The following is a 113,804-nucleotide window of genomic DNA, read 5'->3' as shown; positions in this document are numbered from 1 at the left end:
GTCCATGTCGATGAGCGGCGCGTCCGCCAGCTGGACGATGAAGATCTTGTCCTTTGGAATGGAGCGGATCGAATTGATGTCGATCTTGCGCGACAGCGTGTGAAAGCTGTCGAGGATCAGGCCGATATTGGGATGGTCGGCCCGACGCACAATTTCCCACGCGTCACGATGGTCGTTGATGTGCCGGCCCCAGGCCAGCGCCTCGTAGCCGACCTTCAAGCCGCGCTTCGCGGCGCGCTCGCCGAGTTCATGGAAATCGGCCGCCGCCCGGTCGATGCCGCCGAGCGAAGCCGGCGAGACATTGGAGCAGACCAGCACGAGATCGGTGCCGAGTTCCTGCATGACATCGAACTTGCGCTCCGCCCGGTCGAAGGTCCGAGACCGAAGCGGCTCCTGCATGCCCTCGAAATCACGGAAGGGCTGGAAGAGCGTGATCTCCAGCCCGTGGTCGCGCACCATCCGCCCGACATCGGCCGGACTGCCGTCGAAAGCCAGGAAATCATTCTCGAAGATTTCCACCCCGTCGAAGCCAGCCCGCGCAATCGCCTCAAGCTTTTCCGGCAATTCCCCACTGATCGATACAGTCGCAATCGACGTCTTCATTGTGGTCAAACCTCCTTGTCGGGGTTAAGTCCCCAGAATGATATCTGTGCTTCGAGCTGCGCGAGCGTCATTTGCGCGCCGGGCTGTATGCGGATGCCGCGCGCCTCGGCCGCTCGCAGCCAATCGGTCACCTCAGGCTTGGTCACCGCTTCCGCGACCATCTGCAAATCGGGAAGGGAATCGAGTGGGAACGGATGAAGATCGGTCGCCGACATGCCGGTCGGCGACGCATTGATGGCGACATCCACCTTGAGGCCTTCCGGAAGATGATCGAACACGGCAATCGCCGGATGATCTGCCCGTATCCGGTTGACGACACTTAGGCTCTTGGCCGGATCCCTCTCGATAATGACGATGGCGGCCGCGCCGGCTTCCGCCAGTGCATGGATGATCGCCGAGCCCGCGCCACCGGCACCGACGACCAGAACGGCCTTGCCACCGAGAGCCATGCCGTTCTGCTCCAGAGCGCGTACCATGGCCACCCCATCGAGCATATCCCCGCTTAAGCTCCCATCGCCATTGCGCCGGATGGTATTGACCGCCCCGGCCTTTCGGGCACGCGGGGTCAACTCGTCCACTGCGGAAAACGCGACCAGCTTATGCGGCATGGTCACGGACAGCCCAGCGCAATTGCCGGTGCCGCGCAGGCTCTCGATAAAGGCTCGCACGCGCTCCGGCTCGATATCGACCGGCACCATGACCGCATCGACATGATGCGCGGCAAACCATTCGTTCATCGGAACCGGCGACTTTACCTGCCGCACCGGATGTCCGATCAGAGGAACGAAGCAGGTGTTGCCGGTTATCGAGGGGAGCGCGGACATTCAGGCCTCCTCTAGATGGGCGCCAAGGAAAAGCTGTCCCACGCGTGGGTCGGAAAGCAGCTTGTCGGCCTTGTCATGCATTCTCGTTCGACCCTGCTCCAGCACGAGACCATAATCCGACATGGCAAGTGCGGCCTTCGCATTCTGCTCGACCATCAGGATGGTGACGCCCTCGTCGCGCAGCCTGATCAGCGTCCTGAAGGTCTCGCTCACCATCTGCGGCGACAGCCCGATCGACGGCTCGTCGATGAGGATGAGCTTCGGATCGAGCAACAGGGCGCGGGCGATCTCCAGCTGCTTCTGCTGGCCGCCCGACAGGGTGATGGCCTGATCCTTCTGCTTTTCCTTCAGGATCGGGAATTGTTCCATCACCTCTTCGATGCGGCGGTTGATCTTCGCCTGGTCGGACGATGAGATCCCTCCGATTTCGAGATTGTGGCGCACCGACAGCATCGGAAACAGGTTACGCCCCTGGGGGACATAGGTCACGCCCCTTTGCAACATCGTGGCCGGCAGACTGCCGGTGACATCGCCGCCATCCAGTATCACCTTGCCGGAGCGGATCTTCAGCAGGCCGAAGATCGCCTTGAACACCGTCGATTTGCCGGCCCCGTTCGGGCCGATCACCGTCGTGATGGTCCCCTTCTCGATCTTGAACGACGTGCCGTTCAGGATCGTCATTTTGCCGTAACCGCCGTAGACATCCTTCAGTTCCAGCATGGTTCAACCTCCGAGATACGCTTCGATGACCGCTGGGTCATTGCGGACGGTTTCGGGATCGCCCTCGGCAATGATCTTGCCGTTGGCCAGAACGATGATACGGGTGCAGAGCGACATGACGAATTCCATGTTGTGCTCGATCACCACGAAGGTGGCGCCCCGCTCCCGGTTGAAGGCCTTGAGGCGCTCCTTGAGATCGGCCAGCATGGTGAGGTTCACGCCGCCGGCTGGCTCATCGAGCATGACGAGTTTCGGTCCGGCCATGAAGGCCATCGCGGCATCGAGCAGCTTCTGTTGCCCATAGGAGAGCGAACCCGCCTTTTCGTGGGTCTGATGTCCGAGCCGGAAGAACTCGATCATCTTCTTCGCCTCCTCGGTGAGGCCGGCATCCGGCTTGCCGATGAGGCGCGAGAGCATGGTTCCGTGATGCTCCTGTCCCGCCAGGATGATGTTGTCGAGCACCGTCATGTCGGGAAAGACCTGCAGCATCTGGAAGGTGCGCCCTACACCGAGCTTGTTGAGATCGCACGGGCGTTTGCCCGCAACGTTCTTGCCGTCGACCAGCACCTCACCCTTCGTGGCCAGCAACTGACCGAGGATGCAGTTGAAGAGGGTCGACTTGCCGCTGCCGTTGGGACCGATAAGACCGAGGATTTCGCCTGGGTGAACGTCGAAGGAGACGTCTTCAACCGCTTTGACACCGCCGAAATGTTTGCTGACGCCCCGGACCGAGAGAACAGGGTTCATCGCGCGGCCTCCCAGGTGGTCTTGTTGGGCTGCTGGCGGAGCGTCCACCGGGTCTTTAGCCGCTCGACGAGACCGAACAGGCCGGATGGGCAGAAGATCATCAGCGCGATCACCAGGGTCGCGTAGAGCATGAGATAATAGCCTTCGGTGAAGCGGAAGAACTCCGGCGCCAGGATGATCAGCAAGGCACCGAGGATAGGCCCGAAGAAAAAGCCGGCCCCGCCGACGATGACCATCAGAAGCACGCGCAGCGAAATGGCCAGGCCGAAGGATTGCGGATCGATGTACTGCGTCAGCTGGGCCAGCAGCGCGCCGGCAAGACCGCCGAACGCGGAGCCGATGGCAAAGGCCAGAAGCGTGATACGGCGGATGTCCACGCCAAGACTGTTGGCGCGCACCGGATTTTCGCGCAATGCCTTGAAGGCCCTGCCCCAGGGCGAGCGGATGATCCCGTAAAGGGCGAATGCGGTCAAAACAAACAGCGCAAGTACGAAGAAGTAGAACGGGATCGGACGCTGTGTCGCAAACCCGAAAATGACAGGCCGGGCAATGCCGGCAATGCCGTAGGTCCCGTTGGTCAGCCACTCCTCATTGCGCAGCACCAACACGACCAGAGCATTGAACGCCAGGGTGATGAATGCCAGGAAATGGTGCTGAACGCGAAGGGCGGGATAGCCGAGCAGGAGGCCGATCGCGAAGCAGGCCAGCATCGAGGCGAGCATGGCGAGAGGCCAGGGGACGCCGGCCATTGTGGTTAGCGCGGTGATATAGGCGCCGATCGCCATGAAGCCGGCTTGAGCCAGCGAGACCTGCCCCGCATAGCCGAGCGTCAGGTTGAGCCCCATGGCGGCGATGGAAAATACCAGCCACGAGCAAAGCACGAGGATGCCATAGTTGCTTTGCGTAAAGGGCAAGGCAATGAGGATCAGAATGCCAATGGCGATCAATATGAGCTTACGAGCAGCGGTCATATCGTACGTCCCTCCGCCTTGCCGAGCAGGCCCTGCGGCCGCACGAGGATGATGACGATGAGAAGGATCAGCGGGATGGCCGAGCGATAGGATGCCGAGACATAGGCCGCCGACAGATTATCGACCACGCCGATCAGCAGCCCACCGACAATCGCACCCTTGATCTGATTGAAGCCACCGACAATCGCAGCGATGAAGGCGATCAGGCCGAGGGTCTCGCCGTTTGAAAACTTCGCGAGATAGATCGGCGAGATCAAGATCGATGCCAGAAGGGCCAGCGCCGCGTTGATAAGGAAAGTGTAGAGGATCATGCGCTTGATCGGCACGCCAAGGATCTCGGCCACCTGCGGGTTCTGCGCCGTCGCCTGCATCGCCCGACCGGTCTTGGTGCCGTTCATGAAGAACTGCAGGAGCAATACGGCGCCCAGAGCAATGACGAGGACCGCAATATCCTGGACCGAGACCGCCGCGCCGAAGACATTCAGCGTCGTGTCGGGGAACAGCGCCGGAAATGGCTGGGCTTCCGCGGAATAGAACTGCTTGACGCCCTCCTTCATCAAGATCCCGAGCGCGATCGTCGCGATGACGATGGGCAGGACACCGTGCGAAAGGAGAGGATCAACGATGATCCGCTTGAAGCCGAACCCGAGCAACAGCAGCGTCAAGGCGAGCGCCACGACGATGGCAACGGGAAAGCTCAACCCGAAGACGTGCGTGGCCGCCAGAACGAAGAATGCGGGCAGCATGATGAATTCGCCCTGGGCAAAATTAATGGTCTGGGAGGCCTGCCACAGAAGCGTGAAGCCGATGGCCGCGAGCGCATAGATCGAGCCCGTCGCCAGCCCAGACACCAACAACTGAAAAAAAGTGGTCATGTGCGGAGTTCCGGATTAGGCGGCATCCGACATTCAGCGTCGGATGCCGGAAACAACGGGTTCAGAGCTTGGGGATGGTCGCGACGACAACCTGCTTGCCGCCCTCGACTTCGACGAGGAAGCTGTCGCGGTTGACTTCACCCTTGTCGTCCCAGGAGGTCTCGATCAGGATGCCGGGCTCGTCCTTCGGCGTGATCGTCAGGCCGTGCAGCGTATCGGCAAGCGCTTGACGGTCGACCTTGCCGTTCTTTGTCGTGACATATTTGACCGCATAGGCGCCGAGATAGGCCTTGATGGCATTATGATCAGGCTTGTAATTATATTTGGCTTGGAATTTCTTGGCGAACTCCTGAATTCCAGGCACCGGCGCATCAGCCATCAGGCCGACGTGACCGCGAACGCCATTGACGGCATCGCCGGCAAGATCGACGACCTTCTGGTTCATCAGCGTCGTTTCGCCGAAGATCGGCAATTTGACGCCCTGCTTTTGCAGCTCCTTGAGCAGCCTGGCGCTTTCTTCCTCGTGCAGATAGGCAAAGATCGTATCAGCGCCACTCGACTTCAGCTTGACTACATCGGCGGCGAAATCCGCCTGCCCCACTTCGCTGGAAACGTCCGCCGCGACATTGATGCCGCGGCTCTTCAGTTCCTTGACGAAGGAATCGCGACCGCCCTTGCCGAAATCGTCATTGACCCAGGCAACCGCAACCGACTTTGCCTTGACCTCCTCGGCGAGATATTTGACGAGCTTCGGCATCGATTGCTGCGCGCCGAACGAGGTCCGGAAGATATAGGGGTTGTTCATGCGAGTAATGTCGGGCGCTTCCGCCCCGGACAGTTGCGGGACGCCATTCTGCATCGCGACCATCATGTTGACCTTGACGGATCCGGAATAGATCGGCCCCATGATGACATAGGCGCCGTCATCGATGGCCTTCTGCACCATCGCGCGCGACGTGGTCGGGTCGGTCTGGGTATCGTAATCCGTGACTTCGACCTTCTGGCCGAGAATGCCGCCAGCGGCATTGATCTCCTCGACGGCAAGCTTCAAGCCATCACGCCAATTGGTGCCGACAGCGGCACCGGCGCCTGAGAGTTCGATGACGTCGGCAAACTTGATCACATCCTGCGCCATCGAGGCTTGCGGCACCGCAACCCACATGGCCGCGGCCGTCGCCAGCCACAACATACTTCTCCGGTTCATTCTCGATCTCCTCCTCATATTGTCGTGTCGATCCCGGCAGAAACATCTCCCCTTGCCGGATTCGTTCAGCGATTTTGGCCGATGCCAATGATAACTGCAAATACCAAAGCATATGACATGCATAACATGATGTTAATTTCGTGCGGCCGCTTCCATCTCGATGCGCAGCAGTTCGATGAACTCTTCGGCGAAGACCGAAAGCACCACATCGTTGCGATATGCGGCATAGGTGTGAAAGGTGGTATCGGCCTCGATTTCAAGACATTTGACACCGCGTATACCGCCGCCGGCAACTGTGAACTGATCGATAATGGCGATGCCCAGCTCCGCCGCCACGAGCGCGCAGACGGTCGTGCCGAACCTGGCCCTGATCTTCATCCTGTAGTTCAGGTCGTGGCGTCGGAAGATTTCGGTCATCACACGCCCGTACGGATCGTTCGGATCGATGCCGATCAGCGTGTGCTTGACGATCTCCTCGGGAGAAATGCTCTTCTTTTCGGCCAGCTCGCTGTGCTCCGGTACGATACAAAGCAGTCGCCCGGTCGCCAGCGGCGCAAAATGAACAATCGCATGTTCGAGAAACGAGCTGATCGCCACCACCTCGCCGCGCCCGACAAGGAGGTAGTCGATGGCTTCCTCAATCTTCAGGATGTTGATGTCGACATCGAGCTCCGGGTAGCGATCCCTGATCCCGGCGATCGATTTCGGCACCATGACATTAGCGATGCTCGGAACCGAGCCAACGCTCAAAAGCCGGCTGTCTCCCTTGCCAAGCCGGTCGACCGCGAACTGGAGATCCTCGACCTGGCGGTAGACGGTGTCGAGAAGGCCGAAAACATGCCGCGCCTCGGGCGTCGGCACATAGCGCCCATGGCTGCGGTTGAAGAGACGCACATTCAGCGAATCCTCGGTGTATTTCATCAACCGGCTGATACCGGGAGCCGAGACGCCAAGCAGGTTGGCCGCGCCGGCAATGGTGCCGGTAATCATGATCGCGCGGATCACTTCGATCTGGCGGAGCGTCAACATCGTCGCGGCCCTCTCCCGAGTCAGACACTGAGAATTCCGGCACGATCCTATGGGCATTCCGTTAAATCAATGGGTTCGCGAGGCTCAAACAGCCTCGCCCGCCAGATTGCTCACCTTGCCTATCCGAAACGGACGGCGCCGAGGGCGCCGGGCGAAAGGAGGATTTTCAGGCCGCCAGCCAGATCCCGCAATTTCTCGGCCGTATAGAGATCATAATAGGGCTGGTTCTTGCGGCCGATCGCGTGTTCGGCACTGAAGCTGCCGCCAAAATCCTCGACGGCGACCTTGAAGACGAAATCGCGCAAACGACGCTCGAAATCCGGATCACTCGCGATTTCGCTGTCCTTTGGCACCACGAGATTGAAGTGAACACCGCCATCGCCGATATGGCCGAAATCGCAGATCCTGATCTCGGGGAAGAGCGCCGGCATCTCGGCCCGCATATGAGCGCAGAAGGTCATGATGTCGCCGCGGCGGAAGGAAAGGTCGAAGGCGATCAGCTTGCCGGAATGCTTGACACCTTCCGAAAGCGCGTGCCGAAGCGCCCACATCTCGTGGGCCGGACCGACGAAGGCGTCGGCAAGCGGTGCCGCCTCACTCTCCCATATTTCGGCAAGCACTGTCTCCAGCACCTCGTCGAGCGACTGCTCGCCCTCGCGTGGCGCCCAGCTGCGGCTCACTTCCGCCAGGATGACATAGGATGGCACCTCGCCGCGCTCGAACGGATTGCGCAGTGACGGAACATGATCGAGAGCAGCGGATACCGCATTGGCCGACATGCCCTCGAAGGCGGAGAGATAGCTACCGAGCCGCTCTTCCATAGCGCGCAGGAGCGGCATGACATCGGCATCGCTCTTCGGCACCAGATAGGCAGTCGCCATCTGGCGCGGCAGCGGTTCCAGATTGAGCACGCATTCGGTGATGATGCCGAAGGCGCCCGATGTGCCGATGAAGATCTGCTTCCAGTCGACGCCGGTATTGTTCTTGCGCAGATCGCTCGCCAGATCGAGCACCGTACCATTCTCATCGGCCAGCACGACCGTCAGACCAAGCGTGTTGCGGCGCACGTCCCCGTATTTCAGAAAACGGGATCCGCCGGTATTGGTCGCGAGCATCCCGCCGAGCCGAGGATCGGCGCCGAGATCAATCGGGAAGAACAGGCCATGCTCCTCCAGCTTGCGGTTGACATCGGAGAGCCGCCAGCCGGCACCTGCGCGCAACGAGCGGTTGTCGATATCGATCGCGAAAGCCCCCGTCATGCGATCGAGGCTCAATACGATCTCACGGCCCGAGCTGTCCGGCGTGGAGCCGGAAACAAGACCGGTATTCCCGGATTGCGGGATGATAGGAATACCGTGCCGGACGCAGTAGGCGACAGCGGCGGAGACCTCTTGCGTCGAGCATGGGCGCAGAACCGCCGCCGCTCGGCCCTTGTCGTAGCGCGCACCGGTCTCGTAGGCTGCGATATCCCCGGCCTCGGTCAGAATGCCCTTGTCGCCAAGAAGCTGTCTCAGCTCATCGACGTGCCTGTTCTCGAGCATCCGCTTTCCCCTATTCCGCGGCCTCCGTCCAATTCAGCGCCCGGCGGCACGCTTCGATAGAGGCCTGTTCGATGCCGGCATAATGATCGAATTCGTTGAGCACGCTTGCCCCAAGATCCGCCTCGAAATGCAGCTGATTGGGGCTGGCAGCAAATTCATGCTGCGCGTCGTCGCCGAGATTCGACTGGAAGATACCCGCTGCGCTCACCGGCAGGAAGTCCTCGTAGACGATAGGATCGAACTGCACCAGACCGCCGGCAATCCATTGTTCAAGACCGCCGCCCGTACGCTTGCCTGCCTCACGGCCCTTTTCCGTCAGCGAATAGCTGAAATAGCCAAGCTCTTCGGTACGGATCGCCTCCCAATTGTCCGGGAAGGTTTCGAAGGCTTTGGCGAGTGCCGCCTCATATTCCCTGGCATTCGAACCGTCGGCAGCCGGCCGAACGATCCCACGGGAATCGGTGAGGAGCGCGTCATAGAGCGCGCGGCCCTTGGGAGTCAGCGCGATGCCGCGCTGCTCGATCTCGCCGAAGCGGGCGGTGTGCGAACCGGCTTGCCAGGAACCATCCTCCGCACGAAAGGACACTGGCTCTTCGAGCGCCTTGAACGAGGTCTGGCGCAACAGGATCGGGCATTGGCGGGTCGGCGGCCCCTCGACCACGGCTTTCGGCACGATACCGTGCGCCGGCATGCGGGCCTGGACGAGATCGATGTCGAGCGTGCGCGGCGTCAGGTGATTGATATGCGGCCCCTTGAAGGAGACGACGTCGGCGATCAGACGGTGAGCATCATGCAGGCGATGATAGAGTTCGGGGCTGACGTTGGCGCGGTCATGCCAACGGAAAGTTTCGAGGACTTCGGAAACGAACCGGTCGGCATCGTTCGCGACGAGGCCCCCATCTTTCTCAGCTTTTTCGGCAAGCGCGATCGCGCCTTCCGTGAAGATCCGCCGGCGGGCAAGGATGGCCTCGGCCTCGGCACGCAGCGTCTCGTCCGCGATCAGATCGAGCCGGAGAAGCGAGGTGAAGACGCGGAAGGGATTGCGCTTGAGGGCGGCATCGCCGACGGGGCGAAAGGCGGTCGAATGCACCGGCACGCCTGCCGTCGAAAGATCGTAGTAGCCGACCGGATACATGCCCATCACCGCAAAGATCCGCCGCATCATGGCAAGCTCGGCGGCGGTGCCGAGGCGGATTGCGCCATGCCGCTCCTCGGAGATCCGCGCAAGCGAGTCCGTCTCGTCAAGGCGCTCCTGAAACTCGGGGTTCGCGGCCAGCGTTTCCGCATTGACCTCCGACACCAGCTCCATCAGCGAGCCATAGGCAGGGACTTCCTTGCGATACATGTCCGACATGGCGGCGGAGAATGCGTGGCGAATTTCATCGGGGGAAACATGCAACGTGGTCACGGGCATTCTTTCTTGCGAGCGAGTTCATTCCTTTTCCGCACAATATTGCTTGTTGGAATGGTTGTCTCATGACATTCTTGGCTAAGTTGATGCATTTTGAGAATGAATATGCGCCGCAGCCTGGTTCCTGACATCGCCAATCTTCAGGCTTTCGAATGTGCCGCTAGGCATGGCAATTTCACCCGAGCGGCCGAAGAGCTGAACCTGACGCAGAGCGCCGTGAGCCGGCAGATCCATGCGTTGGAGGAACAAACCGGGCTGCTGCTCTTCGAGCGCGTGCGCCGGCGCGTCATCCTTTCGGAGCCTGGAAAACGCCTGCTGTCCGAGGTGCAGCGCCTGCTTGCCCAGTCCGAACAGCTGATGATGCGGGCAGTCGCTTCGGCCGACAAGGACGAGTCGCTCACCATCGCAACGCTTCCGACCTTCGGCGCACGCTGGCTGATGCCGCGCCTGCCCGATTTTCTGGCCAGCCATGCCTCGCTGGCGCTGACCGTGGGCTCACGCTCAGAGCCCTTCGATTTCGACCTGGAAGATTTCGACCTCGCAATTCACTATGGCCAGCCGAGCTGGGCGAAGGCGACATCGACCTTCCTCTACAGCGAACTTGTGCTGCCGGTCGCAAGCCGGAAAGTCGTCGAGAAATTGCGGGCGCAAGCCCCAGCTGATCTTGCCGCCGCGCCGCTGCTCCATCTCACCACCCGCCCGCGCCTCTGGTCGCAATGGTTCGAAACCAATGGGGTGACGACGGACAACGGCTTTCGCGGCAATCGCTTCGACCAGTTTTCGATGATTATCGGCGCCGCCCTCGCCGACATGGGGGTCGCACTCCTCCCCTCCCACCTGATCGAAGAGGAGGTTCGCGCAGACGCGCTCGTGCCGGTCTTCGATCTGCCGATGGCCACCGAATTCAGCTACTATGTCGTGCTGCCCGAAGGCCGCCAGAGCAATGAAGTGGCGAACGCCTTCAAGGACTGGTTGATCGGCCAGGCCAGCATGGATTAGGTGCCTGCGCTGCCAAGGGAAAGCTAGTATCAGATCAAACAGCCTTGCGGCGCGGCGAACGCGCCATTAGCCGGGCATAGGCGATCGCCGAAAGCATGTTCACATGATTGGCCTTGCCGGTTCCGGCAATGTCGAAAGCGGTGCCATGATCGACGGATACACGATCGATCGGCAGTCCCAATGACACGTTGACGGCGGTCTCGAAGGCGACGAGCTTGATCGGGATGTGACCCTGATCGTGATACTGCGCGATGACGAGGTCGAAAGCGCCATTATAGGCGCGCGCAAACACGGTATCGGCCGAAATCGGACCGACGACGTCGATCCCCTTCGCCTGTGCCTGCTCGACGGCCGGTGCCAAGAACTCCATATCCTCAGTGCCGAACAGGCCGTTTTCGCCGCAATGCGGATTGAGGCCGGCAACGGCGATGCGCGCCGTCCTGCCAAGCCGCAGGAAGTGATTGTGTCCAGCCTCGATGGTCGCCAGCACGCGCTCCGTCCTGGCGCGCTCGATCGCGCCTCTGAGAGAGACATGCGTCGAGACGTGAATGGTGTTCAGCCGCTCCGAGGCCAGCAGCATGAATGAGCTCTTCGAACCCGTCAGATGCGCCAACAAGCCGGTATGACCGTCGAAATGATGACCGGCGAGGTTCATCGCCTCCTTGTTGATCGGGGCCGTGACGATCACGTCGGCAACGCCCGACATGGCCAGATCGACGGCGCGGCTGATGTAGCGCACCGACGCGTCGCCGGCGATCGGGCTGACCTTGCCGATCTCGGGCAAAGGCGCACCGAGCGCAACTTCGTCGACCGCAATCCGGCCTGGGCCAGCGATATCGGCGGGCGCAAACACCAGCCCGGTCGCGGCGGCGCGATCGGCGCGCTCAAGCGCTTCAATATTGCCGACGATCACGAAATCGCGGCGCTCTGCCTCCGGCATCGCCGCCAGCGCCTTGACGATCACCTCCGGGCCGACGCCGGCGGGATCGCCCAGGGTCACCGCGACTTTCGCATTCCTGTCCATCAGTCCCATTCCCTTTCGGCGGCGCGCTCAGAAGGCGGCTTCGTAGATCGAGCGAATATCGGCGCGCGACAGATCGCGCGGATTATTATCGAGCAGCCGGCGGATGGCAAAGGCATCGTCCGCCATGGCATCGAGATCATCTTTCGGGACGCCGAGGCCGGAGAGTGTCATTTCGATGCCAAGCCCAGCGCAGAAGCTGTAGGCGGTATCGAAGACCGACTGAATGCTCTCCGATGCCCCACGTCCGAGCGCATCCATAACGAGCTTCGTCTTTTCGGGAACGGATGGCGTGTTGAAGGCGAGTACATGTGGAAAGATCAACGCATTCGCCGCCCCATGGGCGACATGCCAGCGTGTGCCGAGCGGATAGGCAAGCGCATGGCCGCCCGCGGTATTGACCGGGCCAAGACAGAAGCCGCCATAGAGAGACGCGAGCGACAGGCCGGCGCGCGCCTCGGCATCGGAACCATCCCTGACCGCCCGCGCCAGATATTTGCCGACGAGCCGGGTTCCCTCGATCGCATAGAGATCGACCATCGGATGCGCCTTGCGATTGGTGAAAGCCTCGACGCAATGAGCCATGGCGTCGACACCGGTTGCCGCCGTTATACGCGCCGGAACCGTAAAGGTCAGCGCCGGATCGATGACGGCGATATCAGCCAGCATATGCAGGCTCTCGACGGCAAGCTTTGCCTTCGTCTTGGGATCAGTGACTAGCGCACGAATACCGGCCTCGCTGCCGGTGCCGGACGTTGTCGGCACCTGCGCCAGCGCGACACGTCGCGGGCCTTTGACCTTATTCGGACCGACAACCTCATGCAGGCTCTGCGACGAGCCGGCGAGAACCGCGGCGAGCTTGGCGAGATCCATGGCGCTGCCGCCGCCGAAACCCACGACGAGATCAGCATTGGCTGCGTTCGCCGCGGCAAGAACCTTGTCGAGATTGGCGGTATCCGGCTCAGGCGTCACATCAGCGAAGATCGTGATATCGCCTTTCAGGGCGAGAGCATCGACGCGCTTCGCGTTGAACGCATCGGAGATAACGAGAATCCGGCCATAGCCCTTTTCGCTCGCCCATTTGCCGAGGCGCTCCGCCGTCCCCACACCGAACTCGATCAGATGCGGCCGGACGATTGTAATAGGCGAATCCAAGCTGACCACCGGACTGCTCCTCCCTGTGGATGCCGCGGCATCCAGCTGTCACGCAGATGTAAATTTGTTATACAACGCAGCTCTACTTTGCAAGCACCGGCTCCTGGCAAGTCGATTGGCATTCATCCGATCGCCTCCGGCGACAGCCGCACATATTTGATAGCCCGGCGATAATAGGTGTAGGCGACGTGCACCACGCCATCCGCCCCCTGCACGATCGACGGATAGGAAAATTCGCGGTTGAGCGAATCCTTCGAATTGTTGCTGAGGCAATAGCCGTCGCCGGCATCGAGATCGATCCGGCGCCGAAAGCTTGCGCCGCCATCGCTGGAGAAGGCAAGGCTGAGCGGTGCGCGTGGCACGCCCCAGACCGCCTTTCGTCGCTCAAGCGTCTGCGATGGTGCCGCGCCGATCGTCTCCCCGCCCTCGATTTCATCGTAGAGCGACTGCCGCCGGGCATCTGACATCGATGCATTCGAATGGTTATAAACCATTGCGATAACGCTATTTTTCAGCTTCACGGCCTGAATGGAAGAATTGTTGTTCGGCAGGTCTATCGGCTGCGGCGTGCTCCAACTCTCACCGCCATCAGCGGAGCGGCTGGCAAGCACGGACTGGGCAAAACGGTTGCGATAGAAGGCGACGAGATTGTTGCCCTCGAGCGGAACGATGTTCATGTGAACCGCGCCAAGACTGTCCGGCACCGCCGTCATCACCCAGCTCTTGCCCTGGTCATGCGAGATCAACACGCCGGCCGTATCGGCATCGCCCGTCCAGCGCTCGCCGGGCAATCCGATACAGCGAAAGACCGGGAGCAGCCACGCGCCGCGGCCGTTCACGATAATCGGCTGGCGGACAAACGTGCCCGGGAGATCGCAGAGCACGCGGACCTCGCCGAACGTCTTGCCGTTATCGACCGAGACCCGGCATTTGACAACCGACCCATCCTGATTTCCGGAGGTCTGCGAGGTATAGAGAAGCCAGGCATGTCCGTCAGGAGCGTTGAAAATCAAGGGATTCTGCTCTGATTTTGCCGGATCTTCGGACATTTTCTCCGCCGCCGACCAGCGCGTTGCTCCGGGGGGAAGGCGCGACATGTAAATAGAAATGTCGCCCATGCCTTCCATAGTGCCGCCGAACCAAACACATGTAAGCGTCCCATCGGGAAGAAAGGCGAGATTGGCGGCGTGATTTTGAATGCAGGGAGAGGACAGATAGGCATCCGCGCGCGCCTTCTCCGTGGGGTTGGCAAGGATCTCGCCCGTCATCAGTGCCGGCACGGCGTCCGGCTGCAAGCCCGAGAAGGTCATGATCGCTCTCCTATGACAGCTTGGCGTAGGCGTCGGAAAGGGATGCATGATCCGCATCGCTGAGCGGCATCAGCGGCGCGCGCGTTCGCCTCCAGGCCGCATTGCCGGTCTTCAACCCGATCATCGCCTTGATCGTGGGGATCTGCACATAGGCGTTGGACAGCGTGCGATAGGCGTTGATGCGCGCCTGGGCCGCATCGACATCGGCGGCACGCATCTCGTCATGGACATGGTCATAAACAGTGCGCAGCGAATCCGCGACCAGATTGGACGTGGCGGTGATGCAGCCGGCACCACCGGCCTTTAGCAGCGGCAGCAGCAACGGGTCGGCGCCGGCGAGAACGGAGAAGCCGGGATGGGCGGCGATAATCGCCTGCATATTATTGAAATCGCCCGCAGATTCCTTGATGCCGACGATGGTATCGCGAAACGCTTCGATCAACCGGCCGATCAGTGGCACGGAGAGCGGTACGCCGGAGACCTGGGGAATATGATAGAGGATAACCTGCAACCGAGGATCCGCGACCGCCTCAAGCATCTGCGCGTAGGCGGCAAAGAGCCCGTCATCGGAAACGCCCTTGTAATAGAATGGTGGCAGCATCACCACCTTGGTGACGCCGAGTGAAAGCGCATGCCTGGTGAGTTCCACCGTCTCAGGGATGGCTGTCACGCCGGTGCCCGGAAGCAGCCGATCGGCCGGAATTCCCGCCTTCAGCGCCGCCTCCAGGATTGCGCGGCGCTCGCTTGAAGAGAAGGAATTCGCCTCGCCGGTTGTGCCGAGAAGCGCCACGCCATGACAGCCCTCACCGAGGAGGCGCTGGCAATGTTCGGTGAACAACCCCAGATCCGGACTGCCGTCGGCATTCAGCGGCGTTGCGGCCGCGCTGAATACGCCTGTAATCTTGTGATTGCTCATATCGTCCTCCTCGGATGAGCATAGCAGGCGGCAAAGCGGCCCGCAGAATGATGTTTTCATCAACCCAGCCTAGAGTGTTGTCAATATAACAATACCCGCAAGATCCGCCTTCGTTTTTCAACCAGCTGAAAATAAAACATAAATTATTTTCATAGGCCGATATCGCTTATTTAAAATTATTTTTTATTGACATATTTACATTGTCGGTTGAGTGTTCACGCCTACCATGACGCCCTTCGGGAGAGAGAAGTTGGAGGCGTCTCGGATTCTGTTTTTGGGAGGAACGGATGACTGAGCGGAATACTGCGCCAAAGACGCAGGTGTCGCGCCGCGACGCCTTGAAGCTGGGCCTTGCAGCCGGCGTCGGGTTCACGGTTTTCGGGATGAATGCGCGCATTGTGCTTGCCGATGAGGGCCAGGTGCTGAAGGTCGCCAATCCCGCTTTCGATCAGGATTGGTCGCCATTGCGCGGCGGCGGCAGAACCTTCCGCTGGAACTCGATCTGGTGGGCCTCGCCGATGTATTTCGACAGCAACGGCAAGATCCAGCCATACGTCTTCACCAGTTGGGAGACCTCCGACAACAAGGTCTGGACCTTCAAGATCGATCCCAAGGCGGTCTTTTCCGATGGCAGCAAGATCACCTCGGCCGATATCAAGGGTTCGTGGGAAGTGGCCTCCATGCCGAACACCAAGAGCCAACGCGCCGACCAAGTGTTAGGCAAGGTTCAGGGCTACAAGGACATCAGCAATGGCGCGGGCACGGAACTGACGGGCGTCTCGACACCCGACGAGAGCACCGTCGTCGTTACGCTCACCGAGGTCGACCCGATCTTCTTCATGCGCCTTGCCAACCATATCGCGCCAATCACCAAGGCGGCGCAGTCGCGCGGCAACGACGGTGAAGAGATCATCGATTGGTACAAGCCGGAAAACAAGCCCGTCTTCTCCGGCCCGTTCAAGCTCACCAGCATCGACATCGACGCCGGCAAGCTCGCCTTCGAACCGAACGAGAATTTCTTCGGGCCGAAGCCGAAACTGGCGCGCATCGAAATCACCTCGATCGAGGATAACGTCACCGCGACCTCGCTGATCAAATCGGGCGAATTCAATGCTCATACCGAGCTGATCACCTCGACGATCATACAGGATCTCGGCCCCGAATTCTCCGCCGGCCCGCTCATCCCGACCAGCCAGCACTTCTGGTTCAATACGTCCCGCGCGCCGATGGACGATCCGAAGGTTCGCCAGGCACTGATCATGGCGGTCGACCGCGATGGGCTGTTCAAGGCCTCCTATCCGGATGGCCCGCACAAAAAGACCGATCAGATCCTCAACGCCGTGCCCGGCGCGGAAAATTCCGGCTTCGAACCCTACCCCTATGATCCCTCGGTGGCCAAGAAGCTGCTCGCCGAATCGAGCTATGGCGGCCCGGAACGCCTGCCGAAGATCCTGTTCGTCGGCATTTCCGCGCCGGCCATTCAGGCGGCCGCGCAGTTCATCGCCGAACAGTGGCGCCAGAACCTCGGCATCACCGCAGTCGACATGAAGCCGCAGCAGGACTCCTATGCCGGCCCGGACCAGAATTCGGTTCAGGTCTTCCGCGACGATGTCGGCACCCGCGTTCCGGACGCCGTCTCCTATCTCGCCGGCTGCATCGCCTCGACCTCGTCGAATGCGCAGAACAAGCTTGGCGGATACAAGAACGACAAGGTCGACGCGGCCCTTGCCGAAGCGGCGACAAAGGCCGTCGACGATCCGCAACGCGTCAAGCTTGCGCAGGATGCCCAGAAGGCATTCCGCGACGATTGGGCCTTCATTCCATGGTATTCTCAGGCGATGTCACGCTGGGCCACCAAGGAGGTCAAGGGCATGAACAAGAACCTCGACTGGCAGGTCGTGGCGCCCTGGGACATTTCGATCGGCTAGTCCGCGCTGATCGCGGACCACTTCGACCAACAACTGGGAGGTGACCTTGCTACGCTACGTGCTGACCCGGTTTGCCATCTGGATTCCGTCGGTGCTGATCGTGATGCTGGCCGTCTATGCACTGGCATTCTACGGCGCTGGCGATCCGATCAAGCTCATCTTTCTGCGCGCGCCCGGCGATGTCGCCTACAATCCGCAGCGCATCGAGGCTATCCGCGAAAGCGCTGGCCTCAACAAGCCGTTCATCGTCCAGTTCGGGCTTTACATCTGGAACCTGCTGCACGGCCAGTTCGGCAATTCGCTAAGCTCTGGTCGGTCCGTCTGGGCGATGGTCTCGGCGGCGGCACCGGTATCCTTCCAGCTGGCGCTCTGTTCCATCATCCTGACGACGATCGTGGCCATCCCGCTCGGCATGATCGCCGCGCTGAACCAGAACACGCGTATTGACTATGCCATCCTCGGCTCCGCCCTCTTCCTCTGGGCGATCCCGGCCTATGTTGCCGGCCCGCTCCTGATGGTCGGGCTGATCGTCCTTCTGCCGGGCGTGAAGGTGCCCTATGGCTGGGGCGGCGTACTCGACCTACGCATTCTGTTGCCGCTCATCGTGCTCTCCTTTCAGCCGATTGCCCTGATCGTGCGCCAGACGCGCGCCGCCGTCATCGAGGTCCTGTCGGAGGATTTCGTCCGCACCGCTCGCGCCAAGGGCGTGCCGGAGATCATCGTTGCGCTTCGCCATATCCTGCGACCGGTGCTGACGCCCGTGGTTACCCAACTCGGGCTGATCATGATCACCATCGTCAACGGCGCGATCTTCGTCGAACTGGTTTTCGGCCTGCCCGGCCTCGGCCGGCTGACGGTGCAGGCGCTGATCAATTCGGATTATCCCGTCATCCTGGCGATCACGCTCATCGGTTCCTTCCTGGTGATGCTCTCGAACCTTCTGGTCGATGTGCTCTATCCGCTGCTTGATCCGCGCGCCAACGATGCAAGAAGGAGCCGCTGACCATGTCCGCCGTCCCTCTCTCCCCGATCGCCAGCGAAGAAGAGCCGCCAGTCAGCCTGTGGCGCGACGCATGGCATCGTCTGAAGCGCAACAAGCTCGCCATCTTCGGCCTGATCGCTGTCACCATCCTCGCCTTTGCGGCGATCTTCGGGCCTTATCTCACGCCCTATGACTATCTGAGCCAGGATCTCCAGGCGCGAAACGCAGCCCCCTCGTTGCATCATCTCTTCGGCACGGACGATCTCGGCCGCGACGTCTTCAGCCGCGTTGTCTTCGGCACGCGCACGGCCTTTCTGGTTGCGATCGTCGTCACCTTTATCGCCGTGTTGATCGGCCTCACGCTCGGCGCCATCGCCGGCTTCTTCGGCAATCCATTCGACCGCGCCATCATGTGGCTGACGGACATGACCATGTCGGTTCCGAACCTCCTGCTGGTCGTCGTCATCAACGCATCGTTGAAATCGCCGATTTCGAAATGGATGGAGGCGCGTTACATGGCGACGCTCAATCCCTTCTATCGGGAGACCATATGGGTCGACTTCATGCTGGTCTTCGGCTCGATGGCGCTGATCTCCTGGCCGCCCTATGCGCGCCTCGTTCGCGCGCAGGTGCTGTCGATCCGCAGCCGGCCCTATATCACCGCGGCGCAGGCGCTCGGTCTTTCCAACTGGATCATCATGAAGCGCTATGTCGTTCCGAACGCACTCGGGCCGCTGATCGTCTCCGTCAGCGCCGGGCTCGGAACCGCCATGGTACTGGAAAGCGCCTTCAGTTTCCTCGGCATCGGCGTCAATCCGCCGACGCCAAGCTGGGGCAATATGATCTCGGATGGCCTGCGCGTCTGGCAACACTATCCCCATCTCCTCGCCGCTCCAGCGGCCGTCCTCGGCCTTGCCTCGGTCGCCTTCAGCTTCCTCGGCGACGGCCTCAACGACGCGCTCAATCCGCGAGGCAGCAAATGATCGATACGAGCACATCCAACGAACGCCTGCTCGATGTCCGCGGCCTGACCGTCGAAATCGCCGGCCGCAACGGCCCGGCCGTCGTGGTCGACGGCATCGATCTTCACGTCAACAGGGGTGAAACGCTCGGCGTCGTCGGAGAGTCCGGCTGCGGCAAGAGCCTGACGATGCTAAGCCTGATGCGGCTCTTGCCCAACAAGATCAGGGTGACGAAGGGGTCCGCCCACTTCGATGGCCGCGACCTGCAGACCATGTCGAACCGCGAGTTGCGCAAGGTGCGCGGTGGCGATATCGGCTTCGTCTTCCAGGATCCCATGACCTCGCTGAACCCGGTGATGCGTGTCGGTGACCAGATCTGCGAGCCGTTGATCTATCATCGCGGACTGCGCAAGGGCGAGGCTCGCGAGCGTGCCGTCGAACTGCTGCGCCTCGTCGGCATCCCCGGCCCGGAGGAGCGGCTGCAGGCCTATCCACACGAGCTCTCCGGCGGCATGCGCCAGCGCGTGATGATCGCGATCGGCCTCGCCTGCAATCCGAAACTGCTGATCGCCGACGAGCCGACCACGGCGCTCGACGTGACGATCCAGGCCCAGATCGTCGACCTCGTGAAGGAGCTGCGCCGCAAGCTCGGCATGTCCGTCGTCTGGATTACCCATGATCTGGCGTTGATCGCCGGCCTCGTCGACCGCGTCGCCGTGCTCTATGCCGGCACCGTCGTCGAAGATGCGCCGGTCGATGAACTTTACGCCCGTCCGAGCCACCCCTACACGCGCGGTCTACTGGCCTCGATCCCAAAGCTTTCGGATGCGCCGTCGAGCCGGCTGAGTTCAATCGGCGGGACACCGCCGGAACCAGGCCGCCGACCCAATGGGTGCCCGTTTGCGCCGCGCTGTCCGCTGGCGGAGGCCACCTGTCACGAGCGCGTGCCAAAGCTCGAGCCATTGAACGGCGCCGGAAACCATCGTACCGCCTGTTTTGTCGTCCAGAAAATGCGGGAAGCTGCATGATGAGCGTCCAACCGCTGCTTAAGATCGAAAACCTAGTGAAGCATTTCCATGTCCGGCTCGGCGCCTTCGGCGAACGCGCGGCAACCGTCCATGCGCTCGACAATGTCGACCTTGAGATTATGGAGGGCGAGACGCTGAGCCTCGTCGGTGAATCCGGTTGCGGCAAGTCGACGACAGGCTTCACCATCCTCAACCTCTACAAGGCAACCAGTGGCCGGATCATCTACAAGGGGCAGGATCTCGCGGCCTTGAGCGAGAAGGAGATGCGGCCCTTCCGCCGCGATCTACAGATCGTCTTCCAGGACCCCTATTCGACGCTCAACCCACGCATGACAGTTGGCGAAGCGATCGGTGAGCCGATGCTCTTTCACAAGCTCTGCACCAAGGCCGAGCTGAAGGACAAGATTGCAACGCTTCTGACCGATGTCGGCCTGCCGACGCGCTTTGCACAGCGTTATCCCCATGAGCTTTCCGGCGGCCAGCGCCAGCGCGTGGTCATCGCCCGCGCACTTGCCTGTCAGCCGAAATTCATCGTCTGCGACGAGGCGATCTCCGCGCTTGACGTCTCGATCCAGGCGCAGATCATCAATCTCCTGCTCGACCTGCAAGAAAAATACGGCCTGACCTATCTTTTCATCGCGCACGATCTGGCCGTCGTTCGCCACATCAGCACCCGCGTCGGCGTCATGTATCTGGGTCGTCTGGCGGAACTTGCGAGCCGCGAGGAGCTCTTCGGCAACCCGCTCCATCCCTACACCAAGGCGCTCCTCTCTGCGGTTCCGGAAACCGATCCGGCGCTGGAGCGCAGTCGCACCCGCCAGATCCTGCAGGGCGACGTGCCGAGCCCGCTCAACCCGCCGAGCGGCTGTCGCTTCCATACCCGCTGCCCGATTGCGATGGATGTCTGCGGCAAGGCCGTCCCCGACTGGAAGGAAGCCAAGCCCGGTCACTTCGTCGCCTGTCATGCGGTCTACACGGGAGTGGATGCATGACGCTGAAGGTTGCGATCATAGCCGACGACCTGACCGGCGCGCTCGACACGGGCACGCCCTTTGTCGAGGCCGGTCTCTCCGTGACCGTCGCGATCGATATAGACGCGATACCGGAAGCGCTCGCAAGCCGCTCCGAAGTCGTCGTGATCAATACGGATTCGAGGGCATTGTCGGCGGAGGACGCCGTGGAGAGGGTCCGCCTTGCAGCCAACGCTCTTCTTGCGGCCGCGCCGGACATCATCCTGAAAAAGATCGACTCGCGCTTGAAGGGCCATGTGGCGGCGGAAAGTGCGACTCTTGCGGCCGTCTTCGGTCACCGCGACATCGTGATTGCGCCGGCCATTCCGGATCAGGAACGCTTTACCCGAGACGGCAAGGTCGTCGGCCGGGGCGTGGATTATCCGCTGCCGATCGCCGAACTCTTCGAGGCACACCCGGAGACGGTCCTCATCATCGATGCCGAGAGCGACGACGATCTCGACCGGCTTATGGCGAGACATGACTGGAAGACGGCGCTTGCCGTTGGCGCGCGCGGCATCGGTAGCGCGCTTGCCCGCCATATCGGCCGAGGAGGCACGGCCGGTCAGGCTTTCGTGCCAACCGGCAGGACGCTTTTTGCCTTCGGCTCCCGCGATCCGATCACGGCAACCCAAATGGACACGCTCGAGGCTTCGGGCAGCTTACGCACGACAGTCGACGCACCGATGGGCCTGGTGGAGTGCGACAAGGGGCAGATGCTTCCGCTTCTGCTCCGCTGCACCGGCGACCTCACCGAGGAGGCGACGGCTGTGGCCGACCGTTTTGCGAAAGGCGTAACATCGGTGATGGAGGATACCCATCCGGATATGCTGATGATGGGCGGCGGCGATACGGCCGTCGCTGTTTTTCGCGCACTCGGAATTCGCCTTCTGACGCCGAAGGGCGAAATCGAGGCGGGTATTCCATGGTTCGACGTGACGATGGCTAACGGCGCCCGGCTCGGCTGCGCGGTGAAATCCGGAGGCTTCGGGAATTCTGATAGTTTGCTAAGACTGATTCCGCAGAATCAGGCGGCCTGAGACAATGCCGGCAGGAGAATGAACGTGGACGAAGCAAATGGTGCATCGGCAAATGCGCAGGCGGCTCCGGCAGCCAAGCCCGAGCGCGGCAAGGCCGTGAAGCTTGTTGATCGCGTTTTCGACCAGTTATTGGAACGCATCCGCTCCGGAAACTACCCGCCGGATTCGCGCCTGCCGGGCGAGCACGAGCTTGCCGCGATGCTGGGTGTTTCCCGTCCCGTCATCCGCGATGCTTTGGCGCGATTGCGCGACCAGGGCATGGTCTATGCACGCCAGGGCGCCGGCACCTTTGTCAGCGCTCATGGCTCGCCGATCGCCCAGCTCGCCTATGCGCCGGTCAAGACGATCGCCGATATCCAGCGCTGCTACGAATTCCGTCTGACGATCGAGCCGGCCGCCACCTATTTCGCGGCGAAGAGACGCGATGATGCCGCCATCCAGAAAATCGCCGCAGCACTGGCGGATCTTCGCGAGGCCACCAGCCATCAGCTTCATCGCACGGATGCCGATTTCAATTTCCACCGCTCGGTGACGGAAGCCGCCAACAACCATTACTACACCGCGTCCATGGACGCGCTGAAAGCCCATATCGCCGTCGGCATGCATCTGCACGGATTGTCGCTGCTTGGCCCGAGACAGGGACTTGAGCAGGTATTCCAGGAGCATAATGCGATCTACAAGGCGATTGCCGAGGGTCGTGCAGAAGATGCCCGAAACCTGATGCAGGCCCACCTTGAAGGCTCAAGGGACCGCCTCTTTGAAGGACGGGCGCTCGACCTGTCGTTTTAGCGACCCCAAGAATCCCCTCAACCGTCCGCTTGCCTGCCAAGCCTTGTGGATATAAGAGCGATACGTAATAACGTATCCTCTTGAGTTCGAGGCCCGATGTTCCAAACATCGCTATCGAAGCTTCTTATCGGGATCGGTCATCTAACCTCATCGCGGCGCAAACGAGGAGGGCACGAAGCCTCCTTCAACCGGGCGCGAAAGAGCGCAATCGAATACGACAATGCAGGATACGATTTCCAAGCATACGCAGCAGCCCCTCGATATCAAAGACCGAGCAAATTTCCAGCTTGCGGCGGTTCAAGCCCATGACCTTGCAAGCCAGGGCTTTAGTGTGGCGATTGTCGCGGCCCTGCTTTTGGTCTGTGCTCTGATTGCAAACACGTTCAGCCTCAACGCGATCTGGATTGCTTTCTTCTGCAACAATGCGGCCGCACTTATCCTGTTCGGGACGGGGCTTCGATCTGCCCATGACGTCGCGCGGTGGCGTCGGGAGCAGGCCGGCCTTGCCAGTATCCCGCTGGGAAGGTCCACGCAATGGCTCATTGCGGTCGTCACCTCGCCATGGTCGTCGCAGGGCATGGAAGGGTCGGAGCCGGTTGGGCGCGGAACCGGGAGTGCATTCTTCGCGGGGCAGTCGCTGCTGTCGCGCATCGGCGCCCGTCCGCTCTTGGTCTTTGGCCTTTCCCTTTTCGCATGCTTGATCGTCTATGCCGGATGGAGCCTGAAGGCAGACGATGTAACGATCGGGACGATGACCTTTCTCATCATCGCGGTCTGTCTGGCTTTCGCCTTTCTTCTGCTGGTGGCGGAAAGGCGGCTTGCCGCAATCGATGTGGTGGAATGGCCTGAGGCGAAAGCGATTGCCCAATTGGCGCGCTTGCCGATTTTCGTGCTCGCCCTGTCTTGCTTCTGTCTGTTCCTGAGCGCGCGCGGATCCGGGCTCTCCATCATACTCCTGGCAGCGTTGGGGGGCTTTGTCGCGCTTGTCGGGCTTGAGTTCCTGTTGCGTGCGGTCGCCTCCATGTTCCGCCCGCAAAACGACAGCGGCGAGCCGGCATTGATCGCCACAAGCCTTGTCGCGGGCACTCTTCAGTGGCCACCCCAACCATTGGTCAGCATTCAATCGGAGTTGCGGACCAAGCACGGCATCGACCTTCGGCAGATCTGGGCCTTTTCGTTCATTCGAAAGGCCGCTCCAGCCATCATACTCGGAACGCTCCTTCTGGGCTGGCTGCTGAGCGGCGTGCGCGAAATTCCGATGACCGGCCGGGGCGTGTATGAGCGGTTCGGCAAGGCCGAGGGCATCCTGCATTCCGGTCTGCATATCGGTCTTCCTTGGCCGTTTGGCCGTGTCATTCCCATCGAGAACGGCAGCGTGCACGAGCTGGCAACCGCCGTCAGCACAAGCGCCGATGGCGAAGCGCTGGCCGATGCCGAAGGGCCTGCGCCGGAAAGTGCGAACCGGCTGTGGGATGCTTCGCATATCAGCGAGAAATCGCAAATCATCGCCAGTGGCACTGGCGGCGAGCAAAGCTTTCAGATCGTCAACATGGACGTGCGCTTTGTCTATCGCATCGGGCTTTCGGATGAGGCGGCGATGAAGGCGGCCTATCGGGTCGCCGACCTGCCAGCCTTGATCGAAAGCACCGCGAACCGCGTATTGGTGCATGATTTCGCCAGAAGAACGCTCAACGATGTCCTGAGCGAAGGCCGGTTATCGCTGGCAAACGATATCGCCTCGGCAGTCCAGAAGAACATGGATGAGCTGAACAGCGGCGTCGAAATCCTGGCGGTGGTCGTCGAGGCCATCCATCCACCCGCCGGCGCGGCCAATGCCTTTCACGGGGTCCAGGCAGCGCAGATCAGCGCCGAAGCGCTGGTTGCGCGCGAGCGGGGAACAGCAGCCGAACAGACGAACGAGGCGCAATTGAATGCCAGCCTCGCGCAGGACAATGCGACGGCGACGGCAAGGGAAGGCATAGCGGCTTCTGAGGTCGCAAAGCTACGCTTCCAGGCAGAGAAATCGGCCTTCCACGAGGCGGGACAGGCGTTTCTGACAGAGGAATACTTCAATCAACTGACGATGGGATTATCCCATTCAAAGGCTCTCGTCCTCGATCACCGTATCGGCGGAAGCATCGCTCCGACCCTCGATCTCCGGGGCATGATGCTGCCGGTCGATCCCGACACAAGTGCCGAGCCTGGCACTCCATACCAAAGCGAAGAAACCGGCCCATGACTGACGCGCACGCCCATTCGGGCTCGGACCATCACGAGCACGATCATCATTCTCACGGCGATGATCACAAGGAAACAATGCCCTTTCGGTGGTCTCGCCTGGTTGTTGCGATGATCGTCGTCGCCATCATTCTGGTCGCCGCCTGCCTCGTTCAGGTGAGATCGGGAGCCGCGACAATCATCACCAGATTTGGCAATCCGGCTCGGGTTCTGATCGATCCCGGTCTCACCTTCCGGCTTCCCATTCCCCTGGAAAAGACCATCGACGTCGATCTGCGCGCCAAATCGACGTCCAGCGGCCTGCAGGATGTCGGCACCAAGGATGGGTTGCGGATCATCGCGCAAGCCTACGCGATCTGGCAGGTCCCGCCCGATCCGGATGCCATCAAGCGCTTCGTGCGGTCGGTTCAGAACCAACCGGATCAGGCAGCAGCGCAAATCCGCACGTTCCTCGGATCGTCGCTGGAAACCACGGCCAGCAATTTCGACCTGTCGTCGCTGATCAATCCCGATCCGAACAAGCTGCGGATCGATGCGCTGGAGGCACAGCTCAAGGCCCAGATCGCACAGCAATTGTTCGATACCTATGGCTTGCAGGTTGTCGATGTCGGTATCGAACGCCTGACCCTGCCGTCGGTGACGTTGAGCGCCACCGTCGACCGCATGCGGGCCGAGCGTGAGACGATCGCCACCGAACGGGCGGCTGTCGGCAAACGCCAGGCCGCGGAAATCCGTTCCGCAGCCGAACGTGACGCCAGAGTGTTGCAGGCGGACGCAACCGTGAAGGCTGCCGATATAGAGGCGAAATCCCGCGTCGAAGCGGCGCAGATCTATGGAACGGCCTATAAGAGCGCGCCGGAACTTTACGAACTGCTCCGCTCCCTCGACACACTAGGCACCATCGTCAATTCCAACACGCGCCTTGTCCTGCGCACCGATGCCGCACCTTTCCGGGCCTTGGTCGATGGGCCACCCAGCGCCGCATCGGCCGGCGGAGCACGTTAGAGATGAATGCGGTCGGGGATAGGAATTCGACAGCGCAGCATCAGGCTGTTCGTCTGGTGTCCATGCTGCTGTCCGCGATCATGGTGCTTGCGGCCGTTGGCTGGGCGACCTCCAATATCAGGGAAATCGCACCGCAAAATCGGGCCGTCGTCTTTCGCCTGGGCGCCTTGAACCGGGTGCAGGAATCCGGCCTGTTATGGGCTTTGCCCGCGCCTTTCGAAAAGGTCTTGCTGCTGCCCGACGCCGCAACGGTTCTGGAACGCCGGATCGATGGATTGCTTCGTTCGCCAACCGCACAGGCCGGTGAGGCCGACGCGGCAACGGAGAGCGACACGCTGGCGGGATCGGGATATCTGCTGACCGCCGACGCCAGTGTCGTTCAACTCGACATCCGCGTCTTTTATCGGGTGACCGATCCCTCCGCCTATGCCCTGCAGCAGGATCATGTCCTGCCGGCGCTCGACCGCCTCGTGACCCGCAGCGCCGTTGTGATCTGCGCTTCACGCGATCTGGACAGCATTCTAGTCGCCCGCCCGGAGCTGGTTTCCGCCGACAGCGATGTCGCCGAGCGCCGCGAACGCTTGCGCGCCGACCTGGTGAACAGCATCAACGCCAGCCTCAGCTCCTTGAAATCGAAGGGCATGGGTCTCGGGATCGAGATCGACCGCACCGACGTTCAATCCGCGCTTCCGGCGACGGCCGTGAGCGCATTCGACGGGGTACTGACCGCAAGCCAGCAGGCAGAGCAGGCGATAGCGTCGGCACAGAACGATGCGGAGAAGGACAGGCAGGCCGCCGATCAGGAAGCCGACCGAATCGTGCAGGTGGCAGAAGCCCAATCCAGCGAACGTCTGGCAAAGGCGCGCGCCGATACGGCCACCGTCACCGGCTTTGCAAGCGCGCAAGGCTCCGATAGCGACCCCGGCCTCCTCTGGCGCCTCTATCGCGATCGCGTTGCCAAAATCCTGTCGCAGGCAGGCTCGGTGGTCACGGTCGACCCCAGGGACGATGCACGCCTCATCCTGCAGGGAGCCGAGAAATGAGTGTCGCGACCGATCATTCCCACGGCTCCCATGGCCACGCGCATCATCACGGCCATGTGCTCAGCGCCGGCCTGCTGACGGCCAACGAAAAGCAGGCGGCGGCCGTTCAGCTCACGCTTGCCATGATCGCCCTGAGCCTGCTCGCGCTCGGCATCGCATGGCGCTGGCTTGCGCCGGACGAAGAGGGCGTCAGCCAGCTTCTGCTAGCGGCGGCCTCGTTGATCGTTGCCGTTCCGGTCATACGGTCCGGTTGGCATAGCCTGCGTCATCCAAGTCTGCATGGCATCACCGATCAATTGATCGCTCTTGCCATGCTGGCCGCCTGGGCGACGGGCGATCTGCTGACCGCGGCCCTCCTCCCGATCATCATGATATTCGGCCATGTGCTGGAGGAGCGCAGCGTCATCGGATCGAAAGAAGCGATGGAGGCACTGGCGCGTCTGACCCACAGCCACGCACGGCTGATCACCGCGGACGGCTCGACGCGTGACGTCGACAATGCCACGCTGAAGGCAGGCGATCTGGTGGAGGTGAGAGCGGGAGACCGCATTCCCGCCGATGGTCGCGTCAGAGAGGGACAGGCAAGCCTCGACACTGCGCCGATCACCGGCGAATCCGTACCGCTTGAAGTCTCTGCGGGCATGGAGGTCTTCGGCGGCGCGATCAATCTGGACGGCCGTCTCGAGATCGAGGTGACCCGAACCGGCGAGGATTCGACGCTCGGAAAAGTCATCGCGCTGATGCAGCGCGCGGAAAATTCAAAGCCGCCGATCACCCGGCTGCTAGAGCGCTACGCCCAGCAATATCTGGGCTTTGTGCTGACAATAGCGGCCATTGCCTGGTTCCTTACCTATAATGACCAGATCATGCTGGCGATCCTGGTCGCGGCCTGCCCTTGCGCCCTCGTCCTGTCAGCGCCGGCAACGGCGATTGCCGGCATCGCGGTCGCCGCACGCCACGGCATCCTCATCCGTAGCTCGGCATTTCTCGAAGAATTGGCAGACCTGACCTCCCTGGTCATCGACAAGACCGGCACCCTCACCTTCGGCCGGCTTCGTCTGCAGGAGATCAGGCTGACGGGCAATACGGACCGGGAAACCATTCTGGCCCTGGCCGCCTCCCTGGGCGCCGCCAGCAGCCACCCGGTCAGCCGGGCGCTGGCCTCGCTCGTCGCCCATGACGCTTACCATTCGCTTGCGAACGTCAGGGAACTGCAAGGACTGGGTGTCGTTGCAGGTACGGCAAAGGGCGAAGTCGCCCTCGGGCGTCCCGAATTGTTCGAACGCCTGTCGGTCGTCGTTCCCCCGGTCCCTCCGCATGACGGTCCGCTCGCGGGCCTTTCCATCGGCGGGGAGTTCGTCGCCTGGCTTCTCCTGTCGGACACGATCAAGCCGGAGGCAGCGGTCGCGATGACGGAGCTGCGGGCGCTCGGGCTCAACCGGCAGCTTCTGCTCACCGGCGACCGTCAATCGGTCGCACATGCCCTGGCACGCGAGATCGGTATAACCGACGTCGCGGCCGAGGCCCTGCCTGCGGACAAGCTGAAACGCGTGCTGAGCGAGACGAAAAGCGGCTTCAAGCCTCTGGTCGTCGGCGACGGGATCAACGACTCGCTCGCCCTCAAGGCCGGGGCCGTCGGGATTGCCATGGGCGCGGGCGGCGCCGATATTGCGCTTGCCTCCTCGGACATCATCCTGATCGGCAGCGATCTGCGACGGCTCGGTACATGCATCCGTCTCAGCAGGCTATGCCGCCGGACATTGAGGGCTAACGTCATCATCGGCCTCGGCTGGACCGTGGCGATCGTCGCTTTGGCGGGTTTCGGTTTTCTGGGAGCGGCGGGAGCCGTCGTCGCCGCCCTCCTCCACAATTTCAGTACCCTACTGGTGCTGGCGAATGCCGGGCGGCTGATGCGATATGACGAGCCGCTGGCTGCGCAATTATGAGCTCGCTATTCCGAGCCGTCATCCGCTTCAGGCGAATCTTCCTCTAGGCTCTCCAGGACACATTCCGTGCGCCGCACGATACGAATAGAGCGCGCAAGCCTTATCTCGTATTGGTCGGCGGACTCCCTCACGTTGAGGCGCTCCTCCTCCAGGGAACGTTGACGCCGGTGAAGCTGCTCGAGCTCCGCCTTCACCATAGCCGCTTGCCGTAGTGATGTGTGCAGCTCCTGCCCGTTGACCTGCCGGCCTGGCTGCATCAACCGCGTCGGCGACGCAGCATCCGCTCGCTCGGCTGTGGAGCGAAGATCCAACGCAAGGGCCTCTGTCTCGGCTTCCATGTCAGCCAATCGATGACGCAGCGCCGCGAGTTGTCTGGCAAGACCGTCGGCGCGGATATTTCTGATCAGCAAGAGTTCCGCAAATATGTTCGCATCGTCCATCTGAGGTACCAGTTGCCAAGATGATCAGTTCGCCGCGGCGGGAGGCGTGATCATTTCTACATGGCCGCTCTTGATCACCTGCACCGTTTCCACGGTTGATCGGTTCAACACCATCTCGACCGCGGAGACGAAAGCCGTGGGGCCTCGCACGATAACAAGGTCGCTGGCCGGATCATATCGGATGGCGTCTTCGGGGTAGAGCGGAAAGAGTGCGTCGATGGCGCTCCGCGTCACGCGCCAGCCTCGTCTCTTCTGCTCCAGGACCACGGTCGTGACTTCATTCTTGGGCGCAATGATGACCCGGCTTCCGTCAAAGGCGACGAACAGATTGCTGACACGGCCGAGCGCCTCGAATGCGGCGACGCCCTCTTCCTTCACCGACCAGTTCTCCACCTGACCGGTTAACTTTCCGGTGGTCGTGACCGGTATTCCGGACATGAAGGACAAGGTATCCACCACGTCGGCCACCGGCTGGGACACGACATTGAGGCGTACGTCCTGCCCACTGGCCGCCGCCTGTACCGTCAACGGCGCCAGCACGATGAGAAGGGCAATCGATGATACGTGCAACTTCATCACGATGATCTCCAATCTTTTTCGGCTTACCTCTAGCATCCCGTCTATAAATATCACAGATCGCCATTGTCATTTTTTAATATAAAGTTAACATCATTTTGTGATTTAATCGATTAACTCAAATAATATTTCGGATATTCAACAATATCTAAATATCCGTATTGCGATAACCCTATCCAAAATACGAATTAACCGAAATTTAACAACGATATCTTGATTATTACTATCGTTTAAGCAATGTTGTGCCTGCTTAACCGCAAAGGAGACAAGCAATGGCTACAACCCCTACCAGCAGCACCTCCACTCTGGATGCTGGCATCAACTCCGCTATCGGGAGCTTCAAGGCCGCTCAGAACGAAGCAACGGCTCAGAGCTTGCAGGTCGCAACCGAGATCACCAAGATCAACGGCGTTGCCAACGCCATCAAGAAAATCGGCCCGGGCTGATGCTTTCAGCGGAGCCGACCATCGTCGGCTCCGCTCCCTTTTTCGTTACCAAGCCCGTTCATGGCACCGCGCCTTTCCCTCATCATAGTGATTGTCTGACGGCTCGGATTGGCCGGAAAGGCGTCCGAAACAGAAGCCGCCGTTGAAGATCATGCCTACGGTCCCATCTCCATCATCGGTCATTTCCAGCAAGACAACGGACGGCAATAACGCGCCGATCTTGCGCATCGCGCGTGCCGGGCGAGCATCCGTCCATGACCTTGGTCCAGGGACATACACCGTCGGCGGCGGGCCGACCTGTGACTTCGTCATTCTGGGCTGCGATCCGGAACCCGCATTTCGCCTGCATGTTTCCGATGTGACGAAGCGAATGACTGCCACCATCGAAGCACTGCGCGACGACGTGGCCATCAACGAATCTGTCCTGGATCACGGCGAGCGCGTTTCCATCGGCTCCAGCGAAACCATCCGCTTCGCGGACGTCGAGTGCCGTATCGAGAACCTCTCGTCGTATCCGCCTGCCCGACAGCCCCTGACCTTCCGCAGAATGGTGGCCGCCTGCCTTCTGATGCTCGCAGCTCCCCTCCTGTACATCGGCTTCGGTTCGGACCGGGAGCCGGCGCCGCCCGTCCAAACGGCACAAATCAAAACCGTTGCCCCGCAGCCGACCGCCGGTTCGATCACCGAAGAGCTGGGCGAAGCGATGCGACTGGCCGGCCTGCAGCTCGGTGCGAAACTCGCGGACAATGGAGCCGCGATCCGGATTGGTGAGGGCTCCAAGCCGCTCGATATTGCCAGCAAGACACGATTGGACGGCATTCTAGCCGCCATTTCGCGCCGCAGCCCCGTTCCTGTCGTCGACATGACGACGCTCTCGTCGGGCCTGGCCGGCTTCGTCGCCGCCGCCGGCTATGCACCTGTCAAATTCATCATCGGCAATGACGGCCGGCGCTACCGCGAGGGGGAAACGGTTTCCGGCGACTGGCGCATCAAGGAGATACGCCCGGGGGAAATGGTGGTCGCCCGCGGCAAGGAAACCGACACGATCAGCTTCGATCCCGCGCCGGACAGGAAATTGCGGCTGGCGCGCACCGCGGGCGACGGAGGAGCGTAATCCATGATCCGCATCCTGCCGCCATTCGCAGCCATCGCCAAACGAACCGATATCCTGTTTGCGGGATTTTTCGCCGTTATCGTCGCCATGATGGTGCTGCCGATGCCGACGGTGCTGATCGATGCGATGATTGCCTTCAATCTCGCCTTTGCCTTCGTAGTCCTGGTGACGACGATCTACCTGCGCAACGTGCTCGACATTTCCACCTTTCCCGCCGTCATCCTGATCGGAACCCTGTTTCGTCTCGCCTTGACGATTTCCACGACGCGGCTTGTGCTCGCCGAGGGCGATGCCGGCGAGATCATTTCCGCGTTCGGTTCCTTCGTCGTTGCCGGCAATGTGGTCGTCGGCCTCATCATGTTCCTGATCGTGGCCCTGGTTCAGTTCATCGTCGTGACCAAGGGGGCTGAAAGAATTGCCGAAGTCGGCGCCCGCTTCACGCTTGACGCTATGCCCGGCAAACAGCTTGCCATCGACAGCGATCTACGCAGCGGCCATATCACCGGCGAAGCCGCGCAGAAGCGACGCTCGCAGCTGGAGCGGGAAAGCCAGTTCTTCGGCGCCATGGACGGCGCCATGCGTTTCGTCAAGGGCGACGCTATCGCCGGACTGGTGATCGTCGCGGTCAATCTTCTCGGCGGTCTGGCGATCGGTATCTTCCAGCGTGGATTGAGTTTCTCCGAGGCCGCCCACCTCTATTCGCTGCTGTCCATCGGCGACGGTCTCGTCTCGCAGATCCCGTCGATGCTGATGGCCGTTGCCGCCGGCACGGTCGTCACCCGCGTCAGCGCCGACGAAAGCAGCAATCTCGGCAATGAAATAGGCCGTCAGTTGGTGAAGGAGCCCCGCGCCCTTGGCATCGCCGCCGCGATCACGCTGGGAGCCGGCCTCATTCCCGGCTTTCCAACCAGCGTCCTCTGGCCGATCGGCATCGGCCTTGCCACGCTGGCGCTTGTCCTGGTCCGCAAGCGCAGATCCCTATCACCGGCGCTCGACGCCGCAAAGGGAGTGGCTCATCAGCAGAACGGCACAGCCACCGCCGTCCTCGATCGCGCCAAATATGGCGACCCCATCGTCGCGACGCTCTCGGCTGCCACCATGTCCCGGCTCGAGGCCGACAATCTTGGCGGCCATCTCGATGCGCGCATTCGCGTTGCGGCCCGCGCTGTGGGCGTCGCCATCACCGTGCCGACATTCAACGCCGATCCCCGCATGGGGGAGGATATGATCCATATCCAGGTCGAGAACGTGCCGGCCGGGCTTATCTCCTGCAAGGCCGATCGCCCGGCGGAGCTGATCGCCCAGGATATCGTTCGCATTGTCCGGCGTCATACCGGCTCGATTTTCAGCGTCGATGACGCAACGCAGTGGCTTGCGAGTCTTGAGCCTCGGCTGGGCAAACTCGCCATCGACGTTCGCACCCAGGTTTCACCGATGCTGCTGGTCGCCGTCATTCGACGCCTGCTCGATTCCGGCGTCACGCTGTCGCAGCCGCGCGGCCTTCTGGAGACAATGCTCAAGATCGAGCCACACGAGCAGGATCCGGACAAATTGGCCGAGAAGGCGCGGTGGGCTCTGTCGCGGCAGATTGCCTTCGGTCTTCTCGATCAGCGGGGACTGCTCCCCGTGCTGTCGCTTTCGCCGGAATGGGAACGTTTCGTCCGATCTTACGGCGACGCTTCAGACAAGACGGAGAAGGAAGAGATCAGCGAAAAGCTGCGCCGACTGGCGAACGAAACCAAGGATGCCCTGGCGGATGCCAACGAACGCGGCTTCGATCCGGTCGTCGTCATGCCGGGCGAACTGCGCTTCCTGACGCAAGCATTGATGATCCGGCACAATTGCCGCGTGCCGGTCGTCGCAATCGAAGAAATAGACCACGACATTACCTCCGATGTCGTGGGCATGGTCGGAGTGCAGCAAGAAAACGCTGCGTAACAACAAGCCCGATCAGGCGTGAAACTGAACACAGTCGCGACACCTATCCAAGGGAAACAGACATATGGTGGATTCCGTCAATAACTCGACCTATCCGGACTTCCTGCAACAGGACATGTCGAAAACCGGCGATCTTCAGAACGAGGCGACGAAGCGCCTTGTCGAGGAATACAAGAACGCGGACCGCAGCTTCGAAAGCGTCGACGTCGCGAAGAACCCATCGAAATATACGGCCGAGCAGAAGTTGATCATGTTCCTTGATCTCCTGCAGTCGAAGGCCAACTACAACGGTTACACGGATGCCGTCGGGCAACATTATTCCTGGTATGGAGCCGATGCCAACACGACGGCCGGCGTCGTCTTGCGCACGCACAAGGAAATCAAAGCCGATTACGACCGGGCAATTTCCTCGCTGGAAGCCGATACCGATGTTCAGACGCTTCTCAACAAGCGCTTGTTCCAGGAAATCAGGGAGATGTTCGCGGAAGGCAAGAATCCCGAGGCCTATGCCGCCTTCAAGGATCATTTCGCGGCGAATGTCGTCAGCGGTAAAATGCTGACGGACGGGCTGGCAGCTGGCGAACCGCTGCAGGAGGTTCTCAACAATTACTCGTCGGCCCTTTATTTCTATTCCCAGGTTCTGTCCGATGCGGACTTCAAGAGCATGGCTCCGGAAGCGGACAAGAACTACTCGGACTTCCTCCAAACAAACCTTCTGGACGGTTCCGCACCTACGGACGCGCTCGACGGCCTGGCGGGGAGCACAAATGGCGATAGCAGCGCACTCGACAAGCTCCCCGGCTTCGGCAGCGTGCTGCCGGTGGTTCCCGATAGCGAGCTGGCAACCACGGTCTTCGGCGACGGCCTCTACGACAAGAACCTGATGCAGGCGCTGTCGGGCCAGACCGAGCTGTTCCGACCGACGGTAGAACTGCTTGCCAAGCAGATGTATGGCGACAACAAGGTGGCAGCGGACGCCTTCACCGCGAAGGTCATGGAGCTTCTCCCCACAGCTTGGAACCAGATGGCCAACGGCGGTTCGGCACTCGATTTCTACGGGCTTTTTGACCGACTTTTCCAGAAAATCGAGGTCCCCGCCGGCGTCAATGCCACGGACTACAAGACCAGCATCCGGGAAGCGGTCGGCGCCCTTGTTCAAGGCGGCGCGCTCGTCTCCCAGGCGCAGCCGACAGACATCGCACAGCCACTCGTGGTTCGGGACGCCGATGGCAATTTCGTTCGCCAGTCCGGTCTCAACACCTATAGCAAGGACGAGATTTCCGCGATGATCGCGGCTGCCACCGGCCTTGCCGGCCGATCGCGCGCCGACAGCAGCTCGCGCAGTAGCGAGAGCCGATATGATTCCGATCCGGCCAACACCGCCACGATCGAGCGGAAGATGTTCGGGACGGAAAACCACGCCTGGGATAGCGCAGTGAGCGGTGCGTTTGCCTTCAAGGACGTGGAAACCGCCGCCTCCAAGCTGACGGATCTGGTCGGCGACCGTGCCCCGGACTTGACGATCACAGCGCCGACACCGGTCAGAAACGGCTACGGTTTCGACAGCGTGTTGCCGACGATGGCCGATAGCGGGCTCGCCACCACCGTCTTCGGGGACGGCCTCTACAACAGCGACCAGATGAAATATCTGTCGGGCAAGAGCGAGTTGTTCAGGCCGACGGTAGAGATGCTCGCCAACCAGTTTTTCGGCGACAACAAGGTGGCTGCCGACGCCTTCACCGCCAAGGTGATGGAGATCCTGCCTTCGCTTTGGGACAAGATGACCAGTGGCGAGATGTCCGCCGCCGACTTCCAGGGACATTTCGACCGGCTTCTTCAGAACGTCCCCGTTCCCGACGGCGTAAACGCCGCCGACTACAAGGCCGCGATCGAGGATGCCGTCACCGCGCTGATTCAGGGCGGAGCCGTTGTCGCGCAAACGGAGCCCTCGGATATTTCGCAGCCTCTGGTCGTTCGCGACGCCAACGGCAATTTCGTTCGACAGTCGGGTCTCAATACCTATAGCGACAGTGAGATCTCGGCAATGATCGCCGCCGCCACCGGTCTCGCCGGCCGATCGATTACGGACACGCATACCCGCCAGCCGGAAGGACGCGGCGGCGCGGACGAAAGCTACAAGTCGACCGTCGACAACACGTTGTTCGGCATCGAAGGCAAGGCCTGGGACAAGGCCATGCTGGAAGCCTTCGCGACCAAGGATGTGGAAACGGCGTCGACGAAACTTTCTGATTTCGTCGGAAACTATTCGGGCGACTATGAGGTGACGCGGCCGAAGGCCGTTACCACCCTGGACTCGACGCAACGAGCAGAAAACCTCGCGACCGTGCTCCAGCCAACCATTTCGACGATGGCTCAGGACCTGTTCGCAAACAATCTGCCGGCGCAGCAACAGTTTTCCATCAACATCATGTCGATCGTCACCTCCGTTTGGGGCATGGCCAAGCCCGGCGGCGACGTCTCCACCCTCATGAAGCAGTTGCGGGAAAAGCTGGAGGTCGAGGTCACGCCTCCTCCGGGCGTGGAAAAGAACAAATACTTCAACGCATTGATGGATGGCGCCAACGCGCTCGTCTACGGCAGCGTCATCGCCTATCGCGCGACGACCGGGCGCAACGCCACGCCGGACGCCATTGCCGCGACCGTTCTCTACGGCACCTCCTTTGCGTCGAAGATTCTGAGTGGAACCGGGCACTTCCTCTCCACCGTCGAGGACGTCGGCAAACTGTTCGGCAACGGAGCCTCCTGGAATGCGAAGGCGTCCACCATGTTTGCCGCCGATACACTCAAGATGGCGTCGAGCGCCTTGGGCGCCGTTATCGGCGTGGGCTGGATCGGGCTCGACATATTCTGGACGATCGGCGCCAAGAGAAGCGGCGCCGACGCGCTCGAACTCTCGATGTATTCGATCGCGACCATCGCCGACAGCATCGTCGGCTTCGGTTCGGTCATCGGCGCGGCAGCCAAGGGGCTTCAATACGGCATTCCGGAGCTTGCCGGCGCTCTTTCCTTTACGAAGACGTTCAGCACGGTCATGGGCGTCGCCAGCCTCATTTCAAATGCAATCTGGCTCGGCATAACAGCCTATGCCGACATCAAGGAATCCCGCGAGTTCGACAAGCTGACGCACCGGATGAATGACGAGACCGAAAAGCTCCTCGACGATCCCATCCTCTTCAACGGCCCTCGCATTCCAGCGGGCGGTTGGCCGGACTGGTCTCCCTGGTAAGGCGGTCCACCGCACTGTCAAGGGGCAGACAGCAGTTCAACTGGGGGTAGAAAATGCATAGCATAGACGCATACAGGCCCATTGATTTCGATCGGAACATCAATGATTTCGAGTCCGGTTGCCACGACCGCACATCGGGCAACGAGAGAATTTCGACGGATACCACACGTTCCGACGCTCTAGACTTTCTGAAGGGGGCGACACGCAAGACGTCGCCCTTTGATGAAAGCGACAGCCAGGCGCCTTCCGTCAGCAATTTTATCTCGCTGGCGGACAAAGGTTCGAGCACCCAGAGCATGGATCCCGAACTGCAGTCGGTATTGAAGAAGCTGATCAACTGGCTCTTCGGTGACAAGAAGGGCGTCGATACGCAGGACCAGACGACCCAGCCCTACGCACCGACCGATATTCGGGAGGTCAAGTCCAGTCCCGACGACGCTGTCGACAAGATGATCTCTTCGTTGCTGGATAACAGCACGGCTGCAAAGTCCATGGATCCCGAGTTGCTGTCGATCCTGAAGGAGCTTCTGACCCTGCTTCTTGGTGACAAGAAAAATGCCGGCCAGAGCGCTTCCGGCAGCCCTTTGACGAAGGAAAACATATCCGACCTGTTGGATAACAGCCAGGCGGCGAAGACCATGGACCCGGAGCTGCTTTCCATCCTGAAGGAGTTGCTGACCCTGCTCCTCGGCGACAAGAAGGACAGCAAGCCGCAGGAAGCGTTCTCGCCCGTCTCCCAGCCAACCGAGACTAAGAAGACATCGCCGGAAAGCCCGCTGGATGAAACTGTCTCCTCGTTGCTGGACAGCAGTCCAGCCGCAAAGACCATGGATCCCGAGCTCCTCTCCATTCTGAAGGAGCTTCTGACCATGCTCCTTGGCGACAAGAAGAACGCTACGCCGAGAGCTTCCGGGAGCCCTTTGACGAAAGAGAGCATATCCGATCTGCTGGACAGCAGCCCGTCCGCGAAAACCATGGACCCGGAACTGCTTTCGATCCTGAAGGACCTCGTTGCCTTGCTTCTGGGCGACAAGAAGGATGCAGGCGCACCGAACAGCGGCTTCAAGCCGGTACAGTTGGCGGCAGATAGCGAAAACCCTGATAGCGGAAAGACCGCCGACGGCACCAACACGACCCAGCCCGTCCACTCCGAAACGACCAAGATCGCACCGGGCGACTATCCCACCAGCGAAAAAATCGCCTCCGTGCCCGAAACGACCGATGTCTCCGAGCGTGGAAAAGTCATTGTCGTCGACACCCCTATCGTCGTCGACGGCGGTGTTTTCGACGGCAAGGGCGCGACCTACACCGCCTCTTCCAAGCTGGGCGATGGCGGGCAATCGGAAGACCAGAAACCCATCTTCATTCTGAAAAACGGCGCCACGCTCCAGAATGTGACTTTGGGTGAGAACGGCGCCGACGGCATTCACGTCTATGGCGGCGCGACGCTCGAAAACGTCAACTGGCTGAATGTCGGAGAGGATGCGCTAACCGTTAAGAGCGCGGGCGACGTCACCATTCTCGGCGGCTCGGCCAAGGGCGCCACCGACAAGATCTTCCAGATCAACGCGGATACCCACTTCGTCCTGAAGGATTTCGATGCCGACGGCTTCACGTCACTGGTACGCACCAACGGCGGGAAACAGATCGACGCCGACGTCATCATCGACGGCGGCTCCTTCTCCAACGGAGCGAATGTTTTCAGAACGGACAGCGCTCTTGCCAGCGTCTCGTTCCAATCCGACATCACGCTCAACAATGTGAAGAACTGGACGCGCGTCGGCGACGATCAGTCCGGCGTCTGACGCAGCCGGCCGTTCGCAAGCCTCTCATCAATACCGAAAGCCGGGATGGGCACCGCCTATTTTCCCGGCTTTTCCTTGCGCGGCGGCGCATTGCGCATTTCCGCGCCGACACGGCGGCGTGCCGATCTTAGATGCGGATCGCCTTGCGTATCCTTGTGTTCCCGCCGTGCTTCCGTCTTGGTCATGCGGTGTTCGCGGCGGAACAACAGGCGTGAGATGGAAAGATCGAAGAACGCAGCGGCGAGCATGATCGCGGCGGCGATGACGACGATCGTGCCGATCAGGTGTGCAGCGACGGATAGCGAGCAGGCCTCGCCGCAAAGCGGCGCCCAGAAAATCCCGTTCAGAAAATAGAGGATGGCGCCGCCACCCGCGATCGAAAGGAGAATGACCTTGACGATGCCTTTGAGAAATTCCACCAGGCTCGTCAAGGAAAAAAGCTTCTTGATCCCACTCGCCGGATTGAGCCGGTTGAGATCGAAATTCATATGCTTCATCGACACCGGAAAGCCCTGGCCGTCAAGGATCGACACGGCAATGGTGATCGCAAGACCGAGTAGTATGGGCATCCACAATATGCCGAACAGTATCTCGGCCATATCTGCGACGGTCGTCAAAGGAAAACCGGGATCTGCCCGCGGACTTCCGGTAAGGCCCGCAGCTTCAAAACCGACACCGAAAATCCTGGCGAAATCCCGCAGGATATTGCCGAGCGCCCAGGCGAGATAAGTGGCGATCGCCAATACGGAGATGGCGACCGGGATTTCCTTGGAACGAGCAACCTGGCCTTCCCGCCTCAACCGGTCGAGCTTGACCCGGCTTGGCGGCAGGCTCTTTTCCTCCGTATCATCATTTTTGGACATCGGCGGTCTCGAAGATCGACTTCACCTCGGCAAAGCCCCGGATCCAGATTTCATTGAAATAATTGCCGGCGAACATGGCGTAGAGCACCAGCACGGCGGCCACCGCCAGGTTCTTGAACGTCGCCACGCTGTCGTTCAGCGGAAACTGCTTGGCCGAACGGCCGACAAAGCCGAGCGACAACTCGATCGCCCCGATGACGATGACGAAGGGCGCCGCCAACAGCGTACCCATCCGGAAGAGCTGGATGAAGATATCGAGGATGATCCTAAGCGCATCCCCGTCGAAGGCGGGTCTCAACGCAAACAACGGCCAAAATTCGAAAGACTTGTAGAAGATGGCGACGAGGTCGGTAATGCCGCCGGTCGCCACAAAGATGGCCAGCGCGATCGACATCAGCACCGAGCCGAGCGTCGTCGTCTCAAGCGCATTGACCTGATCGAAAAGATTGGCGGCGTTGGCGCCACGGTAGACATCCGTCATGTCGCCCGCCGATTGCGCAGCCCAGAAGGGAATGCCGAGCCCCATGCCGATCAGTCCGCCGAAGACGAATTCCTTCAGGAACAGGAGACCGAGGATGAGATAGCTCGTCTGGCCCTCCGCCAACACCGTATGGGCAAAGGCGACGGCCGGCGCGGAGAGACCGATGGCAAGCCCGATCCGCAGCAGCCCGGTGATGCTGAACAGCGAAAACAGCGGAAAGATGGAGAGAATGCCGAGCGCCCTCGCCGCCCCGAGCGCCATCGCCGCCGGGATCGCAGTCTGCAAATTGACGACGGGGAACTGGGCAAGGCTCGTTTCCATCCAGCCTACTGCACCATGGTCGGAAAGTCGTTGAAGATGTGGATCGAGTGCTCCAGCAAGGGCGTTGCCAGCGCGCGCCCGAAAACAAGCAGCACGAAGGAGAGGACGAATATCTTGATGATCTGCGCGATCGTCTGTTCCTGGATCTGCGTTGCCGCCTGGAATATGGCAATCACCAGCCCCAGGATGGCCGCAAGGCCGAGCATCGGGCCGGCGAGCGCGAATGTCGCGAGGATCGACGCGCCGATTTCCGCCGAGATCTGCTCCTGTCCCATCACTCAGCTCGCATAGGAAAGCACAAGCCCTTCGAGCAGTCGGCGCCAACCATCGACGCCGACGAAAAGAAGCAGCTTGAAAGGCGTGGAAACGACCGTCGGCGACATCATCTGCATGCCCAAGGCCACGAGAATGGCCGAGACCGCGAAATCGATCATCAGGAAGGGCAGATACAGCAGAAAGCCGATCTCGAACGCGCGGGTCAGCTCGGAGACGAGAAAGCTCGGTGTCAGGACGGTGATGTCGTCGGGGCTTGCAGGCAGGTTCGGGGTATCGCCCCAGATGCGTTGCGACGAGTTGACGAAAAACTGACGAACCTCCTCATCGGAGAATTTCATCATGAAGGCCTTCAACGGCGCGCCAACCTCCGAAAGACCGGCCGCCAGGCCATTGATCGTATCGAAGTGAACATCAGCGCGCAGAAGCACTTGCCAGCACTGCTGAAGGATCGGGTTCATCACGAAGGCCGACAGCACGATGGCAATTGCGAAGACGAGCAGGTTCGGCGGCGTCTGCTGGATGCCGATGGCGTTGCGGACGATCAGAAGCACGACGGCGATCTTGGTAAAGGAGGTGGCCACGACCGCGATGACGGGCAGAAACGAGATGGCGGCCATCGCCGCCAATCCTTGTGTCAGAGGAAAGGCGCTTTCCATCAGGCGTGCAACGCGGTTACGCGGACGGCCGTGAGGCCGTCGAGTGTGACGATCTCGCCCCGGCCGATGATCCGTCCCTGGGCGACGATCTCGACGGCGCCCTGTTTCGGGCGGTCGAGCGGGAAGACATGGCCTTCGGCAATGCTCTCCAGTTCCGATAGCGGCAGCTCGATCCGGGCTATATCGAAGATGAGCTTAACGGGAATATCGCCGATAGACGCAATCGTCGGCGGCCCCTGCAAATCTCGGTCGATTGTTTCATTACTCATGAAATGCCTCATTGGTCCATTTGGCCGTGTCAGCAACGGTCCGCAAAGCGTCGCGCCCTCGCTGGAAAGGGTGCAAGCGGCCAGAAAATGCTCGCCGGTGACGGCTATCGCGGTCTCGATCGCCACAGGATCGATCACGATCCCGTCGCCGATCGAAAGCTGCTTGAGTTCGCGCGCGGAAAGAACCGCATAGCCGCGCCGGATGGCGATCTCAGCCGTCAGCGCGGCAAGCCGCCGGCGCGGAAGACGATTGGCCCATCGCCTCAGACCCATCAACATCGGCTCGGGAAAATGACCGCATAACGGCAAGGAAAGCCCTTGCCATGTAACTTCAAAACCGAAATTGCCAGGCAGCCCGTGAGGTGCCGCAGGGCCGACTTCCGTCAAGGCGATCTGCCCACCGATCTGCGCCTCGACCCTCTCGAGAACATCCGACAGCAGATATTCCAGCACCGCTGCACAGGCAGGCGGCGAAAGACGGTCCCATTGCGCCAGCGGCTCCAGCCGGTCGACGATCAATTTAAGGGTAGCGCCAGGTGCCAGGAGTTCGACCGGCTCTCCCGCAATGGTCAAGCCGAGACGCGCCGGATCGCCCATCCTGTCCATCGCGATATCAGGAGCAAGTGGCCGGATCGCCAGCACACCGTCGTTGAAGGGTATCCGCCAAGGTTCGCACGCCTGCGGAACTACATGTCCGGAATGCAGACCAGCCAGCGAAAGGTGATTAAAGGCCGCATTCATCGGGCCAGCTCCTGCAGCCTGGCGACGGTCTCGTCGAAGGACGGTGCTTTCGCATGCCCGCTGAAAAGAAAATTCCCGATCTGAGTTCGCTTGCGCACGGCTTCATCGATCGCCGCATCGCGCCCCTCCTGATATTCGCCGACGCGAATGAGAAGCTCGACTTCCTTGTAAAGCGCCAGCATCGAGCGCAACCGGTCTGACGCTCGCCGGTGTGTTTCCGTCACCACCGCATTCATCGTCCGGCTTCTGCTTGCCAATATATCGATCGCCGGAAATTGCCCGGCCTGGGCGATCCTGTCGGACAGAACGATATGGCCGTCGAGAAGTGCGCGGGTTTCTTCGGCGATTGGGTCCGTCCTCTCCTCGCCCTCGATCAGAACGGTATAGAAAGCCGTCATCGTACCCACGGCGCTATTGCCGGCGCGCTCAAAGATCTGCGGCAGGAGCGCAAACACCGAGGGCGGAAAACCGCGCCGCACCGGTGGCTCGCCCGCCGCCAGTCCGATCTCCCGGAGTGCCCGCGCCAGGCGTGTGACACTATCGACCACGAGAACGACGCGCTTGCCCCGGTCCCGAAAATGCTCGGCAATCGCCGTGGCGGTCAGCACGGCTTTGAAGCGTTCAAGCGCCGGTCGCTCGGACGTCGCCGTGACCAGCACGGCGTTTGATCGCTGTCCCGCGGGCATGACGAGCTCGACGAACTCTCCGATTTCGCGGCCACGCTCGCCGACCAGGGCACAGACGACGACGTCGGCATCCACATTCTTGACGATGTCGGAAACCAGGGTCGATTTTCCGGCGCCTGGCGGGCCGAAAATGCCGATCCGCTGGCCCTCGCCGCAGGTCAGAAGCCCATCTATGGCCGGAATCCCGACGGGCAGATGCCGCGCAACCGGGCGGCGCGTGAGGGGAGCTGGCGGCGGGGTATAGAGAGGCTGGCTGGTTTCATCCGCCCGGCCCGCCACGCCCTCGGCCTTGCGGATGATATTGCCATGCGCGTCGATGACGGCACCGAGCAGGAAGTCTCCGACCGCGATCACCGGTTCGCGCCCTGTCGGGATGACTTCGGTGCGGACCGATATACCGCGTGTCGTCCCATGCAGCGACAACAGCGCCGTTTCCCCCTCGATGCCGACGACATCGGCAAAGCCGACCTCATCCGTTCCCGGCTCGCGCAGCTCGCAGAGTTCGCCGATACGCACGGCCGGAACATTCGCGCGCACCAGCAGGCCGGAAACGCCGGTGACCCGGCCGCTCGCGCGGCGCGTCCGCGTCTGGTCAATCGCTTTTTCCAGTCTCGCCAGCGCTTCAACCACGGCCCGCGACCTCCACGAGCGCGGTGATCTGCTCGCGCATGCCGATATGGGCTCGGCTTGTCGATGTCTCCATCACCATCTCCTGTCCGGATAACAGGGGGTCGACGAGGATATCGAACGAATGGCTCAGCCCTTCGACGGCACGGCGCACCAGCGCCTCATCTTCCGGCGGCACGTAAAGACTGACCGTCTGTGTGGCGGCCGTATCGGCAATCGCCCGGGCGATGATCCGGCGAATACGATCATCCATATCCATGGAGCCGACGATCTGCGCTACAGCCTTCAGCACGACCGGACCAATCCAGTGATCCAGGTCACCCAGCTCCCTCTCGGCCTTGCAGGTGGCTTCGGCAAGGGCCTCGGAAGCCTTGCGCAAACCGTCTGTGAATCCGTCCTGATAGCCGGATCGTCGCGCTTCCTGCCGTTCGTCTTCCGCCTTTACATGCATGTCCGCAGCGGACTGAAGGGCGGCAGCGACAAGATCCGCGGCATCGTGGATCTGCCCAAACTCGGCCGCTGGTATGATCCGCCGCTGGCTAAAGGGGGCTGATGTCACCGCCGGCTCTCCCACTGAACCGTCGCAACAGCCTTGCCGATGGCGATCGCGGCGGAGCGGATCAGCGATATCGAGCCACCGTCCCGCCTGCTCTCCCATTCGCCAAGCCAGATCGGCGCTAAACCGCTGTCGGCAAGCCAAAGACCGAGGATCGCCCAGCCGTCCGCCTCGACAAGCCGCCGGACCTCCTCGTCCGCAAAACCAGGCAAGGCGGGTGCCGACGGGGACAGATGAGCGTGGCCGCAGGCGAATGCCAGAGCATCCTCGCCGAAGATGGCGGTCAGCGTCGCCACTTTGTCCTTGCTCAGCACAGGACCAGCGGCGGCGAGGTGATAAGTCAGGCCCGCTGACAGCGCCGCGTCCCGCTGCATTTGCGGCGAAAGCGTCAGCAGATGACCGGTTTCGGCCGGCAGACAGGCGGGATCGCCGCCGATCTCAGCGCGCGCATGAAACAGGCGTGACTGCAGCCTCGGTGTCGCATCCAGACGGCGCAGAAGATCCGCATCGATTTCCTTCAGCCACTTTGCGCTGCGACCGGCTCCGGCAAGTGCTGCCCGGCGGACCGCCGCATCCTTAAGCGCTGCCTGTTCGCCATGGCCGCTTGCCCGCGTCATCAGCTTTCCTTCCGTCGCGGGAGGAGAAGAATAAGGCTGGCGGCAATCGCCAGCAAGGCCGAGCCTGCGATCGAAAGAGTGCGATAATCCAGAAAGGAGGCCAGCCCCTGCGTAGCAGTCGCGATAGTGACCTGCGCGGGCACCTGTTTGGGTTCTGCTGCGACGCCGGCGGGCGCGGCTCCCGCGAGGGAGCCGATCTCCGACCAGGGGCTAACCACCACCGATACATCTTCGTAGGCGAGACCCCGAACGCTGTTGAGCAGCAAGGACCGGCTCTTCATCTCGATATCGACCAGATTGGCACCCGGACGGTATTGCAGCAGCGCGGAAGCACGCGCCTTTTCCTTGATGAGACCCCGCCCATTGTCTTCCGGAAGCACGATATGCACGCGGGCGGAGGCGACGCCATCCAATGCCGATAGCGTCTCGCCAAGCTGCTGCTCGACCGCATAGCTCATCCTGGCCTTCTGCTCGAGCGGCGTGACCAGAAATCCGTCCCCGGGAAACAGATCCGCCATCGTGCGATGCGGCAGGCGCGGCAGACCAGCGTCTGAGAGCAGCTCGATTGCCCGCGCGTGATCGGTTTCATCAACGGCGATCTTGAAGACGCCACCCTTCTCGCCGGTTACCGTTGCGCGGATGCCGGCACGTTCCAACAGCACTTGCGCATCGCGCGCGTCCCGCTGATCAAGGCCGGTCAGAACATCCTCGCTGCAGGCCGACAGGAAGGCAGCACAGACGAGAACAAAAAGGACTCCCGCCGCGCGGCGCAGAGATGACAATGAAAACGAAGAGGGTAACACCACGGTCGGATCACTCATTGGCCTTGCGTCAGCCGCTTCGACGACGACATGACAGATTGCGTGAGAGAGGAGATGAGCGTCGTGCCGGTGGCGAATTGCTGAGACTTTTCCAGCCTGTCGATGGCGCTCTCCAGGTTCTCCGTCTTCGCCGGGTGATCACCGGTCTCGCCCGGTTTCTCGACGAACCGCACCAATGGCGTTTCGGTCGCCGTACCCTTCGGCATGATGAAAGAGGTAATGCGATCGAGGAAACTCAACGTCTTGGTCTCGATCGGTGTGGGATCGAATGAAGGGGCCGTCTCGCTGCCCGGCATGATCTTGCGCAACTGTACGCCAGGCGAAATCGACTGCTCGACTTGAAGGCTCTCCCGATCCGTCCCTATCCGGAGGGAAACGGTCTCCACCGTCTGCAAGGGCGCTCCGGATCCGACCGCATCGGCAGGAGGAACAAAGGCACCTCTGGGAAGGGCATCACCACTCATCGGAAATTCCTTGTACGCGATACAATCCGCTTGGTCAGTGAAGGCGAGGCCGAAGGACTATTCCTGATCGCCCTCGTCGATGGCTTCCTTCGCAAAGTTGAAAAGCGAGTTGTTGAGCATCAGCGTGTTGGAGATCATGCTCGGCAAGAACGCTTCGACCGCAGCATTCAGGACCTCTTTCTCGCTATTGGGATCAATCTTCTTCGTCGTGTCGCTGCTGCTTGTGTTTGACGACGTGGAGCTTGGCGCATCCGCAGGCGTGGTTGGAACCGTGGCCGGATTTGGGGTTACCGCTTCAATCGCCATGCACGTTCTCCATCTGGAAGAGCTGATCAATGCCGCCCCAGGTAATATTTCGCCAAAATCATGGTGTCAATTCATTAATTATAATAGATAATTAAAAACGATGACAATTTATGGAGTACCTATGAGCATCTCCTTACTTCACCTGTACCAAAATTGGATTCTTGCTTGAAAACTATAGCAATAAGACACGACCAATCCAAAAAGCGAAACTTATATCCGCAAAACGCGCGAATTTTTTCTTTGTGGATGATATCAAATTATTGTTTTGAAATGCCGGGAGCGTGCCACCCAACCTGCGCGACCGCTTTTCCGCCGAAGACGACCGCTATATCCGCCTTTTCAAAAGCGGAGTGCCGGACTGGGCTGTCGAACAATCCGTTTACCCATATTCCAATTGAATATGCGTCCGTGGGCGCCATTTACGCCGCGTTTACAGGGTGCGCTCTAGGCATGAAGGGCATCAATGAACCCTATCGCCATTGACGAACGCTTCCGGCATACGAGGCAAGGCATGAAGTTACCATTGAAACCGGCGATGACCGAAGGAAGCCTCCGCTACAGCGGGAAAGATCCGGATGGGTTATCAGAGGCGCTTTCAACGCCTGCATCGACGATAAGGGTCGAGACGACCGCAAACAAGACCATCTCCTACCGATGCGAATTCGCGCCTGCCGGTTCAATCTCTTTCGGCCTGTGCACCTATGACGGCGATTTCCGATTGGCGCGTGAGACAGATAGCGGCAAGTTCCTGATCTTCATTCCCTTGACCGGAGACGCAAGTTTCAACACCAGCAAGGAGACGTTCGGCTCAAGGCCAGGGCGCGGCTTCATTACCAATGGGATACCATATGGCGACATGCACATCATGGGGCCGCGCCAGCATCTGACCGTGATCCTTGATCGAAATGAGATGATCAACCGGCTCAGCGAACTGCTGGAAACACCTGTCGGCGGCAATCTTAACTTCCACCCGGATATCGATCTGGCCGCCGGTCCGGGGCGGATATTGCAGGATCTGGCGGAAGCGACCTTTAGCGGGCTGGCGCAAGATACAGCCTTACGTCAATCGCCTCTCGCGCTGTCAAACCTGACAGGCGCCATAACCAACCTCATTCTGGAGACCGTGCCGCATCGCTTTTCAGAGGCACTTGCCAGGATAGCCCCGGCGCCGGCGCCACGCCATGTCAGGCGTGCCATCGATTTCATGCAGGCCAACCTTATGCGACCGATCTCGATTGCCGACATGGCCGCAGTTTGCCAGGTCAGCGTGCGGTCGCTTCAGAAGGGTTTCCGGGACTTCAAGATGACGACGCCCATGGCCTACCTCCAGCATCTTCGACTGGAAGCCGCCCATAGGGAACTTCAGGAAGCAACGCCGGGGCTGACTGTCGCGGCAATCGCCCTGAAATGGGGTTTTACCCATTTCGGCCGTTTTGCCGTCGACTACAGGCTTCGATTCGGCCAATTACCGTCGCAGACCCTGCGACGGTAATGTATGCCGGTTTCAGCGGCCATCGAGGCCTGCGGAATGCCCGGATCGGAGTGTCTGCGACGGCAGACAGCCATAACTCTTCCTGTAATCGCCCGAGAAGCGGCCCAGATGGGTAAAGCCCCACTTCTGCGCTATGGCAGCGACGGATGTCGCCGGATTTGCTCTGATGAGATCCCGATGCGCAGCCTCCATGCGCTGGTTGGCCAAATAGGCCGTGGGGGACATGCCCTTGAACCGCTTGAAGCCTTCCTGCAGCGATCGAATACCGACCTGGGAAGCCTGCGCTATGTCGCCGATCGAGATCGGCTGCGAGAGATTGGCCTGCATGAAATCGATGGCGCGCCGGATATGCCGGGGAGATGGCAACGCCGGCTGCCGGGCCAGCGCGCTTGAAAAACGATGCGGCACGTTTTCGAGCAACAAGTGGATCAACCCAGTGGACAGACAGGAAAGGGCCGCCGGCGACTGCAACAGGGAGGCATCCTCATTCAATCCGGTCGCCAGGATTTTTGTCACGCGGGAAAATGCCAGTCCGGCCTCAAGGCGCAGGTCGAATTCGGGCGCCAGGTCGATCGAGCCGGAGATGGGTTGCTCCAGCATGGCGGACAATAGCCGGACAACCTCGTTCTGATTGATAATCAGCGAAAGATGCTCGCGATCGCCCTCGATCACGACATCAGACAGGCTGGTCATATCGATGATCGTGCCTTTTCCGGGTTCGGAAACATGGCGCCGATTGGACGACGATATCGTTGCCGCTCCCGAGAGCGGAACGTAGATCAGAAACTTGCTGTCTTCAGCCTTCTGGTGAAACGTCAGTCCGCCCTGATATGCCGCGCGACCGACGCCAAGTGCCTCGGCGGCAACGAAATCATATTCGGCGGAAAATCCCGCATCGCGCAGGGCCTCGACCTTTGCTGGAGCCTTGCAACGGCTCAGTATCTCAGAAAATTCATCCGCGTCAGTACCCCTGAAGGTTAAGGACAAACCAGGTTTCTCGCGCTGCATTCCGGTGCTCCCCGAACTAGAATGAGATGAAAGCGCTGGGCAAAATTGCCGTCGCGCTTATCCAGAGACGCCCCACCGTCCACTTCCTTGCCACTATTATCACACTAAATGTGTAGTTTTTATTTTTTGTTTATTTAAGAACATAAAATTTTCGTTTTACAACAAAAAAATCCAGCACAGAGATTTTCCGCGCTGGATCAGCAGTTCGCTCAGTCAATTCAGATGATTTCAGGCGATATGCAGCCGGACGCCCGAAGCTCCGATCACTCGCTCCAGAGCCCCGTCAGGAGGCAAGTCCGTGACAAAATCCGAAACTTCCGTGATCGATCCCAACGACACCAGGGCTGCTCGATGGAATTTGCTGGAATCGGCAACGAGCATGACGGAGCGAGCCTGACCGATCGCGACACGAACGATATCGACTTCGTTTTGATCGTCATCCCCGATACTGCCGTCCTCTTCGATGCCACTAACCGCAATGACCGCGACATCGAACCGGAACCGCCGCACGAAGTCGACCATCGCATCGCCGATAACGCTACCGTCCACATGGCGGACGAAACCGCCCGGAACGGCAATGGTGAAATCCGTTCGATCCATCAGGATCATCGCGGCGCGCAGACTGTAGGTAACAACCTTCAATCCCTTGCGCGCGGCAAGCGCCTCGGCGACTGCCTCGCAGGTCGAGCCTGCGTCGAGGAAAAGCGTCGCGCCATTCGGCACGAGTTCCGCCGCACGGCGGGCAATCCGGCGCTTCACGTCAACCTTGTCGACACGCCGCTGGCGATAGGTGCCAGGATCGATCGGACTGGCAAGGGCGGCCCCGCCATGGTAGCGGCGCACCTTCCCACTATCCGACAAATCAGCAATGTCACGCCGGATCGTCTGCGGCGTGACAGAAAGTGCATCCGTCAATTCCTCGACCGAGGCATAGCCCGTTTTTTCGAGGAGGGTCAGTAAAGCCCGTTGGCGGATCGCCCTTTTCTTCAGATTATAGTCCATTGGCGTCACGTAATTCCAAGTCCAGCACCTCGAATCCCAACATCATGCGCCGTCCGAGACGCCCTTATTTGTCGTCAGACCAAAGATGAAAGCAAGATGTTCCTGGCGATGCCGAGTAGACTTTTTGTGGAATCGGGGCGATGCACTATTCCACTACAGCGAGCATTCCCTTTCGGCTCCCGCTTCTGGAGAGCCACTGAAAGCAAACTCAGCAGAATTGGCAGCGATGTTTCATTGCCCGGAATTGAACGCCGGCGCACTCATGCCGGAGCTAAGGCTCTCTACCTCGTAGGTCCAGACCCGGAATGCCTTCAGCACATGCGGCCCGAAGGAATTAATGAGCGGAATATCGGCGGCATCGCGGCCGCGCGCCACGACAATGCGTCCGATCCGCGGCTTGTTGTTGCGCGGATCGAACGTATGCCATGCTCCATCGAGGAAGACTTCCATCCAGGCACTGAAATCCATCGGATCGACGACGGGAACGCCGATATCACCGAGATGGCCGTTGACATATCGGGTGGGAATGTTGAGGCAGCGGCAGAGCGTGACGGCCAGATGCGCGTAGTCACGGCAGACGCCGACACGCTCGTGGAAAGCCTCGAATGCCGTGCGCGTCGATCGTGCCTGCATATAGTCGAAGCGGATGTGGCCATGGACGAAATCGCAAATAGCCTGCACGCGTGCCCAGCCAGGCGTGGTCGCGCCGAACGTATCCCAGGCAAATTGGCTCAGCCGGTCGGTTTCGCAATAGCGGCTGCCCATGAGATAGACGAGGCAATCATCCGGCAAATCGGAAACCGGGATCTCCCGGGCGTTGGGCAATATCCTGTCCGTCTTGCCGTCGTCCTCGATCGTGGCGTCGCCCCAGATCGTCAGGTCGCCCACCGGCGCGACAAGCCTGAGGCATCGATTGCCAAAGAGATCATGGTACGTCGATGTCGGAACATCCGGGGTGGTAAATACAGTTTCCGGCGCTCTGATATCCGCCGCGCGGTCGTCGTGGACCGACAGCAGGCAAACCAGGGCAGTCGGCTGCTGGCAGGTCAAGGTCATTTCGTAACCGTAGCGGATCAGCATAAAGAGGGCTCCTGTGCGGCAAGACTAACAAGCATGTGGACGTTCAGATTTCGGCGGCACTTTTCTCACTTGGCCTGCTCGTTTTCACGAGAGCCATGGTTTCGCTCCCTGAGCGTGACCGAAAGTCTTCTCCATGAGGGTCTCTCCTCCACTGGTTGAGGCGCGCACCGATTCCAGCTGGTTTTCCATCATCACCCGTTCATGAGGCTCGTCCTCATTGCGGATGCGGTATTGCAGCATGTTGCCTCTCGGCGGCAGCGTACCGGTGACGCGGTAGGTGCTTCTGAATTTGGGAGCTGCCATACCGGGGCCTTTCCTGATCCAGACGGCCTGCCCCACGGCAAAAAGATGCATGGCGGGATCGCGTCGGATCGGATGGGTACCGCTTTTTGGATCGGTCATGATTGCTTATGGTCCTTTTCGAGTGCGATTTCGAGATCTGCTGGATTGATCGGCACCATTTGGTGCTTTGCGCCCTGCATGGCGATCCCCGGCAGATGGATGAAGGCACCGACGCGACGCCAGGCAAGCCGGGAGATCCCCTCGATGGCTTCCTCGTCGTGATCGACACAGTATTCGCCGGCCGGTTGCGGCACGTCGCACCCTGGCAACAGGAATGGGAACGAAAAGCTAACGACGGTTTGCGTGGTGCGGTTAGTCATGGCGTGGCTCTCCGCTGGAAGACACAGATGCATCTCCCTGCACTATTCTCATCGGAACCGAAACGATCCGGACTCTGCCGGTACATCCAAGGTCCGTGCGAGGGATCATCACAGGTTCGGACAGTGCGACGCGCGCTGGAACGGCGCTATGCATTCGCTATCGAGAACTCGGTGACACAGGCGGGTCGTTAAGTCTCAGACACCGCGAAAGCCGGAAAAGCTCAAATAATTGAACCATACACATACGACTTCATTGGTGTGCAATCAAGGATAATTCAGATTTCATTGCGAATATTCATCAATAAAATTCAAAAATCGTAAAATAAAATACCGAATGAATATCCATATAATTGGCACCAATCACCTAATTCAGGTTAAAATCGGAAGCGGAATACCCGATTTATATTTCACAATAATTTTCATATACGCGTAATATTTCTTGGCACTCCTATCTATCGAGTGCCACAAGTGCTATTTAAGACCATCAGCCGCCATAAGCACCGGCTGCAGAAAGAACCCCTATGAAATTCCGTCCACTCCACGATCGCGTCGTCATTCGGCGCGCGGAAGGCGATCTCAAATCCAAGGGCTGGATCATTATTCCCGACACCGCCAAGGAAAAGCCGCAGGAAGGCGAAGTGATCGCCGTTGGTCCGGGTATCCGCAATGAAGACGGCGCGTTGATCCCGCTCGACGTCAAGACCGGCGACACGATCCTGTTCGGTAAATGGTCCGGAACCGAGATCAAGATCGATGGCGAGGAACTCCTCATCATGAAGGAGGCCGACATCATGGGCATCGTCGGAGAGACCGATGCAGTCGCCCAAAAGGTCGCCTGACGATCGATTTCCAATCCCACAATTTCAAGACTGAACTGGATAAACGTCATGGCTGCCAAGGAAATTAGATACTCCGCCGATGCGCGCGATCGCATGCTCCGCGGTGTCGAGCTGCTCAATAATGCCGTCAAGGTGACGCTAGGCCCCAAGGGCCGCAACGTCGTGATCGCCAGCACCTATGGCGCGCCGCGCATCACCAAGGACGGCGTCACCGTTGCCAAGGAAATCGAACTGGCCGACAAGTTCGAGAATATGGGCGCGCAGATGGTGCGCGAAGTGGCCTCCAAGACCAATGACCTTGCCGGCGATGGCACGACGACCGCGACGGTGCTCGCGGCCTCCATCCTGCGTGAGGGCGTGAGGCTTGTCGCCGTCGGTATGAACCCAATGGACCTCAAGCGCGGCATCGACCTTGCGGTCACCGCCGTCGTCAAGGAAATCCAGGCACGCGCCAAGAAGGTCCAGTCCTCCAGCGAGATCGCCCAGGTCGGCACCATCGCCGCCAATGGCGACGCGAGCGTCGGCGAAATGATCGCCAAGGCGATGGACAAGGTCGGCAACGAGGGCGTCATCACGGTCGAAGAAGCAAGAACCGCCGACACGGAACTCGATGTCGTCGAGGGCATGCAGTTCGACCGCGGTTACCTGTCACCCTATTTCGTCACCAATGCCGAGAAGATGCGTGTCGAGCTTGAAGATCCCTACATTCTCCTCCACGAGAAGAAGCTCGGCAATCTGCAGGCAATGCTGCCGATCCTGGAAGCTGTGGTGCAGAGCGGCCAGCCGCTGTTGATCATCTCGGAAGATGTCGAAGGCGAAGCGCTGGCGACATTGGTCGTCAACAAACTGCGTGGCGGCCTGAAGGTCGCGGCCGTCAAGGCTCCCGGTTTCGGCGATCGCCGCAAGGCGATGCTGGAGGATATTGCCGTCCTCACAGCCGGTCAGGTGATCTCCGAGGATCTCGGCATCAAGCTCGAAAATGTCACAGTCGACATGTTGGGACGCGCCAAGCGCGTGCTGATCGAGAAGGACACGACCACCATCATCGACGGCTCCGGTGAGAAGGTAGCCATCCAGGCGCGCGTCCAGCAGATCAAGGCGCAGATCGAGGATACGACCAGCGACTACGACAAGGAAAAACTGCAGGAGCGACTGGCGAAACTTGCCGGCGGCGTCGCGGTGATCCGTGTCGGCGGCGTAACCGAGATCGAAGTCAAGGAAAAGAAGGACCGCATCGATGACGCTCTGAACGCCACCCGCGCCGCGGTCGAGGAAGGCATCGTACCGGGGGGCGGCGTGGCGCTGCTGCGCGCAAAGTCGGTCCTGACCGGGCTGAAGGGCGAAAACGCCGACATAACAGCCGGCATTTCGATCGTACTGCGCGCGCTTGAAGCTCCGATCCGGCAGATCGCCGACAATGCCGGCGTCGAAGGCTCGATCGTTGTCGGAAAGCTCATCGACAGCACCGATCACAATCAGGGTTTCGACGCGCAGACGGAAACCTATGTCGACATGGTCAAGGCCGGCATCGTCGATCCCGCCAAGGTCGTGCGGACCGCCTTGCAGGACGCCGGCTCGATCGCAGCACTTCTGATCACAGCCGAGGCGATGATCGCCGACATTCCGGCAAGAGAATCCGCCCAGACAGCCGGAAATGGCGACATGGGCGGCATGGGATACTGACACCAGCATCTATACCGCTCGGCCAACCTGGCCGGCGACGGAACTCGAACAACCCCAGACAAGGAAAATTGCCATGGCCATGCAAAACGCATCGATCGCGCAGCGTTTCGAAAGCTACCAGCCATCCAAGACGCTGCTCGTATGGGCCTGCATCGCCACGGCGGTCGTCACCATGATCGTTGGCTTCAGCTGGGGCGGCTGGGTGACGGGTGGCACATCGCGCACCGCGGCGGCGACAGCCGGCGTCGTTGCGCGCGGGGAACTGGCATCCGCCATCTGCGTCCAGCGCTTCAACGCCGCGCCGGATGCGGCCTCAAAACTCATCGAGTTCAAGGCCATTCCCGACAACTACAAGAAGCGCCAGTTCGTCGACGCCGGCGGCTGGGCGATGATGCCGGGCCAAACCGCGTCGGACAGCCGCAATCTCGAGAGCTGCGCCACCGCTCTTTCCATGTGAGACCTCTTTTCAAAAGCGCCCCGACTTCGCACGGGGCGCTTTTTCTCAATCCGTCAGATCAGGAGAATGACAATGATCCGTTTCGAGAAAAAGGCCGACCCGAAGCCCTTACCGAAGGACGTCGAGGACAAGCGCCCCGACAAAATCCCCGAAACAGCAGCCGCAGAGCCCAAGAAACCTGGCGCGGACGGCGTGCGGTCCCGTGCACGGCAGCCGACTGACGACGACCGCCTTCTTTGAGAACATCTTTCAGCGGCTCGTTTGCTCTTGGAATGCGTCCCGATTGCAGGGGTAAGCCACCCGATATGTCCTTGATCACGCGGCGGCGAGGTGTCGGCGCCGCTGGGACGCCGTACCGATCGTCTCGGCGAGGCGGGTTTCGTCGATCGCCCCTTCCCACCTGGCAATGACGATCGTCGCCAGGCAATTGCCGATCAGGTTCACGAAGGTCAGCCCCTCGGCCAGAATGCGGTGGATACCCAGGATAAGCGCGATACTTGCAACGGGGATGATACCCGTGGTGTTCAGCGTCGCCGCCAGCACGACGAATGCGGCACCCGCCACGCCGGCCGCACCCTTGGAGGTCAGCAACAGCACTGCGATCAGACCAAGCTCGTGCCAAAGGGTCAGATGCGTGTTCGTCGCCTGAGCCAGAAATACCACCACCGTCGTCAGGTAAAGGCAGGTGCCGTCGAGATTGAACGAATAGCCGGCGGGCACGACGAAGCCGACGACGCTCTCCTCGCAACCCACGTCCCGCATCTTCTGTATGACGCGCGGCAGCACCGTCTCGGTGGAGGTCGTCGCGGCGACGATCACGATCTCCTCACGCATATAGACCAGTAGCTTCCAGAGGCTGACGCCCACCCAGCGCGCGACCAGCCCGAGCACGATCACCGTGAAAAGCGCACAGACGATAAAGAACTCCACAATCAATTCGCCGAGCGCCAGCAACGACCCCGATCCGAAGCGGCCGACCGTGAAGGCGATCGCACCGAAGGCGCCGATCGGCGCGAAATACATCACGTAGCCGACGATCTTGAAGAAGGCGCTCGACAGGCTTTCGATCAATGCGAAAGCCGGCTTTCCACGCTCGCCGATCGCAGCCAGCGCGATCCCAAACAGCACCGAGACGAACAGAACCTGGAGTACTTCGCCCTCGGTGAAGGCGGAGGCGTAGGTCTTGGGGATGATATGGAGCAGGTAACCGGAGATGCTCTGCTCATGGGCAGTCGCAATATAGCTGGCGATCGCCTTGGTATCGAGCATCGCCGGATCGATATTCATATCCGCGCCCGGCCGCCATAGATCGGCGGCCACGAGTGCGAAGACGAGCGCAAAAATGGTGATCGCCTCGAAATAAATGATCGACTTCAACGCGAGCCGGCCAACGCGCTTCATGTCCGTCATGCTGGCAATGCCATGCACCACCGTACAGAAGATCACCGGCCCGATCATGATACGGATGAGCGAGATGAAGGCATCGCCGAACGGCTTCATCGAGGCTCCGAATTCCGGCCAGAAATGGCCGACAATCACGCCCGCCGCCGTGCCGATCAGCACCTGGAACCAAAGCTGGCCCGCAATACCGAAACGCGTCGACTTGGGCGTCAACGGCAGCGTCTTCACGTCATCCTGCTTCGCACTTGCGAGACCGTCCATCATCTCTCCTCCCCCATTTCATGTTTCCTCGATCGAAGACACCGGTGATCGAACAGCCTGCTGTTCGCACCATCTTCCACTCCCACCGCCTCGCCCCGAGCGGATATTCGCAGAATCCTCACCCGCCGAAGCCCTGCCGGCGAGCAATCCTCCTATAGCTGCCTGCCATTGCTCCGCGACGCCACACGGAATCTTGCCCTGGATATAAGCTGCTGCTATAGATGCTCACATGGTTTCCACCTTCGATTTGAGTTTGCGCCACCTCGATGCGGCATTGGCGGTGCTGCGCCAAGGGAGCATCAGCGGCGCTTCCGCTGCCGTGAACCTCTCCCAACCGGCATTGACGCAGGCGCTGGCCAAACTGGAAGCGCTGCTTGGCCAGCGTCTTTTCGATCGCCAGCCGAGCGGCGCGTCTCCCACGCAGGCAGGCCACCTCTTCCTTGCCCGCGTCGAACGGGGGCTGGAGCGCATCATCGATAGTGGGCGCCGGCTGCGCCGTTCAGCGCGGCTGAAGCCGATCGCCTATCTGGAACGCCTGGTGTCCATGGGACAGCTTCATGCGCTGGCCGCGGTCGAGAAGGCCGGCAGCTATTCCCTGGCCGCCCGTGAAATTGGCCTCTCCCAGCCATCCGTGCATCGGGCAGTAAAGGAATTGGAGGCAATCCTCGGCTTGCCCCTGGTTTTCCGGGCGGGCCGATCCATGCGGCCGACCCCGGCGGGTATGCGGCTGGTTTCGGCGATCCGGTTGATGGCGGCGGAGCTTCAGGCTGGTTTCGACGAGTTGGCCGCGCTGGAACAGGCGGGCGCCGGTACCATCAGGATCGGCGCTCTGCCCCTCCCGCGGGCTGGATTGCTGCCGGAGGCGCTCGCCGGTTTCACGCGGAATCATCCCTATACCGCCATCACGATCATCGAAGGGCCTTATTCCGATCTACTGGCGGCGCTGCGTGGTGGAGAAATCGACATGGTGGTCGGCGCGCTTCGCGATCCCGCGCCGACGCGCGATATCCTCCAACGACCTCTGTTTGAGGACGACCTGTTCATTGTCGCGCGATCTCGCCACCCGCTTGCCGGATCCAATGATCCGAATCCAGCAGACCTGGCCAATTATCCCTGGGTGATCGGCGCGCAGGGCTCGCCCATGCGCGCGCGGTGGGAGGCGCTGTTCACCGAATCGGAGCTGCCGGCGAAGCGTATCGAATGCAGCTCCATCCTGATGGCGCGCTGGCTCCTGCTGGATGGCGACTGGCTTGCCCTGATGTCCACCGACCAATTCCGGATCGAGCAAACATCAGGACTGCTCGCGCCGATCGGAGGCCCCGTTCATGGCTCCCGCCGCCAAATCGGCGTAACCACCCGCGCCGACTGGCTGCCGACAGCCGCACAGGCCAACCTGCTGAGCGAATTGACCGCCGCCGGCGCGAAGCGATCTTCAGGAATTTGAATAGCCCCTGACCGCTTTCGATACGCCCGTGTGCCGACATTATGGGTAGAAACGGCGCGGGAGAGAGGATGACGATAGCTCTGATCGGATTTGGGGAGGCCGCAAAAGCCATTGCGAACCGCACCTCTTTTCCAAGACTTCGACGCCATTCTCCACACGACAGGAACATCCAGCGCATGATCATCGATCTCGACGCACAGTTTTAAGGTAAGCGGCCTATGAGTGCCTTCACGATGGACGCCGATTGGCTCAGCTTCGATCCCTCGCCCTCGAAGCCGGTCTTCCAACTGCCGGCCGGTGCGGTCGACGCACATTGCCATGTCTTCGGGCCTGGCGATGTCTTCCCCTATGCACCCGAGCGCAAATACACGCCCTGCGATGCCGGCAAGGACAAGCTATTCGCGCTCAGGGATTTCCTCGGCTTCGAGCGCAATGTGATTGTGCAGGCGACCTGCCATGGCGCCGACAACCGTGCACTGGTCGACGCGCTACGCGCCGCCAACGGGCGGGCTCGCGGCGTTGCAACGGTTCGCCCCGACGTGACAGAGGAAGCGCTTGCCGAGATGGATGCGGCCGGCGTGCGCGGTGTGCGCTTCAACTTCGTCAGACGGCTCGTGGATCCGAAGCCGGACGCCTATTATCGTGGCATCATTGAGCGCATCGCCCCACTCGGCTGGCACATCGTCATCTATTTCGAGGCTGCAGATCTTGAAGAGCGCTGGGATTTTTTCACCAGCCTGCCCACCACGGTCGTCGTCGATCACATGGGTCGGCCCGATGTCACGAAACCGGTCGATGGCCCGGAATTCGGGCGCTTCATGGCTCTGATGGAGCGCGACAATATCTGGTCCAAGGTCAGCTGCCCGGAGCGGCTCTCCAGGAGCGGCCCGCCGAACTATGACGATGTCGTCCCCTTCGCGCGTATTCTGGTCGAACGCTTCCCCGACCGCGTGCTGTGGGGCACCGACTGGCCGCACCCCAATATGAAGAACCACATGCCTGATGACGGGACTTTGGTCGATTTCATCCCCCGCATCGCGCCGACCCAGACGCTGCAGCGCAAGCTGCTCGTCGACAATCCGATGCGGCTCTATTGGCAGCTCTAGGTCTCGCTCGTGTCTGTTCGAGCGGCTTCTCGCATGATGCCCGTCCGTCGTGAACAAGGCCGGCAGTAAAGCCGGTGGATGTCGAAGCCGCGTAAACGCGAATCGCAGCGTTGGCCGCGCCGCTACCATCACATGCGCCGGCGGAACGGGCCAAGGTGGCGGAATTGGTCTTGCAGGAGCTTGAAAACGTCAGTTGTTGGACAGGAATACGAGACGCAGCCGCCTTGCAACCTAAAAAAGTGTGTGCGGCATGCGATAGTCGGTTGATGGTACGACACAAGCAATATTGTCAATAAAATAATCGACGTTATGACTATAATGTGGGGCTTCGGTCAGGGGGGCGCTTGGACGTTAGTTTCAGTGGAGAATTAGATGAGACGCACAAAGGAGGAGGCGGCCGAAACGCGACGTGTAATATTGCATTCGGCGGAAACGTTGTTTCTCGACAACGGATATGAAAATGTCACGCTGGAAGAAATAGCCGTCGCCGCTGGCGTCACACGCGGAGCAGTTCACTGGCATTTCAGAAATAAGCAGGGCCTTTTGCTTGCGATCCGCGACGAGGCGCGGCGGCCATTCCGGGAACTCGCAGAACGGATATCGCACGAGCACCCGCCCAATCCGCTCGAACTGGTCCTGGACACGATTTCGGCAATCTTCGCTGATCTTCAAGATGATCCACGTAGACGCGGAATGCTGAAGGTTATCATGTATCTCGATATGTCATTCGCGGACTGCGAAACAGACAGTGGCACATCTTTCCGGCATGAAATGCAGGAAAACTTTGCGAGGATTTTCTGTTCCATGAACGCGGCTGGCGCTTTGCCTCGTCCATGGACGCCGGAGACCGCTGCCTCCACATTGACTGCGGCAATCGGCGGACTGGTCTACGAATGGTCTCTCGACAAAGGCGACTTTGATTTGGCGCCTTGTGGGCAAGCCCTCATCAAAATGATCCTGACCGCCTGGTTTCCGAAACATGAGCTGGAGAACATGGCGGCGGCAACTTGAGATCGAATTGAGCCGATCGAAATCCAAGCAAGCCTGGCTGCAAGCGCTTAATTGAGAAGGATCCGGTAGGGAAAACCGGATCCTTCCTTCTTTGATCGGAGGTCAACCGATCAATGTGAGAAGCCTGGCGGATTGGAAACGACAGGCCTCTCTTATCCGGTACGAGGCCGGATAACTTTGGATTAGAAGCTACGCTGGAAGCGCAGAATACCAGCCCACTGATCCTTGTTGACAGAATCGAAGTCCGTGTAGGACACTTCCGGCGTGATCTGCAGGTTCTTGACCGGGTTGAACTTGACGTTCGTGGTCGCGGCAAAGATCTTGGAGTCGGTGTAGGCGAGCTGCAGGTTCCACTTCAGCTTTTCGTTGATCGGAACGCCAACGCCGCCCCAAACTGCCCAGTCGCCCCAGCCGCACTTCGACTCATCGTCAACAGGGCAAGCAGAACGATCGAGGTTCGTGCCGGCATACTTGTTCAGCTTGTTGCCATCGGTATTGTAGCCGCCCATCAAGAAGGCCGAGAAAGCGCCGAAGTCGGCATCGACACGAGCCTTGATAGCGCCTTCTTCGACGATGGAGTCATAGCCGCCGACGACCTTGAAGGACCATGCACCGGTCTTGTAGCCAATACCGGCAACAGCATCCGGAGCGTAGTGGTTCGTCTTGTCATCCACCCACCAGCTTGCGCCGTAGGAGGAGGTGTCCGAACCGCTGGAGTTGGAGTCTTCGACCGAGATCACAGCCGTGAAGCCGTTGCCGGCGTCATACTTGTAGGTCAACTGATTGAGTTCGTACGGACCGTCATAGATCACGTCGTCGTTGATAACGTCGCCGGCGTAGTCGGTGAACGAGATGTACTGCGAGTCAGCCTTACCGACGAGGAAGCCGCCGAGGCTGATATTGGCGAACAGCAGCTTCGTGCTGGTCGAATTGCCTTCTTCCCAGTCCCAACGGAAGACGGAGTTGGTCTTCAGCGGACCGTATTCAGTGTCGGTAGCCGTGTCGAGGCTCAATTCCGCGCGGGTGTGCCAGAGCGTACCCGTGCGGTTGGTCGGGCTGTAGGCATCGTACCACTTGCCTTCGGTACGAACCATGCCGCCGATCTTCAGGCAGGTTTCCGTGCCCGGAATGAAGAAATAGCCAGCGCCGTATGCGTCGCAGATACGAACGTATTCAAGCGGCTCCGGTTCAGCAGCGACGATAGCGTCGGCTGCATGTGCCCCTGAAACTGCGGCAAGCGAAGCAGCAGAGCTGATCAGAAGACTTTTCAAATTCATGGTGAACTCCTGGTTGTATTATGCACTTCAAGCGCTTTCACGAGCGCGGAGCTAGGTTTGCCGCCTTCGAAAGGCGGCACCCGGTAAATGCGATTGAATAAGCCCGCGATTACGTTCCCCACTGCCGGATCGAGGCCCATCGGGCCTCCTCCATCCCCTCGTGGCAACGGCATTGAAATGCCCCTACCGATCCGGCCGAATATTCGACCGCAAGACAAATTATGTCCTAACCATGACTTACAAACGGACGGTATGTTTGTCAATTATAGGAAGCGCGCTTTACCATCTGCCTGTGTCGCCGTTGCCAAAATGCAACTATCCGCATCACCATCGGTGCGGCTACTACCAATAATCAACGGGAATTGGGCCTGTCCGAACCGGGCACGGCAGTCCTCCGGCTAGCATGCCGCCCAGGGAATCGGAAAAGATAGTCGCCTCGGCGCGCGATTTGACCGGAAATTGTCCGGATGCCGCGCCAGGCTCGAATCAGCCAGCGACGATGAGCATCTTCTCGCCGGCATCTGATGCATCCGTTAGGATGCCGAATCCTCGGATTTAAGAAAGCAACCCGGAAGTATTCCGCTCTCTTGTCACTGGACGAGCGATTGTCAGAATTTCGGCACTGGTTTTCCAGCTGAACGATGAGCAGCAATGACGGTATTGGCCATCAGCATGGCGATGGTCATCGGCCCGACACCGCCCGGAACCGGCGTGATCACAGCGGCTACGTCGGAAGCCTCGGCAAAGGCGACATCACCGACAAGACGCGTCCTGCCCTCGCCGCGCTCAAGGGCGGCAATGCGATTGACACCGACATCGAGGACGGTAGCACCCGGCTTGATCCAGTCGGCCTTCACCATCTGTGGCTGACCAACGGCCGCCACCAGAATATCGGCGGTGCGGGTAATGGCCGGCAGATCCTTCGTTCTTGAGTGTGCCGTCGTCACCGTCGCATTGGCATTCAGCAGCAATTGCGCCATCGGCTTGCCGAACAGGTTGGAGCGGCCGATGACCACTGCATTCAGCCCCGACAGGTCCTCACCGTGGATACGCCGCACCAACAGCATGGCTCCGGCCGGCGTGCAGGAGATCAATCCGGTCTTGAGATCGCCGGTGGCAAGCTTGCCGGCATTGACCACATGCAGACCGTCGACATCCTTCTGAGGCCAGATCGACTGGATGATCGGCTCCGAGTTCAGGTGCTTGGGCAGCGGCAATTGCACCAGGATGCCGTGGATGGATGGGTCTTCGTTCAGCGACTGGATGAGCTTTGCCAGCTCAGCTTGCGTCGTCTCGGCCGGCAGCGTGTGCTGGATCGATTTGAAGCCACATTCCTTGGCCATCCTGCTCTTCGAGGTCACATAGCTGTGGCTGGCCGGATCGTCACCGACGATCACCACCGCCAGACCGGCCCTCGTTCCGGTATCTCTTTCCAGAGCAGACGTTGCCGTCTTCACCGCCTCGATCACCGAAGCCGCCACCTGCTTGCCGTCAATCACGGTTGCCGCAGTCATGATTTACCCCATCCGCTCGGAAGCATAGCTTCCCGGGCTTGCCGGGAAGACGATGGTGCGGTTGCCGTTGAGGAAGGTGCGGTAGTGGATATGGGCATGGATGGCGCGCGCCAGCACCTGGCTTTCGACATCCCGGCCGATCGAGACGTAATCGTCCGCAGACTGCGCATGCGTGATCCGCGCCGTGTCCTGCTCGATGATCGGACCTTCGTCCAGATCGGCCGTGACATAATGCGCGGTTGCCCCGATCAGCTTCACCCCACGCTCATAGGCCTGCTTGTAGGGGTTTGCCCCCTTGAAGCTCGGCAGGAAGGAATGGTGGATGTTGATGATCCGGCCCGACATCTTCTGACACATGGAGTCAGACAGGATCTGCATATAGCGTGCGAGCACGATCAGTTCGGTGCCGGTCTGCTCCACCACATCCATGATCCGGGCTTCCGCCTGCGGCTTGTTGGCCTTGGTCACCGGAATATGGTGGAAGGGGATGTCGTGATTGACCACCACCTTCTGATAATCGAAATGATTGGAGACGACACCGACGATATCGATCGGCAGTGCGCCGATCTTCCAGCGGTAGAGCAGGTCGTTGAGGCAGTGACCGAAGCGCGACACCATCAGCAGCACCTTCATGCGCTTCTGGGTGTCATGGATCTCGGCTTCCATCTCGAACGTCTTGGCGATCGGCTTGAAGCCCTCGACCAGCGCCTCCTGTCCCACCCCTTGTTCGGAGATGAAGCTCACCCGCATGAAGAACTTGCCGGTATCCAGATCGTCGAACTGGCTGGAATCGACGATGTTGCAGCCCTGGTCGGCCAGATAGTTGGCGATCGCCGCAACAATCCCGCGTGTCGATTGGCACGATACCGTGAGTACATAATGCGTCATGCTATTCTCATCCGCTTGAAATTCATCGACATGTTGTGAAGGGTTGCAGGCTGCATCCCTATCGGCCGCCATCGGCCAGAAGCCGCAGAAAAGCCTGCAGTTCCTCGTCCTCGATCGAAACGAGGTGTTGCCTTTCCGGATACGCGCCCGAGCGAACATCCGCGGCAAACTCGCTGAACGCGGCTATGCGCTCACGCTGCAACCGCTCATACTCGACAGCAAAGTTGCGATACTTTTTCGCGTGGCGCGGATAGTGGCCATCATGGCTGCCGAGCACATCGTCCGCAAAAAGATACTGCGCATCGCAGCCGCTACCCGCCCCCATCGAGATCATCAGCATCGACGTATTCCGGCTGATGGCTTCGGCGACACCACCCGGCACCACCTCGATCTCCACGGCGAAGGCACCGGCCTCTTCCAGCGCCTTGGTCTGCCGCCAGACCTCAAGGGCGCTCGCTACCGTCTTGCCGACGGCGCGGAAACCACCTGTCCAGGTCGCCTTGGACGGAATAAGGCCGACATGGCCGCAGACCGGAATGCCCTCCTCGCGCATCCGCCGGATCGTCGACAAGCCGGCGGCGCAATAGACCGCATCGCCACCGGCCTTCAACGCCTTGAATGCCTCGCGCATGTATTCTTCCGCCGAGACGTAGTCGCCATATTCGAGACCGGGAATGGCAAAGGGCGTGGGAGCGACCTCGCGGAAAGCCGGGCCGAGCAGCGCCGGCGGCACGGACACGATATCGATCCCCGCCTGCTCGGCCGCTTCAGCCTCCGCCAGCGACGTCACGCGCAACATGGTAAGCTGTCTGTTGCCTTTCATCGCCAGGAGATCGGCGACGGTCGCGCGACTATGTTTTTTCATGGAATTTTCCTCGGAAAGAGATGGGGCCATTCACACGGCAAGCGGCGATTGCGCGTTCCGCGATGTATGCAAAAAGGTAACGGACACGGAGGCCGCAAACAGGCAGCGGTCGCCCTTCCTCATCTCGATCATTCCAGCCTCCCGCGATGCGCAAAATGCGTGCCTTACCTCTTGGCCCAAAGGATAGGCCGGGTTTACATCGGCCTCAATGCGAGCATGATGGAATCTATCAGAAACCATCAAATCTCCATCTCATGAATGATGGAATACATCATCTGCTTATCTCCATCTTCATGACCAGCGAAATATTCATCGGGATATAACGTCGTTGTATCCGTCCGGATATCATGCTAGCGGTCGACCTCTTCCAGGAGGACCTCGTCTTGAGCCGCAGCCGTATCGCATTCATCGCCAAAATCACCTTTGTGATCAGCAGCTTATTGCTCGCGACTCCCGCCCTTGCGGATCGCGTCGTGACCGACCAGATCGGTCGTCAGGTGCATGTCCCGGATACCGTCAACCGCGTCGTCATCCTGCAGCACCAGACGCTCAATATTGCCGTCCAACTCGATGCGATGGACAAGGTGGTCGGCGTGCTTGACGAGTGGAAAAAGCAGCTCGGCGCCAACTATGTGCGGCTCGCGCCGCAACTTCCGAAGCTTGCCATGCCGGGCGGCCTCACCAAGGTGAACATAGAGGAGCTGCTGAAGCTCAAGCCCGACGTGGTCTTCGTCACCAATTATGCGCCGGCCGACATGGTAAAGCAGATCGAGGATGCAGGCCTACCGGTCGTCGCCATTTCGCTTCTTGACGTACCGCCACAGGAAGCGGTGAAGCTCAACCCGCGCGTCAAGGACGAACCCACCGCGATTGACGCCGGGTTTGCGATGGGCGTGCGCCTCATCGCCGATATTCTTGACCGCAAGAACAAGGGCGAGGAGATGATCGCCGCCGCCAAGAAGACCCGCAAGCTCATCGCCGACCGCCTCGCCGATCTCCCTGACGACAAGCGCGTGCCGGTCTATATGGCCAATCCCGACCTCACCACCTATGGCCACGGCAAATATACCGGCCTGATGATGGAGCGCGCCGGCGCAAGGAATGTCGCGAACGGGATCGCCGGCTTCAAGCAGGTGTCGATGGAGGATGTGCTCACCTGGAACCCAGCCGTGATCTTCGTGCAGGAGCGCTATCCGGCCGTGGTCGACGAGATCAAGCAATCGGCGCCCTGGCAGACGATCGATGCCGTCAAGAACGGCAAGATCTATCTGATGCCCGAATATGCCAAGGCCTGGGGATATCCGATGCCGGAAGCCATGGCGCTCGGCGAACTCTGGATGGCGAAGACGCTTTATCCCGACCGCTTCACGGATATCGACATGCAGGCGCAAGCGGACACCTATTACAAGGAATTCTACCGCACAGATTATCGCCCAGGCCCATGAGCCGGGACGTGTTTTCGCCCCGCTCGCCTCGGGTGGTCATCGCTAGCCTGATCGCCATGCTCGTCGTCGTGGCGATCGGGTCCCTCGGCGTCGGCCGCTATGACATCTCTTTCGCCCGGGTGGTGCAAATTCTGCTGGCCACGGTCCTTCCGCCGGAGACGCCGGTAACGCCGACCGAGGCGAACGTCGTCTTCACCGTGCGCCTGCCGCGCATCCTGCTTACGCTGCTTTCGGGCGCGGGTCTCGCGCTCTCTGGAGCCACGCTGCAGGGCGTCTTCCGCAATCCGCTTGTCGGCCCGCAGGTCATGGGCGTCTCCTCCGGCGCGGCCTTTGGCGGCACGCTCGCCATCCTCCTCAGCCTCTCGCGGGCGGGCCTGCTCGCAACCTCGTTCGCCTTCGGGCTATCGGCCCTTGTCCTCGTCTATGCACTGAACGGCATTGTGGCGCGGCGCAACATTCTGGCGCTGGTCTTGGCTGGCGTGGTGATCAGCGGCTTCTTCGGCGCGCTCGTCAGCCTCGTTCAGTATATAGCCGATACGGAAGACAAGCTGCCGGCGATGGTGTTCTGGCTGCTCGGCAGTTTCGCAACGGCCAATTGGGAAAAACTCACCCTTATCGCCGGCCCGGTCTTCATTGGCAGCATCCTGCTTTTGGGCTTGCGCTGGCGTATCAACCTTCTGTCGATCGGCGACGAAGAGGCGCGTGCCCTCGGCGTTCGCGTCGAGCCGCTACGCTGGCTGATCCTCATCCTCGTCTCGTCGATCGTTGCAGCGCAGGTGGCCGTCAGCGGCATCATCGGCTGGGTCGGCCTCATCGTGCCGCATATGGCGCGAATGCTGGTCGGCTCCGACCATCGGGTGATGATGCCCACCTCGCTGATCATCGGCGCGTTATACCTGCTTGTCATCGACGATGTCGCGCGCACCGCGACCGGCACGGAAATCCCGCTCGGCATTCTCACCGCGCTGATCGGAACGCCGATCTTTGTGCTTGTCCTGTGGCAAACCCAAAGAGGCACCCGTGGCATCTGATCAGGCAACACTATGGATCGAAGCCGCCAGCCACTCCCATGACGGCATGCGCTGGCAGTTCCGCGATCTCGACCTCGATCTGAAGGCGGGCGAGATTGTCGCCATTCTCGGTCCCAACGGCCGGGGCAAATCGACGCTGCTGCGGGCCCTTGCCGGCCTTCTGAAGCCGACATCCGGCAAGCTGGGGCTGAACGCACGCACAGGTTTCGTACCGCAGGAGTTCTCCGGTTCTTTTGCCTATTCGGTGCTGGACGTGGTGCTGATGGGCCGCGCCCGGCACATTGCGCTGTTCCAGACGCCGCGCAAGATCGATATCGAAAAGGCGATGGAGGCACTGCGTACCGCGGGGATGGCGGATTACGCATCTCGCAATATCAACACTCTTTCCGGTGGCGAACGGCAGCTCGTCCTGATTGCCCGTGCGCTCGCCGGCGAAAACGTCGTCTTGCTCCTCGACGAGCCGGCCTCGGCGCTCGACCTCAAGAACCAGGATGTCGTGCTGTCGCTGCTCGGCGAACTGGCGGATCGCGACAATCTCGCCATCGCCTTCACCACGCATCAGCCGAACCACGCGCTGGCGGTCGCCGACCGCTCACTGCTGATGCTCGATCGGGCGCGTATCATCGTCGGGGAAACGGATGAGGTGGTCAATGAGACCAATCTCGAGGATCTCTACGGCATTCCGGTGCGCTCCGCACGTCTGGGCGGCGACCGGGAAATCGCCTCCTTCGTGCCGCTGTTCCGCCAAAGGGATCGGAAAGGAAGACATCTATGACCAAGCCTGCTCGGCCCTTAAGCGTCCTGTCGGCAGGCAGCATGCGGAATGCTTTCCCGGCGATCATCGCGGCATTCGCCGCGCTGAATGATACCCCCGTCTCCCTGACCCTCGGCCCCGCCGGTCTGCTGCGGGAGCGCATCGAAGCCGGCGAGCATTTCGATCTCTTCGCCTCGGCCAACATGGCGCATCCTCGCCATCTGGCGACACAGGGGATCAGCGACGAGGCGATCTGTTTCGCTCGCAACAGGCTTTGCGTGCTCGCGCGCAGCGACCTCGGCCTGACGACCGCGAACCTTCTCGACGTCATCACAGATCCGAGGGTCAAGATCGGCACATCGACGCCAGGGGATGACCCCGCCGGCGACTATGCCTTCGAGGTCTTCGACCTGATCGAGGCCAAACGTCCGGGCCTTGGCGAGCCTCTCAAGGCCCGCGCCCGACAATTGGTCGGCGGACGCAACTCGCCGCCGACGCCGCCCGGCAAGGGCGCTGGCTGCCTGATCACCGACGGTGAAGTCGATCTCTTCATGAGCTATTATTAAAATGCTCGGTTTTCGAAGCATGATCCGGCGCTCAGCGTCGTCGTACTTCCGGAGGAGCTCTCGCCGATCATCGAGTATGGTGTGACGGTTCGCAAAGGCGCCCGCGCTGAAGCTGGGCAACTCCGGGATTTTCTCTTGTCCAGCGATGGCCAGCAAATCTTGGAGCAGAATGGGTTTGAGCCCGTATAAGCATGGCGGCCCCCTCATGCGGCACGTCTATTTCGCGACAGCCTTTCGCCGTCGCGTGAAGACCATGACGCCCAGCATCGTCAGCCATGTGAGGATGAAACTCAGCATGGAGAGCGCGGCGGCCTGCGTGGGAGAACTCTTGCCGACCTCATTGATGGCGACGGGAAACGTGCGAAACAGCAGGATGTTGGACACGGTGAACTCGCCCATGACGACCGTGAATGTCAGAAGCGTTGCATTGATCAGGGCAGCGCGAAGATTGGGGAGCACGATCAGAAGGATGGTGGACCAGGCGCCCGCGCCCAGACTTTCCGCCGCCTCCTTCAGGGTTTTGAGATCGAGCGTCGATAACCCGACGTCGATGGCACGGAATGCAAACGGCAGCGCCAAAAAGAAATAGGGGATGATCAGGTAAAGCGGCGAGCTGATCAGCCATGTCGGCCCCGTTACCAACGCCGATAGCCCACCTACGAAGGCGATGGCGGGAACGACAAAGGGAAGAACTGAGATGAACTCGATAAGCTTCCGCATCTTCGGCGCGTAAAGATGAACGGCGATCAGGGCCGGCGTCAGCAGAAGATAGATGGCGGCAATCGTCAGCAGGGACAGTTTCAGCGAAAGAATGAAGGGGGTGAGCAGATCCGTACGGGAAAACAGATTAGCATAGGCGGAAAAGCCGTAGGCAGTGTTGCCTTCCCATAGGCTGAACATAAAGGTCATGACCAATGGCATGACGAAGTACAAGACAGCCAGTGTTACGATGGACCAGCGAACGATGAGACCGGAGTTACGCATGCGCTCAGGCCTGCCAGCGCCGCGCGCCGCGCATCAGCAGGCTGCTGACCAGCACCACGCCCGCCATGATCACAATCATGGCAACGGATAGGGCGGCCCCTGTCTGTGGGGAGCTCATGACATCACCCGACAAGACATTACCGATTTCGGTCGTCAGCAAAACCAGGTTACCCGACGTCAGGGCATAGGCGGTGGCATAGCCGGAAAATGCGGATCCGAACAACAGGATGAAGGCCGAGACAAGGGAGGGAGCGAGGATCGGCAACATCACCAGCCGGGCATATTGCCGCGGCGTCGCGCCGAGGCTTTCGGCGGCCTCGGCCCATTCTGACCGCAGTGCGCGAAATGCCGGCGCGATGATGATCATCATCAGCGGAATCTGGAAATAGGCATAGACGATTGTCAGCCCCGTCAGCGAGTAAAGCGTGAAGCCCGCGGCATAGATATCGATGCCGCCCGCCTTCAGCAGTCGGGTCAGCAGGCCGAACATGCCGAGGCTGGAGATGAACGCAAAAGCGAGGGGAACGCCGGCGAAATTTGCAGCGACGGCGCTGAAACTATTGGCGATCACTCCGAGAACGGGCGGAGACCGCCGATGGACGACGACGGCAGCGATCGCACCGCCAAAGATCACACCCACGGCGGCCGAGGCCAGCGAGAGAACCAGAGAATTGTAAGCAGCGAGACGGAAAGTCTCGCCGCTAAGCGCAGCAATATAATCCAGTGTGAAGCCACCGGTGTCGCTGACCGCCTGAACCGCCAGCATGATTGTCGGTGCGATCATGAACGCAGCGGCAAAGATCAGAAAGGGAGTCATCATCATCGCGGGAAGGCCCCATCTCGACAGGACGGGATGAAGATCGTTTCGATGAAGAGGCGTTCTCAGGCTCTGTTTTTCAGTCAGCGACATTATCGGTCTGGCTCAGTTCATCTTCACCAGTTTCGGCCACATATCGCCAACCACGGTCTTGGCGGCATCGATCTGGGCCTGGCTTGCGAAATGGACCTTCTTGTAGGCCTCCGGCGAGGGCAGCTTTGCCAGAATGTCGGCCGGGATTGCGCCGGCATCCAGCATCTTTGCAAAGCGGATCGGATGGGCGTAGCCGGCGAGGAAGCCGAGTTGGCCTTCGTCGCTGTAGAGATATTCCTGCCAGAGCTTGGCGGCATTGGTATGCGGCGCATAAGCGCTGATCGCCTGGCAGTAGTAGTTGCCGAAGGGAGCGCCGTCATCGGGAACGACGACCTCGAAATCGACCTTTCCGGCTTCGTCGTCACGAATGGTGAGGCTGAGATAATCCCAGCGCAGGGCGATCGGCGTCTGACCGCTCATCATCGTGCCCTTGTCGCTCTGGATCGGATTGTAATTGCCGGCGGCATTCAGCTTGGCAAAGAATTCGACGCCCGGCGCGATGTTGTCGAAGCTGCCGCCATTTGCGAGCGCTGCTGCCATGACTGCGGCGAAGCTGTCACCGGCGCGCAGCGGATTGCCGCCCATGGACACCATGCCCTTATATTCCGGCTTCAACAGATCCGCCCAGCTTCTCGGAACATTCTTGACGACGCTCTTGTTCACGGCAAAGGAAATGATGCCGTAATAGCAACCCTGCCACAGGCCGTCCGCCTGCTTCACATCGTCTGGAATCTCATTCCAGGTCGCAACCTTATAGGGCTGCAGCAGCTTGTCTGTGACTGCCTGAAGGGCGAAAGAGGGAGCGAGGTCGAGGGTATCGGGACCTCTGTCCTGGCCCTTGAGGCTGCGGATCGCCTGCAGTTCTTCCGCCGATGATCCCTCCGGGTTGGCCGGATTGACGGTGATGCCGTATTTCTTGGAGAAATCCGTCATCATCTTGCCGAACACCCAGTTTGGCGACAGCGCGATGACGTTGAGCGCGCCTTCCTTTTTCGCGTCTGCCACCAGAGCCTCGGAGATGGGCGAGGTCGCGGCTTGGGCAAGACCCGGCATTTTGAAGTTCAAGAAAGACGCGCCGAGTGCGGCCGAGCCGCCCTTCAAGATCGCTCTACGATTAAAATGAAACTTGGTCATTGAAATATCCTTAGAGATCGGCCTGGGTTGGCATGCGCCCGCTACCCTTGGATAAAGCCAAGGCTCCGGAGCGAGGCTCCAATAGGCGTAGCTCGTGACGCTGGGGTGACATATTTGCGAAGTTTATGCGCCAGTTTTTCCCGGCAACCCGAGGTCTCGAAGGGGCGCTATCTATTTGAAATTATACACGCCAGAGAAGAGTTTTTGATGCGCTAACCGTCATTCTCCCGTCATGGAGATGGAATAGCTGCGGCAGTTGCCGAACCTGCTTGCCGCGTCTCCCTCGCCTGGATACGAAGATCATGAAAATCGCCGTCATCGCCGATCCGCATATTGGCACCAAGAAAGCTAACTTCGTCCCGAACTGGGAGGCGGTGGTTGCTCATGTCAATTCACTGGACGTGGCGTTTTCGATCGTTCTCGGCGATCTGACGCTGGATGGCGCCAATCTCGACGATGACCTCATTTTCGCCAAAGGCGCCCTCACCGCTCTTAGACAACCCGTTCTCGTCCTGCCGGGGAACCACGATGTCGGTGATGCCTCGCGGGAAAGCTGGCAGCCCGTCGATGCAAGACGCCTGGAGCGCTGGAAGTATCATTTCGGGAGCGATCGCTGGATCTGCGACACAATTCCCGGCTGGCGGCTAGTGGGCGTCAACAGCCAGATCTTCGGGACGGGACTGACGCAAGAAGAGGAGCAATGGGAGGCGATCGCCGCTGCCCTCCATCCGTTGCACAACCGCACGACCGTTCTGTTCACCCACATGCCCTTGTTTCTCGAAAGCTGGGACGAGGTCGACAGGCCCTATTGGGCCGTGCTCGGACAGGCGAGAAAGAGACTGCGGACGCTACTGGCAACATCCGGGACGTCTGCCGTCGTCAGCGCTCACATCCATCGAACACTCGATTTACAGCATGAGGACGAACCACGGATGATCTGGATGGCTGCATCCAGTTTTCTGTCTCGCGATGAATCCATGCCTCCGCAGCCGGGGAAGGAGTTGCTGGGTGTCACTGTCCTCGATTTTACCGTGGACGGCCTCGATGTTCGTTTCGACAGCGTTCCCGGGATCGCAAGGACCTACATCGAGGACTACAACGGCACGATCTATCCAACGCCGCTTTGAGCATTTGGCGGGTTTTGATGTTCTCGCTTGCAACACCGTCGCGCGATCCCTATATACCGCAACGAGGACTGCGATCCTGCGTTACTATCCGTAGCGCCTCAAAGCCGTAGCTTGACATTAGCCGCAGCAATTTTTTGAACCGTAGCTCCCGTGCCCTCCGCACTCTTGCGTGACGGCGCTCCCACTATCCATTGTCATTGACGCTGGTCGAATGACCAGCAGAGGAAATTTATTGAACAACACGAATATCGCTGCCGCGCTTGCGGTGGTGAAGCCGCATGAACGCAACGAGGCCGTCAACCGGCCCGACAAGAACTGGAAACCTTACCCCTGCCTTCTCACGCGCAAAGAGCTTGAGAAGCTGGTCGCCGAACAACTTGGCTGACGGGGCAACGATTTTATCGACATCAACAACAAGGAGAACAAATGCACATTCTGGTCAGAGACAACAATATCGAACAGGCGCTCAGGGTTCTGAAAAAGAAGATGCAGCGCGAGGGTCTGTTCCGGGAAATGAAGGCACGGCAGTCTTATGAGAAGCCGTCCGAACGCCGCGTCCGGGAAAAGGCGCAGGCCATCAGCCGGCATCGCAAGGCAATGCGCAAGCAGATGCAGCGCGAAGGGTTGATCCCCGGCCCCAAGCGGAAGGCGCCGCCGGCGCGCTGATAAAATCCTACCATTTGATGCGATAATTCACATTCACGTTGCCCGCTGGCGTTAAAGCCAGCGGATCGACGACGGAAGCCGTGAAGTTGAGATTGGGCGCGATCGGCTGGTTGAAGGCCAGCGTGCTTGAGACGGTGCCCTTGAGGTCCGTCACCGCACCATTCGCCGAGATCGATGTGCCCGTCCAGGGAAAGGTCATCGTAACCGCCTGAGAAGCCGTGACCGAAGCCGTTTCGCCCTGCCCCGCCGCATAGTTCACATTCAACGTGCGCGTCGTCTGCATATCGAGATCTTTCGAGACGATCCAGTTTCGCGAACGGCCGAGGTAGAGCGTTCCACTGCCTCGTAGCGTGTCCAACCGGATGGCTACTTCACGGCGCGATTTGCTGGCAAAGTTGCGGCTGTCGTCCACTGCCCTTCCCCAGAACGTGGCAAGTTCGGAACCGCTCAGGATCTTTCCGCCGGGAGCGCTTCCAAGGCCGATATCGGCGCCCGCGCTCATTTCCCACGCCATCGGCAACCGAAAACCGATCGTTGTCTGATAGGTTCGAGGAGCAACCTTGACCGGCGTCCAGATCAACAGATCGCCGGCATAAACCGTCTGCGGCAGCGACGCCGCGCTAACAAGCGCGCCAAGAAAAACACGCGTTAAAACAAATCTCATCACAAAAGCCCAATTAGCGTTTGTATCAACGCCAGCGCGCCGAAGTGCTGCACCGACAGCCGAAAGCGATGCGAAAAACCGCATTCCGCCTCGGCTTGATTTGGTTGTTGAGCGCCAATCCAGCGATGCATATCGGCACCCATCAGGCACCTGCACCGCACCACGCGAGGAAGAGACTCCGCGCGCATCAGGCAACTATCTTCAAAAACGATCCCATCCGAGGGACGGCTTGTAAACCCTTTGGGCTCAAGTTTTTTGCTGCGGTGCACATTTGCCGCACTCGCTAAATGACCGTCAAACCCATCAGGCACGGTCCCGATAGACAAAAGCGGGCGGTTCGCTGAGGCCGTCCTCTTCGGCGCGGGTCGCTATATCCTGATGAAACGGTGAGTGGATGCAGACGGGATCGGTTGCTTCCGCGCTGCCCGCAAGCGCCATGGCCTGGCAACGACAGCCACCGTGATCGATATGCTTTCGCGCGCAACTGCGGCAGGGTTCCTGCATCCAGTCGTCACCGCGATAGGCGTTGAAGGCGCTGCCGTGATACCAGATGTCTGCGAGCGGCCTGTCACGTACATTGTCGAAGCTGAGCGACGGAATGGTTTCAGCGGCATGGCAGGGCAACACGCGCCCCGATGGCGTGATGTTGAGCCCGGTGCGGCCCCAGCCTCCCATGCAGGCTTTCGGATAGCGGGAATGGTGATCCGCGGGCACGTAGTCGATGACGAGGATGCCGTTCAGTGTCTTGCGCGCCTCCTCGACCAGCGCCGTCGTCCGCTCGACTTGCGCCCGCGTCGGCATCAGCGCGGCACGGTTCCTCTCGGCCCAACCATGGAACTGCACGGTTGCAATCTCGATCCGGCGCGCACCGAGTTCGACCGCGGTTGCGATCATGTCGCTGATCTGTTCCATGTTCTGCTTGTGACAGACGGCATTGACGGTCAGGGGAATGCCGGTCTCGCGGATCCAGCCGGCAACCGCCAGCTTGCGAGCATAGCCGCCTTTATAATTGCCGACATGATCCGCCATTTCAGGCGTCGCACCCTGGATCGAAAGCTGGATGTGATCCAACCCGGCATCTGCCAGCTCCGCGAGGCGAGGTTGCGTCAGCCCGATGCCGGAGGTGATGAGGTTGGTATAGAGGCCATAGGAGGCGGCACCCTTGGTCAGCGCGGCAAGATCGCGGCGCGCGACCGGCTCTCCGCCCGACAAATGCAGATGCAGGACACCCAGCTCGGCGGCCTGCCGGAAGGCGGACAGCCATTCCTCGGTCGTCAATTCGTCGCGGCTTTGGGTCAACTCCAGCGGGTTGGAGCAATAGGGACAGGCAAGCGGGCAGCGATGCGTCAATTCCGCCAGCATGGCAATCGGCGGCGGCGCGGCGATGCTGCGCTCCGTGCCATTGCTGGTTTCAAGATGCTCGCTCACCGGCTCAGCTCCAGCATTCGCCGGCTGGCAAAATCCCGGATGAAGGCGATCACGTCGTTGAGAATCTCCTCCTTCGGCGCCTCGAATTGCAGTGCAAATGCGGCGGCGATGTCGTCCAGCGTTCTCACTCCGTCGAGGGCATTGACGATAGCTACGGCAATTTCGTCAAGCGCGAGCGCGCGCTCCGGTGCAAGCAGGATCGTCTGCCCGCGAGCCGCATCCTCACGCAGTCTGACCCCGCGCGCCAGCTTGGCGATGGTCTGGCCGTCGATCTTGAGAGCGCTATCCTCGCTCATGATATCACCCCTTCGCTTCCGTCCCAGCCGCCAGGCGGGATGAGCCCCGGGCTGACATAAGCGTGAGACAGCGCATCGAGTTGCGACCACAGGACATCGGTCTTGAATGTCAGGGCAGCGACGGAAGCATCCTGTTTCTCCAGAGTATCGGCATGGTCGAGAACGTAGTTCAGGCCGAACGCCACCTCTTCCGGCGCCTCGTTAAGGCGCTGGCGGAAGTAGGCGAGCGCACTGTCATTGGCAAAGGCGTAATGCTCGATCAGCCCGGCGATACGATTGGCGTGGATCGCTGGAGCAAACATCTCCGTCAGCGAAGAGGCGACCGCTTCCAGCATCGGCTTTTCCCGGACAAAATGAACATAGGCCTCGACTGCAAACCGCGTGCCGGCAAGCACGCCGCGCGTCGAGGCGACATAGTCCGGATCGAGCCCCACCGCCTCGGCGAGCTTCAGCCAGCGGCGTATCCCGCCGCCGTCGTCAACACCGCCGTCGTGATCCTCGATGCGATTGCGCCAGGCTCGCCGCAGCTGCGGATCCTCGCAACGCGACAGGAAAGCGGCATCCTTCATCGGGATACGGCTTTGATAGTAATAGCGGTTGATGATCCAGGCCCGCACCTGGATCATGCTGCACCGACCGCCATGCAATTGCTGATGAAACGGGTGCTTGTCGTGATAGCGCGCCTCGCCGACCGCGCGCAGGCGCGCTTCGAACGCTTCTCTATTGGCTGCCTGTTGCAAGCGTGATCTCCATTCCGTCATAGCCGACCGCGAAGCCATGTCGCTCAAGTTCGGCGCGCTCCGGTCCGACTCGCCAGATCGGGTTGGTATTGTTGATATGAATATAGATGCTCCGCCCGATCGACAGGCGGGACAATGCCTCGAGACTGCCGTCGGGGCCGCTGATCGGCATGTGCCCCATCCGCTGGCCGGTCTTCTGGCCGGTGCCCGTCCTGATCATCTCGTCATCGGTGAAGACCGTGCCGTCAAAGAACAGCAGATCCGCGCCGGCAATTCGATCCGCCAGCGCCGCACTCATCGCGCCGCAGCCGGGAATGTAGAAGATACGCCTGTCGCCGACGCGAAACTCCATGCCGACGGTCTGCTCGGTCTCAAGCCCAAGCTGCGGCTCCCCCTTCTCAAGATAGAGCGGAACCTTGCCGGCAACGGCAAAAAGCCTCGTCTCAAGGCCGTCCAACGGAAAGAATGGCGTTTCGAGTTCGATCGACTTTTGCGTAACGTGAACGGGATCAAGAACCTTGAAAATCGGATTCTCTTCCAGCGTTTCCAGCAACGCCGTTGTTGCGAGGAGCTGAAAGGGCTGCTTTTCCCGCAGCGTCAAAAGCCCCGCGACGTGATCGACATCGCCATTCGTCAGCACGACGCTCTTGATCGGGCTGTCGCGCAAGTCTTTCGGCCATAGAGTGGAACGGCCATGCAATTGCTGGCGGATATCCGGAGAAGCGTTCACAATCAGCCAGCTGCAGCCATCGATACTGACTGCCAACGACGATTGTGTCTGCGGAGCAAGAACACCCTGGCGTGCCGCCGCACAGTTCGGGCAGCCACAGTTCCACTGCGGCAAGCCCCCTCCGGCAGCGGCACCGAGCACAAGAAACCGAATGGTCAATCTGTTGCTTTCAGATGGTCAGCGATCAGAACAGGATCGGCTCGGAACCATCGGCCGGAGCATACCGGTTGATTTCCATGCCGCAGCTTACCTCTACGAATTTCGGAGCATGCCATTTCATTGGTCGTTCCTTTCATAGGATTTGCAATGTTAGATTAGACTCAATTGCCCGTAGGGGCAATTTCGAATGGTCGTGTCTTAATATTGTTTATGCCATACCGTTCCCGCCTGTCGTGATCACAATAAATTGCTCCGCGCCTAGTCGGATTCGACGAATTCAGATGGGTACCGAGCCGTCAGCGGGGGCCGACATCGCATGTGTCCGTATACCTTCAACCTCATATCCTGCCGCGAACGGCGCCCGCCAGGATGGTCAGTTGGCGCTCGTCGTGAATGCCTTGCCGATACAACTCGATGACCAGCGCCGCCACCCGTTCGGCCGCTTCGCTATCTTTTGCAAGGTTCAATTCGACCAAAAGAGCGTCAAAAGCACGCTGACAAAGGTTCAAATCCAATGAATCCAAGGGATAGTCATGTTTACTGAGATATCTTCGGATCATCGCCTTTTTCTCCTTTCTCCGCGCGATAAACGTATTGGGAAAGCGGGATGTTTGTATCGGGCACGCTGCCGCTAAATCATCCTATTATTAGATATATCGAAAATACAAGCGTCGCTATTTTTTATTGCGTTATTTTTGGAAAGCAACCGAAGGTAGGGGTAGGAGTGGCTGTTGTGGCCGCCGCCCCTATTCGGAGCGTGCCTGCAAATCGCCTTTCAAGGCATCGGCAAATTTCCGCATCAGCCTGACAAGCTCATCGATATCATCGACGTCCCAGGCTTCAAAGATCGCACCACCGATCCGGTCACGCGCGCCGTCCACCGCATCCGTCATGATCTTCCCCTTCGGTGCAATCACAGCCTCGCGCACTCGGCGGTCAGCGACGGAAGCCTGACGCGCTATAAGATCGAGGCTCTCGAGCTTTGCCACCTGACGGCTTACGGTCGTGTAATCGCGGCCGACCCGATCCGCCAGTTCGACGACACCGATCGGGCCGAAACGCTCGATCGTGACGAGCAGGGGGAACAGCGCCCGGTCGAGCGGGATCCCTGCCTCCTTGATAAGAGCCTCGTCACCCTGAGGCCGGTTTATGACGCTGACGATATCCAGCACTGCGAGGTGCAGTTTCCGGAATTGGGACTTAATATGTGTATTTTGCACATTATATCTTGATGCCACGCGTAAACTCCTTTATGTGTGCATTATACACATAATTCGAATCCTTGAAAAGGAAAACAACCATGAAAGCAGCCATCGTACGAAATGCTGGCCAGATGCCCGTCTATGACGATTTCGAGACACCCGTCCCATCCGCTGGCGAGAACCTGGTGCATGTGAGCGCCGCCGCCATCAGCCAGATCGTCAAGAGCCGGGCGTCAGGCGTGCACTACAGTTCCGCCAATCAATTCCCCTTCGTGGTCGGAATCGACGGCGTGGGGCAGCTGGAGGACGGCAGACGGGTTTATTTTGTTCTGCCGCGGGCGCCCTATGGCAGCATGGCGGACGTGGCGCCCGTACCATCCGACCGTTGCATTGCGCTGCCGGACGAGCTGGACGACGTGACGGCGGCGGCCATCGCCAATCCGGGAATGTCATCCTGGGCAGCCTTTAGAGAGCGTGCGAGGCTCCAGCCAGGCGAGACCGTTCTGGTCAACGGCGCAACCGGAACGTCAGGCCGACTCGCCGTCCAGATCGCCAAATATATGGGTGCTGCCAAAGTCATCGCGACGGGCCGGAACGCCGACGGTCTCAAGGTCCTCGAAAGGCTCGGCGCGGATGTGACTATTCCCCTCACCCAGGATAAACTAACCTTGGAAACAGCATTCAGGGAGCAATTCGCCGGTGGCGTGGATGTTGTTCTCGATTACCTGTGGGGCGAAAGCGCGGAAAGCCTCCTCACCTCGGCCGCAAAGGCCGGCAGGGATGCCGTGCCGATCCGCTACGTCCAGATCGGCGCAATCAGCGGCGCCAATATCAGCCTACCAGGGGCCGTGCTGCGATCATCCGCCATCACCCTGATGGGCAGCGGCATAGGCAGCATCTCTCTTGACCGCCTCGTCAACGCAGTTGCCGAACTGTTTCAAGCGACCGTCCCCGGAGGGTTCGAAATAGCGACGAAAACCGCATTGCTCTCCGAGGTCGAAGAAGCCTGGCCGCTCGACGACAGCAATCGGCGCACGGTCTTCACGATCGGACACTAGGGGCGACTGCTACGGATAACCGGTTTGCTATCGGTCCAGGCGTTTGAAATATCCGGATAAGCATCGTGCTGGTTGCGTGGCCGGAGGTGACCAGCACGGCGAGAAAAGCAGGGGCATTCATCGGGTCGATCTCCACAGCGCGCCATTCACGGCAACGCGCTGTTCCCGAACAGCTTTCGCGAATATCAGCGACATCCACTATAGCTTTTTCTTATGATCAATCACCCATTTTTGAATGGGAGCACGCATCGAAGACAAGCATGCTGCCTCGTCGATCCGGGCGGAGGTCGCATGCAGCCAGGCTGCCTTACAATGCGGCGAACGGCCGTTCAACGGATCCAGGGAGGCCATCGAATGAAGAAAAATCGTGCAATACGCGCCGTGATCGCAGGCGCGTTACTGGCTCTTGCCATGCAGCTTAACCCTGCATGGGCGACCGATCCGGGCGGCATCGTCAAGCCCACGACATCCTGCGCGAGCCTGGCACAGACCGATCTGACGGCTATCGGCGGCGCGGGAAGCCATGTGGTCAAGGCCGCCGAGACCACCAAGGGAGCGATCACGACATGCGCCGTGGAAGGCATCCTTGCGCCGACAATCACCTTCAAGGTCGAACTTCCGACATCCACCTGGACGCAACGATACATGCAGATCGGCTGCGGCGGCCTGTGCGGCCATATCTCGCTGGAAGCGGGTGCGGCTGATGGATGCGCGGTGCTCGACAGCGGCGGTTTCGTCACCGCAAGTACGGATATGGGCCATGACAGCATGGGCGGCGAGTTTGGTCGCGATCCGCAGAAGCGCCAGGACTTCGCCTATCGCTCCGTTCACCTCGCTGCCGTCACCGCCAAGAAGCTGATTGAAGCCTATTACGGGCATGGCCCGAGCCATTCCTATTTCAACGGATGCTCCGATGGCGGGCGCGAAGCGCTGATGGAAGCGCAGCGCTATCCGGACGATTTCAATGGGATCATCGCGGGCGCACCCGCGATGAACTTTCAGGTTCAGAATGGCCTCTATCATGCCTGGCAGGCGCGCTCGAATACCGGCGCCGACGGTAAGGCGACCCTGACGGCGGCGCGGCTGCCGCTCCTACACAAGGCGGTCGTCGCCGCCTGCGACGCGCTGGACGGGCAGGTCGACGGGTTGATATCCGACCCGCTGAAATGCCATTTCGATCCGGGGACGCTGCTTTGCTCCGCAACGGAGAAGAATACCGATAGCTGCCTGACGGCTGCGGAAGTGGAAACAGTTCGCCGCCTCTATGATGGGCCAAAGGATCCCGCGACAGGTGAACGCCTAACGATCGGCGGTCCACTACCGGGATCGGAACTCGCCTGGGCCGGCGTCTTCGTGCCGCGCGGACCAAACGAGCCGATCTTCAGCGAGATCATCGCGCTCGGCACGATCCTCAATCTGAACTTCGAAACGAACCCGCCTGCGGATTACAAACTCGCTGACGTCACCTTTGACAGAGCGTATTTCGATCGGTTGCGTCCGCTGCATCCGCTTTACGACGCCACCAACCCCGATCTCTCGGCCTTCAAAAAAGCCGGCGGCAAGCTGATCCTCTGGCACGGCCTTGCCGACCAGCACATCTCGCCGATCAACACGATCGCCTACTATCAGGCGGTCGAGAAGCTCCTGGGTGCCAAGCGCGCTGCTCAGTTCACACGGCTTTACCTGTTTCCGGGCATGTATCATTGCGAGGGCGGCGAAGGTCCGAGCAAGATCGACCTGCTGACGCCGATGCTGAACTGGGTCGAGAAGGGTATCGCTCCGCAGGAGATCGTCGCGCGGCAGATGGCGGATGGTGACACCAGCGGCTTTGGACAGCCGAGCGGTGCGCCACCCAAGGATGCTGCCAAGAAGCCGGCCGCCAAATCCTCCGACAAGGCTGTCCGGTCGCGCCCGGTCTACCCCTATCCGTTCACAGCGAAGTACAATGGCAAGGGCGATCCGAACCTTGCAGCCAGTTACGCGCGCGGTGACCGCGAGGAAGCCGTCATCGAGCCTTGGGCTGGCGAGGATTTCTATCAGCCCTACAAGCCTCGCTCGGAATAGACTTATGCGGCCTCACGACGGCGAAGCTTCGCCGTCGTGTCCGTCTGCTTGAGACTATGCCGCGAGCAATCAGAGCTCTACTGCAATGCCTTTTCCATCACGCGCACCAGCCGCTCGGCAAAGGCACGCGGGTCGGCCGGCTTGTCGCCATCGAGGACACGCGCCTGATCGAGCAGCAGGAATGCCGCATCGTCGCGCAGGGACGACTGATCGCCCTTGGCGGCGATGGCCTTGACGAGCGGGTGATCGCCATTGATTTCCAGGATCGGCTTTGCGCTGGATTGCAACTGACCGGCGCCCTGCAGAATTTTTTCGAGCTGCCGGTCATAGCCCTGTTCGGACGCCACCAGGCAGACGGCGCTTTCAATCAGACGGTCCGATGCGCGAACGTCGGAAACCTGATCCGAGAGCTTATCCTTGGCGAAATCGATGAAGGCTTGGACCTCCGCCGGTGCTGACTCGCTGGCGGTCGCGTCTTGCTCGACCTTGCTGAACTGCGCGAGATCGGCCGACCCCTGCGTGATCGACTTGAACGCCTTACCTTCGAACTCCGGCGCGTTCGTCACCCAAAAGCTGTCGACGGAATCCGAAAGCAGCAGCACCTCGATGCCGCGTGCACGGAAACCTTCGAGTTGCGGCGATGCCTTCAGCTGTTCGAGGCTGTTGCCGGCGAGATAGTAAATCGCTTGCTGGCCTTCCTTGATATCCTTGACGTAGTCGGCAAGAGAACGATAGCCTTCCCCGGACGCCGTCGTGCGGAAGCGCGACAGTGCCACCAGTTGGCTGCGTCGCTCGTAATCCTCGTAGATGCCTTCCTTGATCAGGCTGCCGAACGATTCCCACAGTTTGAGGAAGGCGTCGTTGTCGCTTTCGGCAAGCTTCTCGATGGCGGTGATGATCCTGTTGGTGACGCCCTTGCGGATCGCCGAGAGGATGGCGCTTTCCTGGATCATTTCGCGCGAGACGTTCAGCGGCAGGTCATTGGTGTCGACAAGACCGCGCACGAAGCGGAGATAGCGAGGCAGCAGCTCGGCCTCGTCGGTGATGAAGACGCGCTTCACGTAGAGCTTCATGCGGCCCTTGCGATCGGGATCGAAGAGGTCGAAGGGCTGGGAACCGGGAATGAAGGCAAGCGCGGAATATTCGTGGCGGCCCTCGGCGCGGAAATGCACCGTCAGTGCCGGTTCGTCATACTGACCGGAAATGCCGCGATAGAAGTCGGTATATTCCTCGCTGGTGATGTCGTTCTTCGACTTCGTCCAGAGCGCGGTGCCGTCGGTCAGCTGGGTCGCCTCGGCGCCGGGCTTTTCGGCGATCGAGATCGGCACGGGCACATGACCCGATTGCGCCTTGACGATGCGCTCGACGGTCCAGCGGGACGCATAGCTCTTGGCATCCTCCATCAGATGCAGGGTGATGCGCGTGCCGCGCGCCGGTGCCTCGCTAACGTCAATCGGGCTGACGCTGTAGCCGCCCTTGCCGTCGGAGGACCAGAGCCAGGCATCATCCGTGCCGGCGCGGCGGGAGACGACGTCGACGCGATCGGCAACCATGAAGCAGGAATAGAAGCCAACGCCGAACTGACCGATCAGCTGCGCGCCCTCGCCCTGCTTGTTCGCCTCGATGCGCTCCATGAAGGCTCGCGTGCCGGAGCGGGCGATCGTTCCAAGCGCTTCGATCATCTCTTCGCGGCTCATGCCGATGCCGTTGTCCTCGACGACAAGCCGACCGCCCTCTTCATCGAGCGTCAGCAGGATACGGCTGTCGGGATCGCTCGCCAGCAGCGAAGGCTTGGCGATCGCCTCGTATCGCAGCTTTTCGCAAGCATCGGCTGCGTTCGAAATCAGCTCACGCAGGAAAACGTCCTTATCGGAATAAACCGAGTGAACCATCATATGCAGAAGACGGGCAACGTCGGCCTCAAAAACATGGCTTTCGGCGGGATTTTCTGCGGTGGTTGTCGTCATGTGCGTCTAGTCTCCTGGGAATATTAAAAGTCGCGCCGAAGAGGTGGCGGAAGAAGGAAGGAATTTCAAGTTGATGTCGCTTATTTACGCATAGACGATGTTCTTTTGTTGCCTCTGGCATTGATTACACGGCTCTAGCGTCGAGGACCGCGGCCCAGGCTTCTCCTCGGAACAACAGGATTGAATATTTTTTAGGCATACATACCGCCGCCTAATATTTTGGCGCATGACTTGCTCGCTTTGTTGCGTTGCGTCATAAAGGCGGCATGAGCCGTCTGGATCTGACCATTCTTGTGATCGACGAAAATACGATCCGCGCTTCGATCATCGAAGAGGGGCTGCGGGAGGCTGGCCATGCGCGCGTGACCGTCATCCACGAGGTTCATGGCGTGGCGCGCACGATCGAGACCCTCAAGCCTGATGTGATCATCATCGATATCGAGAACCCGAACCGCGACATGATGGAACATCTGTTCCAGCTAACGCGGACGGTCGGGCGTCCAATCGCCATGTTCGTCGACCGCTCGGATACGGCTTCGATCGAGGCGGCCGTCGATGCCGGCGTTTCAGCCTATATCGTCGACGGGCTGAAGAAGGAGCGGGTAAAGCCGATCCTCGACATGGCCGTCAGTCGCTTCAATGCCTTCAGCCGGCTGCAACGCGAGCTAGCCGATGCAAAATCGGCGCTGGAAGAGCGCAAGATCGTCGAGCGCGCCAAGGGCATCCTCATGAAGATGCGCGGCCTGTCGGAAGAGGAAGCCTTCGCGCTCCTCCGGCAGACGGCGATGAACGAGAAGAAGAAGATTTCCGATATCGCGCAAAGCGTTGTCACGGCCGCTGGCCTGTTGATGTGACGCCGATGCGCGATAGGGGAAATTTCCGGAGGAAACCGGAGTGGATATGATGAACAGCAGCAGTTCCGGCAGCAATCTCTCATCACCGGCCCGCCTGACAGGCGAGGGACCGAAGGTTCTGCGCGCGGGGTTCATCCCGCTTGTCGATGCCTCGGTCCTGATCGCGGCGGCGGAGTTCGGCTTTGCGCGGAAAGAAGGCATCACGCTCGCCCTCGTCAAGGATGTTTCCTGGGCCAATGTCCGGGATCGCCTCGCCTTCCGCCAGTTCGACATCGCCCACATGCTGTCGCCGATGCCGGTTGCCTCGATGCTGGGGCTTGGCTCCAACCCCTCCCCGACCATCACGCCCTTCTCTCTCGGCAGCGGCGGCAATGCCATCACCCTGTCGACGCGACTGTTCGATCGCATGCGCGAGGAAACGGGCTTATCGGACCTGGCGAGCGCCTTGGAAAGTGCCCAGGCGCTGGCGGCCGTGACCAAGCAGATGAAGGCGCGCGGCGAGCAACCGCCGACGCTTGGCATGACATACCCCTTCTCCTCGCACAATTACGAATTCCGCTACTGGCTTGCCGCCGGCGGCATCGATCCCGATCAGGATGTGAAGCTGGTCGTCGTGCCACCGCCGTTGACATCCGACGCGCTCGCGGCCGGCGCCATCGACGGTTTCTGCGTCGGAGCCCCCTGGAACATGATCGCCTCAGAGCGTGGCGTCGGCCGCATCGTCGCCGCCAAGCAGGATATCTGGCCATCCGCCCCGGAAAAGGTCATCGGCATGCGGCCGGGCTGGGCAGAAAGTCATCCAGAAACCGTCTCCCGCCTGCTCGTGGCGCTGGACGCGGCGGCCCGCTGGTGCGATCGGGCGGAAAATCACGATGCGCTTGCCGAAGCGCTCGCCGATCAGCGCTATATCGCTGCCCCCGTCGGCATTATCCGCAATGTGCTTGCCGGCGAGTTCGGCCTCGATGCCAAGGGCAATCGCCGAGTGATCGACAAATACTTCAGCTTCCATGCCGGTTTCGCCAATTATCCGCGCCCCAGCCAGGCCCTGTGGATCCTCAGCCAGATGGTGCGCTGGGGCCAGAGCGCCCTCTCCGAACACAATATACGCATGGCCGCCTCCGCCTATCGGCCCGACCTCTACCGGCTGGCGCTCGGCAATGACGCCGCTCCCGCCGATGCCGATATCCGCGTGGAAGGGGACAGCGACGGCGATCGCTTCATGGACGGGTTCGTCTTCGATCCCTCGGACATAGCCTCTTACGTCGCGGGATTTGCGGTCAAGGCGAAGACACAGACAGCATCTTCAGGCGAAGAGGTCTGACAACCGGCAGACGCTGCGTTGCACAAAATCGACGCAGGCCAACGTGCTTCCTCAACTGCAGACGCTCAAAATATTTGCAGAGCTCAACCTCGCCCTAAAAACAAGCAAGCGTGGCCATCCGGGAAATACCCGAATAATTTCATGAAGATAAGAAATATGCAACAAACTGGCACGCCGCTTGCTTGATAGATATCGCTTCGGTCAACGGCGATCGAAGTAAGCCGAGCGTGAGAAATGCGCTCGCAGTGACATTGACGTCGCAAGGTTTTTGCCCCGAGGGACTCTCCCAAGTCCCGGGCTGCATCAACCGAGCGGCGTTTTTTTATTCCCAAAAATCCGTCAAACACCAGCAGAGGGGCCTGCATATGAAGAAGATCCTGTCCGGCAGCGTTACGCGCCGTAGCCTATTGAAGACCTCCGGTACCGCAGCCCTTATCTGTGCGGTCAAGACTGCCTTCCCCTCCGGCGCCTTTGCCGCCACGAGTGGGCCGGAAGTCTCCGGCGCCAAGCTCGGCTTCATCGCACTCACCGATTCAGCCCCGCTGGTCATCGCCAAGGAGAAAGGCCTCTTCGCAAAACACGGCCTGCCGGATGTCGACGTTGAGAAGCAGGCATCCTGGGGGGCGACCCGCGACAATCTCGTACTCGGAGGTGCCGCCAACGGCATCGACGGCGCCCATATCCTCTCGCCGCTTCCCTATCTCATGCACACGGGCAAGGTGACGCAGAACAACCAGCCGGTGCCGATGACGCTCCTGGCGCGCCTCAACTACGACAGCCAGGCCATCTCGGTCGCCAAGGAATATGCCGATACTGGCGTCCAACTGGATGCCTCCAAGCTGAAGGCTGCTTTCGACGCCAAGCGCGCGGCCGGCAAGGAAATCAAGGCCGCCATGACCTTCCCCGGCGGCACGCATGACCTCTGGATCCGCTATTGGCTCGCCGCCGGCGGCATCGACCCCGACAAGGACGTCTCGACCATCGTCGTGCCGCCGCCGCAGATGGTGGCGAACATGAAGGTGGGCAATATGGACGTCTTCTGTGTCGGCGAACCCTGGAACGAGCAGCTCGTCAATCAGGGCATCGGCTTCACTGCCTGTACGACCGGCGAAATCTGGAAGGGTCATCCGGAAAAGGCGCTCGGCATGCGCGCCGAATGGATCGAGAAGAACCCCAATGCCGCCAAGGCGCTGCTGATGGCCATCATGGAAGCCCAGCAATGGTGCGACAGCATGGACAACAAGGACGAAATGGCAACCATCCTCGGCAAGCGACAGTGGTTCAACGTGCCGCCCAAGGATATTCTCGGCCGCCTCAAGGGTGACATCAATTACGGCAACGGGCGCGTCGCCAACGGAACCGATCTTTACATGAAGTTCTGGAAGGGCGGCGTTTCCTACCCTTATCCGAGCCATGACGCCTGGTTCATCACCGAGAACATGCGCTGGGGCAAGTTCGCTGCGAATACCGACGTCAAGAAACTGGTCGGCCAGGTGAACCGCCAGGATATCTGGCGCGACGCCGCCAAGGATCTTGGCGTGGCCGCCGCCGATATTCCGGCCTCGACCTCACGCGGCAAGGAAACCTTCTTCGACGGCAAGATCTTCGACCCGGAGAACCCTTCCGCCTATCTCGAAAGCCTCTCCATCAAGGTGGCGTCGTGATGATCGCTGTCATGCCTCAAGAGCTCCGCACTCTCCGCGTCGCGCAAGATTCAAGGACCTGATTCATGTCTGCAACAGCCCGCAAACAGGAAGTCATCGCGACGGCCGCACCTCAAGACGAAAGCCGCGTCGTGAAACTCTCCGCCCGTCCCGTTCGCCGCATCGACATAAGGCACATTGCGATGGCAGTCCTGCGTGCCGTTGTGCCGCCGCTGGTCGTGCTCATCATCCTGCTCGGCGTCTGGCAGCTCCTCTGTGAGCAGCCGGGCGCCAGCCTGCCGCCGCCGTCCCAAGTCTGGCAGGAGAGCTACGACCTCATCGCCTATCCCTTCTTCTATAACGGCCCTCAGGATATCGGCCTGGCCTGGCGCGTGCTCATTTCCCTGGAGCGCGTCGCCTATGGCTTCGGCCTTGCCGCGATCGCCGGCGTCTTGATCGGCGCGCTGATCGGGCAATCGGTCTGGGCGATGCGCGGCCTCGATCCGATTTTCCAGATCCTGCGCACCGTGCCGCCGCTCGCCTGGCTGCCGCTGTCGCTCGCTGCATTTCAAAATTCCAGTCCTTCGGCAATCTTCGTGATTTTCATCACCTCGATCTGGCCGGTCATCATCAACACCGCCGTCGGCGTGCGCAACATCCCGCAGGATTACCGCAACGTCGCCAGGGTGCTGCGGCTGAACCAGATCGAGTTCTTCTTCCGTATCATGGTGCCGGCTGCTGCCCCTTACATTTTCACAGGCCTGCGCATCGGCATCGGCCTGTCGTGGCTTGCCATCGTCGCCGCCGAAATGCTGACGGGTGGCGTCGGCATCGGCTTCTTCATCTGGGACGCATGGAACTCCTCGCGCCTGCCCGACATCATCGTCGCCCTCACCTATATCGGCATCACCGGTTTCATCCTCGACAAGCTGGTCGCCGCGATCGGCGCCTTTGTCACCCGCGGCGCGACGGCCAATTAAGGAAAGCATGATGACCAGCTCCTATCTCAAGCTTGATCACATCGACAAATATTTCGACCGCGGCGGCCAACGGGCGGAGGTGCTGAAGGGCATCAATCTCGTCATCGGCAAGGGTGAGTTCGTCTCGATCATCGGCCATTCCGGTTGCGGCAAGTCGACCCTGCTTAATCTAATCGCGGGCCTGACCCCGGTCTCGGCCGGCGCGGTGCTCCTGGAAAACCGGGAGGTCAATGCGCCCGGCCCCGAGCGCGCCGTCGTCTTCCAGAACCATAGCCTGCTGCCCTGGCTGACCGTCTATGAAAACGTCAATCTCGCCGTTTCGAAACTGTTCCGCGGCACAAAAACCAAGGCCGAACGTCATGATTGGGTGATGCGCAATCTCGACCTGGTGCAGATGGCCCATGCCAAGGACAAGCGCCCTTCGGAAATCTCCGGCGGCATGAAACAGCGCGTGGGCATTGCCCGGGCGCTCGCCATGGAGCCGAAGATCCTCTTGCTGGACGAGCCCTTCGGCGCACTCGACGCCCTGACGCGCGCGCATCTGCAGGATGCGGTGATGGATATCCATGCCCGCCTCGGCAGCACCATGGTGATGATCACCCACGATGTCGACGAGGCCGTGCTGCTCTCCGACCGTATCGTCATGATGACCAACGGACCGGCCGCCTATATCGGCGATGTGCTCGACGTGCCGATCGCCCGGCCGCGCAACCGCCTCGAGCTTGCCGCCGACCGAACCTACCTCAAATGCCGCGAAGCCGTGTTGAAGTTCCTCTACGAACGCCACCGCTTCGTCGAAGCAGCGGAGTAAGCCCATGACCCAAAAACTTGTCATCGTTGGCAACGGCATGGCGCCCGGCCGCATGCTGGAGCATCTCCTAGAAAAGGCGCCGGACCTCTATCAGGTCACGATCTTCAACGCCGAGCCGCGCGTCAATTACGACCGCATCATGCTGTCGCCAGTCCTTTCGGGCGAAAAGGACTACGAACAGATCATCATCCATGGCGATGGCTGGTACATCAAGAACAACATCACCCTCTACAAGGGCCACAAGATCGTTGCCATCGATCGCGCCGCCAAGACGGTGACCTCGGATCATGGCGTCACCGAGAGCTACGACAAGCTGGTGATTGCCACCGGCTCCGTGCCTTTCATCATTCCCATTCCCGGAGCAAACCTGCCGGGTGTCTTGAGCTATCGCGACCTGGACGACGTCAATGCAATGCTGCTTGCCGCCCAGTCCCGTGCCAAGGCGGTCGTCATCGGCGGCGGCCTGCTCGGTCTCGAAGCTGCGGCGGGCCTCAATCTGCGCGGCATGGACGTCACCGTGCTGCACGTCAATTCGACGCTGATGGAGCGCCAGCTCGACCCCGCCGCAGGTTACCTCCTGGAAAAGGCGATCGAAGAGCGCGGCATCAAGGTCATCACCAAGGCCAACACCAAGGCGATCGTCGGTGACGGCAAGGTCGAGGGTGTGGAACTCTCCGACGGCACCATCGTCCCGGCAACGCTGGTGGTGATGGCGGTCGGCATTCGCCCGAGCGCCGGGCTCGCCAAGGAGGCCGGACTTGCGGTCAACAGGGGCATCGTCGTCGATGCCGGCATGAGCACATCAGACGGTGATATCTACGCACTCGGCGAATGCGCCGAAGTCGGCGGACAGGTCTACGGCCTGGTGGCGCCGCTTTACGAGATGGCGCGCGTCGCAGCCGCGCAGCTGGCCGGTGAAACCTCAGCCGGCTTCGTGCATTCCGACACACCGACCAAGCTCAAGGTCACTGGCATCGATCTGTTCTCGCTTGGAGACTTTGCCGATGGCGACGATCGCGAGGAGATCGTCCTGCGCGATGCCTCGGCCGGCGTCTACAAGCGCCTGGTGCTGAAAGACAACCGCATCATCGGCACCGTGCTCTACGGCGAAACCGCCGATGGCGCCTGGTTCAACGACCTGAAGAAGAAGGCCACCGATATCTCGGAGATGCGCGAGACGCTGATCTTCGGACAGGCTTACCAGGGAGGGTCACCGCTGGACCCTATGGCGGCCGTTGCAGCCTTGCCGGATGATGCGGAAATCTGCGGCTGCAACGGCGTCTGCAAGGGCAAGATCACGTCAACAATCACCGCCAAGGGACTGACATCGCTTGATGATGTGAGAGCGCATACCAAGGCGTCGGCCTCCTGCGGCTCCTGCACCGGCCTTGTCGAACAGTTGATGTCGATCACGCTGGGCGAGAGCTACAACCCGGCCGCTGTGCAGCCGATGTGCACCTGCACCGAGCTTGGACATGACGACGTCAGAAGGCTCATAAAAGCCAAGGGGTTGAAGACCATTCCTGCGGTTATGCAGGAACTGGAGTGGAAGACCTCCTGCGGCTGCGCCAAATGCCGCCCGGCGCTGAACTATTACCTCGTCTGCGACTGGCCGGACGAATATGCCGACGACTATCAGTCGCGCTTCATCAATGAGCGCGTCCACGCCAATATCCAGAAGGACGGCACCTATTCGGTCGTGCCGCGCATGTGGGGTGGCGTCACCAATTCCGGAGAGCTACGAGCCATCGCCGATGTCGTCGACAAGTTCGAAATCCCGATGGTGAAGGTGACCGGCGGCCAGCGCATCGATCTGCTCGGCATCCAGAAGGAGGATCTGCCCGCCGTCTGGGCCGACCTCGGCAAGGCAGGCTTCATCTCCGGCCAGGCCTATGCCAAGGGCCTGCGCACGGTGAAGACCTGCGTCGGCTCCGACTGGTGCCGCTTCGGCACGCAGGATTCGACCGGCCTTGGCATCCGCATCGAGAGGTTCATGTGGGGCTCCTGGACGCCGGCCAAGCTCAAGATGGCGGTGTCCGGCTGTCCGAGAAACTGCGCCGAGGCGACCTGCAAGGACATTGGTGTCATCTGCGTGGATTCGGGCTTCGAGATCCATTTCGCCGGAGCCGCCGGCCTCGACATCAAGGGCACGGAAGTACTCGGCCTCGTCAAGACCGAGGACGAGGCGCTGGAGCATATCGTGGCACTGACACAGATGTACCGCGAGCAGGGCCGCTATCTCGAGCGCATCTACAAATGGGCAAAGCGCATCGGCCTCGACGAGATCCGCCGGCAGATCATGGGAGATGCCGACAAGCGCAAGGCCTATTACGACCGCTTCGTCTTCAGCCAGAAATTCGCACAGGTCGATCCCTGGTCGGAGCGCGTCTCCGGCAAGGACAAGCATGAATTCCGGCCGATGGCGACGGTCGGTTTCCCCCAGGCGGCCGAGTGAGGAGATGGACATGAATTGGGTAGAAATCGGCGACATCTCGGATATCCCGCTGCGGGGCGCACGCTGCGTGAAGACCCCGCAGGGCAAGATCGCCGTGTTCCGCACCGCCGAAAATCAGGTCTTCGCCATTGAGGACCACTGCCCGCACAAGGGCGGCCCACTTTCGCAGGGGATCGTCCATGGCGCTGCGGTCACCTGCCCGCTGCACAACTGGGTGATTTCACTCGAAACCGGCGAGGCGCTCGGAGCGGACAAGGGTTCGGTCAGGACCATTCCGGTGCGAAACGAGAATGGAGCCCTGTCGATTGCTCTCGATAGTTTGATGATGGCGGCGGAGTGACCCCTCTTCCCCCGCCATTGTGGGGAGGAGAGGTCTGCCAGCCTGTTGACCGGAGCAATCATGTCCGCTGAGACCAAAACCACCTGCCCTTACTGCGGCGTCGGCTGCGGCGTCATCGCCAGTGTCGACGACCACGGCAAGGTCTCCGTCAAAGGCGATCCGGAGCATCCGGCCAATTACGGCCGGCTCTGTTCCAAAGGGTCGGCGCTGGCCGAGACCGTCGATCTCGACGGCCGCGTTCTCTATCCGGAAATCCACGGGCAAAAGGCAGACTGGGACGAAGCGCTCGATCTCGTCGCAACGCGCTTTTCCGAGACCATCGCCGAGCATGGTCCGGATTCGGTTGCTTTCTACGTCTCCGGCCAGCTTCTGACCGAAGATTATTATGTCGCCAACAAGCTGATGAAAGGCTTCATCGGCTCGGCCAATATCGACACCAATTCGCGGCTCTGCATGTCATCCTCCGTCGCCGGCCATCGCCGCGCCTTCGGCTCGGATACGGTGCCGGGAACTTACGAGGATATCGAACTCGCCGATCTGGTGATCCTGACCGGCTCCAATCTCGCCTGGTGCCATCCGGTCATCTACCAGCGCCTTGCCGCCGCCAAGACCGCGCGACCAGGAATGAAAGTGGTTGTGATCGACCCGCGCCGAACGATGACCTCCGACATTGCCGACCTGCATCTGGCGATCCGCCCGGATGGCGATGTCGCCTTGTTCATGGGACTGCTGGCCCAGCTTACCCAGAGCACCGCCATCAACCAGAATTTCATCGCGCTCCATACCGAGGGCTTCGCGGATGCGTTTGCCGAGGCCTCCGCACTGAGCTTCAGCGACCTGCTCGACAAGACCGGTCTGCCGGCGATGCAGTTGCGCGAGTTCTTCCGCCTGTTCGAAACGACGGAAAAGGTGGTGACCTGCTATAGCCAGGGCGTCAACCAATCCTCCTCCGGCACCGACAAGGTCAACGCCATCATCAATTGCCATCTGGCAACCGGGCGTATCGGCCGGCCCGGCATGGGACCTTTCTCGCTTACCGGCCAACCGAACGCCATGGGAGGGCGAGAGGTCGGCGGGCTCGCCAACATGCTCGCCGCCCATATGGCAATCGAAAATGCCGAGGACCGCGATCGGGTGCAACGCTTCTGGCAATCTCCGGCGATCGCCGAGCAGCCGGGGCTGAAGGCGGTCGACATGTTCCGCGCCGTTGCCGATGGCCGCATCAAGGCATTGTGGATCATGGCGACCAATCCGGTGGTGTCGATGCCGGATGCGGATGCCGTCGAGGCGGCCATCAAGGCCTGTCCCTTTGTCGTCGTTTCCGACGTCCTGAAAGAGACGGATACGACGCGGCACGCGCATGTGCTGCTGCCGTCCCTCGGCTGGGGCGAAAAGGACGGCACGGTGACCAATTCCGAACGCCGGATCTCCCGGCAGCGCGAGTATCTCCCCGCTCCGGGCGATGCGAAACCGGATTGGTGGCAGATGGCCGAAGTCGGCCGCCGCATGGGATTTGGCGACGCCTTCGCCTTTGGGTCCGCCGCCAACATCTTTGCCGAACACGCCGCTCTTTCCAGCTTTGAGAATGACGGTAGCCGGGATTTCGATATCGGCGCTTATGGGCAAATCGCAATTGACGACTACGACGCGCTTTCGCCATTCCAATGGCCGCAGCCCGCGGGATCAGCTCGGCAGGCGACACGTTTCTTCGCTGACGGCGGATTCTTTCATGCCGATCGCAAGGCTCGCTTCGTGCCGGTCAAGGCTCCAGAATCAGACCGCACCAACGCAGACTTTCCGTTCACGCTCAATACCGGCCGCATTCGCGACCAGTGGCATACGATGACCCGCACCGGCAAGAGCGCCCGCCTGTCGGCGCATATAGCCGAGCCCTTTGCCGAAATCCATCCCCGCGATGCGATCGAGATCGGCGTCGGCGACGCCGGTCTGGTCGAAATCGAAAGCCCGCATGGCAAGGTGATCGTACGCGCCCTGGTAACCGAACGTCAGGCGCGCGGCAGCCTGTTCGTACCGATGCATTGGAACGACCGGTTCGCCGCAAAGGCGCGCATCGACGCTGTCGTCACGCCCTTGACCGACCCCATCTCAGGCCAGCCGGCATCAAAGAATGTCGCCGTTGCTGCCCGCCCCTTCAAGGCGGCGCGTTATGGCTTTGCCGTTTCGATGGCAAGGCCGCAGCAACTGGATAGCGCTTATTGGGCGCTCGCCAAAGCCGATGGTGGCTGGCGGACGGAGCTTGGCTTCGACGAGGCGGAGGAGGACTGGGCGAGTTGGTGCCGAGCGACCTTCGATATCCCTACGCATATCGAACCGCTCGGCTATGCCGATCGAACCACCGGCGACTTTCGTCTCGCCTTCTTCGATGGCGAACGATTGCTCGCAGCGCTGTTTCTTGCCCGCCAGCCGGTGGCCGTCGCGCGCAACTGGGCGATCGCGCAACTCACCGCCTCCCATAGCGATCTGCGCAAGCGCTTCGCGCTCGTTGCCGGGCGACCGGGTGCCGACACGCCGGATCCCGGAGCAACCGTCTGCTCGTGCTTCGGTGTCGGTGTCAATCAGATCGTCGGTGCGGTTCGCAACGGCTGCCACAGCGTCGATGCGGTCGGCAAAGCACTGAATGCCGGGACCAATTGCGGCTCTTGCCGCGCGGAGATCCGTGGCATCATCGACGGATGCCTCGCAGCCGCGGCCGAATAAGTAGCGCCTCCTTTACCCCGCAAGCGCCTCGCTCGAGGCGCGACAAAGTGCCCACGGGACAGGCCGGCACCCACCGGCTTGACTATCTACGCTCAATATGAGAACATACAGTGAACATATGGAGATATCCATGACTGACACACAGCAAGTCATAGAGCGTGCCATGACATTCGTCGCCGTTTCAAAAGCTTTGCGGCAACGCGAACAGGAACGGCTCGCTGCCTGGAAACGCCGCGTCGATATCAGCCGGCCACTGCCGCCTTTGCCGCGCGCGGTACAGCTTTCGCTCAAGCTGGATCGGTGAGATTGCGCGCGACCTGGACGGTGATCAGAACCTAAACAGGTAGGAATGGGATATTCCCAAGGGAACCACGATCCCGCCATGGCGTTTTCTCACTAGAGGAGAACGACATGGCAAAATATGATCCGACATCGTTGCCAATCCCGGCCCCGGAAACTGGCCTTCCAAACCCCCTTCAACCGCCTTCGGTGGATCCACCCAGGATCGACACAGGTGATGACTCGACTGCCTATAGTCGCGGCTTCGAAGCCGGGAAAAGGGAGGTTGCCACCGACAAGAACCCCTATCCCGAAGAAAGCGGCCGTGCGAAGGCATTCGACCACGGCTATCTGGATGCACAGAAGGTCAGAAGTAACGATAAGCCGCCCGGCTGAGATTGTCGGCGGCAGAGTGCCCGCCTTTCGGCGGGCGCTCTGTTTTTCTGAAGATCGTTATGCCTTGAAGAATTCAAGCAGATCGGCGTTGATGACATCCGCATGGGTGGTGGCCATGCCGTGCGGGAAGCCCTTATAGACCTTCAGCGTGCCCTTCTTGAGCAACTTGGCGGACAGAAGAGCGGAATCCGCGATCGGCACGATCTGGTCGTCATCACCATGCATCACCAGGACCGGCACATCGATCTTCTTCAGGTCATCGGTGAAATCGGTTTCCGAGAAGGCCTTGATGCAATCGTAATGGGCCTTGGCGCCGCCCATCATGCCCTGGCGCCACCAATTGTCGACGACGCCCTGCGAGACATTAGCGCCCGCACGATTGAAACCGTAGAACGGGCCAGCCGGGATATCGCGGAAGAACTGAGCGCGGTTGGCGACCAGCGCCGAACGGAAACCGTCGAAGACTTCAAGCGGCAGACCGCCCGGATTCTTCTCGGACTTGACCATGATCGGCGGCACGGCGCCGATCAGCACCGCCTTGGAGACGCGGCCATGGCCGCCATATTGGGCGACGTAGCGGGCAACTTCGCCGCCGCCGGTCGAATGTCCCACATGAATGGCGCCCTTCAGGTCGAGATGCTCGGCCAATGCCGCGACGTCGGCGGCATAGGTATCCATCTCGTTGCCGATAGCCGTCTGGCTCGAACGACCGTGGCCGCGGCGATCATGGGCGATGACGCGGAAACCCTTGTCGAGGAAAAACAACATCTGCGCGTCCCAATCGTCGGCGCTCAGCGGCCAGCCATGATGGAAGACGATGGGCTGACCTGTTCCCCAATCCTTGTAGAAGATCTGGGTTCCGTCCTTGGTCGTAATGGTGTTGCTGCTCATAGTGGTATCCTTCCCTTTCGAAGACTGCTTTGTTGCAGAGGCTTGTGCGGGTTGAGCGAAGGGCATGACAGCCGCCGTGGCGGCCAGACCTAATCCGGCCGTCATAACGCCCCGACGGGTAGCTTGATTGATCGAGTTGCTCATTTCAATCTCCAATCATTTATATATCGCACGATTTGTTATTGCGATATTTATTGATATAGAGCTAACGCGAATTGCTGTCCATAGAAATTTATCGCAATATCATATCGTGCAATAACAAATTGAGCCATAACCGGTACTCCGGCATGACGCCTGAGCGGCTGAGCGCATGGAACCATCGGATCCAGCCCCTGCGCGATGCGCTTGGTCTGGAGGATGTTTTCGGCTGATTGTGTCAGGTAACGATGACTACTGTGCGGGCTTGTCCGCGAAATGCGCGATGGCGAATTCGGCCACCTTTGCGTTCGACTTCCTCGCATCGTCAAGCCAGAACGGGAAGACTTGCCATTGGTGGATCATGCCCGGCCAGACCTCGACGGTGACATCGACCCCTGCCTGACGCGCCTTGTCCTCCAGGCGCAGCGTATCGTCCAGCAGCGTCTCACGCAAACCGACCTGCAGCAGCAGCGGCGGAAAGCCGGTCATATTGGCATAAAGCGGTGATCTCTCCCAGTTAACCGGGGATCGATCGCCGATATAGGCCTTACGTATCAACTCCAGCTCGCCCTTGCCCATGAAAGGATCGCTCCCGGCATTCGCGGTCATCGAGGCCCCCGTCAGGGCAAAATCGGTCACAGGACTCATCGCCACTACGGCCGCCGGCAAAGGACCCTTGAGCCGAAGCTGCCTGAGGGTAACCTCGATCGCCAGGGTTCCGCCGACGGATTCACCGGCAATCACGATATTCTCCGCTCGATACCCCGAGGCGAGAAGCCAGCGATAGGCTGCCAGCGCATCATCGAGCTGGGCAGGGAAACCATGTTCCGGCGTGAGACGATAGTCGATCAGCAGGACATCGGCGGATGCGGCCTTTGCAAGCGAGCCGGCAATATTGCGATGCGTCCTCAATGAGCCGCTATAGAAGCCGCCGCCATGGAGATAGAGGATCGCCCTTCTGCCAAGCGGATGATGCAGCCGCGCCGGCCAGATCAGATCGGCCTCTACTCCGTTGACATCGACATGGCGGATCTGGACGCGCGTCGGATCCGGCGTGGATGCCATCAGCCTTTCGAAAGCGCCGCGCCGCTGGCGGAGATCCTGTACGCCGTCGTAAGTCTGATGCAGCGTTGCGATCAGCTTGTTGATCTGGTCGGTCGAGGCGTTCGTTGATGGCGCGGGATCGAGCGCCTGGGCGGGTGAACCCATCAGCAGCAGGGAGGCGGTCACCGCCAGCGCCGCCGTCAGCCTCGTCAGGAAAGGGAGCATGAAGAGAAATGACCGACGCCCATTCACACGATTGACCTTTCCGCTACCCAGCCTGAAGGCAATATTGCTCTGTTCGGTTGCAACTGCCAACAGCTTCGTCTGTCTTCAGTCCTGGATATCGTCTATTTTTCAAAGCAGCATGACAGACGGGAACACGTCATCATCAGCCAGATGAGAATAGCTTGATGATCGCAAAACGGCTGAAGGCGCAGGGCACAGCTCTCCATCCCCGGGCACGCCACCCCCGGGGCTTCTCCTCTTCCGATCCCTCACCTCCAACAATCGGCCATGAATGAGCTGGCCATTGTTATCCGGAGTGATCTTTACTAAGCGGTTTGGCTTCTCATAGCCTCGGAGAGATTGCCCGAGGCTGCGAACCCATCGAGACCAGTTGCAACGACCGATACCCGGAACACGCCATCAAGGGTTCTGTCGAAGATCGCGCCGACAACGATATCGGCATCATCGAGGACTTCGTCGCGTATGCGGCTTGCGGCCTCATCAACCTCGAACAGCGTCATGTCCGTCCCGCCGGAAATGGAGATCAGCACGCCCCGCGCGCCCTTCATGCTCATATCGTCAAGAAGCGGGTTGGCGACGGCAGCCTCTGCTGCCCTCAGCGCACGGCCCTCTCCGCTCGCTTCACCCGTTCCCATCATGGCGCGGCCCATTCCGCGCATGACGGATTTGACGTCGGCGAAGTCGAGGTTGATCAGGCCTTCCTTGACGATCAGATCCGTGATGCAGCTGACGCCGGCAAACAGAACCCGGTCCGCGGTCACAAAGGCATTCGCGAAGGTGGTCGTGGCATCCGCAATGCGAAACAGGTTCTGATTTGGAATGACGATGACAGTGTCCGCACTTTCACGCAGCCGCTCGATACCCTCGTTGGCGGTCCGCATGCGTCGGTTGCCTTCGAACGTAAAGGGCTTGGTGACGACACCCACCGTGAGGATTCCCGCCTCGCGCGCCGCTTGAGCGATGATCGGGGCGGCACCCGTGCCTGTGCCGCCGCCCATTCCGGCCGTGATGAAGCACATATGCGTGCCCCGGAGATGATCCAGGATTTCATCAATGGATTCCTCGGCAGCAGCGCGTCCGATTTCCGGCAGGGAGCCGGCGCCGAGACCTTCAGTCACCTGAGTCCCGAGCTGAATGCGCCGCGCTGCGCTCGACATCGCGAGCGCCTGCGCATCCGTGTTTGCCGCAATGAATTCAACGCCCTGAAGCTCTTCCGCGATCATATTGTTGATCGCGTTGCCGCCGCCACCACCGACACCGACGATGGAAATCTTCGGTATCACTTCGGATAAGGATGTGCGGATGTCGGCCATGAAGGTCCCCTTGAATCAATTTCAATCGCGATCACCTGCCATTCGCGGGAACTGGCATAAAGCGATTCGCGAAAGCATAACGATCCTGATGAGGAACGCGTGAGCATTGCGGCATATGCTGGGCGACGTCCACAAGATAATGAATTTAACGCATGGCGATGGTCGGCATGTTAAAGCGCGAGCCCCCGGATCAAACACCGGGAGCCCGCAGCTACCAACGCAATTCTGAGCCAGCTGGCGTCAGATCGAGGCCAGCCGGGCAAGGATGGCTTCTCGCGCTGCCCGCGAGCCGGCCAGACGCTGTTTCGTCCTGGCGAGTACCTCGCCTGTCGCCTCTTCCGGCGTACCCGAATGGAACGGCGGCGCCGGCGCGTATTCCAGCGAAAGCTGGATCGTCTCCGCTTCCTCCTGGCCACGTAGAGCCGCAACAACGGCCAGCCCGAAGTCGATACCGGCCGTCACACCGCCAGCGGTGATGAGATTGCCGTCCTGAACGATACGGCCAGCGGTCGGAACAGCTCCGAAATGAGCGAGAAAATCATGGGCATTCCAATGCGTCGTTGCCTTCCTGCCCTTGAGCAGACCGGCCGCGCCGAGAACGAGGGAGCCGGTGCAGACCGAGGTCACGAAACGTGCCTGCGCCGCTTGTGTTTGAATAAAGGACAAAACGGCCGCATCTTCGAGCAAGGCGTTCACGCCAGCGCCGCCCGGCACGCAGATTACATCGAGTTGAGGGCAATCCTCGAACGTCGTCGTCGGCTGCAATACCAGTTTCGTTGACGCCACTATCGGCGCGGTGTCCTTCCAGACCAGATGCACCTCAGCGCCTTCCGTCGACGCGAAAACCTCATAAGGGCCTGTCAGATCGAGTTGCTGAACGCCGGGAAAGGTGAGCAGGCCGAAGCGGATGGTCATGTTCATCTCCAAAGGTTGACTTCGGCAAGCTTACGCGATCACTATCTGGCGCATTTGCCAAACTACCCTCATTTTGAGCCAAACCATGCGCCGCATCGAAATTCTCGCCTTCGAAAACGCCCAGCTGCTCGACATAACCGGGCCGCTGCAGGTGTTTACCAGCGCCAATGAGGCGGCCGTGGCATCAGGTCTGCCAAGACCTTATGACGCCATTACCATTGCGACGAGCAAACAGACTGGGACGACTTCAGGCCTGACGCTTACGACTGCGCCGCTGCCTGACAATGATATCGAGATCGATACCTTGATCGTCGCGGGCGGGCGGGGCGTCAACAAGGCATGCGAGGACGCGGTTCTTGTCGACTGGATCCGCCGGCGTTCGGCAAGGGCGCGGCGGACGGCGTCGGTTTGCAGCGGCGCCTTTCTTCTCGCCGAGGCGGGACTGTTGGAAGGCAAGCGCGCGGTGACCCATTGGCATCGCTGCACCGAGTTCTCCAAGCGCTTTCCGAACGTCAAGCTGGAACCCGATCCCATCTTCATTCAGGACGGAGCGATATGGACCTCGGCGGGCGTAACCGCCGGTATCGACCTGACATTGGCGCTGGTCGAAGCGGATCTCGGCCGGAGCCTGGCGCTGGCCGTCGCCCGAGAACTCGTCGTCTTCCTAAAACGGCCAGGCGGCCAGGCGCAGTTCAGCACCATGCTGACGCTGCAGGAAGGCGGCGAACGCTTCGATCGTCTGCACGGATGGATTATGGACAATCTGCGCGCGGATCTTTCGCTTCTGGCACTTGCCGATCGGGCTAACATGAGCGCGCGTAGCTTCTCGCGGCATTACCGCCAGGCGACGGGACGCACACCCGCCAGAGCCGTCGAGGATATTCGCGTGGAGGCCGTGCGCCGTCTTCTGGAACAGGGCCTTTCCGTCCGCCAGGCGCGCATCCGCTGTGGTTTCGGTTCGGAGGAAACTCTGCGGCGAAGCTTTCTGAGAAGCTTTGGCACAACGCCACAAGCTTTTCGCGATCATTTCGGGTAGTTTAGTTACACGATATGAACTCGCATCGAGGCATTTGCCCCCGCCTGACAGAGACTTCCCGATCGAAGGATGCCATGCTTACCTTGGAAACCTCACGGCTGATCTTCCGGCCCTGGCAAGACCGGGATCGCGCACCATTCGCCGCCATCAACGCCGATCCCGAGACGCGTCAATATTATTATCCGAGCCTGCTCACGCCTGCGGAATCGGCTACCGTGATCGATGAGGCCAATGAACAATTGGCGAGCGAAGGGTTCGGCTTTCTTGCCGTCGAGCGCAAGGCGGACGGCGCCTTGATCGGTGGAGCGGGGCTGTCACGTCCCGGCCCTGAAGTTCCCGGCAACTTCCCGCTCGAGATCGGCTGGATTCTCGGACGCCCTTACTGGCGACAGGGCTATGCGACAGAAGCGAGCCACTGCTGCCTCGACTTCGCGTGGAAGGAATTGCAGGCAAAAGAGGTGATCGGCTACACCTCGACCATCAACACTCCCTCGCGCCGCGCCATGGAGAAGATCGGCATGCTGCATGTGGAAGACGCCGATTTTGAGGATACGACCGTTCCAGTCGGGCATGTCCTGCGCCCGCATGTGCTCTATCGGATCGATCGGCCCTTTCGCTAGGAGCGACCTAGCGTTTCAACGCAAGCCGCGAAATGCCGCGCCGGCATGGCGAGCCGGCAATCGATCGCCCTCACCGAAGATCCGGTTTCGCAACGACCCCTCGGCATAGGCGGTCTTGTAGACACCACGATCCTGCAAGGCAGGCACGACGACATCGATAAAGTCCTCGTAGCTCTCCGGCGTCACCGTTCGCGTCAGATTGAACCCGTCGATCTCGCCTTCGGTGATCCAGCTTTCGAGCTCATCGGCGATATCGGCGGCATCACCGACGATGACGGGATAACGACCGCCGACGGCGAGTTCCTTCAGCAATTGCCGCTTCGTCCAGCCGCGCTGCTGCGCAAGCTGCGTTGCCGACTGGATGGCATTGGAGGTGCCGTAGGAAATCGGATCGTCCAGCTCGTAACGGGAAAAATCGATACCGGTGCTGGCCGCGAAATGCGCCAGCCCCGCCTCCGGGCTTGCATGGCGCAGATAGTCCTCGTATTTCTCCCGTGCCGCCTGCCGCGAGTGGTCTGGGATCACGGTAATCCCGACGAATATCTTGACGTCCTCCGGCCGTCGCCCCGCCTCGACAACCGCCTGCCGTAGAATGCGCGATGTGGTTCTAGCCGCATTCTTGTCGGTCGCGGTGATGAACACGCATTCGGCGTGCCTCGCCGCAAACTGGCGGCCCCGCCCCGACGTGCCGGCCTGATAGAGCACCGGCGTCCGCTGGATGGAGGGTTCAGAGAGATGGTAACCGTCGACCTGATAGAAGGGTCCCCGATGGTGGATCGGCCGAACCTTGGTGGGATCGGCGAAGATGCGCGCCTGCTTATCAGCCCGCACCGCGTCGTCATCCCAGCTTCCTTCCCAGAGCTTGTAGAGCACCTCCAGATAGTCGTCGGCGCGGTCATAGCGGCTATCATGATCCGCCTGTCCATCCTGACCGAGCGCACGAGCCGCGCTGTCGAGGTAGCCGGTGACGATGTTCCAGCCGACACGGCCGCCGGTCAGGTGGTCGAGCGTCGACATCCGGCGGGCGAAGAGATAGGGCGCTTCGGAATTGAGGTTGACGGTAATCCCGAAACCGAGATGGTGCGTCACCGCCGCCATGCCGGAGACCAGCAGCAGCGGATCGTTGACCGGAAGCTGGATGGACTCGCGCAGCGTCAGGTCGACGGAGTTCTGATAGACATCATAGACGCCAACGATATCGGCAAGGAATATGCCATCGAACAGGCCACGTTCCAGCGTCCTGGCAAGCGACGTCCAGTAGTCGAGCGTCTTGTACTGATCCGAACGGTCGCGCGGATGCGTCCAGAGGCCATGATTGATATGGCCGACGGAATTCATATTGAAGGCATTGAGGAGGATCTGCTTTTTCATGGCTTTGATGACCTAGATCGCGCCATGGCGCGGCGGCAGCTTGCCGTTCAGATAGTAGTTGCCAACCGCCTGATATTTCCAACGCACCGGATCATGCAACGTGTGTGTCCGCACATTGCGCCAGTAACGGTCGAGATTGTCCTCCGCCAGCGTCGAGGACGTGCCGGACAATTCGAACAGCTTGTTGGCGGCGAGCAGTCCGGCCTTCGTCGCCAGGATTTTCGCTTCCGCCACGGCGATCGAGGCGCGCGCTACGCTCTCTTCCGTCATAACGGCCTGCGCGGCATCGACCTCCGCCGCAGCGCGATCAAGCAGCGCCTGTGCCGCGCGCAACCGTATCCAGACATTGCCGACCTGATGCAGCGTCAGCGGATCATCAGTGGCGCGATCCACCTTGGCATCCAGCCAGGGACGAGCGCGCTCGCGGATGAAGCGAAGCATTTCCTGATAAGCCCCGAAGCCGATGCCGAGATCAATGGCCGCATGCATGATCTGCGCAAACGGCCCGATGGTCGTCGGCCGTTCGAAAGAAGTCTGGAACGGCACAACCCATTCCGGTTCCACCCTGACCCGTTCGAACAACACAGTGCCGCTGCCCGTCACACGCTGCCCGAAACCATCCCAGTCGTCATGGATGGTGACGCCCGGCGCATTGCGGGGAACAAAGGCGAGATAGGTGACGGGAGCCCCCTCATCCTCAGCTACGACGAGGGTGGGAATCCAATGGGCATAGATCGCGCCGGTGCAATAGAACTTCTTTCCATCGACATACCAGCCGCCAGGGTCGCGCACGAGCCGGGTACGACGCTTGAAATCGCGCTGACCGATTTCGGCGAGTGCATTGCCCAGCCGGTCGCCGGCCAGCACGCGCTCGTAGAAGAAAGCCTTCTGTTCCGCGCTCCCGCCAACGCGAAGCACTTCCAGCGCGTAATAATGGTTCTGCGGAATCTGCGACAGCGAGCCGTCGGCAGCCCCGATGGTGACGATCGTCTGCGCGACGGTCTTTGCCGAGACGCCGGCGCCGCCATATTCGCGGGGAACGGTGATCCCCCAGAGACCACTGGTGCTGTACTGATCGAGTTCCGCCCAGGGCAGAAGCCGCTCGCTGTCACGCGACGAGGCAGTCGTTGCAAAATCGGCGGTGAGCCGCGCGGCGACATCGAGCGCCTGCGCGTCGTCGCGGATGATATCAGCCGGGCGGCTGGGTGGTGGCGCAGGCGAAGCCGGCGTGGGTGAGTTGATGTCGGTCATGTCGCTTTCGCGCTCCTAATTCCACTGATGACGGGCGGGAAAGACGCCGTTGAGCTGGTAGCTGCCAAGCAGGTGATATTTCCAGCGCACCGGATCATGCAGCGTATGCACCCGCGCATTGCGCCAATGCCGGTCGAGATTGTGCCCGGCGCGGGTTGCGGCCGAGCCCGCTAGATCGAACAGCTTCTCGGTCGCCTCCAGAGCGATCTCCGTCGTCAGGATCTTCGCTTCGGCAACCGCTGCCGACGCCCGCGCGCTCGATGCCTCGGTGATCGGCGCACGCGCCACCTCGTCCAGCACTTCGCCGGCGGCGTAGAGCAATGCCTGGGCTGCATGGAGTTCAGTATAGAGATGGCCGATCTCATGAATGATGGTCGGGTCGTCGCTTGCCGATTGCAGGCCGGAATCCATCCAGGGGCGGGCATAGTCCTTGACGAAAGCGACCGTGTCCTCGATGGCGGCTCTGGCGATACCGGCATCGATCGCCACCTGAATGAGCTGCGAGACTGGACCGGTGATGCCCGGACGGTCGGCAAGCTGCCAGACGGGAAAGACCTGTTCGCTGCCGATCGCGACGTCGCTGAATTCCACCGTGCCACTGGCGGTCGTCCGCTGACCGAAGGAGGACCAATCGTCGATGACATTGACGCCGGTCGCGTCATAAGGCGCCCAGACCTGAACCGGGCGGTCCTGATCGTCGACGGCGCGAGTCGGGATCCAGTGCGCGAAAATCGCTCCCGTCGAATAGAAGCGCCGACCGGTGAGCCTCAGCCCGTCGGGCGTCTGACGCAGTCTCGTCGTGCTGACATTGACGGCATTGCGGCCGCGTTCCGGCCCGGCATTGCCAATGCGGTGGCCCCGGAGGATATCGCCGTAAAAACGGCGCTTCTGCTCTTCCGTACCGACCTCGCGCAACAGCGACAACACGCCGAACTGGTTCTGCGGGATCTGCCCGAGCGCCGGATCGGCCGCACAGAGGATCTCGAAAACTTTGGCAAGCGTGACATGGGAAACTTCAGCGCCGCCATAGGCGTTCGGGACGGTGATGCCGCCGAGACCACTTTCGGTATAGAGATCGATCTCCTCCCAGGGGAGCCGCCGTTCGCGATCGCGGTCGGACGCCCCAGCCCGGAATTTCTCGGCCAAAGCCTCGGCGGCCTTGATCGCCTGATCGTCGGTTTCGATCAGGCGCGGCGGCCAGGGTGGCGCCGGCCGGCGCGGCTCCGTCGTTTCGGTGGATATAATATTCGAGCCCGTGGGGTAGGCATCGGTCATGCAAAACTCCTGAGAAATCGTCAGCGCGCCCGCAGGCGGCTAACGGCATAGTCGCCGGTGAACTGCACGAGGCAGACCAGCGCGATGAGAACGACGATGACCATGGCCATCACGGTCGTGTCGTAACGTTGATAGCCGTAGCGGATCGCCATGTCGCCAAGGCCGCCGGCACCGATGGCGCCCGCCATGGCCGAGGCGCCGATCATGCTGACGATGGTGATGGTGAAGCCGCCGACGATGCCGGGCAGCGCCTCCGGCAGGAGCACATGGCGGACGATGTGCCAGCGGCGGCAACCGATCGCCTGCGCCGCCTCGATCAACCCGCCATCGACCTCGCGCAGGCTGACTTCGGCAATGCGCGCGAAAAACGGCGTAGCGCTGATGGACAGCGGCACGATCGCCGCCCAGACGCCGATCGTGGTGCCGGTCAGCAACCGCGTCAACGGCAAGAGGGCGACCAGAAGCACGATGAAGGGCGTGGCACGGAACCCATTGATAAGCGCCGCCAGCAGCCGGTTGAGGCGCGGCGCATGGATAAGGCCATCCGGCCCCGACAACACCAGGAACACCGCCAGCGGAATGCCGATAGCAAGGGCGAAGACGGCGGATATGCCGACCATGACGATGGTGTCAAGCAATGCCTGCCACAGGCGTTCATACATCAACGTCGACATAGCCCAATATCCTTGTTTCATGCGCTAGACCTTCGAGCCCCGGCAGTCCACGGCCTTCCGGTCGGCGCGTGGCGAGCAGCAGCCGGCCGTGAACATGGCCGTCGATCCGGTCGAGCGAGCTTTGCAACAGCCGCACCGGCGCGCCGATGGCAGCGGCAATGGCGGCAATATCCGGTTCCAAGCCGCCCTCGCCCGTATAGGACAGCGCGATGATCGCATCCTCGCGGCGGGCTGGATCGGCCTCCAGCCGCAGGCGACGCGCCACGTCCTCGGGGATATCGCGATGCAGCGGCTGCAGCAGCGCGCGAGTGGCGGCATGTTGCGGATTGCCGAAGACGCGCCAGACCGGGCCGGATTCGACCATCTGTCCTTGCTCCAGAACGACGACATGATCGCAGATTTCGCGGATGACGCTCATCTCATGGGTGATCAGAACGATGGTGAGGTTGAGGCGGCGATTGATATCCTTCAGCAACTGCAGGATCGACAGCGTCGTCTCGGGATCGAGCGCTGATGTCGCCTCGTCGCAGAGCAGGATTTCCGGATGATGGACCAGGGCGCGGGCGATGCCGACGCGCTGCTTCTGCCCGCCGGACAGGCGTGAGGGATAGGTGTCGCGCTTGTCCTCAAGCCCGACCAGCGCCAGAACCTCGGCAACGCGCTCCTCGATCTGGCGGCGCGGCACGCCGGCCACGATCAGCGGCAACGCGACATTGCCCCACACGGTCTTGGCCGACAGCAAATTAAAATGCTGGAAGATCATGCCGACGCGGCGGCGGAGCGCCACCAGCGCATCCTCGTCATATCCGCTAATATCCTTGCCATCGACAAGAACACGTCCGCTTGTCGGCTTCTCCAACCGGTTGATCGTCCTGAGCAGGCTTGACTTGCCGGCGCCGCTGCGCCCGATAATGCCGTAGATCGCACCCGCCGGTATATCCAGGCTGATGTCCCGCAGCGCCTGTACCGACCCAGCCGAAGACGTATAGGTCTTGCCGATCGCTTCGAAGACGACGGAACCCGGGCGTTGCCCGGGCTCGGCGCCCTGCTCCTCGATCACCGTCTGGCTGCGCTCCGCGCGCGGAACGGGCCAGACAGTGGCCGGAGCGATATCGCTGTCGATCATGGCAGCCATGGCAGCGTGTAGAGCTTGTTGTCGGCGCCGAAAGCCTTGTGGATTGCGTCGCGAACCGCCGTGGAATTCTGGTAGAGGGCAACCAGTTCCTTCAGCGCCGGATTGTCCGCCTTGTCCTTGCGCACGGCAAAGACGATCGCGAACTGCTTGTCATCAACGCCGGAATACAGCAGTCCGGAAGACGGATCGAAGGTCTTGGCGGCAACGATGAAATGCGGATAGCCCTGCGCCAGATCGACGTCCCCGGTCACGCGTGCAAGCTGCGGACCTTCGATTTCCTTGAAGGTCAGCTTCTTCGGGTTGTCGGTGATGTCATCCAGCGTACCCTTGAAACCGACGCCGTCGCGCAGCTTGATGAGGCCGGCCTTCTGCAACAGCAGCAGACCACGGCCCTGGTTGACCGGGTCATTGGCGATGGCGACGGTGCCGCCTTCGGGAATGCTGGCGAAATCCTTATGCTTCAGCGAGTAGAGGCCGATATTGGCGAGCACGCCCTGGCCGACGCTGGTAAAATCATAGCCGCGCTCCTTGATCGCATTGTCGAGGAAGGGCTTGTGCTGGAAATAATTGACGTCGATATCGCCCGACTGTAGCGCGACATTCGGCGTCGTCCAGTCGCTGAACTCGACGATCTCAATATCCAGCCCCTTGGCCTTGGCCTCCGGAACCAGCGCCTCGATGGAATCGGCATAAACACCGGGCACGACACCAACCTTCAGCGTTTCGGCGAAGGCCTGGGTGGAAAGCAGCAGAGCGGCAGCCGCAAACAGGTTTGCGATGGTAAGTTTCATCTATGTCCCCTCAATCGAAATGGGTAAGCCAACGCTCCCTCGATGAGGATGATCATAAAGACGATAGTTTTTATGCACAAAACGTGCCGTGCCAGAATCCGGAAGCACTGGGCAAATTTATTCCGCGCTGCGGCATATCGGCGAAAAGTTTGCCGCCTATGGTTTGGACGACGCCTCCGCAGCGGCGTGGCGAAGGCGAGACACGGGCAAAACATATCCCGCCATTTCGATGCGAGCATTCATCCGGTTGTTATGGTACAAGACTATCTTCGCTATAAAGATGTACTGCTCTTTCGTCGTGCTTCGCATGAGAGTTGATGTGCAGTCCGATCCGGTTTGCGTCCGGCTTTCGCCCCGCAGCCCCCGGCGTCCTTAGGGGACGTACGATCCTCAAAGGCGCATCGACCTCCGGCGACTGGACCATTTGGGGGGATGAGACATGCGGGTTACAGCGGCAAGTTCGGTTCTGCGTGCCCGGGCAATTGCGGGAACCTATGTGGTCATCCTGGCCTGGGATTTCGTCGCCGGGCAGGACGCCAAGAAAACCGGGCTGATGGGTTTCGCCATTCAGCGCGAGGAGCTGAAGGACGGCGCGGTTGTCGAGCGATACTGGATGACCGGCATCAAGCGCTTCAAGGACAAGGATAAAGGCTTGCCGCCGGGGACGCCCGTCAGCACGGCGGAGCATCCGGTGCAAAGCTTCCAATGGGCCGACTATACGGCGGAAACCGATCACACCTACCGCTACCAGATCGTCCCGGTCTACGGCACGGTGAAGATGCTGCAGCTCGACACCGCCTCGGCCGTCACCCTCGAAATCGCGACCGAGCTGGAATATCTGCTCAATCCCGACAAGAGAAACGACGAAGCGCGCCATGACGTTTACTTCAATCGCGGCGTGATCGGCTCGCAGGCCTATGCCCGCCGTTTCGGCAATCGCATGCCGGATGCCGACAATCCCATGGCCGAGGAAATGGTCTGGCTGTCGCGCGGGCTCTTCGAGGCGCTCATCAAGTTCATCGGCCTTGCCGAGGATCACCGCTTCGGGCTGCGCGCGGCGCTCTATGAGTTCCACTATCAGCCGGTCGCGAATGCTTTTGCCAAGGCGGTGGAAGCCGGCGCCGACGTGAAGATCGTCTTCGATGACGAGAAGACCTACAAGGCCGCGAACGAAGCGGTCATCCACAATGCCCGGCTCGACGAGATGAAGGTGGTCGTCCCGCGAACCGTGACCGAGGGCATCCGCCACAACAAGTTCATCATCCTGCTTGAGGACGAAAAGCCGATCGCGGTCTGGACGGGATCGACGAATATTTCCGATGGCGGCATCTTCGGCCACTCGAATGTCGGCCACATCGTCTGGAGTCCGGCGATAGCCGAGACCTATCTCGAATACTGGACGCTGCTGTCGCAGAACCTGACGCCGACCAAATTGCGACCGAAAAATCGCGCGCTGACGCCGCTGCCTCCTGGCCGCACCCAGCCAAACAGCGTTACGCCGGTGTTCAGCGCCCGCGACGAGAGAGACAGCAGCGAATCCCTGCAATGGTATGCCGACCGGATGGGCGAGGCGCAGGAGATTTCCTGCATCACGCTCGCCTTCAACCTCGACAAGGTCTTCAGCAAGGTGATCGCTCAGGACAATGACGTGCTGCGCTATATCGTCAAGGATGACGATCTCGGCGACGGCGAGATCATCGGACGCGATCGAGATGTTCTGTTCGCCGCCGGGGGACGGCTGGAGACCGGTGCGCTGGCAAACTTTCTGGCCGAGCGCGACAATCCCCTCAACAGCAACGACTATATCCATGACAAGTTCATGCTGGTTGACCCCTTGAGCAACGATCCGCTCGTCGTCAGCGGCTCGGCGAATTTCAGCCAACCCTCGCAGCGCATCAATGACGAAAACATGATCGTGGTCCGCGGCGATACGCGTGTCGCCGATATTTATTTCGGCGAATTCCTGCGCATTTTCGATCATCATTACGCCCGCTATGTCGTCAAGAAACTCACCGATGCCAACAAGCTGGATCCGGATGCCGGATATTTGAAGGCGAACCCCGACGACTGGCTGCGCGGCCAGTTCGACGAACGGAGCTACAAGGCCAAGCGCCGGAGGTATTTCGTCGGGCCATGAGGAATTGCGCCCATTCCGCTCTTTTCACAGGGACTAAACCCAGCCTAGGTTAGGAAGACCGAACTCAAGACAAGGCTGACGCCCCATGGCAACGCATCGCTTCGTTTCGACCGCCTATCACAATGTCATCGGCTCCCTCACCCCGGCATTGCGCATCACCGATGGCGACACCGTCATCACCGAAACGCTCGATGCCGCCGGCTATGACAAGGACGACGTTCGGCAGGCCCCAGGAGGCAATCCGATGAACGGACCGATCTTCGTCGAAGGCGCCGAACCAGGCGACTCCCTCAAGGTCGAAATCCTCGGCATGATACCGACACGCGATACGGGTTTCACCCGCAGCGTCGTCGCCGGCAATGTCGTCGATCCCTGGGACATCAGGACATTGCCGGCAGGCGATAAGGCAATCTGGCAGATCAATCGTGAAGCATTGACGGCCCGGCTTACCGAGCCGGTTGCCGGTCTGGAGGCTTTCGTGCTGCCGCTGTCGCCGATGATCGGCTGCTTTGGCGTTGCCCCTTCCCTCGGCCAGGCCATTTCGACTGCCACCAGCGGCGAATTCGGTGGCAACATGGATTATCGCCTGCTCGGCCCCGGCACGACGATCTGGTTTCCGGTCTCCGCGCCCGGCGCGCTTTTCTTCCTTGGCGACTGCCACGCGGTACAGGGTGATGGCGAGATCGTCGGCACCGGCATCGAGACCACCTTCGAAGTGACGGTGCGGCTCAGCATCGAGAAAAAGAAGACTATCATCTGGCCGCGCGGTGAGACTGCGGACGATATTTTCACCATCGGCAATGCCCGACCGCTTGACCAGGCGCTACAGCATGCGACCAGCGAAATGCTGCGCTGGCTTGGCGCCGACTATGGCCTCGACAAGACCGCCGCCAGCCACTTGCTCGGCCAAGTCGTGCGCTACGACGTCGGCAATGTCTTCGACCCGGCCTATACGATGGCCTGCCGCGTTTCCAAGAGCTGGCTGACGCGGCGTTGAGCCCACTCGGCGAAGTCGACTAACCAGCGTCGCGCGATTGGTCCCGCCTCTGGTTGCGGGAGACGTTCATCTCCTGCCGTTCCTGCGCCAGGCTGCTGACGGCGGCGCGCAGTTGCGGGTGGCGGGACATGAACAGGTTGAAATCGCGACGTTCCAGAACAAGGAACTGGCAGAAATCGACGGCGACCACATCGGCGGTTCGGCGAGCGCCGGTCAAGACTGCCATTTCACCGAAGAAGGAGCCTGCGGCGAGCGGGATCTCCTCATCCTCAAGCTGCACTTCGACCGCGCCTGACGCCACGAAGAACATGCTGTCGCCCCGGTCACCGGTGCGGATGACGCGATCGCCCGGCAATGCCGACCGTGGCCGGAAGAGCAGCAGGAGCTCTTCCTGCGCACCATCGTCGAGCTCGGCAAACATGGGGAAGGTCTCGATCAGTTGCTCGATTTCGAGATGATGCTGCCGATCCCGCTCTTCGCGCTGCTCACTGATAACGGCCAGTTCACGATACAGGCTATCATGCTTCGCCATGCCGTAATTGGCAGCGAAGGCCGGCCATCGGGAAGAGATCCATGCCTCCAGCCTCCCGGTGCCGGCGAAAACCAGCTGATTGAGCGTGATCGACAAAATCGCGCCGGCAAGGATCAGATCCTGCCCCTCGCGCGGCAGCAGCCCCAGCGAAACGCCAAGGCCCGCCAGGATGAAGGAAAACTCGCCGATCTGGGCAAGTCCGGCAGCGACGGCAAGGCCCATGCTGACAGGATAGCGCAGCAACACCACCACAAAAAAAGCGATCAGCGCTTTCCCAATAATGATGAGGGCGAGCACGCCGATGATCATCAGCGGTTCGCGCACCAGCACCGAGGGATCGAAGAGCATGCCGACGGAGACGAAGAACAGCACCGAAAAGGCATTCTGCAACGGCAGGGAATCGGCCGCCGCCCTGTGGCTGAGATGGGACTCACTCATGATCAGGCCTGCGAAGAACGCGCCGAGCGCAAAGGAAACGCCGAATATCTCCGCCGCGCCGAAGGCAATACCGAGCGCGATCGCCAGAACGGACAGGGTGAAGAGCTCACGCGAACCGGTGCGCGCCACGGAGGTCAGCAGCCACGGAACGACCTTAGGGCCGATGAAGATCGCCACGGCGGCAAATGCGGCCACCTTGAGAAGCGTGATGCCGATGGTCAGCCAGATCGACCCTGTGGCGGCATGGCCACCCGCATCGGCATGTCCCCCGAGCGCCCCGGCAAAGGCCGGCAGCAGCACGAGTGCCAGCACCATCGCCAGATCCTCGACGATCAGCCAACCGACGGCGACGCGCCCATTGGTCGAACTGACCAGATTGCGCTCTTCCAGCGCCTTTAGAAGCACGACGGTGCTGGCGACGGCAAGGCTCAGGCCGAGAACGAGGCCGGCGCCGATGCCCCAACCCCACAGCGAGGCCAGGCCAATGCCCAGAAGCGTGGCGATGGCGATCTGACCGATGGCGCCGGGAATGGCGACACCGCGCACGGCGAGCAGATCAGCCGCCGAAAAATGCAGGCCGACCCCGAACATCAGGAGAATGACGCCGATCTCGGCCAATTGCGAAGCGAGCGCCATGTCGGCGACAAAGCCCGGCGTCGCCGAACCGATCATGACACCGGCGACAAGGTATCCGACCAGCGGCGGCAGGTGCAGCCGGTCGGCGAGGTAGCCAAAAATGGCGGCAAAGCCGAAACCGGCGGCAATCAATGCTATCAATGCGACGTCGTGCGGCACCGCGGCCCTTCCCGTTTTCCGGCGTTGCCGCCGTGTCCCAACTGTTGCGCGCTACGCTAGCATCGCATTTACGGGGACGTCTACGGGATGATGTGAAACAAAAGGCAAACTGCCGCCTCGCCGAAACGAGGCGGCGGTGCAAGCAGGTTCCTACTGATCAAGAACGATCTGTAGCTTGACGTCGCTCGGGCGTGCTTCCACGGCACGATCGAAGGCTTCGATCGATTGCTCGAATGGGAAGGTCTCCGAGATCAGCGGCTTCAGGTCGACACGGCCGGAGGCGATCAGCGCGATCGAGCGCTCATATTGATGAGCATAGCGGAAGACTGTCTCGATGCGGACCTCCTTCGTCGAGGCGGTCGAGACATCGAAGCCGACCGGGGCGACCGGCAGGCCTACGGCGACGATGACGCCGCCCGGGCGCGGCAGCTCCATGACGGTTTCCCATGCCTTCGGCGAACCGGAGCATTCGAAGACGACGTCCGCGCCCCAACCGTCGGTCAGGCGCTTGACCTCCTCGATCAGGTTCTTCTCGCGGATATTGACAGGGATCACGCCCTGATACTGTGCGGCGATGTCGAGCTTCGGCTGGGCAAGGTCGGCAACGATGGCGCGGGCACAGCCGCCGGCAAGCGCCGCGATCGCCACCATGGTGCCAATCGGGCCGGCGCCGAGCACGACGGCGGTATCCCCGGGCGTGATCTTCGCCTTGGCCGCCGCCTGCATGCCGACCGCGAAAGGCTCGACCATCGCGCCCTCGGCGAAGCTGACATTGTCCGGCAGCTTGAAGGTATAATTGGCCGGATGCACGACGAAGGGCGTCAGCACGCCATGGATCGGCGGTGTCGCCCAGAAGGTGACGGCAGGATCGACATTGTACATGCCGAGGCGGCTCGCCTTTGAATTGGCGTCGGGAATACCCGGCTCCATGCAGACGCGGTCGCCG

Annotated in this window: 109 protein-coding genes and 1 pseudogene (2 of these 110 cut by a window edge); 48 read left to right on the top strand and 62 right to left on the bottom strand. The window is 60.6% G+C overall.

Annotated features, from left to right (window positions below):
- From AC1RO0_RS09250 to hglS, 10 genes are all read right to left on the bottom strand, one after another.
- On the bottom strand, nt 1–603 hold the start of the coding sequence (locus AC1RO0_RS09250; RefSeq protein ID WP_498592603.1) for a bifunctional sugar phosphate isomerase/epimerase/4-hydroxyphenylpyruvate dioxygenase family protein. The gene continues 1,287 nt to the left of window position 1, outside the view; the window shows 603 of its 1,890 coding nt (coding positions 1–603); it begins with the start codon at nt 601–603; the stop codon falls past the left edge of the window.
- Between the two features lie 5 nt (nt 604–608).
- Nucleotides 609–1,427 (bottom strand): shikimate dehydrogenase family protein, encoded by an 819-nt coding sequence (locus AC1RO0_RS09245; RefSeq protein WP_498592602.1) that lies wholly within the window; start codon nt 1,425–1,427, stop codon nt 609–611.
- Nucleotides 1,428–2,147, bottom strand: a complete 720-nt coding sequence (locus tag AC1RO0_RS09240; protein ID WP_498592601.1) for an ABC transporter ATP-binding protein — start codon at nt 2,145–2,147, stop codon at nt 1,428–1,430.
- A 3-nt stretch (nt 2,148–2,150) separates the two neighbouring features.
- Nucleotides 2,151–2,894: an ABC transporter ATP-binding protein gene (locus AC1RO0_RS09235; RefSeq protein ID WP_498592600.1), complete on the bottom strand. Its 744-nt coding sequence runs from the start codon at nt 2,892–2,894 to the stop codon at nt 2,151–2,153.
- On the bottom strand, nt 2,891–3,865 hold the full coding sequence (locus tag AC1RO0_RS09230; RefSeq protein ID WP_498592599.1) for a branched-chain amino acid ABC transporter permease: 975 nt from the start codon (nt 3,863–3,865) through the stop codon (nt 2,891–2,893). The genes AC1RO0_RS09235 and AC1RO0_RS09230 overlap by 4 nt, the downstream gene beginning before the upstream one ends.
- Complete coding sequence (locus AC1RO0_RS09225) at nt 3,862–4,740, bottom strand: branched-chain amino acid ABC transporter permease (protein WP_498592598.1); 879 nt, start codon at nt 4,738–4,740, stop codon at nt 3,862–3,864. The genes AC1RO0_RS09230 and AC1RO0_RS09225 overlap by 4 nt, the downstream gene beginning before the upstream one ends.
- A gap of 61 nt (nt 4,741–4,801) precedes the next feature.
- Entirely contained in the window at nt 4,802–5,944 is a 1,143-nt protein-coding gene (locus tag AC1RO0_RS09220; RefSeq protein ID WP_498592597.1) for an ABC transporter substrate-binding protein, read from the bottom strand.
- Between the two features lie 132 nt (nt 5,945–6,076).
- On the bottom strand, nt 6,077–6,973 hold the full coding sequence (locus AC1RO0_RS09215; RefSeq protein WP_034516593.1) for a LysR family transcriptional regulator: 897 nt from the start codon (nt 6,971–6,973) through the stop codon (nt 6,077–6,079).
- 119 nt (nt 6,974–7,092) lie between these two features.
- A complete protein-coding gene (locus AC1RO0_RS09210; RefSeq protein WP_498592596.1) occupies nt 7,093–8,514 on the bottom strand; it encodes an FAD-binding oxidoreductase in 1,422 nt (473 codons plus the stop codon).
- Between the two features lie 10 nt (nt 8,515–8,524).
- Nucleotides 8,525–9,928, bottom strand: coding sequence for a 2-oxoadipate dioxygenase/decarboxylase HglS (gene hglS, locus AC1RO0_RS09205; protein WP_498592595.1), 1,404 nt, complete (start codon nt 9,926–9,928; stop codon nt 8,525–8,527).
- A gap of 96 nt (nt 9,929–10,024) precedes the next feature.
- Between hglS and AC1RO0_RS09200 the strand changes: the two genes are divergently transcribed.
- Nucleotides 10,025–10,924 (top strand): LysR family transcriptional regulator, encoded by a 900-nt coding sequence (locus tag AC1RO0_RS09200; RefSeq protein WP_498592594.1) that lies wholly within the window; start codon nt 10,025–10,027, stop codon nt 10,922–10,924.
- Between the two features lie 34 nt (nt 10,925–10,958).
- Here the strand turns inward: AC1RO0_RS09200 and pdxA are convergent, their stop codons facing one another.
- The 4 genes from pdxA to AC1RO0_RS09180 all read right to left on the bottom strand — a co-directional run bounded on the left by pdxA (nt 10,959) and on the right by AC1RO0_RS09180 (nt 15,326).
- Entirely contained in the window at nt 10,959–11,948 is a 990-nt protein-coding gene (gene pdxA, locus AC1RO0_RS09195) for a 4-hydroxythreonine-4-phosphate dehydrogenase PdxA (RefSeq protein WP_498592593.1), read from the bottom strand.
- Nucleotides 11,949–11,975: 27 nt separating this feature from the next.
- Nucleotides 11,976–13,109 carry an iron-containing alcohol dehydrogenase gene (locus AC1RO0_RS09190; RefSeq protein ID WP_498592592.1) on the bottom strand — a complete coding sequence of 378 codons (1,134 nt, stop codon included), beginning with the start codon at nt 13,107–13,109 and terminating at the stop codon, nt 11,976–11,978.
- Nucleotides 13,110–13,222: 113 nt separating this feature from the next.
- Nucleotides 13,223–14,410 (bottom strand): sialidase family protein, encoded by a 1,188-nt coding sequence (locus AC1RO0_RS09185; RefSeq protein WP_498592591.1) that lies wholly within the window; start codon nt 14,408–14,410, stop codon nt 13,223–13,225.
- A 10-nt stretch (nt 14,411–14,420) separates the two neighbouring features.
- Complete coding sequence (locus AC1RO0_RS09180) at nt 14,421–15,326, bottom strand: dihydrodipicolinate synthase family protein (protein ID WP_498592590.1); 906 nt, start codon at nt 15,324–15,326, stop codon at nt 14,421–14,423.
- 287 nt (nt 15,327–15,613) lie between these two features.
- Between AC1RO0_RS09180 and AC1RO0_RS09175 the strand changes: the two genes are divergently transcribed.
- From AC1RO0_RS09175 to AC1RO0_RS09125, 11 genes are all read left to right on the top strand, one after another.
- On the top strand, nt 15,614–17,254 hold the full coding sequence (locus AC1RO0_RS09175) for an ABC transporter substrate-binding protein (RefSeq protein ID WP_498592589.1): 1,641 nt from the start codon (nt 15,614–15,616) through the stop codon (nt 17,252–17,254).
- A 46-nt stretch (nt 17,255–17,300) separates the two neighbouring features.
- Nucleotides 17,301–18,257: an ABC transporter permease gene (locus AC1RO0_RS09170; protein WP_498592588.1), complete on the top strand. Its 957-nt coding sequence runs from the start codon at nt 17,301–17,303 to the stop codon at nt 18,255–18,257.
- Between the two features lie 2 nt (nt 18,258–18,259).
- Complete coding sequence (locus AC1RO0_RS09165) at nt 18,260–19,219, top strand: ABC transporter permease (protein ID WP_498592587.1); 960 nt, start codon at nt 18,260–18,262, stop codon at nt 19,217–19,219.
- Nucleotides 19,216–20,226: an ABC transporter ATP-binding protein gene (locus AC1RO0_RS09160; RefSeq protein WP_498592586.1), complete on the top strand. Its 1,011-nt coding sequence runs from the start codon at nt 19,216–19,218 to the stop codon at nt 20,224–20,226. The genes AC1RO0_RS09165 and AC1RO0_RS09160 overlap by 4 nt, the downstream gene beginning before the upstream one ends.
- Nucleotides 20,226–21,218, top strand: coding sequence for an ABC transporter ATP-binding protein (locus tag AC1RO0_RS09155; RefSeq protein WP_498593357.1), 993 nt, complete (start codon nt 20,226–20,228; stop codon nt 21,216–21,218). Before AC1RO0_RS09160 ends, AC1RO0_RS09155 begins: the two co-directional genes overlap by 1 nt.
- A complete protein-coding gene (locus AC1RO0_RS09150) occupies nt 21,215–22,276 on the top strand; it encodes a four-carbon acid sugar kinase family protein (protein WP_498592585.1) in 1,062 nt (353 codons plus the stop codon). The genes AC1RO0_RS09155 and AC1RO0_RS09150 overlap by 4 nt, the downstream gene beginning before the upstream one ends.
- Before the next feature lie 24 nt (nt 22,277–22,300).
- Entirely contained in the window at nt 22,301–23,065 is a 765-nt protein-coding gene (locus AC1RO0_RS09145) for a FadR/GntR family transcriptional regulator (RefSeq protein ID WP_498592584.1), read from the top strand.
- Nucleotides 23,066–23,285: 220 nt separating this feature from the next.
- Nucleotides 23,286–25,304: a protease modulator HflK gene (gene hflK / locus AC1RO0_RS09140; RefSeq protein WP_498592583.1), complete on the top strand. Its 2,019-nt coding sequence runs from the start codon at nt 23,286–23,288 to the stop codon at nt 25,302–25,304.
- The gene (gene hflC, locus AC1RO0_RS09135; RefSeq protein ID WP_498592582.1) at nt 25,301–26,308 is read left to right on the top strand and encodes a protease modulator HflC; all 1,008 of its coding nucleotides are present in this window, start codon (nt 25,301–25,303) and stop codon (nt 26,306–26,308) included. The genes hflK (AC1RO0_RS09140) and hflC overlap by 4 nt, the downstream gene beginning before the upstream one ends.
- 2 nt (nt 26,309–26,310) lie before the next feature.
- The gene (gene hflK, locus AC1RO0_RS09130) at nt 26,311–27,351 is read left to right on the top strand and encodes a protease modulator HflK (protein ID WP_498592581.1); all 1,041 of its coding nucleotides are present in this window, start codon (nt 26,311–26,313) and stop codon (nt 27,349–27,351) included.
- On the top strand, nt 27,348–29,297 hold the full coding sequence (locus AC1RO0_RS09125; RefSeq protein ID WP_498592580.1) for a heavy metal translocating P-type ATPase: 1,950 nt from the start codon (nt 27,348–27,350) through the stop codon (nt 29,295–29,297). Before hflK (AC1RO0_RS09130) ends, AC1RO0_RS09125 begins: the two co-directional genes overlap by 4 nt.
- Nucleotides 29,298–29,302: 5 nt before the next feature.
- On the opposite strand, the gene AC1RO0_RS09120 is transcribed toward AC1RO0_RS09125, so the two are convergent.
- Together AC1RO0_RS09120 and AC1RO0_RS09115 are read right to left on the bottom strand one after the other, a co-directional pair.
- Entirely contained in the window at nt 29,303–29,737 is a 435-nt protein-coding gene (locus AC1RO0_RS09120) for a hypothetical protein (protein WP_498592579.1), read from the bottom strand.
- A gap of 24 nt (nt 29,738–29,761) precedes the next feature.
- Entirely contained in the window at nt 29,762–30,313 is a 552-nt protein-coding gene (locus AC1RO0_RS09115) for a hypothetical protein (protein ID WP_498593356.1), read from the bottom strand.
- A 272-nt stretch (nt 30,314–30,585) separates the two neighbouring features.
- On the opposite strand from AC1RO0_RS09115, the gene AC1RO0_RS09110 reads away from it, so the two are divergent.
- The 5 genes from AC1RO0_RS09110 to AC1RO0_RS09090 all read left to right on the top strand — a co-directional run bounded on the left by AC1RO0_RS09110 (nt 30,586) and on the right by AC1RO0_RS09090 (nt 38,863).
- Nucleotides 30,586–30,759: a hypothetical protein gene (locus AC1RO0_RS09110; RefSeq protein WP_498592578.1), complete on the top strand. Its 174-nt coding sequence runs from the start codon at nt 30,586–30,588 to the stop codon at nt 30,757–30,759.
- Nucleotides 30,760–30,979: 220 nt separating this feature from the next.
- Complete coding sequence (locus tag AC1RO0_RS09105; RefSeq protein WP_498592577.1) at nt 30,980–31,873, top strand: hypothetical protein; 894 nt, start codon at nt 30,980–30,982, stop codon at nt 31,871–31,873.
- A gap of 3 nt (nt 31,874–31,876) precedes the next feature.
- Nucleotides 31,877–33,811, top strand: a complete 1,935-nt coding sequence (locus AC1RO0_RS09100) for an FHIPEP family type III secretion protein (RefSeq protein ID WP_498592576.1) — start codon at nt 31,877–31,879, stop codon at nt 33,809–33,811.
- 64 nt (nt 33,812–33,875) lie between these two features.
- Nucleotides 33,876–37,058 carry a hypothetical protein gene (locus tag AC1RO0_RS09095; protein WP_498592575.1) on the top strand — a complete coding sequence of 1,061 codons (3,183 nt, stop codon included), beginning with the start codon at nt 33,876–33,878 and terminating at the stop codon, nt 37,056–37,058.
- 53 nt (nt 37,059–37,111) lie between these two features.
- Nucleotides 37,112–38,863, top strand: a complete 1,752-nt coding sequence (locus AC1RO0_RS09090) for a pectate lyase (protein ID WP_498592574.1) — start codon at nt 37,112–37,114, stop codon at nt 38,861–38,863.
- Nucleotides 38,864–38,919: 56 nt separating this feature from the next.
- Here the strand turns inward: AC1RO0_RS09090 and AC1RO0_RS09085 are convergent, their stop codons facing one another.
- From AC1RO0_RS09085 to AC1RO0_RS09035, 11 genes are read right to left on the bottom strand one after another with little or no spacing between them, the layout of a single operon-like run.
- Nucleotides 38,920–39,726, bottom strand: a complete 807-nt coding sequence (locus tag AC1RO0_RS09085; RefSeq protein WP_498592573.1) for an EscU/YscU/HrcU family type III secretion system export apparatus switch protein — start codon at nt 39,724–39,726, stop codon at nt 38,920–38,922.
- On the bottom strand, nt 39,713–40,528 hold the full coding sequence (locus tag AC1RO0_RS09080) for an EscT/YscT/HrcT family type III secretion system export apparatus protein (protein WP_498592572.1): 816 nt from the start codon (nt 40,526–40,528) through the stop codon (nt 39,713–39,715). The genes AC1RO0_RS09085 and AC1RO0_RS09080 overlap by 14 nt, the downstream gene beginning before the upstream one ends.
- 5 nt (nt 40,529–40,533) lie before the next feature.
- Entirely contained in the window at nt 40,534–40,803 is a 270-nt protein-coding gene (locus tag AC1RO0_RS09075; protein WP_498592571.1) for a flagellar biosynthetic protein FliQ, read from the bottom strand.
- A 3-nt stretch (nt 40,804–40,806) separates the two neighbouring features.
- Nucleotides 40,807–41,460, bottom strand: coding sequence for a type III secretion system export apparatus subunit SctR (sctR, locus tag AC1RO0_RS09070; RefSeq protein WP_498592570.1), 654 nt, complete (start codon nt 41,458–41,460; stop codon nt 40,807–40,809).
- Complete coding sequence (gene sctQ, locus AC1RO0_RS09065) at nt 41,460–42,470, bottom strand: type III secretion system cytoplasmic ring protein SctQ (RefSeq protein ID WP_498592569.1); 1,011 nt, start codon at nt 42,468–42,470, stop codon at nt 41,460–41,462. Before sctQ ends, sctR begins: the two co-directional genes overlap by 1 nt.
- The gene (locus tag AC1RO0_RS09060; RefSeq protein ID WP_498592568.1) at nt 42,467–43,786 is read right to left on the bottom strand and encodes a FliI/YscN family ATPase; all 1,320 of its coding nucleotides are present in this window, start codon (nt 43,784–43,786) and stop codon (nt 42,467–42,469) included. Before AC1RO0_RS09060 ends, sctQ begins: the two co-directional genes overlap by 4 nt.
- Nucleotides 43,779–44,342, bottom strand: a complete 564-nt coding sequence (sctL, locus tag AC1RO0_RS09055) for a type III secretion system stator protein SctL (protein WP_498592567.1) — start codon at nt 44,340–44,342, stop codon at nt 43,779–43,781. Before sctL ends, AC1RO0_RS09060 begins: the two co-directional genes overlap by 8 nt.
- Nucleotides 44,339–44,956: a hypothetical protein gene (locus tag AC1RO0_RS09050; RefSeq protein WP_498592566.1), complete on the bottom strand. Its 618-nt coding sequence runs from the start codon at nt 44,954–44,956 to the stop codon at nt 44,339–44,341. The genes sctL and AC1RO0_RS09050 overlap by 4 nt, the downstream gene beginning before the upstream one ends.
- Complete coding sequence (gene sctJ, locus AC1RO0_RS09045) at nt 44,956–45,777, bottom strand: type III secretion system inner membrane ring lipoprotein SctJ (RefSeq protein ID WP_498592565.1); 822 nt, start codon at nt 45,775–45,777, stop codon at nt 44,956–44,958. Before sctJ ends, AC1RO0_RS09050 begins: the two co-directional genes overlap by 1 nt.
- Entirely contained in the window at nt 45,774–46,241 is a 468-nt protein-coding gene (locus AC1RO0_RS09040) for a hypothetical protein (RefSeq protein WP_498592564.1), read from the bottom strand. Before AC1RO0_RS09040 ends, sctJ begins: the two co-directional genes overlap by 4 nt.
- A gap of 57 nt (nt 46,242–46,298) precedes the next feature.
- Entirely contained in the window at nt 46,299–46,547 is a 249-nt protein-coding gene (locus AC1RO0_RS09035) for a hypothetical protein (protein ID WP_498592563.1), read from the bottom strand.
- A 511-nt stretch (nt 46,548–47,058) separates the two neighbouring features.
- Between AC1RO0_RS09035 and AC1RO0_RS09030 the strand changes: the two genes are divergently transcribed.
- Nucleotides 47,059–48,039 carry an AraC family transcriptional regulator gene (locus tag AC1RO0_RS09030; protein ID WP_498592562.1) on the top strand — a complete coding sequence of 327 codons (981 nt, stop codon included), beginning with the start codon at nt 47,059–47,061 and terminating at the stop codon, nt 48,037–48,039.
- Nucleotides 48,040–48,051: 12 nt separating this feature from the next.
- On the opposite strand, the gene AC1RO0_RS09025 is transcribed toward AC1RO0_RS09030, so the two are convergent.
- The 5 genes from AC1RO0_RS09025 to AC1RO0_RS09005 form a co-directional block, all read right to left on the bottom strand.
- On the bottom strand, nt 48,052–49,047 hold the full coding sequence (locus AC1RO0_RS09025; RefSeq protein WP_498592561.1) for an AraC family transcriptional regulator: 996 nt from the start codon (nt 49,045–49,047) through the stop codon (nt 48,052–48,054).
- A gap of 228 nt (nt 49,048–49,275) precedes the next feature.
- On the bottom strand, nt 49,276–50,049 hold the full coding sequence (locus AC1RO0_RS09020) for a DeoR/GlpR family DNA-binding transcription regulator (RefSeq protein WP_498592560.1): 774 nt from the start codon (nt 50,047–50,049) through the stop codon (nt 49,276–49,278).
- Nucleotides 50,050–50,280: 231 nt separating this feature from the next.
- Nucleotides 50,281–51,129, bottom strand: a complete 849-nt coding sequence (locus AC1RO0_RS09015; RefSeq protein WP_498592559.1) for a transglutaminase-like domain-containing protein — start codon at nt 51,127–51,129, stop codon at nt 50,281–50,283.
- An 84-nt stretch (nt 51,130–51,213) separates the two neighbouring features.
- Nucleotides 51,214–51,531, bottom strand: a complete 318-nt coding sequence (locus AC1RO0_RS09010; RefSeq protein ID WP_498592558.1) for a hypothetical protein — start codon at nt 51,529–51,531, stop codon at nt 51,214–51,216.
- Nucleotides 51,528–51,791, bottom strand: a complete 264-nt coding sequence (locus AC1RO0_RS09005) for a hypothetical protein (protein WP_498592557.1) — start codon at nt 51,789–51,791, stop codon at nt 51,528–51,530. Before AC1RO0_RS09005 ends, AC1RO0_RS09010 begins: the two co-directional genes overlap by 4 nt.
- Before the next feature lie 521 nt (nt 51,792–52,312).
- Between AC1RO0_RS09005 and AC1RO0_RS09000 the strand changes: the two genes are divergently transcribed.
- The 4 genes from AC1RO0_RS09000 (at nt 52,313) to AC1RO0_RS08985 (ending at nt 55,010) form a co-directional block, all read left to right on the top strand.
- A complete protein-coding gene (locus AC1RO0_RS09000) occupies nt 52,313–52,630 on the top strand; it encodes a co-chaperone GroES (RefSeq protein WP_498592556.1) in 318 nt (105 codons plus the stop codon).
- Nucleotides 52,631–52,678: 48 nt separating this feature from the next.
- Nucleotides 52,679–54,313 (top strand): chaperonin GroEL, encoded by a 1,635-nt coding sequence (gene groL, locus AC1RO0_RS08995; RefSeq protein ID WP_498592555.1) that lies wholly within the window; start codon nt 52,679–52,681, stop codon nt 54,311–54,313.
- Nucleotides 54,314–54,386: 73 nt separating this feature from the next.
- Complete coding sequence (locus AC1RO0_RS08990) at nt 54,387–54,770, top strand: hypothetical protein (RefSeq protein ID WP_498592554.1); 384 nt, start codon at nt 54,387–54,389, stop codon at nt 54,768–54,770.
- A gap of 72 nt (nt 54,771–54,842) precedes the next feature.
- Nucleotides 54,843–55,010: a hypothetical protein gene (locus AC1RO0_RS08985; RefSeq protein ID WP_498592553.1), complete on the top strand. Its 168-nt coding sequence runs from the start codon at nt 54,843–54,845 to the stop codon at nt 55,008–55,010.
- Between the two features lie 75 nt (nt 55,011–55,085).
- Here AC1RO0_RS08985 and dctA read toward each other — a convergent pair whose 3' ends face one another.
- On the bottom strand, nt 55,086–56,435 hold the full coding sequence (gene dctA, locus AC1RO0_RS08980; RefSeq protein WP_498592552.1) for a C4-dicarboxylate transporter DctA: 1,350 nt from the start codon (nt 56,433–56,435) through the stop codon (nt 55,086–55,088).
- 226 nt (nt 56,436–56,661) lie between these two features.
- Here dctA and AC1RO0_RS08975 point away from each other — a divergent pair, with 226 nt between their 5' ends.
- The 3 genes from AC1RO0_RS08975 (at nt 56,662) to AC1RO0_RS08965 (ending at nt 59,993) form a co-directional block, all read left to right on the top strand.
- A complete protein-coding gene (locus tag AC1RO0_RS08975; RefSeq protein WP_498592551.1) occupies nt 56,662–57,876 on the top strand; it encodes a LysR family transcriptional regulator in 1,215 nt (404 codons plus the stop codon).
- Between the two features lie 218 nt (nt 57,877–58,094).
- Nucleotides 58,095–58,982, top strand: a complete 888-nt coding sequence (locus AC1RO0_RS08970) for an amidohydrolase family protein (RefSeq protein WP_498592550.1) — start codon at nt 58,095–58,097, stop codon at nt 58,980–58,982.
- Nucleotides 58,983–59,354: 372 nt separating this feature from the next.
- The gene (locus tag AC1RO0_RS08965; RefSeq protein WP_498592549.1) at nt 59,355–59,993 is read left to right on the top strand and encodes a TetR family transcriptional regulator; all 639 of its coding nucleotides are present in this window, start codon (nt 59,355–59,357) and stop codon (nt 59,991–59,993) included.
- Between the two features lie 182 nt (nt 59,994–60,175).
- On the opposite strand, the gene AC1RO0_RS08960 is transcribed toward AC1RO0_RS08965, so the two are convergent.
- The 4 genes from AC1RO0_RS08960 to AC1RO0_RS08945 form a co-directional block, all read right to left on the bottom strand.
- Nucleotides 60,176–61,270, bottom strand: a complete 1,095-nt coding sequence (locus AC1RO0_RS08960; protein ID WP_498592548.1) for a porin — start codon at nt 61,268–61,270, stop codon at nt 60,176–60,178.
- Nucleotides 61,271–61,878: 608 nt separating this feature from the next.
- On the bottom strand, nt 61,879–62,784 hold the full coding sequence (gene folD, locus AC1RO0_RS08955; RefSeq protein WP_498592547.1) for a bifunctional methylenetetrahydrofolate dehydrogenase/methenyltetrahydrofolate cyclohydrolase FolD: 906 nt from the start codon (nt 62,782–62,784) through the stop codon (nt 61,879–61,881).
- 3 nt (nt 62,785–62,787) lie between these two features.
- A complete protein-coding gene (purU, locus tag AC1RO0_RS08950) occupies nt 62,788–63,672 on the bottom strand; it encodes a formyltetrahydrofolate deformylase (protein WP_498592546.1) in 885 nt (294 codons plus the stop codon).
- A 58-nt stretch (nt 63,673–63,730) separates the two neighbouring features.
- Nucleotides 63,731–64,537 (bottom strand): 3-methyl-2-oxobutanoate hydroxymethyltransferase, encoded by an 807-nt coding sequence (locus AC1RO0_RS08945; protein ID WP_498592545.1) that lies wholly within the window; start codon nt 64,535–64,537, stop codon nt 63,731–63,733.
- A gap of 347 nt (nt 64,538–64,884) precedes the next feature.
- On the opposite strand from AC1RO0_RS08945, the gene AC1RO0_RS08940 reads away from it, so the two are divergent.
- The 4 genes and pseudogenes from AC1RO0_RS08940 to AC1RO0_RS08925 all read left to right on the top strand — a co-directional run bounded on the left by AC1RO0_RS08940 (nt 64,885) and on the right by AC1RO0_RS08925 (nt 68,522).
- On the top strand, nt 64,885–65,982 hold the full coding sequence (locus tag AC1RO0_RS08940; RefSeq protein ID WP_498592544.1) for an ABC transporter substrate-binding protein: 1,098 nt from the start codon (nt 64,885–64,887) through the stop codon (nt 65,980–65,982).
- Nucleotides 65,979–67,013 carry a FecCD family ABC transporter permease gene (locus AC1RO0_RS08935; protein WP_498592543.1) on the top strand — a complete coding sequence of 345 codons (1,035 nt, stop codon included), beginning with the start codon at nt 65,979–65,981 and terminating at the stop codon, nt 67,011–67,013. The genes AC1RO0_RS08940 and AC1RO0_RS08935 overlap by 4 nt, the downstream gene beginning before the upstream one ends.
- Nucleotides 67,003–67,788: an ABC transporter ATP-binding protein gene (locus AC1RO0_RS08930; protein ID WP_498592542.1), complete on the top strand. Its 786-nt coding sequence runs from the start codon at nt 67,003–67,005 to the stop codon at nt 67,786–67,788. The genes AC1RO0_RS08935 and AC1RO0_RS08930 overlap by 11 nt, the downstream gene beginning before the upstream one ends.
- Nucleotides 67,785–68,522, top strand: a pseudogene (locus tag AC1RO0_RS08925) (molybdate ABC transporter substrate-binding protein). The gene AC1RO0_RS08930 and the pseudogene AC1RO0_RS08925 overlap by 4 nt, the downstream one beginning before the upstream one ends.
- 27 nt (nt 68,523–68,549) lie before the next feature.
- On the opposite strand, the gene AC1RO0_RS08920 reads toward AC1RO0_RS08925, so the two are convergent.
- The 3 genes from AC1RO0_RS08920 to AC1RO0_RS08910 form a co-directional block, all read right to left on the bottom strand.
- Nucleotides 68,550–69,317, bottom strand: a complete 768-nt coding sequence (locus AC1RO0_RS08920; protein ID WP_498592541.1) for an ABC transporter permease — start codon at nt 69,315–69,317, stop codon at nt 68,550–68,552.
- Between the two features lie 4 nt (nt 69,318–69,321).
- Nucleotides 69,322–70,140, bottom strand: a complete 819-nt coding sequence (locus AC1RO0_RS08915) for an ABC transporter permease (RefSeq protein ID WP_498592540.1) — start codon at nt 70,138–70,140, stop codon at nt 69,322–69,324.
- Nucleotides 70,141–70,239: 99 nt separating this feature from the next.
- The gene (locus AC1RO0_RS08910) at nt 70,240–71,361 is read right to left on the bottom strand and encodes an ABC transporter substrate-binding protein (RefSeq protein WP_498592539.1); all 1,122 of its coding nucleotides are present in this window, start codon (nt 71,359–71,361) and stop codon (nt 70,240–70,242) included.
- A 302-nt stretch (nt 71,362–71,663) separates the two neighbouring features.
- Here AC1RO0_RS08910 and AC1RO0_RS08905 point away from each other — a divergent pair, with 302 nt between their 5' ends.
- The 3 genes from AC1RO0_RS08905 (at nt 71,664) to rpsU (ending at nt 73,154) form a co-directional block, all read left to right on the top strand.
- Nucleotides 71,664–72,488, top strand: a complete 825-nt coding sequence (locus AC1RO0_RS08905; protein ID WP_498592538.1) for a metallophosphoesterase family protein — start codon at nt 71,664–71,666, stop codon at nt 72,486–72,488.
- A gap of 232 nt (nt 72,489–72,720) precedes the next feature.
- Complete coding sequence (locus tag AC1RO0_RS08900) at nt 72,721–72,873, top strand: hypothetical protein (RefSeq protein ID WP_007692860.1); 153 nt, start codon at nt 72,721–72,723, stop codon at nt 72,871–72,873.
- Nucleotides 72,874–72,914: 41 nt separating this feature from the next.
- Complete coding sequence (gene rpsU, locus AC1RO0_RS08895) at nt 72,915–73,154, top strand: 30S ribosomal protein S21 (RefSeq protein ID WP_007692858.1); 240 nt, start codon at nt 72,915–72,917, stop codon at nt 73,152–73,154.
- A 7-nt stretch (nt 73,155–73,161) separates the two neighbouring features.
- On the opposite strand, the gene AC1RO0_RS08890 is transcribed toward rpsU, so the two are convergent.
- The 9 genes from AC1RO0_RS08890 to AC1RO0_RS08850 all read right to left on the bottom strand — a co-directional run bounded on the left by AC1RO0_RS08890 (nt 73,162) and on the right by AC1RO0_RS08850 (nt 78,409).
- Nucleotides 73,162–73,818 (bottom strand): hypothetical protein, encoded by a 657-nt coding sequence (locus AC1RO0_RS08890; RefSeq protein WP_498592537.1) that lies wholly within the window; start codon nt 73,816–73,818, stop codon nt 73,162–73,164.
- The gene (locus tag AC1RO0_RS08885) at nt 73,818–73,961 is read right to left on the bottom strand and encodes a hypothetical protein (RefSeq protein ID WP_498592536.1); all 144 of its coding nucleotides are present in this window, start codon (nt 73,959–73,961) and stop codon (nt 73,818–73,820) included. Before AC1RO0_RS08885 ends, AC1RO0_RS08890 begins: the two co-directional genes overlap by 1 nt.
- A gap of 160 nt (nt 73,962–74,121) precedes the next feature.
- Nucleotides 74,122–75,180, bottom strand: coding sequence for a pyrroloquinoline quinone biosynthesis protein PqqE (pqqE, locus tag AC1RO0_RS08880; protein WP_498593355.1), 1,059 nt, complete (start codon nt 75,178–75,180; stop codon nt 74,122–74,124).
- A 62-nt stretch (nt 75,181–75,242) separates the two neighbouring features.
- Complete coding sequence (gene pqqD / locus AC1RO0_RS08875) at nt 75,243–75,542, bottom strand: pyrroloquinoline quinone biosynthesis peptide chaperone PqqD (RefSeq protein WP_498592535.1); 300 nt, start codon at nt 75,540–75,542, stop codon at nt 75,243–75,245.
- Entirely contained in the window at nt 75,539–76,303 is a 765-nt protein-coding gene (gene pqqC / locus AC1RO0_RS08870) for a pyrroloquinoline-quinone synthase PqqC (RefSeq protein ID WP_498592534.1), read from the bottom strand. The genes pqqD and pqqC overlap by 4 nt, the downstream gene beginning before the upstream one ends.
- Nucleotides 76,263–77,171 (bottom strand): pyrroloquinoline quinone biosynthesis protein PqqB, encoded by a 909-nt coding sequence (pqqB, locus tag AC1RO0_RS08865; RefSeq protein ID WP_498592533.1) that lies wholly within the window; start codon nt 77,169–77,171, stop codon nt 76,263–76,265. The genes pqqC and pqqB overlap by 41 nt, the downstream gene beginning before the upstream one ends.
- Before the next feature lie 25 nt (nt 77,172–77,196).
- Entirely contained in the window at nt 77,197–77,292 is a 96-nt protein-coding gene (gene pqqA / locus AC1RO0_RS08860) for a pyrroloquinoline quinone precursor peptide PqqA (protein ID WP_007692844.1), read from the bottom strand.
- A gap of 217 nt (nt 77,293–77,509) precedes the next feature.
- Complete coding sequence (locus AC1RO0_RS08855; protein WP_498592532.1) at nt 77,510–77,731, bottom strand: hypothetical protein; 222 nt, start codon at nt 77,729–77,731, stop codon at nt 77,510–77,512.
- A gap of 186 nt (nt 77,732–77,917) precedes the next feature.
- Nucleotides 77,918–78,409, bottom strand: coding sequence for a MarR family winged helix-turn-helix transcriptional regulator (locus tag AC1RO0_RS08850; protein ID WP_498592531.1), 492 nt, complete (start codon nt 78,407–78,409; stop codon nt 77,918–77,920).
- Nucleotides 78,410–78,471: 62 nt separating this feature from the next.
- Between AC1RO0_RS08850 and AC1RO0_RS08845 the strand changes: the two genes are divergently transcribed.
- Together AC1RO0_RS08845 and AC1RO0_RS08840 are read left to right on the top strand one after the other, a co-directional pair.
- The gene (locus tag AC1RO0_RS08845; protein ID WP_498592530.1) at nt 78,472–79,431 is read left to right on the top strand and encodes a quinone oxidoreductase family protein; all 960 of its coding nucleotides are present in this window, start codon (nt 78,472–78,474) and stop codon (nt 79,429–79,431) included.
- Nucleotides 79,432–79,785: 354 nt separating this feature from the next.
- Nucleotides 79,786–81,495, top strand: coding sequence for a tannase/feruloyl esterase family alpha/beta hydrolase (locus AC1RO0_RS08840; RefSeq protein ID WP_498592529.1), 1,710 nt, complete (start codon nt 79,786–79,788; stop codon nt 81,493–81,495).
- A gap of 77 nt (nt 81,496–81,572) precedes the next feature.
- Here AC1RO0_RS08840 and htpG read toward each other — a convergent pair whose 3' ends face one another.
- Entirely contained in the window at nt 81,573–83,462 is a 1,890-nt protein-coding gene (htpG, locus tag AC1RO0_RS08835) for a molecular chaperone HtpG (RefSeq protein WP_498592528.1), read from the bottom strand.
- Between the two features lie 266 nt (nt 83,463–83,728).
- Between htpG and AC1RO0_RS08830 the strand changes: the two genes are divergently transcribed.
- The 10 genes from AC1RO0_RS08830 (at nt 83,729) to AC1RO0_RS08785 (ending at nt 95,259) form a co-directional block, all read left to right on the top strand.
- On the top strand, nt 83,729–84,316 hold the full coding sequence (locus AC1RO0_RS08830) for an ANTAR domain-containing response regulator (protein WP_047458266.1): 588 nt from the start codon (nt 83,729–83,731) through the stop codon (nt 84,314–84,316).
- 49 nt (nt 84,317–84,365) lie between these two features.
- A complete protein-coding gene (locus tag AC1RO0_RS08825) occupies nt 84,366–85,637 on the top strand; it encodes a CmpA/NrtA family ABC transporter substrate-binding protein (RefSeq protein ID WP_498592527.1) in 1,272 nt (423 codons plus the stop codon).
- Nucleotides 85,638–86,002: 365 nt separating this feature from the next.
- Nucleotides 86,003–87,301, top strand: a complete 1,299-nt coding sequence (locus tag AC1RO0_RS08820; protein WP_498592526.1) for a CmpA/NrtA family ABC transporter substrate-binding protein — start codon at nt 86,003–86,005, stop codon at nt 87,299–87,301.
- A 65-nt stretch (nt 87,302–87,366) separates the two neighbouring features.
- Nucleotides 87,367–88,260 (top strand): nitrate ABC transporter permease, encoded by an 894-nt coding sequence (ntrB, locus tag AC1RO0_RS08815; RefSeq protein WP_498592525.1) that lies wholly within the window; start codon nt 87,367–87,369, stop codon nt 88,258–88,260.
- Nucleotides 88,261–88,270: 10 nt separating this feature from the next.
- Nucleotides 88,271–89,071, top strand: a complete 801-nt coding sequence (locus AC1RO0_RS08810; RefSeq protein ID WP_371111146.1) for an ABC transporter ATP-binding protein — start codon at nt 88,271–88,273, stop codon at nt 89,069–89,071.
- A 4-nt stretch (nt 89,072–89,075) separates the two neighbouring features.
- Nucleotides 89,076–91,526 (top strand): nitrite reductase large subunit NirB, encoded by a 2,451-nt coding sequence (gene nirB / locus AC1RO0_RS08805; RefSeq protein WP_498592524.1) that lies wholly within the window; start codon nt 89,076–89,078, stop codon nt 91,524–91,526.
- Nucleotides 91,527–91,530: 4 nt separating this feature from the next.
- The gene (nirD, locus tag AC1RO0_RS08800; RefSeq protein ID WP_007692821.1) at nt 91,531–91,866 is read left to right on the top strand and encodes a nitrite reductase small subunit NirD; all 336 of its coding nucleotides are present in this window, start codon (nt 91,531–91,533) and stop codon (nt 91,864–91,866) included.
- A gap of 60 nt (nt 91,867–91,926) precedes the next feature.
- On the top strand, nt 91,927–94,584 hold the full coding sequence (locus AC1RO0_RS08795; RefSeq protein ID WP_498592523.1) for a nitrate reductase: 2,658 nt from the start codon (nt 91,927–91,929) through the stop codon (nt 94,582–94,584).
- A gap of 130 nt (nt 94,585–94,714) precedes the next feature.
- A complete protein-coding gene (locus AC1RO0_RS08790; RefSeq protein ID WP_007692823.1) occupies nt 94,715–94,888 on the top strand; it encodes a hypothetical protein in 174 nt (57 codons plus the stop codon).
- Nucleotides 94,889–94,995: 107 nt separating this feature from the next.
- Nucleotides 94,996–95,259: an Sf3a2-prov protein gene (locus tag AC1RO0_RS08785; RefSeq protein ID WP_498592522.1), complete on the top strand. Its 264-nt coding sequence runs from the start codon at nt 94,996–94,998 to the stop codon at nt 95,257–95,259.
- A 57-nt stretch (nt 95,260–95,316) separates the two neighbouring features.
- Here the strand turns inward: AC1RO0_RS08785 and AC1RO0_RS08780 are convergent, their stop codons facing one another.
- The 4 genes from AC1RO0_RS08780 to AC1RO0_RS08765 form a co-directional block, all read right to left on the bottom strand.
- Nucleotides 95,317–96,150 (bottom strand): alpha/beta fold hydrolase, encoded by an 834-nt coding sequence (locus AC1RO0_RS08780; RefSeq protein WP_498592521.1) that lies wholly within the window; start codon nt 96,148–96,150, stop codon nt 95,317–95,319.
- Between the two features lie 390 nt (nt 96,151–96,540).
- On the bottom strand, nt 96,541–97,557 hold the full coding sequence (locus tag AC1RO0_RS08775; protein ID WP_498592520.1) for an alpha/beta hydrolase: 1,017 nt from the start codon (nt 97,555–97,557) through the stop codon (nt 96,541–96,543).
- 326 nt (nt 97,558–97,883) lie between these two features.
- The gene (ftsZ, locus tag AC1RO0_RS08770) at nt 97,884–98,891 is read right to left on the bottom strand and encodes a cell division protein FtsZ (RefSeq protein WP_498592519.1); all 1,008 of its coding nucleotides are present in this window, start codon (nt 98,889–98,891) and stop codon (nt 97,884–97,886) included.
- A gap of 240 nt (nt 98,892–99,131) precedes the next feature.
- A complete protein-coding gene (locus tag AC1RO0_RS08765) occupies nt 99,132–99,806 on the bottom strand; it encodes a DJ-1/PfpI family protein (protein ID WP_498592518.1) in 675 nt (224 codons plus the stop codon).
- An 85-nt stretch (nt 99,807–99,891) separates the two neighbouring features.
- Between AC1RO0_RS08765 and AC1RO0_RS08760 the strand changes: the two genes are divergently transcribed.
- Both AC1RO0_RS08760 and AC1RO0_RS08755 read left to right on the top strand, forming a co-directional pair.
- The gene (locus AC1RO0_RS08760) at nt 99,892–100,842 is read left to right on the top strand and encodes a GlxA family transcriptional regulator (RefSeq protein WP_498592517.1); all 951 of its coding nucleotides are present in this window, start codon (nt 99,892–99,894) and stop codon (nt 100,840–100,842) included.
- 74 nt (nt 100,843–100,916) lie between these two features.
- Entirely contained in the window at nt 100,917–101,462 is a 546-nt protein-coding gene (locus AC1RO0_RS08755) for a GNAT family N-acetyltransferase (protein ID WP_498592516.1), read from the top strand.
- A gap of 15 nt (nt 101,463–101,477) precedes the next feature.
- Here the strand turns inward: AC1RO0_RS08755 and AC1RO0_RS08750 are convergent, their stop codons facing one another.
- The 6 genes from AC1RO0_RS08750 to AC1RO0_RS08725 are packed head-to-tail and all read right to left on the bottom strand — an operon-like array spanning nt 101,478 to nt 107,959.
- A complete protein-coding gene (locus AC1RO0_RS08750) occupies nt 101,478–102,833 on the bottom strand; it encodes an LLM class flavin-dependent oxidoreductase (RefSeq protein ID WP_498592515.1) in 1,356 nt (451 codons plus the stop codon).
- 12 nt (nt 102,834–102,845) lie between these two features.
- Nucleotides 102,846–104,084, bottom strand: a complete 1,239-nt coding sequence (locus AC1RO0_RS08745) for an SfnB family sulfur acquisition oxidoreductase (RefSeq protein WP_498592514.1) — start codon at nt 104,082–104,084, stop codon at nt 102,846–102,848.
- Between the two features lie 15 nt (nt 104,085–104,099).
- Complete coding sequence (locus AC1RO0_RS08740) at nt 104,100–105,359, bottom strand: SfnB family sulfur acquisition oxidoreductase (RefSeq protein WP_498592513.1); 1,260 nt, start codon at nt 105,357–105,359, stop codon at nt 104,100–104,102.
- A gap of 20 nt (nt 105,360–105,379) precedes the next feature.
- On the bottom strand, nt 105,380–106,033 hold the full coding sequence (locus AC1RO0_RS08735) for a methionine ABC transporter permease (RefSeq protein ID WP_498592512.1): 654 nt from the start codon (nt 106,031–106,033) through the stop codon (nt 105,380–105,382).
- Nucleotides 106,014–107,168 (bottom strand): methionine ABC transporter ATP-binding protein, encoded by a 1,155-nt coding sequence (locus tag AC1RO0_RS08730; RefSeq protein WP_498592511.1) that lies wholly within the window; start codon nt 107,166–107,168, stop codon nt 106,014–106,016. Before AC1RO0_RS08730 ends, AC1RO0_RS08735 begins: the two co-directional genes overlap by 20 nt.
- A complete protein-coding gene (locus AC1RO0_RS08725) occupies nt 107,156–107,959 on the bottom strand; it encodes a MetQ/NlpA family ABC transporter substrate-binding protein (protein ID WP_498592510.1) in 804 nt (267 codons plus the stop codon). Before AC1RO0_RS08725 ends, AC1RO0_RS08730 begins: the two co-directional genes overlap by 13 nt.
- A gap of 439 nt (nt 107,960–108,398) precedes the next feature.
- Between AC1RO0_RS08725 and AC1RO0_RS08720 the strand changes: the two genes are divergently transcribed.
- Both AC1RO0_RS08720 and AC1RO0_RS08715 read left to right on the top strand, forming a co-directional pair.
- Nucleotides 108,399–110,096, top strand: coding sequence for a phospholipase D-like domain-containing protein (locus AC1RO0_RS08720; RefSeq protein ID WP_498592509.1), 1,698 nt, complete (start codon nt 108,399–108,401; stop codon nt 110,094–110,096).
- An 85-nt stretch (nt 110,097–110,181) separates the two neighbouring features.
- Nucleotides 110,182–111,093, top strand: coding sequence for an acetamidase/formamidase family protein (locus AC1RO0_RS08715; protein WP_498592508.1), 912 nt, complete (start codon nt 110,182–110,184; stop codon nt 111,091–111,093).
- A 19-nt stretch (nt 111,094–111,112) separates the two neighbouring features.
- On the opposite strand, the gene AC1RO0_RS08710 is transcribed toward AC1RO0_RS08715, so the two are convergent.
- Nucleotides 111,113–112,858, bottom strand: a complete 1,746-nt coding sequence (locus AC1RO0_RS08710; RefSeq protein WP_498592507.1) for a cation:proton antiporter domain-containing protein — start codon at nt 112,856–112,858, stop codon at nt 111,113–111,115.
- A gap of 150 nt (nt 112,859–113,008) precedes the next feature.
- Nucleotides 113,009–113,804 carry the 3' portion of an NAD(P)-dependent alcohol dehydrogenase gene (locus AC1RO0_RS08705; protein ID WP_498592506.1) on the bottom strand. It continues 251 nt past the right edge of the window, so 796 of the gene's 1,047 nt are visible here — the last part of the coding sequence; its start codon lies off the right edge, out of view; its stop codon occupies nt 113,009–113,011.

The sequence above is a fragment of the Rhizobium sp. GW821-FHT14E12 genome, from assembly GCF_058803745.1.
Note: the sequence above shows the minus strand (reverse complement) of the source record. Positions and strands in the feature narration are given on the sequence as shown.

Bases quoted from the DNA above. Each gene is read 5' to 3' on its own strand.
- AC1RO0_RS09165 (WP_498592587.1), top strand. From the start codon at position 18,260: ATGTCCGCCGTCCCTCTCTCCCCGATCGCCAGCGAAGAAGAGCCGCCA.
- pqqC (WP_498592534.1), bottom strand. From the start codon at position 76,303: ATGACGGAATGGAGATCACGCTTGCAACAGGCAGCCAATAGAGAAGCG.
- AC1RO0_RS09175 (WP_498592589.1), top strand. From the start codon at position 15,614: ATGACTGAGCGGAATACTGCGCCAAAGACGCAGGTGTCGCGCCGCGAC.
- ntrB (WP_498592525.1), top strand. From the start codon at position 87,367: ATGTCTGCAACAGCCCGCAAACAGGAAGTCATCGCGACGGCCGCACCT.
- nirB (WP_498592524.1), top strand. From the start codon at position 89,076: ATGACCCAAAAACTTGTCATCGTTGGCAACGGCATGGCGCCCGGCCGC.
- htpG (WP_498592528.1), bottom strand. From the start codon at position 83,462: ATGACGACAACCACCGCAGAAAATCCCGCCGAAAGCCATGTTTTTGAG.
- AC1RO0_RS09030 (WP_498592562.1), top strand. From the start codon at position 47,059: ATGAAGTTACCATTGAAACCGGCGATGACCGAAGGAAGCCTCCGCTAC.
- hflK (WP_498592583.1), top strand. From the start codon at position 23,286: ATGCAGGATACGATTTCCAAGCATACGCAGCAGCCCCTCGATATCAAA.
- folD (WP_498592547.1), bottom strand. From the start codon at position 62,784: ATGACTGCGGCAACCGTGATTGACGGCAAGCAGGTGGCGGCTTCGGTG.
- AC1RO0_RS08825 (WP_498592527.1), top strand. From the start codon at position 84,366: ATGAACAGCAGCAGTTCCGGCAGCAATCTCTCATCACCGGCCCGCCTG.
- AC1RO0_RS08885 (WP_498592536.1), bottom strand. From the start codon at position 73,961: ATGGGTGCCGATATGCATCGCTGGATTGGCGCTCAACAACCAAATCAA.
- AC1RO0_RS09235 (WP_498592600.1), bottom strand. From the start codon at position 2,894: ATGAACCCTGTTCTCTCGGTCCGGGGCGTCAGCAAACATTTCGGCGGT.
- AC1RO0_RS09245 (WP_498592602.1), bottom strand. From the start codon at position 1,427: ATGTCCGCGCTCCCCTCGATAACCGGCAACACCTGCTTCGTTCCTCTG.
- AC1RO0_RS09220 (WP_498592597.1), bottom strand. From the start codon at position 5,944: ATGAACCGGAGAAGTATGTTGTGGCTGGCGACGGCCGCGGCCATGTGG.
- AC1RO0_RS08725 (WP_498592510.1), bottom strand. From the start codon at position 107,959: ATGAAACTTACCATCGCAAACCTGTTTGCGGCTGCCGCTCTGCTGCTT.
- AC1RO0_RS08915 (WP_498592540.1), bottom strand. From the start codon at position 70,140: ATGATGATGACTCCCTTTCTGATCTTTGCCGCTGCGTTCATGATCGCA.
- AC1RO0_RS08750 (WP_498592515.1), bottom strand. From the start codon at position 102,833: ATGAAAAAGCAGATCCTCCTCAATGCCTTCAATATGAATTCCGTCGGC.
- AC1RO0_RS08975 (WP_498592551.1), top strand. From the start codon at position 56,662: ATGGTTTCCACCTTCGATTTGAGTTTGCGCCACCTCGATGCGGCATTG.
- AC1RO0_RS09185 (WP_498592591.1), bottom strand. From the start codon at position 14,410: ATGACCTTCTCGGGCTTGCAGCCGGACGCCGTGCCGGCACTGATGACG.
- AC1RO0_RS08965 (WP_498592549.1), top strand. From the start codon at position 59,355: ATGAGACGCACAAAGGAGGAGGCGGCCGAAACGCGACGTGTAATATTG.
- AC1RO0_RS08910 (WP_498592539.1), bottom strand. From the start codon at position 71,361: ATGACCAAGTTTCATTTTAATCGTAGAGCGATCTTGAAGGGCGGCTCG.
- AC1RO0_RS09225 (WP_498592598.1), bottom strand. From the start codon at position 4,740: ATGACCACTTTTTTTCAGTTGTTGGTGTCTGGGCTGGCGACGGGCTCG.
- AC1RO0_RS08960 (WP_498592548.1), bottom strand. From the start codon at position 61,270: ATGAATTTGAAAAGTCTTCTGATCAGCTCTGCTGCTTCGCTTGCCGCA.
- groL (WP_498592555.1), top strand. From the start codon at position 52,679: ATGGCTGCCAAGGAAATTAGATACTCCGCCGATGCGCGCGATCGCATG.
- AC1RO0_RS09025 (WP_498592561.1), bottom strand. From the start codon at position 49,047: ATGCAGCGCGAGAAACCTGGTTTGTCCTTAACCTTCAGGGGTACTGAC.
- AC1RO0_RS09215 (WP_034516593.1), bottom strand. From the start codon at position 6,973: ATGTTGACGCTCCGCCAGATCGAAGTGATCCGCGCGATCATGATTACC.
- AC1RO0_RS09110 (WP_498592578.1), top strand. From the start codon at position 30,586: ATGGCTACAACCCCTACCAGCAGCACCTCCACTCTGGATGCTGGCATC.
- AC1RO0_RS08745 (WP_498592514.1), bottom strand. From the start codon at position 104,084: ATGACCGACATCAACTCACCCACGCCGGCTTCGCCTGCGCCACCACCC.
- AC1RO0_RS09155 (WP_498593357.1), top strand. From the start codon at position 20,226: ATGAGCGTCCAACCGCTGCTTAAGATCGAAAACCTAGTGAAGCATTTC.
- AC1RO0_RS09160 (WP_498592586.1), top strand. From the start codon at position 19,216: ATGATCGATACGAGCACATCCAACGAACGCCTGCTCGATGTCCGCGGC.
- AC1RO0_RS09015 (WP_498592559.1), bottom strand. From the start codon at position 51,129: ATGCTGATCCGCTACGGTTACGAAATGACCTTGACCTGCCAGCAGCCG.
- ftsZ (WP_498592519.1), bottom strand. From the start codon at position 98,891: ATGGCCGACATCCGCACATCCTTATCCGAAGTGATACCGAAGATTTCC.
- AC1RO0_RS08845 (WP_498592530.1), top strand. From the start codon at position 78,472: ATGAAAGCAGCCATCGTACGAAATGCTGGCCAGATGCCCGTCTATGAC.
- AC1RO0_RS09005 (WP_498592557.1), bottom strand. From the start codon at position 51,791: ATGACTAACCGCACCACGCAAACCGTCGTTAGCTTTTCGTTCCCATTC.
- AC1RO0_RS08820 (WP_498592526.1), top strand. From the start codon at position 86,003: ATGAAGAAGATCCTGTCCGGCAGCGTTACGCGCCGTAGCCTATTGAAG.
- sctJ (WP_498592565.1), bottom strand. From the start codon at position 45,777: ATGAGTGATCCGACCGTGGTGTTACCCTCTTCGTTTTCATTGTCATCT.
- AC1RO0_RS08855 (WP_498592532.1), bottom strand. From the start codon at position 77,731: ATGATCCGAAGATATCTCAGTAAACATGACTATCCCTTGGATTCATTG.
- AC1RO0_RS08715 (WP_498592508.1), top strand. From the start codon at position 110,182: ATGGCAACGCATCGCTTCGTTTCGACCGCCTATCACAATGTCATCGGC.
- dctA (WP_498592552.1), bottom strand. From the start codon at position 56,435: ATGATGGACGGTCTCGCAAGTGCGAAGCAGGATGACGTGAAGACGCTG.
- hflC (WP_498592582.1), top strand. From the start codon at position 25,301: ATGACTGACGCGCACGCCCATTCGGGCTCGGACCATCACGAGCACGAT.
- AC1RO0_RS08765 (WP_498592518.1), bottom strand. From the start codon at position 99,806: ATGACCATCCGCTTCGGCCTGCTCACCTTTCCCGGCGTTCAGCAACTC.
- AC1RO0_RS09115 (WP_498593356.1), bottom strand. From the start codon at position 30,313: ATGAAGTTGCACGTATCATCGATTGCCCTTCTCATCGTGCTGGCGCCG.
- AC1RO0_RS09240 (WP_498592601.1), bottom strand. From the start codon at position 2,147: ATGCTGGAACTGAAGGATGTCTACGGCGGTTACGGCAAAATGACGATC.
- AC1RO0_RS09010 (WP_498592558.1), bottom strand. From the start codon at position 51,531: ATGACCGATCCAAAAAGCGGTACCCATCCGATCCGACGCGATCCCGCC.
- AC1RO0_RS08795 (WP_498592523.1), top strand. From the start codon at position 91,927: ATGTCCGCTGAGACCAAAACCACCTGCCCTTACTGCGGCGTCGGCTGC.
- purU (WP_498592546.1), bottom strand. From the start codon at position 63,672: ATGACGCATTATGTACTCACGGTATCGTGCCAATCGACACGCGGGATT.
- AC1RO0_RS08740 (WP_498592513.1), bottom strand. From the start codon at position 105,359: ATGACCGATGCCTACCCCACGGGCTCGAATATTATATCCACCGAAACG.
- AC1RO0_RS09000 (WP_498592556.1), top strand. From the start codon at position 52,313: ATGAAATTCCGTCCACTCCACGATCGCGTCGTCATTCGGCGCGCGGAA.
- AC1RO0_RS08730 (WP_498592511.1), bottom strand. From the start codon at position 107,168: ATGGCTGCCATGATCGACAGCGATATCGCTCCGGCCACTGTCTGGCCC.
- AC1RO0_RS09085 (WP_498592573.1), bottom strand. From the start codon at position 39,726: ATGTCCAAAAATGATGATACGGAGGAAAAGAGCCTGCCGCCAAGCCGG.
- AC1RO0_RS09040 (WP_498592564.1), bottom strand. From the start codon at position 46,241: ATGAGTGGTGATGCCCTTCCCAGAGGTGCCTTTGTTCCTCCTGCCGAT.
- AC1RO0_RS09100 (WP_498592576.1), top strand. From the start codon at position 31,877: ATGATCCGCATCCTGCCGCCATTCGCAGCCATCGCCAAACGAACCGAT.
- pqqD (WP_498592535.1), bottom strand. From the start codon at position 75,542: ATGAGCGAGGATAGCGCTCTCAAGATCGACGGCCAGACCATCGCCAAG.
- AC1RO0_RS08990 (WP_498592554.1), top strand. From the start codon at position 54,387: ATGGCCATGCAAAACGCATCGATCGCGCAGCGTTTCGAAAGCTACCAG.
- AC1RO0_RS08775 (WP_498592520.1), bottom strand. From the start codon at position 97,557: ATGCTCCCTTTCCTGACGAGGCTGACGGCGGCGCTGGCGGTGACCGCC.
- AC1RO0_RS08890 (WP_498592537.1), bottom strand. From the start codon at position 73,818: ATGAGATTTGTTTTAACGCGTGTTTTTCTTGGCGCGCTTGTTAGCGCG.
- pdxA (WP_498592593.1), bottom strand. From the start codon at position 11,948: ATGGACAGGAATGCGAAAGTCGCGGTGACCCTGGGCGATCCCGCCGGC.
- nirD (WP_007692821.1), top strand. From the start codon at position 91,531: ATGGACATGAATTGGGTAGAAATCGGCGACATCTCGGATATCCCGCTG.
- AC1RO0_RS09035 (WP_498592563.1), bottom strand. From the start codon at position 46,547: ATGGCGATTGAAGCGGTAACCCCAAATCCGGCCACGGTTCCAACCACG.
- AC1RO0_RS08785 (WP_498592522.1), top strand. From the start codon at position 94,996: ATGGCAAAATATGATCCGACATCGTTGCCAATCCCGGCCCCGGAAACT.
- AC1RO0_RS08970 (WP_498592550.1), top strand. From the start codon at position 58,095: ATGAGTGCCTTCACGATGGACGCCGATTGGCTCAGCTTCGATCCCTCG.
- sctR (WP_498592570.1), bottom strand. From the start codon at position 41,460: ATGGAAAGCGCCTTTCCTCTGACACAAGGATTGGCGGCGATGGCCGCC.
- AC1RO0_RS08830 (WP_047458266.1), top strand. From the start codon at position 83,729: ATGAGCCGTCTGGATCTGACCATTCTTGTGATCGACGAAAATACGATC.
- pqqE (WP_498593355.1), bottom strand. From the start codon at position 75,180: ATGCTGGCGGAATTGACGCATCGCTGCCCGCTTGCCTGTCCCTATTGC.
- AC1RO0_RS09020 (WP_498592560.1), bottom strand. From the start codon at position 50,049: ATGGACTATAATCTGAAGAAAAGGGCGATCCGCCAACGGGCTTTACTG.
- AC1RO0_RS08720 (WP_498592509.1), top strand. From the start codon at position 108,399: ATGCGGGTTACAGCGGCAAGTTCGGTTCTGCGTGCCCGGGCAATTGCG.
- sctQ (WP_498592569.1), bottom strand. From the start codon at position 42,470: ATGAATGCGGCCTTTAATCACCTTTCGCTGGCTGGTCTGCATTCCGGA.
- hflK (WP_498592581.1), top strand. From the start codon at position 26,311: ATGAATGCGGTCGGGGATAGGAATTCGACAGCGCAGCATCAGGCTGTT.
- AC1RO0_RS08780 (WP_498592521.1), bottom strand. From the start codon at position 96,150: ATGAGCAGCAACACCATTACGACCAAGGACGGAACCCAGATCTTCTAC.
- AC1RO0_RS09125 (WP_498592580.1), top strand. From the start codon at position 27,348: ATGAGTGTCGCGACCGATCATTCCCACGGCTCCCATGGCCACGCGCAT.
- AC1RO0_RS09090 (WP_498592574.1), top strand. From the start codon at position 37,112: ATGCATAGCATAGACGCATACAGGCCCATTGATTTCGATCGGAACATC.
- AC1RO0_RS08945 (WP_498592545.1), bottom strand. From the start codon at position 64,537: ATGAAAAAACATAGTCGCGCGACCGTCGCCGATCTCCTGGCGATGAAA.
- AC1RO0_RS09180 (WP_498592590.1), bottom strand. From the start codon at position 15,326: ATGAGCAATCACAAGATTACAGGCGTATTCAGCGCGGCCGCAACGCCG.
- AC1RO0_RS08920 (WP_498592541.1), bottom strand. From the start codon at position 69,317: ATGCGTAACTCCGGTCTCATCGTTCGCTGGTCCATCGTAACACTGGCT.
- AC1RO0_RS08755 (WP_498592516.1), top strand. From the start codon at position 100,917: ATGCTTACCTTGGAAACCTCACGGCTGATCTTCCGGCCCTGGCAAGAC.
- AC1RO0_RS09120 (WP_498592579.1), bottom strand. From the start codon at position 29,737: ATGGACGATGCGAACATATTTGCGGAACTCTTGCTGATCAGAAATATC.
- AC1RO0_RS08905 (WP_498592538.1), top strand. From the start codon at position 71,664: ATGAAAATCGCCGTCATCGCCGATCCGCATATTGGCACCAAGAAAGCT.
- AC1RO0_RS08985 (WP_498592553.1), top strand. From the start codon at position 54,843: ATGATCCGTTTCGAGAAAAAGGCCGACCCGAAGCCCTTACCGAAGGAC.
- AC1RO0_RS08790 (WP_007692823.1), top strand. From the start codon at position 94,715: ATGACTGACACACAGCAAGTCATAGAGCGTGCCATGACATTCGTCGCC.
- AC1RO0_RS08735 (WP_498592512.1), bottom strand. From the start codon at position 106,033: ATGTCGACGTTGATGTATGAACGCCTGTGGCAGGCATTGCTTGACACC.
- AC1RO0_RS09050 (WP_498592566.1), bottom strand. From the start codon at position 44,956: ATGACGCGGGCAAGCGGCCATGGCGAACAGGCAGCGCTTAAGGATGCG.
- AC1RO0_RS08840 (WP_498592529.1), top strand. From the start codon at position 79,786: ATGAAGAAAAATCGTGCAATACGCGCCGTGATCGCAGGCGCGTTACTG.
- rpsU (WP_007692858.1), top strand. From the start codon at position 72,915: ATGCACATTCTGGTCAGAGACAACAATATCGAACAGGCGCTCAGGGTT.
- AC1RO0_RS09200 (WP_498592594.1), top strand. From the start codon at position 10,025: ATGAATATGCGCCGCAGCCTGGTTCCTGACATCGCCAATCTTCAGGCT.
- AC1RO0_RS09150 (WP_498592585.1), top strand. From the start codon at position 21,215: ATGACGCTGAAGGTTGCGATCATAGCCGACGACCTGACCGGCGCGCTC.
- AC1RO0_RS09095 (WP_498592575.1), top strand. From the start codon at position 33,876: ATGGTGGATTCCGTCAATAACTCGACCTATCCGGACTTCCTGCAACAG.
- AC1RO0_RS08760 (WP_498592517.1), top strand. From the start codon at position 99,892: ATGCGCCGCATCGAAATTCTCGCCTTCGAAAACGCCCAGCTGCTCGAC.
- AC1RO0_RS09230 (WP_498592599.1), bottom strand. From the start codon at position 3,865: ATGACCGCTGCTCGTAAGCTCATATTGATCGCCATTGGCATTCTGATC.
- AC1RO0_RS09210 (WP_498592596.1), bottom strand. From the start codon at position 8,514: ATGCTCGAGAACAGGCACGTCGATGAGCTGAGACAGCTTCTTGGCGAC.
- hglS (WP_498592595.1), bottom strand. From the start codon at position 9,928: ATGCCCGTGACCACGTTGCATGTTTCCCCCGATGAAATTCGCCACGCA.
- AC1RO0_RS08940 (WP_498592544.1), top strand. From the start codon at position 64,885: ATGCTAGCGGTCGACCTCTTCCAGGAGGACCTCGTCTTGAGCCGCAGC.
- pqqA (WP_007692844.1), bottom strand. From the start codon at position 77,292: ATGAAATGGCATGCTCCGAAATTCGTAGAGGTAAGCTGCGGCATGGAA.
- AC1RO0_RS09075 (WP_498592571.1), bottom strand. From the start codon at position 40,803: ATGGGACAGGAGCAGATCTCGGCGGAAATCGGCGCGTCGATCCTCGCG.
- AC1RO0_RS09080 (WP_498592572.1), bottom strand. From the start codon at position 40,528: ATGGAAACGAGCCTTGCCCAGTTCCCCGTCGTCAATTTGCAGACTGCG.
- AC1RO0_RS08810 (WP_371111146.1), top strand. From the start codon at position 88,271: ATGACCAGCTCCTATCTCAAGCTTGATCACATCGACAAATATTTCGAC.
- AC1RO0_RS08935 (WP_498592543.1), top strand. From the start codon at position 65,979: ATGAGCCGGGACGTGTTTTCGCCCCGCTCGCCTCGGGTGGTCATCGCT.